The organism is Rhodococcus sp. IEGM 1406 (genome assembly GCF_030056745.1).
In the GTDB taxonomy this organism is placed as follows: domain Bacteria; phylum Actinomycetota; class Actinomycetes; order Mycobacteriales; family Mycobacteriaceae; genus Rhodococcus_F; species Rhodococcus_F erythropolis.
In genome coordinates this window covers 1-115343 of the sequence record NZ_JASHKO010000001.1, presented here as the reverse complement: position 1 = coordinate 115343, position 115343 = coordinate 1, and the positions used below count along the sequence as shown (strand labels likewise).

Sequence of the window (115343 nt, the reverse complement as noted above, 5' to 3'; positions counted from 1 at the left end):
TCGACCCGATTGTGCCTACCGGCTTCCGCCTTCGAGTTCATAGCGAGGCACTCTATCGGAGCAGGTAGGAGATTTGTCCGTTGTATGGACTCTGTATCGAGAGAGTTGCGTCCGTTCCACTGAGACGCCTTGATCGAAATACTCGTTCTCAGTCGCGCCCCATCTCAGCAGCCCTTCTGCAAATACGGCAGTCGACGTCCATTCCCTCCGTCGAAAGGCGCTACTCGCATGTCTTCAATCGGCATTTCTCCGAAGATCGAGGCAAACGTGTCCCGAGTCGGCAACCCCAAGCACGGCAAGCACAAGCCGAAGCTGAGCGTCCGCGAGATCGAAGTACTTCTCGCCTGGCTTCGTTCGGATTCCAAGTCCGAGGTCGCCGAGACACTCGGCCTACGCGTCTGCACCGTCAACACACACATCACTCGGGTACGCACGAAGTACAGCGACGTCGGGCGGCCGGCTCCCACGAAGGCAGCGTTGTTTGCCCGCGCGGTCCAGGACGGGTACACCACCCTCGACGAGTGGTGACCTCAGACCGCGACGGGTTCCGGTTCCTTCGCCTTGGACGGCTTCAACCAACCTGGTAGCCAGGCAGGTTGTTTGTCCGGAGCCTGATCGAGAACACCGCCCGCCGGATCGTCGATGAACCCGTACCGCACGAGATCCTCCGACGGCCGGTAGATCTGACGGAGCACCAGCGCGCACAGAACGAGTACCGCGATGTCCCGGACCACGACGGTTCCGGTGAACCACTGCTCGGGCAGCCCCTTGTTGGACACCCCGAGGTAATACATCATTCGCGGAACCCAGACCAGGGCGTCGATGGTCATCCACGCGAGCAGGAGCCTGCGGTGCGGCAAGGCCAACACGGCCAGCGGCACCAGCCACAACGAATACTGCGGGCTCCACACCTTGTTGGTGAGCAAGAAGCCCGCCACCAACAGGAAACACAACTGCGCAACGCGCGGACGACGCTGCGCCGTCAGGGCGACGTAACCGACACCAATGCAGACTGCCACGAACAGCAGCAGAGAAACGGCGTTGAGATTCGACGGCGACTCACCCTGTGCGAGAGGACCGTCGAGGCCCTTCCACGACGTGAACGACGCGATCACGTTGTAGATGGAATCGGGATCGGCCCCGCGCTCGGAGTTGAGCCGGAAGAACTCGTACCAACCATGGGGGTACAGGGCGGCGATGGGCAGGTTCACCGCAAGCCATGCCGCGACGGCGCTGAGTGCGGTCACCAGCCAGTCCCTCGTCTTGCCCGCGCGCAGACACAGGACAAAAAGCGGTCCGAGTAGGAGCAGCGGGTAGAGCTTCGCGGCGCCGCCCAGGCCGAGCAGAATTCCCGCGAGCACGGGCCGCTTGCGTGCCCACGCCAACAACCCGCCGGCCGCGAACGCCGTCGCCAGAGGATCGAAGTTCGTGAACACGTGCACGATCACCAGGGGCGAACAGGCGATCAGCGCGCCGTCCCACACCCGTCGTCCGGCCAGCAGGGTGCTCGCCCACACGGTGACCAGCCACGCCAACGCCAAACCGAACGCGACGACGTTGAAATAGAGCGCCACCTGAATCGCGCCCGGCAGCCAAGTGATCGAATCCCACGCTTTCGCGACTTTCATTGCGCCGTACTGATAGAGCCCCGAGATCACCGGATACTCCATGTACCGCATCTGGATCGAACCGTCGCCGCGTACTTCTTCCCACGACGTCTTGTACGGGAATGCTCCCTGATCGAGGCGTTCGGCCCCGTACAGCGGAACGGTGTCGGAGTAACACATCGCCACGTACTGACGGCTGCCACTCCAGTCGAGGCCGACCTGCCCGCTCTCGCCGACCGGCGCCTGCTGAATACAGCCGGCCTTCGCGAACCAGCCGAAAGCCAAGAACACCACGGCGAGCAGAAGGATCACTCGCATCGGGGTGAAGAAGCGAGTGCGTCCGATCAGTGCGTGACGACCTACCGGACCGCCGACGGTTCCCGACAGCGCAGACACCATCGCGTCGTTGCGACTGGGAACGTCCCGCCAATCCGCCGAACGAAGATCTTCGGCCAGCGGAGCTGGGGAGGTCGGTTCGGCATCATCAGCATTCGCGGCCACTCCGCGAGGTTACCGTCTTTCGAACCGACCACCCTCCAACTACTGGCCGGGGCTCACACCTGCCGGTTCTTCCTCGGTGGTCTCGCCTGCCCCTGGTACCTGCGGCGTGGTTGTCGTCGGCCGGGAGATGCCCGGAATCGGGATGGTGATGCCCGGCAGAACCTCGACCTGCGTCGTCGTCACCACGGGCGGCGGAGTGGTTTCCGTCGTCGTCGGTGCGGTGGTCGGCGGCGCCGACGTCTTGGGCGGTGCAGGTGCCGTGTACTCCGGAACACCACCGGCTTGGCCGTTGATCTTGCCCGGCGTCGGGAACTTCTCGTTGTCGGTGCCGTCGAGGGCGCCGTCCATCGTGTCCTTCCAGATGTCCGAAGGCAGACCCGAGCCGTAGATCATCGCGCCGCCCGAGTTGGTGATCGCTTCACCGTCGGGAGTTCCGACCCAGACCGCGGTCGAGAGTGACGGCGTGTAGCCGACCATCCATGCGTCCTTGTTGGCTCCGGTGTCACCGAGCTGCGCGGTACCTGTCTTCGACGCCGACAGACGTCCGCCGGCCAGGTTGTGACCGCGCGAGTACGCCGCGATCGGCTGCATCGCAGCCGTCACGTTGTCGGCGACGGCAGCGTCGATGCGGTCCTCACCGGCGGGTGCGCCGCGGTCCAGCAGCACGGTGCCGTCGGCGGCAACGACCTTCTGGACGAAGTGCGGTGCGTGATACGTGCCGGATGCGGCGAGCGTCGCGTACGACGACGCCATGTCGAGCACGCGGGCCTGGTACTGGCCGAGCACGATGCCGTTGTTGGGACCGGAACCGTCAGCCTCGGTGAGCGACGGGCCGACGCCCGGGATGTCCTTCGGGATGCCTGCTTGGTGTGCGATGTCCGCGATTGCCTGCGGGCCGTTGCCGTCGAGGCTGAGCATCTGGCGGTAGAAGCTGGTGTTCAGCGAACGCTTGAGCGCCTCTGCGATGGTGCAGGTGCCGCAGCTTTCACCTTCGACGTTGCCGATGGAGATGCCGTTGACGGTCAGCGGCGAGCTGTCGTACATCTGCGAGAGCGGGATTCCCTGATCCAGGGCGGCTGCGAGACCGAACACCTTGAACGAGGAACCGGTCTGAAGTCCGGCATTCGCGAAGTCGTATCCCGCGCCGTCCTCACCGCCGTAGTACGCCTTGACGGCACCGGTCTTCGGGTCAACCGAGACAACTGCGGTGCGCAGGTTCTCCGGCTCACCCTCCATGTTGGAACGGGCTGCCTCGACCGCTGCGGCCTGAGCCTGCGGGTCGATGGTCGTGGTGATCTGCAAGCCCTCGGTGTTGAGCAACTGCTCGCTGATTCCGGCGTCGCCGATCTCCTTGAGCACCTGACGCTTGATCAGGCCCTCGGGTCCGGTCGAGCCTTGGCTGCTGTTGTCGACCTGGGCGAGCGGGATGTAGGCGGGGTACTGCATCGGCGTGCGCGCGGCCTGATCCAGCGTGCCGGCGGACACCATGCCGTCGAGCACGTAATCCCAACGGGACTTCGCGCCGGTCGGGTTGGTCTCGGGATCGAGGAGCGACGGAAGCTGAATCGACGATGCCAGGACGGCACCTTCTTCGATGGTCAGCTGGTCGACGGGCTTACCGAAGTAAGCCTTGGATGCTGCGCCGATGCCGTATGCGCCGCGACCGAAGTAAATGGTGTTCAGATACGCGGCGAGGATGTCGTCCTTGGACCACTCGTTGGCCATCTTCGAGGAGATGACGAGCTCTTTCATCTTTCGCGTCAGCGAACGCTCCGAGCCGACGAGCGCCTTCTTCACGTACTGCTGCGTGATGGTCGAGCCACCACCGGCACTGTCGCGACCGAGGACGTTGTCTCGGGCTGCGCGTGCGAAACCGGAGATCGAGAAGCCCGGGTTCGAGTAGAAATCGCGGTCCTCTGCGGCGAGAACCGCATTGCGAACGTGAAGCGGTACCTGATCGAGCGAAACCTCGACGCGGTTGCCGTCCGGCGGGACGACGGTACTGATCACCGTGGTGCCGTCGGCGGCGAAGACCGTCGCCACCTGATTGGTCTTGAGGTCACCGGGCTTGGGGACGTCCTGCACGATGTACGCCGCCATGAAGGCAAGGACGGGCAGAACAAGACCGAGCGCCACCAAGACGTAGGCCGAGCGGCGAACTGTGCGCCACTTGGACTTCTTCTTCACGGTGCTCTTTCTTCCCTTCGGTGGTTGTCCGTCGTTGCCACCGCCACCGGAGCCACCTGTCGGCGGCTTCGTCGGCGGAGGTCCGACCGGCGGGCGGGTGCCCGCGTTGCTACGGGTGGTCGCTGCTGCTGCCGCGACGCGCTGGGTCGGTTCGTTTGCCTGAGCGCCGGAGGCGCGACCCTGAGGCGGCGGGCCGGCAGGTCGGCCTTGCGACGGACGACCCTGAGGCGGGGGACCGGCGGGGCGGCCCTGAGGAGGCGGGCCCGAAGGTCGACCCTGCGGCGGACGACCCTGAAGCGGGGGTGCCATCGGACGACCTTGCGGCGGACGCCCCTGAGGGGGCGGACCCATCGGAGGGCGTCCCTGCGGTGGTGGGCCCTGCGGTGGTGGACCCATGGGACGTCCCTGCGGCGGACGACCCTGAGGAGGTCCGGCGGGACGGTTGGGACCGACGGGACGGCCACCCGGGTTGTTGCCTCCCGGGTTGTTGTTGCTGGGGGAACTCACGAATCAAATCTCCAGTGGTCACGGACCGATCACGTGCAGACTTCGATCGGGCCCTTCTTCGGGTGTGGCGTTACTCGCTGGCGGTGCGCCGGCTTGGTGGGCGTGCTCGCCGCGGTCGCGGCGGCGCAGGTACTGCGCCGAGCACATAGGACTGCACCAAGTGGTTCCAACTGCAGGTACGGCACACCTCTACAACGTGCACCGTGAACTCCTCTGCTGTTTCCGCAAGCCGAGCGAGCTCGTCCGAGGTTCGGGCCGATCCCGAAACCTGACCGAGCTTGTCGCCGAACACCCAGGACACGAGCGTCAACTGTTCCTTGCGGCAAATGGGGCAGACGACGTCGCTGCCCCGGCCGTGGAACTTCGCGGCTCTGAGTAGGTACGGATCGGCGTCACACACTTGCTTGACGTCGGTCCTACCCGCAGACACTTCGGCCAGCACAGACCGACGCGCGAGCGCGTAGTCCACAACTTGCCGCTGTATCCGCACCTGACCAGCGTACGTGCGTCCGTGCCGCCACGGACGGTTCGGGAGGGTCACGATGAACACATTTTGCGGTCCGGACGCATGGCGACCAGCAATTATCATTGGAACCTGTGAGTTCTTCCAAGACGCCGGCCACCCGCGCACGCGATACGGACCGTATCGACGCCTGCGCCAGACTCGACGCCGCTTACGCCGAGGGACAACTGGGCGCCGCCGAATACTTCGATCGCACCGAGCAAGCGCGAACTGCCACGACGGTGGTCGAGTTGGCGTCGTTGATCGGCGATCTACAGGAAGCTGCACCTCGTGCGCGCGTGAAATCTCCCCACGTGACCTTTCGACGAAAAGTGCTCTACGTTTCGCTGGCCGCTGCGGCGGTGGCGGGCGCGATTGCACTGGCTGCAGCCCAACGCGGTCCGCTCGAGCCGCCGGCCGAGGTGGTCGAACGGTTCACAGCAAGCACCGAGCCTGCCGATTCTCCGTTTACTCCCACCGGCATCGACGACGTCTTCGCGTCGTTCGTCGCGACGTACGGTTCCGAGACGGTGCGGGTTGCGACCTTTTACCCCGATCGAGCGGTGGTCGGCCGCGTCGACGAATCAGGGAACTTCCGGAACTTCGATTTCCGCGGCACACTCACTCCGTCCGACGAACCCGCGTCGGTGGCCGGCAACACGGACATGGACCTCACCAACGTGAACCGCGACGCCTTGGTATCGGTGATCGCACAGTCCCCCGCCGCGCTGGCCGGTACCCGCGTGGACCACATCACCTTGGCCGATTCGGGTGCGCCGGTGATAAGCATCTACGTCGTCGACGACACCGGGGCGTACACGGGCGTGCGCAAGATGACCTTCGACGGCAGGGTGTTCTGACGCACAGGCCTTGAATTTAGGATTCTCGGCATGGCCCAGAAATATCCGCCGAACACCCGCGCCGCAAACCGGGACAGGGAGACAACCGCGGCCGTCGTCGATGCGGCGTTCGGAGACGGACAGTTGAACGCCGCCGAGCATCGCGCTGCCGCGCAGGCGGTGGCGAAAGCGCGCACTCTCGACGAACTGGCCGCCATCGTCGCCGACTTGCAGGGCGCAGCGAATCCGCCGTCCGATCGACGTCGCCCACCAAAACGACCGGTGCCGTGGTTCGCAGCGGCAACGGTGGCGGCAGCGCTGGTCGTCGGCGTCGGGGCTTATTCGCTCACGCACCGAGATCCCGTGACGCCGCCGTCCGCAGTTGCGCCTGCCGTTGTCCCGAACCCGGAGCCCTTGGTCATACCCACACCCTTCATGGCGAGCGCGGAAGGGATCGCCCTCTTACGTGACCGGTTGCGGGAAAAGTTCGGCTCCACCGTCGTCGACGAGATCACCTTCAACAACAGCGCAGCCTATTTCTCCCTCGCTGTTCCCGGTCAACCCAACCGGAAGATCAAGTACTCCTTTCGCGGCGGCTTCACTGCGGACGGCGATCCGGAAAGCCGTAAGATCGACACTGCGACAGTCGATCTCGACGCGATTGATCTCGAAGCCGTACGACGAAACATCGAGGCGATCCAGCGGCACGTCAATGTGCCCGACGCCCAGGTCTACTACATTTCGTACACTGCCGGAGAAGAACCGCTGCTGGATATTTCGGCGAAAAACAGCTTCGGCGAAGGCGGATTCGTCAATACCACCTCCGCTGGCGAACTCGTCCGCGTCTACGCCTTCACCGATTAGGAATCAGATCATGCCGTCGAGTCCCTCCCCGTCTAAACGTGCACGAGATTCCGACCGAGCCGATACCTGTGGGGTGCTGGACAACGCCCTCGCAGACGGGCAGCTACATGCCGGAGAATACGAGTCTCGAACATCAAAAGCAATGTCCGCCAAAACAATTCACGACCTTCAGGTTCTCGTGAATGACCTTCAGATCCCCTCTCGATATCTCGACACCGAGGTGGTCCGGCCCCGCCTGCCTGCGCCACCGAAATCGGTGAAAGCTGCTGCGGCCGTCGTACTTGTCGCCGGTGTCGTCGGGGCGCTGATCGGTTCGGCCACCAACCCGGACACGTCACCGCTCGGGACCGACGCACCGATCCCGAATCTGATGACCGGCCACGGCGTGGCGCAGTTCATCGACGATTACCGGGCCGAATTCGGCGACACCATCGCCGATACCGTCTCACTCAGTACCGAAAACGCAACCGTAGAACGAGTGGCCCATGATCAGCCCGGCAACTACGTCAAATACATCTACGATGGTGACTTCAAATCCTGGTCGACACCTTCACCCCGAACAACCGGGACACGAACAATCGACCTGTCGACGGTCGATCTCGAGGTTCTGGCGCGGCTGATCGCCGGCGCTCCGGAAACGCTCCGGGTTCCGGGCGGAGTGGTCGACCAGATCCGTTTCGAATACCCCACCATCGGCCGAGCCAACGAGCCGACCGTCTCTATGTACGTGAGAAACGAGGCCGACGACTCCGGCCACCTGGAGACCACACTGTCGGGCGAGCCGTTGAGCGTCTACCCGTTCGCCCCCTGATCTAGCCGTGACACCTTGGTACACGTATCGGGCCGCAGTGTGGTTTTATATATCGGCGCGATATAGTTGGTTATCGCATCAAGCGGTTAGGTTCAACGACTCGGGAGGTTTGTCAGTTGCTCGAACTCGCAATCCTCGGGCTGCTCCTCGAGTCACCGATGCACGGATACGAGCTGCGTAAGCGGCTCACTGGTCTGCTCGGCGCATTCCGCGCGTTCTCGTACGGATCGCTGTACCCGGCACTGCGGCGCATGCAAGCCGACGGATTGATCTCGGAAGACGTCGACACTGCCACCGGCACTCTCAAGCGTCGGGCGCGTCGCGTCTACCAGCTCACTCCGGAAGGTCGGCAACGGTTCACCGAACTGGTCGCCGACACCGGGCCGCAGAACTACACCGACGACGGTTTCGGCGTTCACCTCGCCTTCTTCAGCCGCACCCCCGCAGAAGCGCGGATGCGGATCCTCGAAGGCAGGCGACGCCAGGTCGAGGAGCGCCGCGAGGGGCTCCGCGAGGCCGTCGGTCGGGCCAGCGGATCGCTGGACCGCTATACCCGTCAGCTCCATCAGCTCGGACTCGAATCGAGTGAACGCGAAGTGCGTTGGCTCAACGAATTGATCGCAGCCGAGCAATCGACAACAGGAACATCCCGGAAAGAAGGAGAACCCGACCATGGGTGAGAACAGCACCGCGGTGCGCGTAGCCATTGTGGGCGTGGGTAACTGCGCCTCGTCCCTGGTTCAGGGCGTCCACTACTACAAGGATGCCGACGAGACCCAGACGGTCCCCGGCCTCATGCACGTCAAGTTCGGTAAGTACCACGTCCGCGACGTGCAGTTCGTCGCTGCGTTCGACGTCGACGCCAAGAAGGTCGGCTTCGACCTCTCCGAGGCGATCCTCGCGAGCGAGAACAACACCATCAAGATCGCCGACGTCCCGCCCCTGGACGTTCCCGTTCAGCGTGGCCCGACCCTCGACGGCATCGGCAAGTACTACGCCGAGACCATCGAGCTGTCCGACGCCGAGCCCGTCGACGTCGTCAAGGCACTCAAGGACGCTCAGGTCGACGTCCTCGTCTCCTACCTGCCCGTCGGTTCCGATGACGCTGACAAGTTCTACGCACAGTGCGCGATCGACGCAGGCGTTGCATTCGTCAACGCCCTGCCCGTCTTCATCGCTTCCGACCCGGAGTGGGCTGCCAAGTTCAAGGACGCCGGCGTCCCGATCGTCGGCGACGACATCAAGAGCCAGGTCGGCGCCACCATCACCCACCGCGTGATGGCGAAGCTGTTCGAAGACCGCGGCGTCGTGCTGGACCGCACCTACCAGCTCAACGTCGGTGGAAACATGGACTTCAAGAACATGCTCGAGCGTGATCGCCTGGAGTCCAAGAAGGTTTCCAAGACCCAGGCCGTGACGTCCAACCTGACCGGCGCACTTGCCGGCAAGGTTCACGACCGCAACGTCCACATCGGTCCCTCGGACTACGTGGAGTGGCTCGACGACCGCAAGTGGGCATACGTCCGCCTCGAAGGCCGCGCCTTCGGTGACGCTCCCCTGAACCTGGAGTACAAGCTCGAGGTCTGGGATTCGCCCAACTCTGCCGGCATCATCATCGACGCCGTCCGCGCAGCCAAGATCGCCAAAGACCGCGGCATCGGTGGACCGGTTTACCCGGCTTCCGCTTACCTGATGAAGTCCCCGCCGGTCCAGATGGCCGACGACAAGGCTCGCATCGAGCTCGAAGCGTTCATCATCGGAGCCGATGAGGCGTAGCTAGACGCCGGGCCGACGAGGCCTGATTTAGGTTCACGCTGATTCGGGGTCTTGCGCCAACGGCGCAAGGCCCCGATTCTGTTATCCGCAGGGTGTTTCCGCATCCGCGCGGGTAATCACGCCTGCGGCTGCCGAATCGCTGCGCGGGTCCGGGTGCCGATCAGCGTGGAATGATGGACATCAGAACCATCACACGGATCGAGGACCCCATGTCGATTACGTCGCTGCCAGTGCTCGATCTGTCGCTTGCGCAGAATCCCGACACCGCCGAGCAGTTCCGCACTCAGCTCCGCGAGGCCACCCACGAGGTCGGATTCTTCTACCTGGTCGGCCACGGAATTCCCGACGAACTGCAGCGACGCCTCCTCGCCGTCGCCCGCGAGTTCTTCGCGCTACCGACTGCCGAGAAGCTCGCGATCGAGAACGTCCGCAGCCCGCACTTCCGTGGGTACACCAGGCTCGGCGGCGAACTGACCGAAGGCAAGCAGGACTGGCGCGAGCAGATCGACATCGGCGCCGAACAGCCCGCGGCCGAGCGCACCGACACCTCACCGGCCTGGGAGATCCTGCAGGGCCCCAACCAGTGGCCCGACGCCCTTCCCGAACTCCGCGACGTCATCACCGAGTGGAACGACACACTCACCTCGATCGCATTGAGCCTCTTACGCGAATGGGCGGTAGCCCTGGGCCAGGATGCGAACATCTTCGACGACGCGTTCGCTCACGATCCGTCGATCCTCATCAAGGTGGTGCGTTACCCGGGCCGCCCGAAAGGTGCCGGCTCCCAGGGCGTCGGCGGGCACAAGGACGCGGGCGTACTGACTCTGCTCTATGTCGAACCGGGCAAGGGCGGTCTGCAGGTCGAGCACGACGGCGACTGGATCGACGCCCCGCCGATCGACGGGGCGCTGGTGGTCAACATCGGCGAACTTCTCGAGGTCGCTACCGGCGGCTACTTGAAAGCGACTGTGCACCGGGTAGTTTCACCCGAAGGTGACGGTGAACGTATCTCGGTGCCGTTCTTCTTCAACCCGAACTACGCAGCGCAGATCCCGGAGTTCGACCTACCGCCCGAGCTGGCGGCGCGCGCCACCGGCGTCACCGTGGACGCGAACAACCCGATCCACGATTCCTACGGGGCGAACGCCCTCAAGAGTCGACTACGCGCGCACCCCGATGTCGCGGCCCGATGGTGGCCGGACATCGTTGCGGCACAAAGTGCTACCTAGGGGATGGGTCAAAGATCCATCGCAACTTTCCACGCCGTGTGCATCGCACCTTCGATGTAGTCGACGTTCACCGCGTCACCGACCACGTGCACGTCGGAGACGACGCCGATCAGAGCGTCGGCCAGCGGCGCTTGCGCTGACACCCCCGAGGCGACGACAACCATGTCGGCCGGAGCGGTCAGTGTCTTGTCACCGGAAAGGAATTCGACGTGCTCCTTGGTGATTCGCTGCACCGTTGAATTGCGGTGAATGTCCACACCGACATGCTTGGCGTGGCGCACAGCCGTCCAGCGGCGCGGCATCGCCATCGGAATACCCAACTGCTGGCCTTCTTCGATCAGCGTCACATTGCGACCTCGCTCGGCCAGGAACTCCGCAAGCTCGAGTCCGACAAGCGAACCACCGATCACGACAACGTCCTTACCCATGGGCAGGAACTTGCGAGTCACAGCTCGGATCGCCGCGGGGCTCTTGGTGATACCGGACAGCTTGCCCAACTTGGCCATCGTCCGCAGGAACGGCGGCACCTGTGAGACGTCTCCCGCTCCGGTCATCAACGCGCGCAACGAATCACCGGTGTGCACGTGTGGGAGATCACCGCCCGGAACGCTAGGCCGCTCACGAACTGCACCGGTGGCCACGACTACGGCGTCGGGGTTCAATGCCCGGATCGAGGCGACTGTGGCTTCGGTCTTCAGTCGAACATCGACACCGAGACGCTCGATTTCCACTTTCAACCAGCTGAGCAGACGCCCGTTGTCCGGGGTAGTGAGGCTCGAGAACCACAGGGTGCCGCCGAGGCGATCGGACTTGTCCAACACCGTGACTCGGTGCCCACGTTCAGCGGCCACGCGAGCCGTTTCGAGACCACCGGGGCCCGCTCCGACCACAACAACGTGTTTCGGAGTGCTGGTCCGAACGAAGGGGAGCAGCGCTTCGTTGCCCAGGGCAGGGTTCACCGCGCACAGCGGGGTCTCGTCCCAGAAGTTCTCCTGCACGCAGACGTAGCAATTGATGCACGGCCGAACCCGCTCGGGTACACCGTCTTTGAGTTTGTTCACCAGCTGTGGATCGGCCAGGAGCTGGCGGCCCATCGCGGCGAAGTCCGTACGACCTTCCGCGATCATCTTCTCGCCGACCTCGGGGAGCATACGTCCGACCGTGATCACGGGGATCGATATCGCCTGCTTGATTCGCGTTGCATTGTCCGTGTAGTAGCCAACCTTGTCGGGCAGGGGGCCGTCGGTGAAGTTGGCAAAAGCATTCAGCGCGGTACCGGTGACGTGAATGGCGTCAGCGCCGGCCTCTTCGAACATCTTGGCGGCCGCAGCAGCCTCGTCGACGGTCAGCCCGTCGGTTTCGCCGTACTCTTGACCGGCCAGACGCACGATGACGGCAAGCGCACCACCGACCTCCTCCTTGACCGCCCGAATAACCTCACAAGCCAGGCGAGCACGGTTCTCCATGGAACCTCCGTACTCATCGCTGCGCTGATTCGTGTAGCGACTCAGGAACGCTCCGAGGACGTAGTTGTGGGCACAATGAATCTCGACGGCGTCGCCGCCGGCCGCTTTCACCCGTCCGGCAGCCTCGGCGAACATGCGGACGAGCCAATCAAGATCTTCCTTGGTGGCCTCGTGGTAGGTCGCCCTCTTGCCCTCGTTGATGGCAGCCATCTTGCCCAGTTCTTTGGGCGTGCAATCGGCCATCGCACTCATGTCACCCGGCGGCTTCGGTGTGGACGGGACCAGCTGCGGTCGGCCGTCGAGGGTATCGATGCGCGCCACCTTGCCGTGGTGTGTCATCTGCACACAGAGCTTGCTGCCTGCGTCGTGCACCGCGTCGGCCAGCGCTTTGAGTCCGGGGATGAACCGGTCTTCGGAGAGCCCCGGTTCCTTGCGGCTGGTGCAGCCCAGCGGGTACGCAACAGCGCAGCAACCGGTGATGATCAGACCCGTTCCACCGGCCGCACGAGCCACGAAGTGGTCGATGTCGCCCTTTTCGATTTCCCCGTCTTCACACAGGTTCATGTCCATCGCAGGGAGAACCACGCGATTGGGCACGGTCATCGGGCCGATGGTGCCTGGTGCGAGCAGGTGCGGAAAGGTCTGGCTTCGGATCGTCACGAGCAGACGCTAGAACTGGACCACGCCCATCCGTTGCCGCACTCCCGATCAACGAGACTTCACGCGCTGTGACGTGCGAGGCACTCGGCTATCACCTCGAGCGCATATTCGAGGTCCGCGGATTCCACTCGCCCGTAGCCGATGACCAATCCGCCGGGGTCTCCGTGCGTTCGGGTGGACTCGACCAGGGTGGGCACTTCGACGCCGAGTTCAAGTGCCTCGCGAGCGACGGTGGCTGCCAGATCCGCGTCGAGCATGAGCGTCGTGTGCATGCCGGCGCCGAGTCCGCGCAGTTCACCGAACGATGACAGTGCTTCCTCGACCGCCCGATCGCGCTCGCGGTACCTGCGCCGGGCGGTACGTACCGCTCGATCCCATTCGCCGTCACGGAGCAGGGACAGGAGTGCTTGCTGCAGCGGAACCGACGGGAAGTCGCCGATTCGCTTGCGGTGTAATGCTATGCGGTCGACCAGGTCGAGGGGAGCTACCAACCAGCCCAATCGAATTCCGGCGCCGAGCGTTTTGGCAACCGTTCCGAGATACACCACCCGATCAGGAGCCAACTGGGCGAGCGCAGGCAAAGGCGCTACGTCGTAACGGAATTCGGAGTCGTAATCGTCCTCGAACAGGACGACGTCGCGGGCGCGTGCGAACTCGATCAACTGGTTGCGCCGACCTACCGGAAGCAGCCCACCTGTCGGATACTGATGGGACGGTGTCACATACACACCGCGGACGTTCTCCGACGCCGTTTCGAGTTGGTCGACACAGAGACCATGAGCGTCGACGGGCACGTCCGACAACGACCATCCACAGGCTGTTGCGGCCGAGGACGCATACCGGTATCCGGGATCTTCCATCGCCAGGACAGCATCACGGGTACGCAGCGCCGACAAGGCGAGGCCGAGACCATGCGTGGCACCTGAGGTGATCAGGATCCTCTCGGGTTCAACCGACATTCCGCGGGCCCTAGCCAGCAATTCCGATAGTGCCGAACGCAATTCGTAGTCACCCGCAGGATCGGGATCCTCGAATGGTGGCGGTTTGGACCCGACGTCACGCCACGCCCGCCGCCACGCTGCCGATGCACGCGGCGGCGTCCACGGCACGCCTGGCCGGAGCTGCACCCTGGGCGACATCTTGTCGGCGGTCTTCTTCGGTGTAGTCGTGGGAGTGACCGCGGGAGAGGGCGCCTCGGCAACGAAGGTGCCCGAGCCGTGCACAGCGACAAGCCAACCCTCGGCGATCAACTGCTCATACGCCCGTTCCACGACGCCCCGCGCCACCTCGAGCTCCGCCGCCAGCTTCCGGGAACTGGGTAACCTCAGTCCCACTGCCGCCTTACCACTGCGGATATCAGCTCTGAGGTGGTCGGCAATCTGGATCGGGAGCGCCCGCCGATCTGTCCGGTCGAGGACGACGGCTACCGCCGAAGGAAGAAACATTCAGAACCCTCTCGGAAGTGGAAATCGAAGTGGCCTATCGAAGTCTCCACTGATTGGACCATGACTTGATGCCACTTTGCCACCAGCATTGTCTGCATGACAGATTCAGTTGTCTTTGCTGCCCCTGCTCCTGCCCCCACTGCACCTATTCCGCTGTCTCCGACAGCACGTACGACGCACAAGCGCGCCCGCCACCACGGCGTCGCAGAACGCGCGGCACTCGTCGACGTCTTGCAGTCCGCGAAGCTGTGCCACATGGGCGTGAACGTCGGCGGAGTTCCCATGGTGTTTCCCACCGCGTACGGGTTCGACCTCGACGGCCCTGACCGCGGCGGGTCTATTTATGTTCACGGCTCGGTGGCCTCGCGAAGCTTGGCTCCGGACAGCGAAATCTGCATCACCATCACGATCCTCGACGGGCTCGTGTTGGCTCGGTCGGGCTTCCACCACTCGATGAACTACCGCAGCGGCGTCATCATCGGATCACCTCGAGTCGTGACCGACGGCGACGAGCGAGTGAAGGCTTTGAATCTGATCGTCGACCAGGTGGTTCCCGGACGTTCCCAACACCTTCGGGATCACACGCGCAAGGAAATGGCGGCAACCATCGTTCTTGCCCTGCCGTTGTACGAGGCTTCCGTCAAGGCCCGCACCGGCGGCCCCGGTGACGATGCCGCTGACATCGGTGTCGAAACCGTCTGGGCTGGAGTAGTTCCCGCAGCTACGCACTTCGGTGAACCGCTCCCGTCCGAGGATCTCGACTCAGGTGTCGCGCTTCCGGACCATATCTCGACGATGCTCTGACCGCACACGCGACTCCGACAAACGCAGCTCGCACCGGGGCATGGCTATGCCCCGGTGTGTACGTATTCAGTTGCGCCCGTTCAGGCTGCTGTGGGCGGGCTGTTCCCACCGATCGGATGCTGATACGGATCAACCGACATCGGCGGATAGAACACCGACTTCCGATCCGGGCCGATCTCCACCCGCCATTCGGTGTGGTGCATCGTCCGATGATGATGACCGCACAACAAGATCAGATTGTCGAGATCCGTTGGGCCACCATCATTCCAATGAACAATATGATGAGCATCGCACCACCCCGACGGCGTCCCACACCCCGGAAACGCACACCCACCATCACGAACCGCCAACGCCCGCCGCTGCGGCACCGTCGCTGTTCTCGCTTCCTTACCGCAGTCGAGCGGAACACCGTTCTCATCCAGGAGGATCCGGGTGACGGTGCAGTCGCACGCCAGCATCCGCGCAGTATCGATACTGATCGGACCTACCCAATCCGTCCACGCGAACCCCAGCTCCTCCGTGGACGGCAGGAGGTCTTTCAAGGCCTGCAGGTCCGTCATGTCTTTCGCCGATGCGGTCACCGTGATGTGTGGTTTCACGCCGCCCTCGATCGGACCCAACCCCGCCCGCTCGTACCGGCGCAACAACTCGCAAAACCCATCGGCCCGTCGTAATGCCGGCGTGCGGGTGTCCTTGACGCCGTCCTTCTCCGGTGTCGGAGCCGACAGGCTAGACAACAACGTGATCAGACGCGCCCCGTTCACCGCATCCAGATCACCCTTCACCGACACCCGCCCGTACAAGCCTTTCGAGGCGTAAAACTCGTTCCGTTCCGAATCTTCCCCGACCGGAACACCGTCCTCACGCTTGCCAAATTGCTTCTCGATCCGCCGAATCGCCGCCCGCACCGCATCACAATCCGCAATGTTCTTCGACGCCAACCCCAACAAAATCCCGCGAACCTTGTCCACATCCGCCAGGGTCATATTCTTCGGCGGATGCTGACAAAACGACGCCACCTGACGCGCCTTCAACGCATCCACATCACCCCGGTGAAACGCATCGCCGACAACGGGTTCGAGCATCAGCAACCGCGCCAACCCGACCAGCAGGCTGCACTCGCCGATCTCGAGATTCGTCGAACCGTGCAACCACTGCGCGATCGCCCGAAAACCCTTCCCACCGAGAACCTCTCGGGAAAACATCTCCACAATCAGCAACACCATCCGCGACTGCAACTCGTGCCGAGCGTGCACCAGATCGAGAACCTCACTCTTGAGGTCCTCGCCATCCAGTTGCCACGCATCCCGACTGTCCATGCAGCAATCGTATTCGAACACAGTTTCGAATACAACAGAATTTCGAGATGAAACTAGCTGCTAATCAACAACTTTCGCATTCCAGACAGAACGGGCATGTTCTTGGGTGACTGTGGAAACCTCCGCTTGGCCGCCCATGAAGGGCCGGACAAGATCCAGCGGCAAGGGGAAGACAACGGTGGAGTTGTTCTCGCTACCGATCTCGTGAAGTGTCTGCAGATATCGCAATTGCAGGGTGGTCGGATTGCGGCTGATCACCTCGGCCGCCTCGGCGAGCTTGGCCGAAGCCTGAAACTCTGCGTCGGCGTTGATGATCTTGGCTCGACGTTCACGTTCGGCCTCTGCTTGCCTGGCGATGGCGCGCTGCATGTTGGCTGGAATCTCGACGTCCTTGATCTCGACGGTCGTGACCTTGACGCCCCACGGTTCGGTCTGCTGGTCGATGACTTTCTGCAGATCCTCGTTGAGGCGTTCACGTTCGGATAGCAGCGAGTCCAGCTCAGCTTTACCGAGGATGGAGCGCAGTGTGGTCTGGGCGATCTGTGAGGTGGCGGCCAGAAAGTCCTCGACTTCGACTATCGAACGGTCAGCGTCGACGACCCGAAAGTACGTGACGGCGGTGACCTTCACAGGAACATTGTCGCGGGTAATCACTTCTTGGACCGGTATTTTCAGCGTGACGGTTCGCAGACTGACCCGTTCCATACGATCGATCGCCGGCACCAGAATCACCAGGCCTGGGCCTTTCAAGGTGATCAATCGGCCGAGGCGGAACACCACCGCGCGCTCGTACTCGCGCAGAACTCTCACCGACATTCCCACAAGGACTGCAATCAGCACGACAAACACGGACAACACGACAAGCACGGTGGTCATAGCGGCAGCTCCCACGGTTCACGACGGCGCACTCTCAGAGTCAGGCCTCGTACCTGCTCTACGACGACGGATTCGCCCACGGCAGGCACAGAGTCGTCGTACCCGAATTCCATTCGAGCACTCCATAATCCGCCGTCAAGCTCGACCTGCCCCTGCACGCCCGTCCAACTGCGAACGGTCGCGTCGGAACCGACAAGAGATTCCGTCCCGGTACGCACGGGAGCGCGGCGCGCGGTAAGCGCTTTTCGACTCGCTACCGCCACCACGCCCAGGCCGACTACCGCGACCCCCGCCGTCACCGGGATCGCGATCAATTGCCCGATACCGTCGGATGTGAAAAGCATCCAGACGCCGGCACCGATCATGAGTGCTCCAAGCACACCGAGCACCCCCGCGGTTGGGGCATGCGCCTCGACCACGATCAACAGGACGCCCAGCACCAGGGCAACGACACCGATCGTCGTCATCACTCGTCTCCACGCTCGCGAGGACGCGGTCACGTCGCGTAGCCATTGTGCGATCGCGCCCTCGGCTTCAACGGTAATCACGTTCGGCCGGATCTGCCACAAGCGATTCACGCCAGTTCAGAGAAGCACTTCACCGATCTGTCGCGCAGTCACCTTGGCAAGGTCGGCGAGGAACGGAATCCGTTCGTCGATCATCAGCTCGACCGGACCACGAAGCCCGAGAGCGTAACGCACAGTGCCGGATCCATCGATGATCGGAATTCCGATCGTTCGGTAATCCGGGGTCAACTCCTCGTCGTTGAATCCGTATCCTCGCTCACGAGTCAGTTCCAATTCCCGGCGGATACCGGCAACGTCGGTGATCGCACGCTGAGTGGTCGCTTCACGTGGCAGCGCAGCGAGCTCGGAATCGTCGACATCGGACCAAGCCAGAAAGGCCTTCCCCAGTGCGCTCGCATGCAAGGGAAGGCGGACACCTTGGAGCACGTGCCCGTCGGCCTCGCGCCACCGACTGAATCCGAGCAACACCACCTCACTTCCGCTTCGCACTGCCAGGGAGGCGGATGCTCCTGTCGTCGCGGCCAATTGCTCCAAATAGGGCTCGGACAGATAGATCCGATGCTGCCGGTAGGAGACCTGTCCGTAAGCCGCCAGCGCCGCGCCGATGCGATACCGACTGGTTGCGTCGTCCTTCTCGAGGAACCCCGCGTCGACGAGCGACTGCAGCAATCGATGCGTGGTGCTGACCGCAAGCTCTTGTCGCCGCGCAACTTCCGAGACTCCCAGTTCTTCGCCACTGCGAAAACATGTGAGCATGGTCAGGGCACGGGTTACCGTCTGAACTCCCGCGCCGCGTGCGTCCGTCACGAACGATCCTTTCGCTGTGGCCTGATCGACCTGAGAATCGGACGCTAACACGGACCCAGCAGTCCGGCCATCCTTTCCATCAGGTGGAAAGGAACCTAACGCGGACCCACAAAAGCCCAGATAAACAGACTTCCGATGTTGTCAAGATTTCCAATCTCCAGAAAACAAACGGGGGTAAAACGGACACGCACCCAATAGCGTCATCGTCGTCAGTTCTGACGAATCAACGCCTGAAGGAGCCACATACATGTCCCGCTTCCGCCGACTGCCACGAGCTGCCGCTGCGCTCGCCATGATCCCGCTGGCCGGGTTGGCGGTGGCGTGTGGGTCTTCCGATTCCGACAGCGCCGCAGGCAATTCCAGCGCCGACTTCACGCTCAAAGTCTTCGATCCCGGAAACTCCGGTGCCATCGCCGTCGGCAAGCGTGACGGAACCTACGACGAGGCGCTGGCACCGCTGGGCGCAAAGATCGAATGGGTCAAGACCACACCGGGATTCAGCTCCAACCTCAAACTGTTCAACAGCGGAGAACTCGACATCCAAACCGGCGCATACAGTCCCGTCGTCGGAGCACTGTCCAAGGACGTGGGTGTCCGCATCTTCGCCACGTCCGACCCGTACAACAAGGACCAGGCCGGCATCATCGCCACTCCGGAATCCGGAATCAAGACCGTCGCAGATCTGGCCGGCAAGCGCATCGCCGTCAACCCTGCAGGTAAGGGCGAGTACATCACGCTCAAGGCCCTGACGCAGGCCGGAGTGCCGATCGATTCCGTCGAACGTGTTCCGCTGCAACAGGCTGACGCGGCGTCGGCGTTCTCCACCGGGCAGGTAGACGCGTGGGCATCCTTCCTGATTCCATATCAGGAGGCGAAGGCCAAGGGCGCGGTCGAGATCGCAACCGAGGCGAGCATCGACTCCGTGGACAGCACCATCATCGCCGGCCGCACCGCAGTACTCGAAGCGCATCCCGAGGTGGTCCAGAAGTTCCTCGAGGTCACCCAGGAACTCACCGCGAAGCAGCAGGCCGACCCAGCAGCCTTCGAGAACGTCTTCGAACAGACCGGTCCGCGTGCACTCTCCGGACAGCGGCTCGACGACGCGATCACCCTGGGCGGCCAGATCACCAACTTCCGCTATCCGACCGCAGCGGATGCCACCGACCTCGAATCGATCTCCACACTGTTCGCCGAGAACAAGGTGATCCAGCAGCCGCTCAAGGGCAGCGACGTGATCTTCGACCTCCAGGGTGCTGTGGCAGGTTCGGCAGCGGCAGCGCCCACCACCGAGGGGAAGTGACCCGATGGTGACGCTGACCCGCCCCGCACGAACGGCGTCGCAGTCAGTGGAACATCCGCAACTCGAAACGCCCCGCTACCGGCGCAATCGCAGCAGGCCCAAGTGGGTCTCGATCCCCCTCCGCTTCCTCGTGCCCGCGCTGCTGGTTGCCGGATGGTGGATCGGATCCGCTACCGGACTGATCCGCGAAGAGATCCTGGCCGGACCTCCGGCGGTGTGGACGGCATTCGCCGAGCTGTACCAGTCGGGTCAGTTGGTCGACTTCGGTCTCGCGTCGCTTCAACGTGCTGCACTCGGTGTTTCGGTCGGTGTGATAGTCGGATTGGTTCTCGGGGTTCTGTCCGGCCTCTCCTCGCTCGGCGAAGAACTGATCGACTCGACCATGCAGATCAATCGCGCGGTTCCGTTCCTCGCGCTCGTTCCGTTGTTCATCGCCTGGTTCGGTATCGACGAAACTTTCAAGGTGGTCCTGATCGCGGTCGCGACCGTCGCCCCCATGTACGCGTACACCTACCTGGGAGTGCGCGGGGTCGATCGCAAGATGGTGGAAGCGGCACAGGGTTTTGGACTGACAGGTTGGCGACTGGTGTTCGGAGCGATTCTTCCGACCGCCCTCCCCGGTGTTCTGATGGGGCTTCGAATCTGCTTGTCGCTCAGCATCACCGGATTGATCGCCGCCGAGCAGGTCGGCACACGTGAGGGCATCGGATACCTCGTCACCCTGGCGCAGGAATACAACCGTACCGACTACATGGTTCTGTGCATCGTCATGTACGCGGCGCTGGGTCTCATCTTCGACGCCGTGGTCAGGCTGATCGAGCGGTACTCCATGCCGTGGCGGAGATTGTCGGTGGCGCGGTGACGAACACGACCGTCGGCTCGCTGCCTACCTCCGAAGCACCTCTGCCGCCGTTGGCAACGCGTGAGCGGACCGGCACCACTGCGGCCGAACGACGAGCCGGATCTCCAGTGGCAGTCTCACTCACCGGAGTGCGGAAGTCGTTCGGTGACAAGACTGTTCTGGGTGGTATCGACCTCGAGATCACACGCGGAGAGTTCGTCGTTCTCCTCGGCCCCAGCGGCACCGGCAAGACGACCCTGTTGCGAGTGCTCTCCGGTTTGGAAGCACCGGACAGCGGCGAGGTGCTGGTTCCGCGCGACCGTACGGTCGTCTACCAGGAACCGCGATTGATACCGTCGAAGCGAGTTCTGGCCAATGTCACAGTCGGACAGAAACGGTCACGTCAGGTGACCGACAATGCACGCAACGCACTCTCCGAGGTCAACCTCGCGGACAAGCACCGTGCCTGGCCGGCCACCCTCTCCGGCGGCGAGGCCCAACGCGTCGCATTGGCGCGCGCTCTCGTTCGCGAACCTGAACTATTACTGCTCGATGAACCGTTCGCGGCCCTCGACGCTTTGACCAGGCTCCAAATGCAAGACTTGGTAGGCGATCTGGTCGCCCGCCACCGTCCGGCTGTACTACTCGTCACGCACGACGTCGACGAAGCCGTACGACTTGCCGACCGCGTGCTCATCCTCGACAAGGGCGGGTTTGCCGTGGACGTCGACATCGACCTGCCACGCCCCCGCGATCGGAACGATCCCGAATCTTTGCGCTACCGAGCGAGTTTCCTGAAGGAACTCGGTGTCGGCCGCACCTTCCCCGACGGACAGGACAGTCATGACATTGATCGCTGATTCCGCAATCGACACACTCTGGTACACCCGCTGCCCCGTTCCCACCGCCAGCGGTCTCGCCAACAGTCTCGGTTGGCTCGACCGGACGGCAAACGAATCCGGAGTGCGTTTCGGCGTACTGCAAGATGCCGGACCGGAATTGGCAGTGCGCCATTTCGATCACCATCTCTCCGGACTCATTCGCGAAGGCGGCAACGTCCCCGCACTGGCTGCGCGTGCCAGTGGTTCTCCGACGCGGCTCATCGGGCTCACCTGGATCGACGAGGCCCAGGCGATCCTGGTGCGCGGAGACTCCGACATCCGAGAAGCAGGTCTTCTGGCCGGCGCTCGGATCGGAATCCCGGCCTGGGCTGCGGATCAGGCCAGGAGCTTTCCTCGCGCCATGGCCCTGCACGGCTTCGCCTCCGCACTTCGACTGGGCGAGTTGAGTTTTGCCGACGTCACCCTCGTCGAGGTTGCGACGACCGCAGCCCCCGAGGTCCGCACCGCCTCGTCTACCCGCAACACGACGTGGGGTGTCGAATCCCTGCTCCGCGGCGACGTCGATGCCATCTACGTCAAGGGCGCCCGCGCCCAGGAAGTTGCCCGCGAACACGGCCTCGCCGTGGCCGTCGATCTCGATTCCACTGCATCCCTCCGTGATCGCGTGAACAACGGCACCCCACGACCGATCACGGTTCATGCCGACCTACTCGAACAGCGCCCGGACATCGTCGTCGGTTTCCTCGCCGAGAGCCTGAGAGCAGCGGACTGGGCCGCAGCCAACATCGACGAGGTCCGAGCCGTGCTGCAGACCGAAACACAGTCCGGGCCCGAAGGTGTGGTGGCAGCCTACGGCGAGAACTTCCACACCGGACTGCATTTGAGCCTGTCGGACGAGCGTGTGGACCTGCTCGGCGTGCAGAAACAATTCCTGTATGCGCACGGCTTCCTTGCCGCCGACTTCGACCTGCAGTCCTGGGTGGCGCACGAACCACTGGAACAGGCACGCGCACTTGTCGCCGCGCAGAAGGGCACAGAAGAATGACGGACGTCTACTGGGAGCTGCCCTCGCGCGGTGACGGACGCCGGGCCGTGGCCGCGCTGAACAGTCGCGGCGGCTTCGGGCCACAGCGACCGACTACCGTCGCGACCGATGTTCGCCCCGGAAACTTCGGGCCCTTCGACGAATTGGCACAGATCGTTCTCGCAGCCGAACTGTCGGGCGTCGACGGCGTTGTCGCACCGTACGATCCGAATGGCGAAGAATCCTGGATCGTTGCTGCCGCCGCCCTACGTCAGACGCGTCATTCGCGAGTGGTCGTGGAGTTTCACCCCACTTTCGGCACCCCCGTCTACGCCGCCAAAATGTCGGCGACACTTCAGCGCCTGTCGGCAGGTCGTCTCGAATGGCGAGTGAAGGTAGAGACGGACCCCGAAGACGCCGCTGCTCGCGGAGACGTGGTTCGAGGAGCCGACCGCTACGCGCGCGCCGCGGAGTTCCTGACCGTCGCACGCGGTGTGTGGAACGAGGAACAGATTCTCCCCGGCGGATTCGGCGGCACGGGTTACGACTTCGACGGCGAGTACTACGACGTACTCGGCGGCGGATTCCGAGGCATCTTGTCGGGACTCCGTTTTCCCCGAGTACATCTGACCGGAGACTCACCGGAAGCTCTGGAACTCTCGGCCCACCATGCCGATGTCCATCAGTTCACCCTTGCCGGTGACGAGTTGTCGACACGGATCACCACCCTCGACGACCGAGCATCCGAACTCGGCAGGACCGTCGAGAAGGTCCTGCGCATCCCGATCATCGCGAGGGAGACAGCCGACGAAGCCTGGGCTCGCGTCGAACGGCAACTGAGAGAAGCCGATTCCGCTGCACTCGAGATCGATCGGGGCGGCATCCTGTGGTCCGGATTCGACCGCATCGGCTACGAGCACAGTATCGGCCTCGTCGGAAGCTACGAGGAAGTGGCACAGCGATTGTCGTCGTATCGCGATCTCGGCGTGCACGGTTTCGTCTTGTCAGGTCGGCCACACATCGAAGAGCTGCACCGGGCGGGCGAGCATCTCCTGCACCTGGTCGATCCCGAGGGTCGGATCCGCAAGGAAGAGAAGGCCACCACAGAAGAGAAGGCCACCGCATGAGCATCGATTTCTATTGGCGGATCGGGATGGAAGGCGACCACGCGTCGCTGCGTACTCCGCGTCGCTACAACCGCGGCGATGCCGGTGGATACGGGCCGGGCAACATCGCTCCCGCGATCCGCGGCGGCGAGTTGGACGGATACAGCTACATCGACCACATGGCCGCGGTGGCAAAGGCTTCCGAGTCTGCCGGCTTCCTCGGCGGACTGCTGCCGTCCTTCCCGATGACGGAGGATCCGTGGGCGACCGCAGCAGCGTTGGCCGCCGAGACCACCACGTACCGTTTCATGGTCGCGTTCCAACCGGGTTTCCTTCACCCGGTACAGGCCGCGCGGATGTCGGCCAGTCTGCAGCGAGCAACTGGCGGACGTCTGGTTTACAACATCATCAGTGGCGGAGGCGGAGCGCCTCAGCTGTGGTGGGGCGACAAGGTCGACCATGACGATCGCTACACCAGGACGTCCGAGTTCCTCGATGTCCTCAAGGGTGTGTGGGACGGCGAACCTTTCGACTTCGACGGTCGCTTCTTCCAAACCCACGGTGCCGCACTTCCACCCGGGCTTGCCGGCCAGCCGTTTCCCGAGGTGTACTTCTCCGGATCTTCGGCAGCAGCCGTCGCCGCCGCCGGACTGCACTCCGATTACTACCTTTCCTGGCTGGAGCCGTACGCCGATCTGAGAGCCAAGATCGACGGCGTGCGGGAGAATTCGGCCAAGCTGGGACGCACCCCGAAGTTCGCCGTACGCATCGACGTCGTTGCCCGGCACACCGAAGAAGCCGCGTGGGCCGAGATCGAGAAAGGCTGGGCTTTCGTCGACAAGGGGGCCGCCGACCGTGCAGCGCAGGGTGACTCGGTGGGCGCCGCCCGCATCAAGGGGTGGGTGCCCGAACACATCACCGGTTACCGAGATCTGGAAGTGCAGCCCAACGTGTGGTGTGGCTTCAGCCTCATCCGCGGCGGACCAGCGTTCGGACTGGTCGGCAGCTATGAGCAGGTAGCCGAGCGCCTCGACGAGCTGCGCGAACTGGGCGTCGACGCCTTCATCCTCGCGGGTAACCCGCATCTCGAAGAGGCATACCGCGTCGGCGAAGAAGTTCTTCCCCTCCTGCAGCGCACCCCGATCACATCTTCTGGACTGGAGACTCGATGACCACCACCGAAACTCGACTCGACGCCGATACCGCAGCATTCGTCGAAGAAGCGCGCAAAGCAGCAGACAAAGCATTCGACGTCTTCCGCAAGACCGGAACGGTTGCAGCCAACGGGACCGTGAACTTCGTCGAACGCGTTCCCGCCACCGAAATCGCGGTCGCCCTGAACGACCCGGGACCGTGGGCGGATGACCCATCGGTGTCACCGGTTGTCGCTACGTTCGAGGGAGAGGTGCTGTCCGGCAACGGATCGGCTGGTTTTGTCACCGGCTACGCGTCCGTCTTCCGTCAGCATCCGGAAATCACCAGCGTCGTCCACATCCACACTCCGTGGCTCGGCGGTTGGGCACAGACCCATCGGACGCTACCCATCCGCTATGCGGCTTCGCAGAGGCTGACGCTCTCCCGAGAGATTCCGCCGCACATCGATCGATCCCGTTCTGCGGGCGAGTTCATTCTCGAGCGCCTCGAACACGATCCCGATCTGGTCGCCATTTTCGAAGCCAACGGCGGGGTCAACGTCATCGGACGCAGCGGGTTACTCGACCTCGCGAAGTTCGTCGTCCTCCTCGAGGAAGGCGCCCAGTTCCAGGCGATCGCCGAAACCCTCGGCGGCTCGGTCGAATTCGATCCATCCAACCTCGTCGTGCAGTGGGGCCGTAGCGGACTCGCCGACGAGGCGCGTCGACGCGGCCTCATCTAGCCACCCCCATCACTGATTCAGAACAGGAAACCGTAGATCTCATGACCGTTCGCGTCGGATACTTCCCACACAACAATTCGCTGTTCGTACTGCGCCACACCGGAATCCTCGAACGCCGTCTCCCCGATGTCGAGTGGGTGGACCTGCGTGAGCTTCCCGCCAAGCCTGCAGTGAACCCGGAAAACGCCTTGCCGACCCTGCACTCGGACTGGCTGTTCGAGGAGGGCGGATACGATGTGATCGGAACCGGATTCACGCCGCCGGTCACCGGATTGGCCCAGGGCCGCGATCTCGTCTACATCGGAATCTCCGGCCCCCGCGTGGAGAACGGGCGCCTGGTAGTCAAGGCAGAGTCCGAGATCAACACGGTAGAGGACCTGCGCGGCAAGCGCGTCGGCATCGCGCACGGATCGTGGCAGACCACACTTTTGTTGTTCGCCTTGGATCAGGCGGGGCTGACCTGGTCCGACATCGTCCCCGTCGATACCGACGTGCGCGGTGGTGGAGCGGACCTCGTCGACGGCACCATCGATGCCTGGGTAGGGGCGTACCCGGGGCTGACCGACATCGAAGCGAATCACGAACTGCGCACGCTGATCGCCACCGACGGACTCTTCAGCCACCCCTCACTGTGGTTCACCCGGCGCGATTTCGCGGATACCAACCCGGAGGCCCTCCAGGCGATCATCGAGGCCCTGCAGGAATCCGACGCCTGGATCGAAGCCAACCCCCGCGAAGCCGCGCAGATCTTCGTCGACGACATCGAGAAGCGTGGCGGGTCCGCGAGCATCGATGCCTGGGAAGCTGCACTGCGCGGGCGTCCTTTCGGTGTCAACCCGGTCACCGACGAGTTCCTCGACGAGCAGCAGCGAGCGGCCGATCTCCTGCTGAGCAACGGGCTACTGCCGAAGGCGGTCACCGTCCGCGAAGCAGTCGTGCCGTGGATCAGCGAGTTCGTCGGTTCGGATCGTTCGTCGATCTGAGAACCCACACCTGACAGATCCGCTTCACACGTGACAGATACCGAACGGTCTGCCATTGTGAAGAGATGCGGCGGCGCGTGGGTGAGAGTTGGTCCACGCGACCAGTCTCAGGGGTAACCCCTGGGTCGGCCAGAAGAATTGGATACTGCGTCCACCGGCGTTCGGCACGCTCCGCGTGCTTGCCGCCGCACCGGACAAAGGATTTGGTCACCCCGCCCCGTCGCATCCCGGAGTCGAATCATGCGTGACTTCGAGCTCGATCCCGAGTTGGCGCGTCGTCTGGCCGTTGCGGCTGCTGACGCTCCGTGGACCCTCAGCGGCCTCGAGGAGGCATTCGGAACCGTCTTCGGTGTTTCCCCGACGCTCCTGGCCGTGCGCGTTCTCGACCTCATGCCCGCCCCACCGTTCGAACCGCAAACGCTGTACCGATTGCTTCGCGAACTACCTCGCCTGCGGCCTGTTCCTCTCTCACTGGACACCAATGAATCTTCGGTGTGGCGGTTCGACGTTCCCCGCTACAACACCAGTGTGGACCTGGCTCGTTCACTGGATCTGACGATCTCCGAACTCGAGTGGTTTGCCGACCGAGGGGAATGGCTCCGCACGAAACCCCTACCACTACGCCACTACCGGCCCATGCAGATCAGCAAGAAGACCGGCGCTCGCCTCCTCGAGGTACCGAAACCTCGATTGCGCGAAATTCAGCGCAAGATTCTGCGCCGCATACTCGACCTGGTGCCCCCACACGACGCGGCACACGGATTCGTCCGTGGTCGAAGCCCTCTGACTTTTGCAGCGCCGCACGCACAGTCGGAAATCGTGATCGGTGTGGACCTCGCGCAGTTCTTCCCCTCGATCACCGGCAGCCGCGTTCACGCCGTCTTCACAGCCCTCGGCTATCCACCCGCAGTGGCGGGAGTTCTCACCGGATTGTGCACTGTTGCAACACCTGCCGATACCCTGCGCGGCCTACCGTATGCACAGGCATCACAGCTACGCACCGCGCATCTTCCGCAAGGCGCGCCAACTTCGCCTGCACTGGCGAATCTCGTCGCGCGCAAACTCGATATCCGCTTGAGTGGACTCGCACAAGCAAACTGGCTCACCTACACCCGATACGCCGACGACCTCGCCTTCTCCGGAATCGAAGTTGCCGACGTCGGAACCCTCCTCTGGAGCGTCGAGCAGATCGCCAGGGACGAAGGGTTTGCCATCCATCCACGAAAGACCAAGGTGATGCGCCCTCATCGACGCCAACACCTCACCGGGCTGGTGATCAACGACCAACCGTCGTATCCGCGTGACGACTACGATCGCTTGCGTGCCCTGCTGCACAATGCCGCCAGTACTTCTGCGCAGGAACAGAATCGGGACGGAATCGAGAACTTCCGCGCCCACATCTACGGCCGGATCGCGCACATCGGCGAAACCAGCACTACACGCCGACGCACATTGCTGCGCCTGGCTGAACGTGTGGATTGGGACGGTTAGTGCCCGCGAGCAGTCAGACCCGCGGTGTGTACGCCATGCATTCGACCTCCATGTGCGCACCCAGCGCCAGTCCATCTGTTCCGAACGCACTGCGGGCCGGCAGTCTCGACGCCGGGAAGTACTCGAGGTAGACCTTGTTGAACTCCTGCCAACGAGACATGTCGTCAAGCATGACAGTGCATTTGAAGATTGCTTCGACGCCGGAACCGTAAGCGATCAGCGAAGCCACGATGTTCTCCATGGTCTGTCGAGCCTGCGCTTCGAAGCCGTCGGCCAAAGTCCCGTCCGGGAGCATGCCGATCTGACCCGACAGATACAGAACGTCTCCGACGCGCACTCCGGTGGAGAACGGCGTATCGAAAGCGGGTGGGATGAACTCGACGGTCTGAGATGAATCCATTAGATCTCCTCGGAGTTGGAATATGCGTGACGAGTTGGTGTTTCAGCGCACTGGGCGGGCACGAACATCGGCCAGGAAGTGCGCCACCAACTCGTTCCACGCGTGTGGGTCCTCGAAGTAGGGGGAGTGGCCGCGGTCGGCAAGTTCGACCACTTCGGCGTGGGGCAGGAACTCGGCGGCGCTGCGAATCCGCTCGGGTGTCATCAAATCGTCCAGCTCACCCGCGATCAGCAGAACCGGCGCCGTCACCGCGGCAAGATCGCTCGGCGAGTAGTTGTGGGCCTTGAGAATTCGGAAGAACTCGGTGTCAGGTGGGCGATGACCGAAGGTGCCGAGAGCTTGGTACAGGTATGCCCTCGCCATGTCCAAGCTCGGCAACCGTCCGCCCACAGCGGGGTGTTCCCCCAGTGGCCGCGCCGTGACGGGCGCCGCGGTGAGGGGAGGTGCGCCGTCCGGACCGAATCCGACGGGAATGCCGCCGGTCGTGCAGGCCAGGACTACCGACTCCACCCGGTCCGGAACAGCGATTGCGGCCCCCACTGCGGCCCAACCGCCCATCGACTGGCCGACCACGTGCGCTCGATCAACCGCCAACAGGTCCATGATTTCGATCAGATCCGAGACTGCCGCTACCGGGCCGTGGTTGCCATTCTCGTTGGTGGACCGTCCGAATCCTCGCTGATCCCAGCTGATTACCCGATAATGCTGAGCGAAGTACGGTACCTGTTGGTACCAGACCGCAGCGTTGCCGCCGAGACCGTGCGTGAGAATCAGATCCGGGCCCTCGCCGGCAGTCTCGTACCAGACCCGTTCGCCGTCTGCGACGGTGATGAAGCCCTCGGTCCGTGAAATCATCCTTCTTCTCCTGTGTCGGACGGGCGCTTGCCCGAAGTGTGGTCAGTGAGGAGTTGCTGCACTTCATCGGTGGCCCGCAGCAGGTGTTCTTCGACCATTCGCGTCGTTTTCGCATCGAAGTCGGTATCGAACCCGATCACCGTCAACGCGCAGAGCGGAGATCCCTTGCGGGAAGACACTGCGCGCGAGACCGAACCGATGATGTCCTGAGATCGTTTGTGTACAACGGCGAATCCGGTTTTCTGCGTCTCGGCTATGTCGGCGAGAAAGCCGGTGGGGCCTTCCAGCGGATAGCCGCTCTTCTCCACCATCGCCAGGTAGGGCGCCCGGGTGTTGTCCTCGAGTGCCGCCACCAACGCGAGCGGACCCGCGAACCGGTGCGGCGGAAGCAGATCCCCGAGCATCCGAGTGATCATCTTGAGTCTCTCGGGACGCAGCGCCGCGATGATCCGCGTTCCGCCGCTCTCGAGAACCTGCAGATTCACCATCATGTCCGTGCTCTCGGACAGCACCCGCATGGTCGGATCGCACAAGGCCGCCAACGAGTGCGCTGCCGCTTCGTGGGAAACCTGCAGTGCAGCCGGGCCGGGGAGATAGCGACCGTCGTAGCGGAAGACCCAACCACGGTTCGCGAGTTCTCCGAGCACTCGGTGCGCAGTCGGGCGGAGCATCCCGACTTCTTCTGCCAGTTCGCTGAGCTTCATCGGCGTGGTCGAGCGCGCGATGGCCTCGAGTAGATCCAGCGCTTTGTCGACGGCGGACGCAGAACCCTTCGTCATCCGATCCCCTCCCGGTGCCGTGGATGTACCCGGCGATCCGAAATCTCGTGTTCTTGGAAAACCCTTGGCATTCGTCTTGGAAATTACTATAGTCACAACAATCGTTCCGGCGTACGGAATTCTTTGAGCGTCTTCACCTTCCCACCGGATTACCGGCAAGGAAGTCATATCTTTCCCAGCGAGAGGCTTTCGGACATGACGGTTGGACATACCCTTCGGTCGACACCACGGTTCAGAGTTGTTGCCCTAGCTGCGGTCGCGACCGCAGCATTGGCACTGACCGGCTGCTCGAGCGACGCCACGGCCTCCGACGACGGGGGCACCCAGACCACCACGATTCGAATCGCACCTCAGCCGATCGCAGACTTCGCACCGATCTGGCTCGGAATGGAGCAGGGATACTTCACCGACGAAGGACTCGACATCCAACTCGTCGAGGGCGGTGCTAGTTCCTCGGCTCAAATTCCGTTGCTGCTCAGCGGAAATGCAGATATGGCAGCCACGACCGCCGCCGCCGCAATTCAGGCACGCAGCCAGAACATGCCCGTCACCATCGTCGGAGGACTCACGAATTTTGCCGCGAGTGACGGCGTCGACCAGTCCGGCCTCGTCGTCGCCAAAGACAGTTCCATCAGCGGCTTCCGTGACCTCGAAGGCAAAACCGTTGCGATCAGCGGATTGAAGTCCGTCAGCGAGGCAGTCATCTCTGCTGCGGTGGAGAAGTCCGGTGGAGCAGCGGACAAGATCTCGTTCATTCAGGCGCCCATGCCCAACCTCGGCGACCTTGTTTCCACTGGCGGAGCCGATGCGGCATTCCTCATCGATCCGTTCCTGAGCAAAGCAACCGACTCGGGGCTGAAGATCCTCGGCCACCCCTTCCCCTTGGCCGCGCCCGGTGTGCCAGGGACCTCGCTGGTCGCTTCGGAATCGTTTGTCGACGCGAACCCGGACTCACTCGCCAAATTCCGCACGGCGCTTGCCAAATCCGTCGACTACGCCAATCAGAATCCGGGCGCCGTCAAGGCTGCACTCTCGACACAAGCCAAGATTCCGCTCGAAATGCTGGCCAGCAGCAAGAATCCTCAGTTCGTCGCAGTAGTGGAACCGGGTGCTCTCGGCACGGAGATCGAACTGCTGGTCAAGTACGGGGTACTGACGGATTCGGTCGAGGCCGATTCCTTGCTGACCCCGGCCAACTGAGTTGTCCGCCTTGACAACCCTGCAGACTCGCCGCAGGCAGGTTCTGCTCGGTCGGCTGCTGACGCTCTTCGCGTTGGCAGCCGCCTGGCAGATCTTCGGAATGCTCGGCGACGAGGACGTCAAAGGTATTCCGAAGTTCAGCGACGTGGCAGTGGCCCTTGTGAACGAACTCGGCACATCCTCGTTGTGGACATCACTGGGACAAACGGTGACCACCACAGCGATCGGATTGGCGCTGTGCCTGGTCATCGGGATCCCGGCAGGACTGCTGCTCGCCGCGCACCCGTTCCTGACGGTCTCCTCCCGTTTCGTCATCGACTTCTGCCGAACCGTTCCGCCGCTCGCAATCATTCCGCTCTTTCTGCTGATCATGGGCCCGACGCAACGGATGGCGGTGGCGCTGATCGTGGCAGTAAGTGTGTGGCCGATTCTGCTCCAGACGATTCACGGTGTGCGCAACGTCGACCCGGAACTGCTGGCGACCGCACGCTCCTTCCGACTTCCGCTGTGGCGCAGACTCGCTCTCGTCGTCGCACCGGCGTCGATGCCCTACATCTTCACCGGGATTCGCATCTCGGCAACACTGAGCTTGCTGCTGACCATCGGTGCAGAATTGATCGCGGGCGTGCCGGGACTCGGTAAGGAGATCCTGCTGAGCCAATCCGTCCCCGATCGAATGTTCGCACTGATCATCGTCGCCGGACTACTCGGAATGCTGCTCGCCTTCGCCGTGATGGCGATCGAGAATCGTTTACTTGCTTGGCATTACATCCCGAGGAGGATGACGACGTGAAGATGATGTCAGGACTTCGACTCCTCGCGTGGGAGTTGTGGCTGCCGATCTTGATCGTCGTCGTATGGTACTTCGGTTCGGAGTCGAGCAAGTCACCCTACTTTCCGCCACTGTCGCGTATCTGGAAAGCGTTTGTGGACAACTGGTTCGGTCCGGGATTCGCCCACGACGTCGTACCGAGCTTGACCAACCTTGCCTTCGGTCTCGCCGTGGCACTGGTGGTCGGCATCGGCGCCGGTCTCCTGCTGGCCCTGTTCCCGCTGGCTGCCGATATTGCCGATCCGTTTCTCCAGTTCTTCCGCGCCATTCCGGCGCTGGCCGTATTGCCCGCCCTCTTCATCGTTTTCGGAACCGGTTCGACGGGTAACGTTGCCGCCATCGCCTTCGGCGCGGTCTGGCCGATACTCCTCAACACCCTCGACGGCATTCGCTCCATCGACCCGAGTATCCGATTGGTGGCGCGCAGCTACCGGATCCGTACACCCCTCCTGGTGACGCAGGTACTCCTCCCCGGAGCGATGCCGCAGATAACAGTCGGCATCCGTACCAGTCTCGCGATCGGTGTCGTCATCATGGTCGGCAGCGAAATGTATGTCTCCACTGCAGGAATCGGTCACTTCGTGATCGTCGCGCAACAGACATTCGCCATCGCGGACATGTGGTCCGGAATTCTCCTGCTGGGAATCATCGGATACGTGCTCAACCTCGGATACGGCGTGATCGAACGATGGTTGCTCAGATGGCAGCCGCGGACCCACGACGCTCTCGCAGTGAAAGGAAACTGATGTCATCCACAGAATCTGCGGCATCGATACCCGCAGTCGAACTGAGCGGCCTCGGGGTGACCTACGGCGGCCCCACCGGCCGCGAAGTGCTCCGCGGGATCGACCTTACGGTCGCACCGGGAGAAATCGTCTGCATCGTCGGCCATTCCGGCATCGGCAAAAGCACGCTGATTCGTTGCATCGCCGGTCTGCAGAAGCCGACCACCGGTGACGTCCGCATCGCCGGGATCGCGATCGATGCACCGCCGGCCACTCTGGCTCTCGTGTCACAGGACTACGGACGCACACTGATGCCGTGGCTTCGAGTGGGCGAGAACGTTCGCCTGCCGCTGCGGGGCAACAGTCTGGCGCGGAAGGTTCAGAACGAGAGGGTTACCGATGCACTCGCCGTTGTCGGTCTAGGCGGTGCTGCGCGTTCCTACCCCTGGCAGTTGTCCGGCGGAATGCAGCAGAGAGTAGCGATAGCTCGCGCTCTCGCCTATCGGCCGCAGGTACTCCTCATGGACGAACCCTTCGCGTCGGTCGATGCGCAGACCCGCGCGGAACTCGAAGACCTGCTGCTGACGCTTCAACGTGATCTTGGTATCACCGTCCTCCTGGTCACCCACGACGTCGACGAATCGGTGTACCTGTCCGATCGAGTGGTCGTACTCGGCGGAACGCCGGCATTGATGCAGGACATCGTCGACGTCCCGTTGACCGGAGCTCGAGATCAGCTGACCACCAAGGCGGACCCACTGTTCATCGAGTGCCGTACCAGGGTGCTGTCCGCGATCCAGCAGTCCAAAACGGTGGCGCCCGTGAGTGGACACCTCGCCTAGTCTGGCTCCGTGATCCTTCTCCTCATCGGCCTCGCGCTGCTCGGATTCTGCGGCTACCGGTTCAGGCAGGATCGGCGGAGGCTGAGCAACGGCGTCTATCTACTTCTCGGAGTGATCTTCACCGGTCTGTGGATGCTGCAGTCGGGTGCACCGGGGACCGAGATCCCGTCGTTCGTCATCGCGACGATCGCTCTGCTCTCGCCGTTGCTGGTGCTCCTGCTTGCAGGATTCCTGATCGTCAACGGGGTCACGATGCTGCGGCGCGAGGGATTCAGCGTGGCGAACCTGCTCTCCCTCGTCGCCGGACTCGGACTGCTCGTTCCCTACGTTCTGCTCGCATCAGCGTTGCTGACGCAGAGATATTGGCTCGCAGTCGTTCTCGGATCGTTCAGCCTGGTCGCGTCGTACCTGGGGTTTCTGTTCACGAGCTTTCTGCTCTACTCCTACGTGTACGGACGCCAGAAGTACCAGCCCGGGATGGACGCGATAGTGGTGCACGGCGCCGGGCTTTCGGGTGCCGACGTGACGCCCCTGCTGGCCAGCCGTCTGGACAAGGCCGCGGACGTCTTCCGCGCCGAGGTCCGCGAAGGACGTTCCCCGCTGTTGGTCGTCAGCGGCGGGAAGGGATCGGACGAGGTGGTCAGCGAGGCTGAGGCAATGTGCGTCTACCTCGTCGATCACGGGATCCCGCGCGAGAACGTGATGCTAGAGGACCGTTCGACCACCACGCTCGAGAATCTCGAGTACACCAGGGACCTTCTCCGCGCCGACACCACGAAGCCTCGAATGGTTCTGGTCACCAGCAACTTCCACATACTCCGAACCGCAACGTTTGCCCGAAGCCTCGATCTGGATGCAGAAGTCATCGGTTCCCACACCGCCCGGTACTACCTGCCGAGCGCTATTCTGCGCGAGTTCGCCGCCGTCACGGTGGAACACAAGTGGCTCAACGGAACGGTCTGCCTGATCCTCGCCGCCCTGCCCCCACTGGTTGTCTGGGCGGCAGGAGGCATTGCGTAGCAAGCATCACCGAATCAGGCTCTCGACGCCCATCGGTCGGCGACCCAGAAGCAGTTCCACGGCAGCACTGCCCGCAAGGAAGTCGTGGTGGTTGTAGAACTCGAACATCGCCGCCAATCGTGAGCTGGCGTTGACGTCCAGGCCGCTGCCGATCTGTTCACGCCATTGATCCACGCTGATCTGTTCTATCGCGACGGTACGTGACGTCTGCTTCTCCACCATCTGTGCCACCTCCATGACGCTCAGAGCTTCAGGGCCCCCCACCTCGTACGTCGCTCCGTGATGCTCGCTCGGGCCCTCGCTCAGGACGACCGCGGCAACAGCTGCCACGTCCGCCAAACTCACGAACGAGAACCTCGTGTCCGCGCTGTACGGCACGACGATGGTCTCTGACCGACCCGTGAGTACTGCTTCGAAATTCTGCGCGTATGCACATGGTTGCAGCACGGTCCATTTCAAGGGCGAACGATGCAGTTCGTCCTCACACCTGGCTTTGTCCAGGTGATGCGGCATTGACGGGCTGAACGGCCACGCCACGGAGTGATAGACAAAGTGTTCCACCCCCGCCGAAGCCGCTGCCGTCAGCGCATTGCGAAGCAGTGCCGGCTCGTCGGGATGGACGTTCGGGGCAATGAAGTAAACCCCTCGGCACCCGGCGAGCGCCTTGCGCAGCCCTCTTCCCGTTTCGAGTTCTACCTCGAAGTCCCCGTCGACACGCGCCTTTCGCACCAGTCGCCGAGCTGTCACGCTCGGCGGCAGTGCAGCGACGACTGCCTCACCGGTCTTACCCGCGGCGCCGATCACCGCGATGTCGGCGCCGCGAGCAATTCCGTTCTCCATGAGAGTTTTCCGTCCTAGACGTAGTCGTAGACCGCTGAGGTGGCGCCACCGGAAAGCTGCGCGTAGCCCGGACCCCGATCGAAGAAGGGTTCGTTCTCACCGCGCTCCGAGCGCAACTGATCCCGTAGCTCCGTGGTAGCACCCTCGTCGACCGACGGCTCGTCACCCTCGATCACGACAACACCGTAGTCGTCGCGTGCACCCTCGACGGAAACCTTGCGCCACTGAATGTCTCGCAAGACCTCTTCGATCGGGCGCTCCAGTGGATCTCCCCAACCGCCACCACCGGTGGTGCGAATCCGTACGACCTCGCCGGCCTTGATCGGCTCGGCATCGGTCAGAGCGTCGAACTCACGCTCGTTCGGTCCACCCGGATCCAGCACCACCGAGAACGGCCGACCGGCCTTGCCGCCCTTGACTCCCCAGCAGGCGAGGATCGAACGATCCGCAATGGACATGAAGTGCGCATCCTTGAGCATCCGGATGTGCTTCTCGTATCCCAGGCCGCCGCGGTAGCGTCCGGCTCCGCCGGAATCCATGGCCAGACCGAGCTTCTCGACGATGAAGGGGAAACGGCTCTCGGTGAATTCGGTCGGCAGGTTCCGTGAATCGGGAACGACGTGAATCGTGTCCTCACCGTCGGCGTAATAGCGTCCGCCCGAACCGCCGCCGAGCACCTCACGCATGAGGTACGAGTGACCCTCGAAGTCTTCACCGTAAACACCGGTGTACCTGATGGTCTCCTGGTCGGCGGGCATGTTGCCGTCCACAGCCTTGGCGACGACGCCGGCCAGCACTCCGAGCAGACGGAGGATGACAAAGGTGCGAGCATTGGTGGGGGCAGGGAAGATCGGGGTGATCAATGTTCCCTTTTCGGGGAACTTCATCTCGATCAGCGGTACGACGCCCTCGTTGACATCCAGTTCGGCCATGCGCTCGGGGGTGTCCGCGAGGTTACGCAGAATCGGGGCCAACCACTTGATGAGGAAGTTTCCGTCCGCGTAGTCACCGCAGTGGTTGATCGGGCCCTTTGCCTGCGGTCCGGTTCCGTTGAAGTCCAGGATGAGTCGCTCGCCGCCCTCGTCCTCCGGCCGCGTCTTCGTGAGCGTGATGCGCTGGATGTGGAGCATCGGCTCGTCGACGCCGTCGTGCTCGGCGTAGTCCTCCCACGTGTACTCACCGACCGGGATCTTGCTCAGGATCTCGCGGCGGTACGTCTCGGTGGTCGCGTCCATCATCGCGTCGAAGCACGACTCGACGGTGTCGACGCCGTAGCGCTCGAACAATTCGGTGAGTCGACGCGCACCCATCAGGCACGCCGAGCACTCGGCGTCGAGGTCAGCTGCGAGAGCGTCCGGCATGCGGGAGTTACGCGTCATGATGCGCAGCGCCGCCTCGTTGGGAACTCCCTGGTCCCACAGTTTGATCGGCGGAACCATCAGTCCCTCTTCGTACACCGTGGTGGCGCCGGACGGCATGGAGCCGGGGCAGCAACCGCCGATGTCGTCGTGGTGACCGAATGCCTGAACGAACGCAACAACCTTCGGCTCGGCATCGGGAGTGACGCGGGCGAAGACAGGCACCGTGACGCAGAGGTCGGGGAGATGGCCGATGCCACCTTCGGACAGGTAGACGTCGTTGTGGAAGTACACGTCTCCCGGCTTCATCGTCTCGAGTGGGAAGTCCCGGGCGATCGGATGAACCAGCGCGGAATACGAACGGCCCGTGAGCTTGCGGAGGTTCCGGTCGTGAATACCGGCGCGGAAATCGTGAGCGTCACGGATCATCGGCGAACGCGAGGTGCGCGAAATGGAGGTCTCGACCTCCATTTCCACGCTGGCGAGGTAACCGGCGACGATCTCGACCAGAATCGGATCAGGTGACGCGCCGTCGGTAGCGGTGAGTCGGTACGGCTTGGCCGCGGTGGCAGCAGCAGCATCGAGAATGGCGGTCATCACTTCACTCCGTTCGAGTCGGAAGACTTCGAGATACGAATGTTCCCGAAGGTGTCGATACGTGCCGAGAATCCGGGGTGGATCGGGACAGTCGAGCTGAACTCCTCGATCACGGCCGGTCCTTCGATGACGTCACCCGCACCGAGCAGCGTGCGGTCGTAGGTAGCAGTTTCGACCCAGCTGTCGAAATACGATTGCCGCGAACCGGTTCGGGCGTTGTCGGCGCCAGTGCCGGCGGGGATCTCTTTGAGCGTCGGACGCTTGATCGGGCCGATGCCGCTCACGCGCAGGTTGACCCACTCCACGTGCTGCGACGGGTCTCCCCGGAAGTCGTAGCCGTACAGTTCGCGGTGCGCCTGATGGAACGCCTCGGCCGCGTCGTCCATGATCTGCGCCGTGACGGTACCTTCCGCCACCGGGACGCGTACCTCGAAGGCCTGACCGAGATAACGCAGATCCGCAGTACGGGAGTATTTGCGCTGCGTCTCGTCGAAACCCTCTTCGGCGAGCGCGATCTCGGCTTCGCCGGCCAACGCGTCGAACTGGCTCTGCAGGTCTTCAGCCTTCAACCGGTCGTGACGACTGACATGCGTCTGGACGTAGTCGTTGCGGACATCGACCGTCAGCAGACCGAACGCGGAGACGTTACCCGGATTGAGCGGGACAAGAACGTCTTTCAGACCCAGGATGTCGACGAGACGGCAGGCGAGCAGGGAGCCGGAGCCGCCGAACGTCACGAGGGTGAAGTCGCGAACGTCGAGGCCACGCTTGACCGTGATCTGACGCAGGGCATTGGCCTGGTTCCACGCCGAAACCTCGAGGACACCGACCGCACACTCCTCGAGGCCCAGACTGAGCTGTGTTGCAAGCTCTTCGAGGCCCTTGCGTGCCAGTTCTGTGTCGAGGGGAATTTCGCCGCCGAGCAGATGGGGCGGGATGCGGCCGAGCAGGACGTGCGCGTCGGTGATGGTCGGTTCGCTGCCGCCCTTGCCGTAGCACAACGGTCCGGGATCGGCGCCCGCCGACTGAGGGCCGACTCGGAGGGTGCGTTCCGGCGTCATCCACGCGATCGAGCCACCGCCGGCACCGACGGTCACGACGTCGATCATCGGGATCTTCGAGGGGTAGTTGCCTACTCGCCCTTCGGTGGTCAGCGCGGGCTCGCCGCGAACCACGACGGTGACGTCCGTCGATGTTCCGCCGCCGTCACAGGTCAGCACCTGCTCGACGCCGGCCGCATCGGCGATCAGCGCAGCACCGAGAGCTCCGGCAGCCGGTCCCGACAGGACTGTCGTAATAGGCTGGTGAACAACCTCTTTGGCTGACAGGACACCGCCGTTGGACTTCATGACGTAGAACGGTATGTCGCGGGGTTCGCCGTCGGTGGTCGAGAACTCACGCAGACGATTCGCGATGTTGTTCACGTAGTTTCGGATGTTCGGCTTGACCGCGGCGTCGACGAGAGTGGTGATGGACCGCTCGTATTCGCGGTACTCACGAAGCACCTGGCTCGAGATGCTCACCGTCGCATCGGGGAAGACCTCGAAGAGGATGTCGCGAACGCGCTCCTCGTGCGTCGGATCGGCGTACGAGTGCATGAGGCAGACGCCGATGGTCCGGATGCCGCGGTCCTTGAAGAACTGCGCTGCGCTGCGAACGCTCTCTTCGTCGAGCGGACGAATCTCGCTGCCGTCGAAGGAAAGCCGTCCACCGACGGTGCGTACACGATCGGCGGGAACGATGCGTTCGGGCTTGACCCAGAAGTACGAGTTGCCGTAGCCGTCCGGCACCGACTGACGAGCGATTTCGAGAACGTGCTCGTAGCCTTCGGTGGTGATGAAGCCGAGGTTCTCGACCTTGCCTTCGAGCAGCTTGTTGGTCGCAACGGTCGTGCCGTGGCTGACCGCACCGATCGAGTCGCCGCTCTCGCCGAGCTTGGCGAGCACTTTCTCGATACCGGCGAGAAAGCCCTCGGCGGGATCCGCCGGGGTGGACGGGGTCTTGGTGGTGACGATGGCGCCGGTTTCGTCGTCCACTGCCACGATGTCGGTGAACGTTCCGCCGGTATCGATACCGACCCGAATCTTCCTGGGTTCCACGCTTCCTCCTGAGATCTTTGGCTCGTCTCGTCTGGTACCGATCGACGGTTGCGGCCTAGCCGGTGAGTGGCTCGTACCTGACGTGTAGTGCTATTCCACAGGTTCGGAAGGGCGGATTCTTTGTCACAATTCGCCGAATCGGGGGGCCAAGGTTCGGCGCACGATCACGAGCGGATCTTCGCCGGCGCCCCCGTGGGTTACGCGGACGTGAAAAACGCCCCGAACCTGGTCGGTTCGGGGCGTTTCCCTCATCGTGAATCAGCTGTTGACACCTGAGTGAACTACTCGCGACAACCAGAACGCGCCAGGAATCCGCCTATAGCAACACCTGACAAAGCAATGGCTGCGCCGACGACGGCGCTGACCATCACCGTGCGAGCATCTGTGCCACCCGCTGTCGGTGCAGCGACCGGAAGAACCGCCGGTGCCGCAACAGCTCCGGAAACCACCGGCGCGCCTTCGACCGCCACTGCCGGTATTGCCGCCGCCACGGCGGCAGTGACCTTCTCGGGGATGCCGTTGGCAATGACGCCGTCGATGCTCTTGAAGAACACCCCGGCCATCTTCTTGGCTACACCGGTGATCATGCGCTGCCCGACGCCGCCGACCATCCCGCCGACCACGGCATCGGCGTCATACGAAAGCAGCGTGCCACCCTCGTTCTCCGTCAAGGTGACCGTGACGTCCGCCTTCACCGTGCCGGGAGCACCAGCCCCCGAAGCCGTCATGACAAACGAATTGGGCCGATTCTGTTGCGACAGAACAACCTCGCCGTCGTAGACGCCCTTGATCGACGCAACTCCGGCCATGATGGAGAGCTTGTAATGATTGTCTGTGAGCTGCTCGAGCGACTGCACACCGGGAATGGTCGCGGCCAGTACACGACCGTCCTGGAGCTTGTCGTAGACCTCTTCGCGAGGTGCCGTCAACTGCGCGGTGCCGGCGATTCTCATGAATTCTCCTCTGATGACGAACCCGCATGTGCGAGTCGAAGTTCGAACAGTTCGGACGGTGAAATGGGCATGGACGTGATCGAGATTCCTTCGGCGTCCTCGATGGCGGCCGCGATGACGGCGCTGGTGGGGATCACACCGGCCTCACCGGCACCCTTCATTCCGAGTGGGTTGAGCCCTGACGGCGTGACGGTGTGATCCATCTCGAGCGAATCCGGCATCTCGGTGACGAACGGCATCAAGAAGTCCATGTACGACGCGTTGAGCATCTGCCCGTGCTCGTCGTAGACGATCCGCTCGTAGAGTGCGCCGCCGATACCTTGCGCAACTGCGCCCATGACCTGGCCTTCTACGATGCGGGGGTTGATCACGTTCCCGCAGTCGTGGATGACAACGTAACGACGGACCGTGATCTCGGCTGTCACGGGATCAGTTTCGACGATCGCCGCGTGCACTCCCGAAGCGAAGGTGGAACTGGGCGGCGAGTAGTAGCCTGTTGCTTCCAGACCGGGCTGCTCACCCTCGGGAATCGGCGGCTTCGACATGTCCGTGTCGGTCTTGGCGAAACCGGTGGCCAGCTTCGACTCACGGTCGAACGCATATCGTAGCGGGTTCGACAGCACGGCAACAACACTCAGCGGTACGGACGTACCTTCCACACCGGCTTCGGTGCCGATCTTGCACACGTGGCCTTCCCGGAGTTCCAGTTCGGTTTCCGGCAGATCCAAGATTCCGGAGGCGATCTTCTTCGCCTTCTCCGCGACCATCTGCGCCGCGACATGGAAGGCCGAACCCGACATGACCGCACCACGCGAGGCGAAAGTGCCGACGGCATAACCGAACCGGCGGGTATCACCCGTGACGATCTCGACGTCGGAGACCTTGACTCCGAGATCGTCCGCGACGATCTGGGCGAAGGCGGTCTGATGTCCTTGGCCTTGCGTCGTCAAGCCTGTTGCCGCCTTGACCTTTCCGGACGTCTCGACCACGACGTGTGCACCCTCGTAAGGCCCCGGGCCGGTTCCCTCGACGTACGCACCGATACCGATGCCGACCGACCGCCCTTCGGCGCGAGCCTTCCTCTGGTACTCGGGAAATCCGTCCCAGTCGATGAGCTTCTTGAGCTTGTCGATGCCTGCCTGGTAGTCGCCCGTGTCGTAGATCAACGGGCGTCCGTCCTGGAACATCAGGCCGAAGTCGTACGGCATGTCCTCGGGGCGAATGAAGTTCGCCTCCCGCACCGCGATCTTGTCCTTGTTCAGGTACTTGGCGATGGCGTCCATGGATCGCTCCATAGCGAACACGGCCTGCGGACGTCCGGCGCCGCGGTACGGGGTCACTATGACCGTGTTGGTGTACAGCGAATAGGCGTTGACCCGGAACGACTTCGGCTTGTACGGCCCGAGAACCTGCGTCGCGGTGTTGATCATGACGATGATCCCGTACGGCAGGTAGGCACCGTTGTCGTGCCAGAACGTGAAGTCGAACGCCAACAGACGACCCTCGTCGTCGAATCCGATGTCGACCTTCTGGATCTGCCCACGCTCGTGCGCGCTCGAGATGAAGTGCTCACGGCGATCCTCGACCCACTTCACCTCACAGGAGATGCCGGCCTGGCCGAGGCGTCGAGCGGCCCACGTGATCATCACTTCTTCGGGCCACGGGTGAACGATCTTGACGCCGAATCCACCGCCGACGTCAGGAGCGATGCAGTGAACCTTGTTCAGCGCCATCCCCAATCGCGCGGCGATTGCGGCGCGGGCGGACGTGGAGGTCTGGGTGGAGGTCCAGAACGTGAGGGTGTTCTCGTCGCCGTCCCAGCGCGCGTAGACACCCTTGCCCTCCATCGGCATGGAAGCCGAACGCTCGATTTCGAGATCCAGCGTCAGTCGGTGCGGCGCGGCGGCCAGTTCGGCATCCAGATCTCCGAACCCGTGCTGCAGGTGAGCGGCGACGTTGTCCGGAACGTCGGCGTGGACGGCGTTGGCGGCGGTGCGAGCGACGTCGATCCCCACTACAGGCTTCAGCGCCTCGTAGGTGACGTCGATCTTCGCGCAAGCGTCCTCGGCGATGTACCGGTTGTCGGCGACCACCATGGCGATGGCTTCGCCGACATGCTTCACCTCGTCCTTCGCGAGGGGATACCCGTTGCGCGGAGCGATGATTCCCGGATGCGGAATGAGCAGTGGCAGGTTCTCCGCCATTTCCGGCGTGTCGGCCAGGAGATCTTCGTAGGTGTAGATGGCATGCACACCAGGCACTTCCAGCGCCTGGTCGATGTCGATGTCGATGATTCGCGCATGAGCGTGCGGCGACCTGACGAATGCCGCGATCAGCGCGTTGTGGCCCAGATCGTCGAGGTATCGCCCCTGACCGCTGAGCAGACGCGTATCTTCCTCGCGCGGAATCGGTTTACCGAAGAACTTGCCGTCGTCGGCAACCGAATGATCGGCCGTCGAATGATCGGAAGCCGGGTGCTTCGCCCCGTTGCGCTTTGCTGGTTTGACCGGAGTACTCATGCCTTACCCGCCCGTCCTCCGACGGGATTCGTCGTTCCCCGCACCTTGCGATCCAACGCCTCCCGAGTGGACGCGTCGTCGATTCCGAGCGGGAACTGCCCGGCCCGTTCACGCTTGATCTCGGCTGCGCGCAGAACCGACGCCCTGATGTTCTGGTATCCCGTACAACGGCAGAGGTTTCCCGCGATCGCGTCGGTTGCTTCCTCACGTGTGGGATTGGGGTTCTCCTCGAGAAACGCCGCGATGGTCGTCACGAATCCCGGTGTGCAGAATCCGCACTGCAGACCGTGACAATCCTTGAACGCCTGCTGAACCGGATGCAAAGTACCGTCCGGCTCAACGAGGCCTTCGACGGTCGTGATCGATCGACCTTCGAGGCTGGCAGCGAGGACGAGGCAGGACCGAACCGGCTTTCCGTCGAGCAGCACGGTGCACGCACCACACACGCCGTGTTCACAACCGACGTGCGTGCCCGTCTTACGGAGGTGGTGACGAATGGCATCCGAAGCCAAGGTGCGGGAGGGAAGAACGACGGTGCTCGTCACCTCGTTGAGCGTGAACGTCACGGCCACATGGTGCTCACCGGTGTCTGCTGCCAACTCGGCAAGTTGATCATCGATGGAGCGATCGTTTTTGGACATTGTCACCACTTTCCTGCCAGTACTGCGTTCTCACTGAGAGCATCCGTTGCCGCCGCGAAGCCGACCCGCGCCGTGAGCGCGGACACCAACTGCGAGCGGTACGCCGCCGTCCCGTGAATGTCTGCCTCGGTATCTATCTGCGCGCGGGCGCATTCTCCGAGAGTGCGCCATCGCGGGTCTCGCTGATCCGTCGCGGACGCCCCCGCCAGCACGTCCGTGTAGTCCACGACCTGCCCCAGCTCTCCGGCGGACACGTACGTCATGTGCGCTTCGGCCACCAGACCGTCGACCACGCGAATCCGGGCGACGACGCCGACCAGTGCATAGTCACCGTGACGACGCGCGATCTCGTCGATGGCGGTCCCCACTCCGGGTTCGGCGCCGGGCACCGACACCGACACCGCGATCTCGTCCGATTCCAGGCTCGACTCGAGAGGACCGGCAAAGAGATCCGTCGACGCGATCTCGCGGGTGCCACGCACCGACTGGACGGTCACGCTGCCGCCGAGCAGTGTCAGGACTGCCGGCATCTCCGCCGACGGGTCGGCATGGACGATGGAACCGACGCTCGTCCCGCGGTTACGGATCGTGGGGTGCGCTACCAACTGCAGAGCACGGTTCAGTAGAGGCTGAACTCGACGAGCACCTTCGTCGGCCGCCAGCACCGAGTGCGTGGCCAGGGCCTGGAACCGCACTCCTTCGTCTTCGGACGAGGTCACCGAAGCGAGGTTCGGGATCGATCCGATGTCGACGATGTGGGCGGGCGCGGCGAGGCGCATGGACAGCAGCGGCACAAGCGATTGCCCACCGGCGAGCACCTTCCCCTCGTGAGAGACCTCGGAGAGGATTCGGCACGCGTCCTCGACCGAGGACGGTCGGTGATAAGTCAGCGGCGACGGTTTCATTACTCAATCCTGCCTCTATGAGTCACTTCACGTTTTGTGCAGATGTGACAACGGTCACGGGTCATACCTGGCATACATTCAACTTGGCATCACGTGAGCTGCGCCACGGGCTCTTCCCGTTCGTCATCTGACGTATCCGGACCCGTCGTGGAGCCCGGTCGCCTGCCGGGCTCCGGCCTGTTCAGTTCGGGGTTCCTGGACCCGACGAACTGGCAGAAGTGGTACATCACGATCAAGACGATGGTGCCGAGCGCGATGCCTCCGAGTGAGAACGTGTCACTGAACTTCAGAGCCGTGTCGCCGATACCGATGATCAGACCGGCGGCGATCGGCATCAGATTCAGCGGATTCCCGAAGTCGACACCGTTCTCTTTCCAGATCTTGGCGCCGAGCAGACCGATCATGCCGAACAGAACCACAAGAATTCCGCCGAGAACGCCGCCGGGAGTCGCCGCCATGACCGCCCCGAACTTGGGGGAGAAGCCGAGCAGGATCGCGATGACACCCGCGATCACGTACGCGGCGGTCGAGTACACCCGAGTGGCCGCCATGACACCGATGTTCTCGGCGTGTGTCGTCGTGGGAGAGCCGCCTACTGCGCTGGCGATGGCGGTGGCAAAACCGTCACCGGCAATTGCGCGTCCGATGTACGGGTCGAGATCGTCGCCCGTGATCTCGGCGACGGCCTTGACGTGACCGGCGTTTTCCGCGACCAGTGCGATGACACCGGGAAGGACCAGAACGATGAACGTGAGGCTGAACGAGGGAGCGTGGATACCGACGATTCCGTTGGCTTCGTCCGAGAACGGCGGCAACCCGAACCATGACGCCGAGTGCACCGAATCCCAGTTGACACGAAAGTGCTCGGTGGGTGCTCCACTACCGCCGGCGGACGTGATCGGACCGGAGACCCGGTCGAGGACCCACGAGAAGATGTAGCCGAAAACCAGCGCGACGAGAATGGCGATACGTCCCAGGAAGCCGCGTAGCGCAACGCTCATCACGATCAGGGCAACCATCACGATCAGTGCCACCCATTGGTCCTGCGGCCAGTACAACCCCGCGACAACGGGCGCCAGGTTGAAACCGATCAGCATCACCACAGCGCCGGTGACCACCGGCGGTAGCGCTTTACTGATGACGCCACCGCCGAGAAAGTGGATGGCGATGCCGACGAATCCCAGAACCAACCCCGACACCAGAATCGCACCGGTCACTTCCGCCGTCGTTCCACCCTGAGCACGAATAGCGGCAACGCCGCCGACGAAGGCCGCCGACGTACCGAGGTAACTGGGGACGCGTCCTTTGACCACCAGGAGGAAAAAGAGCGTACAAAAGCCCGACATCATCACGGCAAGTTGAGGATTGAGCCCCATGATGATCGGGAAGACGAACGTCGCGCCGAACATCGACACGACATGCTGGCCACCCAACCCGATGGTTCTTCCCCAACTGAGTCGCTCGCCGGGAGCGACCACTTCACCGGGTCCGATGTTCTTTCCGTCTCCGTGCAACGTCCAGATCGGCATGACGAGACCTTTCGCGAAGGAGGAAGGTGTTCGAAATGCTTTGTGCCCCAGCTCACAAACACCGTGTCTGGAGTGAAACGCTAATGCAGCAATCAGATTTGGACGTGATGACAATCTGCCAGAACCCACTCGCCGAGATTGGCAACAATGGTGGCAGATGACGCGGGCAGGGGTCATCGTCAGTGCTGGAGACAGTTTCGACCGAAATGAGGACCGCGCCGCGAAGGGTCCAAACATTTTCTTCGGCTTAATGATTCCGTAACACGATGTCTGTCAACGGAAAACGAGGTACCTAGCCCAGGGCTGCGAGGATCCCTGCTGCCATCTCCGCGACCTGATCGTCGGTCATGACGAACGTCGGCGAAATCTGCATCGCACCCTGACCCGCCGCGCGACCCGAAATACCGTGCTCACGCAACGTCTTCACGAACGGCAAAGCCTCCGCCGGATCAGCCAACTGCACCGCAGCGACCGCACCGAGCCCACTACGAACCTCCGCCACCCGCGGATGCTCCGCCAACGGCTGCAGATGCGTATGCAACGACGCCTCCAGACGCTTCGACTCCCCAAGCAAATTCTCACGCTCGAGAATGTCGAGGTTCGCCATCGCCGCCGCAGCAGCACCGGCATGCCCGCCATACGTGTAACCATGACGCCACCACGAACCCGCATAGAACGGCTCCGCCACCCGCGGCGCGATGAACACCGCACCCATCGGAACGTAACCGGACGTCAAACCCTTTGCCGTGGTCATCATGTCGGGCTGCAAATCGAAACGAGTAGACGCGAACCACTCGCCGCCGATACGACCGAAACCGGTCACGACCTCGTCGACGACAAACAAAATGTCGTGCTCGCGGCAGATGTCGCGCACCTCGGCCAGGTACCCCTCCGGCGGAAGATACACCCCACCGGCACCGATGATCGGCTCCGCGAAGAACGCGGCGATCCTGTTCGCACCGATCCTCTCGATCAACTCGAGCAGACTCTTCGCATCATCCCAGCCGACCGTCGCCGCATCCGCCATCAACTCGCCGTAACCCTCACGGTTCACCGCAATACCCGCCAGAGCTGTTCCCGCAACATGCATTCCGTGGTACGCCTTCTGACGACCGACGATGATCACCTTCTCCGGCTGCCCCACCTCATGCCAGTACCGGCGAGCGAGCTTCGCCGCAGTGTCCACCGAATCCGAACCACCCGAAGTGAAAAAGATCTTGCTCCCGGCAACCGGCGCGATCGTCGCCAACCGCTCCGCCAACACCTGCGTGGTCTCGGGAACAAAATCACCGAAATTCGAGAAATGAGCGATCTTCGACAACTGAGCCGCCACCGCATCCGCGATCTCCGTGCGCCCGTGCCCGACATTGGTGAACCACAGGCCCGCCGTCGCATCCAGATACCGAGTGCCCTCGGAATCCCAGATGTACGCGCCCTCACCGCGAGAGACGACAAACGCGCCGTTCTTCTCCACAGCGCCCATGTCCGCGAACCCGTGCCACAATGCCGAAGCCATCGTCGTTCTCTCCCAACTGGATACGTTCGAAATAGATTAGGTCAGTTCACGCGGAGTGCGGGAGGAAGAACCCGCTCGACCCACTGGGTTGCCTGCTCGAATGCGTAGGCGAGTTGGAGTACGTCCACGTCGGCTCCGTGCCGACCGATGATCTGGATACCCATGGGAAGCGAACGATCGTCGAAGCCGACCGGCATCCCCGCAACCGGAACCCCGGCCATCGTCCAGGGAACAACCGTCTCCATCCACCGGTGATACGTGTCCATCGACCGCCCGTCGACGGTCTCGGGCCAGTGAGTGTTCTTGTCGAAAGGAAACACCTGAGCACTCGGCGCGAGAATGTAGTCGTAGGTTTCGAACATCTTGGTAATGGCCGACAGCCAGCCGTTGCGGGCCTCCGCAGCCTTGGTCACGTCGAGTGCCGAGAGGGTGACCGCATGCCCGAGTTCCCACAACAGTTCGGGCTTCATCAACTCACGCAAACTCGGATCGTTGTACTGATCGATCAAACCGAGCTGCGCCCACCAACGCCATCGCAGGAACAGTTGCCAGATGTCCTCGGGTTTGAAGTCAGGAAGCGCAGCCTCGACGCGGCACCCCAACTGTTCGAAGACCTCGAACGAGGATTCGCACAACTCGAGAACTCCAGGTTCGGTTGCCAGGTAGCCGTTCCAGTCACCGACCCATGCGATCCGAGAGCCCTTCAGATCCCGTGCGAGGCTTTCGGTGAACACAGCGGGATTCTCACGAATCCCCAACGGTGCATAGGCATCCGGTCCCGCCATCGTGGAGAGCAGGTGAGCCACGTCGGTGACGGTTCGGCCCATCGGACCCACAACAGCGCCCTGAGCGATGAATCCCGTCTCCGGTATCCGACCCCAGGAAGGTCGAAACCCAACAACGTTGTTGAACGCCGACGGGTTTCGGAGCGAACCCATGTAATCGCTTCCATCAGCCACCGGCAGCATGCGAAGCGCCAACGACGCTGCTGCGCCTCCGCTGCTACCGCCGGCAGTGCGCGAATTGTCGTACGGCGACACCGTCGTACCCCACACCGGGTTGTACGTCTGGGATCCGAGCCCGAACTCCGGTGTGTTCGTCTTGCCGATCACGATGGCACCGGCAGACTTGATCCGCTTGACGAACAGGTCGTCCTCTTCGGCGATTCGATCCGCGAACATCGGCGACCCGGACGTGAACGGCAGACCCTTGGCTGCCGAAAGATCCTTCACCGCATGCGGAAACCCGTGCATCCAACCGAGATACTGCCCACTCGCCAACTGCGAATCACGCTCGCGCGCCTCCGCCGTCAATGCTTCCCGATCCCGCAATGCGACGATCGCGTTCACCGCCGGGTTATGAACTTCGATCTGGTCGAGGTAGCTGTCCATCACCTCGACACACGACACTTCACGCCTGCGTATCAGACCACTGAGCGTGACCGCATCGGCCATGACGAGCTCGCGATTCTCGGGCGCACCGGAAACGCTCTCGTCGACAGGGTCAGCAGCATGAACCATCGTGAATCCTTTCAAGCAGTGAAGTGGGTTGCGCCGGCAGAATCTCGGTCGGATTCGCCGCCACCGGCAACTGATTCGAGGACGAATTACCGGTGGCGGCGCGCGACTGTCGAAGTTTCCAGCGAGGTTCTTACCGGCTACTGACCGAGATCGACGATGGCGGCGACAGGGCCGCCACCCTCGGGGCCCTGATGCGCTGCCGAGACCGAGACGAACACTGCCGGATCACCGGTGACAGCTGCCGTGACTCCACCTACGCACGACTTGATCTGGCGGTGCCAGTGCACATCGGAGTCGTCGAGCATCGCATTACGACGGCCGCGGACCGTTCCGTCCTGGCTGGCCTCGCACTTCAAGAACACGTTGACGAGTTGACCGTCCAGGTCGCTCGAGTGCGGCCGCTCCGGAAGTTCGAGTCCGGCGTCACGGATCGCCGCCCAGATGCCGTCCTGGTCGAGCGGATCCTTCATCACGCTGTGGCCGATCCGGTAGCGTCCGCCGACGCCACGTGCGTTACCGACGACAACGATCTGAGCACGGTCCAACTCGACGCCGGACGAGCAGGATGCAACAGAGGAGAAGAGCTCGCGGCTGTGCATGACATCCTCGTCGGTCGGCATGTCGATTTCGCCGAGTGCAACCGCGATTCCGAGCGCCGTACCGCCGTTGGACAGGTCCATCGACTCATGAGTCTGTTCGGTCCACACGGTCTTGCCGCGACTCTTGGCGTCACGGATGGTGTGGATTGTCAGCAACGGAGTCTTGGTCTGTACGTAGTGCACGTCGGCGGGATCGGTGATGCCGGCATCGGCCATCGCATCTTTCACCGCCGCAGCTACTTTGGTGATCATCGCGGTACGACCGATGTCCTCGGGCAGCAACTGCTCACTCATGGCGACACCCACGGTCAGTCGCGGCTCGTCGGTCTTGGTGACCTTGTCTGCCGGTACCGTCGCGAAGATCGTCGCGTGCGGGCTGATCACACCGTCCGTGCCGCCTGACCAGACGATCGGCACCTCCGCCACCTCTTCGGGGCTGCGATTACCCTTGGCGGAGAGAACCTCTCGAAACGCTCGGTCCGCGATGATGCGCGTGTAGTCGTTGACGCCGCCGTTACCCTCGGTTTTGCCGATGACTGCAATGACGCGGTCGGCCTCGAGGACACCGTCGTCGATCAGCTTGGCGAGCTCACTGGCGTCGGAGACGCTGTGTAGCGGAACCTTACGGACCTCGATTGCTTCGGGCATTGGCATCTCCTTGTATAGGGAATCGTGGAGGCAAAATTGGGCCTTGACAGCTCCTGGCGCCCAGTCCAGCCGAGCGGTTCGGAACTGCCATGCCGACCACGCTATGACGACTCGAACCCTTCGGCATCGTCAATAGTTGCCCAAACGAAAACCACGATTGGTTATTTCGACTCCGATTCACCGGTTGTGCGCCGCCCCATCGGTTCTCACTTACGATTCGACCATGGACACCACTGTTGTCGACCATCCGCTGGCGGCATCGCTACTCACGACCATGCGCGACGCTCGCAGCGACAACGCGACATTCCGGTCCGCCTTGCGCAGACTGACCCATATGTTGGTCTACGAGGCCATGCGCGGCGCAGAAGTGGAACAGTTCGACATCGAGACGCCAGTTGCTCCGACGCTGGGAGTGCGACTGGCAAATCCGCCGCTCCTGGTACCGGTCTTGCGAGCGGGCCTCGGCATGGTCGAGCAGGCGAGTGCCCTCATTCCGCAGGCAGGTGTCGGTTTCGTGGGAATGGCACGAGACGAGAAGACACACCAACCGGTTCCGTATCTGGAGTCCCTGCCCGCTGATCTGTCGGGCACCCCCGTCTACGTCCTCGATCCGATGTTGGCGACCGGTGGATCCATCATCCGCACAATCGATCTGCTCATTGCACGCGGAGCCACCGATGTGACTGCAATATGTGTCGTCGTGGCTCCGGAGGGGATCGAAGCACTGAGGAACTCCGGACATCCAGTCAGGCTCCTCACCGCGAGCATCGACGACGGCCTGAACGAAAATGCTTTCCTGGTACCTGGACTCGGAGACGCGGGCGATCGCCAATTCGGACCACGGTAGTTGGCAGACATACGGAGAACCACTCATTTCGAGAGGCTATTTTCGTCAACTGTTGACAATGTTCGTCGCGTGATCGAGCGTAGTCTCGCGACATGGATAGATCTGCCAAATATTCGAGCGAAGAGCTTCAACATTTGCCAGAAGGTGGCGACTACAGACTGACGGTTCGGGATGTCCTCGAGCTACCCAGTCTGCGTGGAGCCGAAGTCCTTGCCGGGCACGGGGGCTTGCGCCACCTCGTTCAATCGGTGAACGTGATGGAAGTGCCGGACATCCTCGCTTGGGTGAAGCCGAACGAACTGTTGGTGACAACCGGGTTCCCGCTGCGCTACGGGCGAACCGGAGAGCTTCTCGACGATACAGATCTCAGCGACCTCGTCGACGGTCTCGCACGCCGAGGAGTCGCGGCACTTGCCGTGAAAACGGGCCGCTATCTCGACGAACTGCCGGAAGCCATGCTGCACATGGCAGAGCAGCGAGGGCTGCCGTTGTTGGTTCTTCCCGTCACCGCAGGATTCGACGAGGTGATCTCGGAGGTCTTCACCAAGTTGGTGGCGAAGCAGTCTGCGGCACTCGACATTGCCGATCGTCTTCACCGCTCGTTGACGTCGATCGTCTTGGAAGGTGGCGATCTACCCCAGATTGCCGCGGAATTCGCCGCGCTTTTCGACGTCAGCGTTCTCATCTGCTCGCCGGACGGAAGAGTGTTGACGGAGGCCGGAGATTCAGCCGCGCTGAACGCGCTTCCGTTGTTCGAAAGCACCGGTCGGTTCCTGACCGAACGGGTCGCTGTCGGTTTACAGAACGCGCCCAAAGGATTTCCTGGTCAGTTGGCGCTCACCCGGGTGGTGGCCGGCGGCACCGACCACGGCCGAATGGTCGCGTACGCCGGCACCCACGAACTCGGCGCAGTTGTCGTCCAAGCGCTGGAGCGAGCGGCCACCGTTGCTGCGCTGGCCGTCACCAAGCAGCTGGCAGTTGCGGCAGTGGAATCCAAATTCCGCGGCGACTTCCTCCGCGACGCACTGATAGGTGAAGCCGGCTCGCCGGCGGAAGTGAGCGCGCACTTCACCCAGTTGGGGTGGGATGTCACTCGTCCACTTGCCGTAGTGGTTGCAGAACTCGACGTCGATCACCCGGAATCCCAGCACGCGAATTCCACGCGCACGGACCAAGATCGACTCAGCGACGGCTGGCAACAAGTGGTACGCACCCACGAGCGGACGGCACCCTCCGTCGGGTTTCGACACGAGGTGGTCACGCTTTTCCCCACCAGCACCGACCGTGCGGTTCGGGACATCGAAGGGTTGGTGCGCAAGGTTGCCGGAGATCGCACCAGCGGCCGCCGCTCCTTCAGCACGGGAGTGAGCCGGGTGATCTACTCCCTGGCCGATCTACCTGCTGCCTACGACCAGGCCTGTACGGCCGTGGTCGTCGGCCGACGTATCAACGGGCCGGGCCAGATCGCGCACTTCGACGAACTCGGCGTACACCGACTCCTCTCGCTCCAGACGGACAAGAGCGAACTGCGTTCGTTCACCGATGACGTTCTGAAGTCACTGTCGGCGGACAACGCCGAAGCCGCAGATTTGCGTCTGACACTCCAGACGTTGCTCGACTGCAATTGCAATGTCGCCGAGGCGTCCCGGGCACTGCATATGCACTACAACACTTTGCGATACAGAATCGGAAAGCTGGAGAGCGTCGTCGGATCGTTCACCGACGACCCCGTCCTTCGATTGAACGTCTCACTCGCCCTGCAGGTCATGAAGATGCACGAAATGTCATGAAGATGCACCAAATAGGCTGACAGAGCGCCCCAATTACGGTTCGATACAACCGCAATCCAGCCGTGCGTTAAGCGTTCGTCACTTCTTACCCACCACTGATACCCGTCATCGGCAAGGTTACCCATGTGCCGTTGACCGGTGCGCGCTTACGGTTCGAAAGACGGGCCGCACATACCTCCTTCAGTGGCCCTGGCCGATTTCTCGGTCCAGCGGACCGGAGTCGACCGAACTACGGAGGCCTCAACCACCAACTGGCTCAGCCAATTACACCAGAACACGGCGGTGCGACATGAACTCGACTTCGAAGCCTCACAACACAAGTGCTCGTAGTGGTCCGCTACACGACGTGATTGTCGTCGACCTCACGCGCGCACTCGCGGGTCCTCACGCGGCAATGATGCTCGGCGATCTGGGTGCCGACGTGATCAAGGTCGAATCACCTCACGGTGGCGACGACACCCGTGGGTGGGGGCCGCCTTTTGTGGAGCCACCGCTGGAACCACCGCTGGAACCACCGAACACGCAACGGGAATCGACGTACTTCCTGTCCACGAACCGGAACAAGAAGTCGATCACGCTCGACCTCAAATCCGACAGCGGGCGCGCAACCCTCGAAGATCTTGTCTGCCGCGCCGACGTTCTCATGGAGAACTTCCGCACCGGAGTTCTCGATCGACTCGGATTCTCCACCGAGCGGCTGGCCGAACTCAATCCTCGACTGATCGTCCTGTCCATCAGCGGTTTCGGCCACGACGGCCCGGAAGGTGGCCGCGCCGGTTACGACCAGATCGCCCAGGGGGAAGCCGGACTCATGTCGCTGACCGGCTCGAGCCCGGACGACGTTCAACGAGTCGGAGTTCCGATCGCCGATCTTCTCGCCGGAATGTACGGGGCGTTCGGTGTCGTCGCGGCCTTGAAGGAACGCGAACAGACGGGGAGAGGCCGTGTCGTTCGAACGTCGCTCTTGGCCAGCGTGGTCGGCGTTCACGCGTTTCAAGGAACGAAGTGGACCGTCGCCGGCGAGGTAGGCACAGCGCAAGGCAACCACCATCCCTCCATCGCACCGTACGGACTCTTTCGTACCGGCGATGGCGCAGTGCAGATCTCGGTCGGCAGCGAAAGCCTGTGGAGAAGATTCTGCGAAGGGTTCGAACTCGATCCCGACGCCCCCGGTATGGCAACAAACGCCGAACGCGTCGAGAATCATTTCCAGGTAGTCGAATTGATCGAACGTACCTTCAAACCGTACTCGCGTGACGAGCTTCTGACCGAACTCGACCGTATCGGAATACCGGCAGGACGGGTTCGGACGATCTCCGAAGTGTACGAATGGGAGCAGACCCGATCACAGGGATTGCTCGTCGACGTCGACCACAGCACGCTCGGCAACATCACACTGCCCGGGCCGCCGCTGCGATTCTTCGATCCGGACGGAACCGAAGTGACGGAGACCCGGCACACCGCACCGCCGGTACTCGGTGAAGACACTGACGAAGTCATGTCGTGGCTACAAGGATTCACCCGATGAACCGCCTGACGGCTCGCGACTTGCTCGACCTGGTGATCGATGCCGGCACCTGGGAGTCGTGGGATACCCCTCCGATCCCCGTCGCGACCGACTCCGATTACGCCGAAGCACTTCTGCGGGCCCAGGAGAAGACCGGGCTCGACGAGTCCGTCCTGACCGGAAGCGCCTCCGTCCGAGGCCGCCGTGTGGCAATCATCGTCTGCGAGTTCGGTTTTCTCGGCGGATCGATCGGCGTGGCGGCGGGCGAACGCCTCGTCGTCGCCATCCGTCGAGCGACGCAAGAGCAGCTGCCCCTTCTTGCGCTTCCCACCTCCGGAGGAACGCGTATGCAGGAGGGGACAACGGCATTTCTGCAGATGGTCAAGATCACCGCGGCGCTCATCAAGCACAAAGAAGCGCACCTGCCCTACATCGTCTACCTCCGAAACCCCACCACCGGAGGCGTATTCGCGTCCTGGGGGTCACTCGGTCACGTGACGATCGCGGAGCCAGGAGCCCTCGTGGGATTCCTCGGCCCCCGGGTGTTCGAGGCTTTGTACAACTCACCTTTCCCCGTCGGTGTCCAGACAGCGGAGAACCTTCACGAGCACGGACTCATCGATGCGGTGAGGCCGCCTGACCAGCTCGCCGAAATCGTCGACCGCGCGTTGCGAATCATCACCTCGCGGCGTCGTGGGTACTCGTTGCCGAGTGACCCGTGCGCGTACGACTGCCCACCCGATACGTCAGCCTGGGAATCCGTCGTCGCGTCCCGACGCGAAGATCGACCGGGGATCCGGGAAGTGTTGCTCAATTCCGCCTCGGACATGCTCCCGCTCAACGGAACCGGCCAAGGCGAGAACGATCCCGGCATCATGCTCGCGCTCGTTCGCTTCGGCGACATGCCCTGCGTCCTTCTCGGACAGGACCGACGCGGACAGACTGCTCACTCCCCACTCGGCCCCGGCGCTCTGCGGGAAGCTCGGCGAGGGATGCGGCTTGCCGCAGAGCTCGACCTGCCGTTGGTGACGATCATCGACACGGCAGGCGCGGCACTGTCGAAGGAAGCCGAAGAAGGTGGATTGGCCGGCGAGATCGCTCGGTGCATAGCCGACATGATTTCACTCGAGGTCCCCACCATTTCCCTCCTGCTCGGGCAGGGCACCGGCGGCGGCGCCCTGGCACTGATTCCGGCCGATCGAGTGCTGGCGGCCCGCCACGGTTGGCTCTCGCCCTTACCTCCCGAGGGGGCGAGCGCGATCATGTTCCACGACATCACGCACGCTCCGGAGATGGCGGCCGGTCAAGGGATACGGTCCTTCGATCTGCTCACGGGCGGCATCGTCGATCGGGTCATCCCCGAATTTCCCGATGCCGCGGACGAATCCGCCGCCTTCTGCACTCGCGTCGGAGCGGTACTGCACTACGAGCTGAGCGTGCTCAGTGCTACCGATGCGACTGAACGGCTCATCACCCGCACCGAACGCATCGACCGTATCGGCCTGGTCGAAGCCAGCACTGCCGTCTGATCGATCAGCACACAGCACACAGAACACGCACACACCGCGAAAGGCCGGACATCCTCCAAGGAGGATGTCCGGCCTTCGACAATCGAGCACACTCAGCCAAGTGTCACGTGAGCTGCGGGGCGGGTTCTTCCCGTTCGCCGCCGGGAGCCTTCGAATCCGGCTTGTTCGGTTCCGGATTCTTCGCATTCAGCTCCGGGTTCTTCGAACCGATGAACTGGCACAGGTGGTACATCCCGATCACGACGATGGTGCCGAGCGCGATGCCGCTGAGCGAGAACGTGTCACTGAACTTCAGAGCCGTGTCGCCGATACCGATGATCAGACCGGCCGCGATCGGCATGAGGTTGAGCGGATTCCCGAAGTCGACGCCGTTCTCCTTCCAGATCTTGGCGCCGAGCAGACCGATCATGCCGTAGAGCACCACGGTGATTCCGCCGAGAACACCGCCGGGCGTCGCCGAGATGACGGCACCGAACTTGGGGGAGAAGCCGAGCATCATCGCGACGATGCCCGCGACCGCGTAGGCGGCGGTGGAGTACACACGGGTCGCTGCCATGACACCGATGTTCTCGGCGTACGTCGTGGTGGGCGAACCGCCGACGCTGCTGGCGATGGCGGTGGCGAAACCGTCACCGGCGAGCGCGCGTCCCATGTACGGGTCGAGATCGTCGCCGGTCATCTCTGCGACTGCCTTGACGTGGCCGGCATTCTCCGCGATCAACGCGATGACACCGGGAAGGACCAGGATGATGAACGTCAGGCTGAACGACGGAGCGTGGATGCCGACGATTCCGTTGGCCTCGTCCGAGAACGGGGGCAGGCCGAACCACGACGCCGACTGCACCGAATCCCAGTTGACGCGGAAGTGCTCGGTGATCTGACCGGTGCCTGCGTCGTACGAGGTGATCGTGCCCGAGACCCGGTCGAGGATCCAGGAGAGGACGTAGCCGAAGATCAGCGCGAGGAAGATGGCGATGCGCGCCATGAAGCCACGTAGCGCGATACTCATGACGATCAGGGCCACCATGACGATCAGAGCCACCCACTGGTCCTGCGGCCAGTACAGCCCCGCGACGACGGGTGCCAGGTTGAATCCGATCAGCATCACCACTGCGCCGGTCACCACCGGGGGAAGAACCTTGAATACGACCCGGCCACCGAGGAAGTGGATCGCGATACCGATGGCTGCCAGGACCAGTCCGGACACCAGGATCGCGCCGGTCACCTCTGCGGACGTTCCGCCTTGGGCACGAATGGCGGCGATACCGCCGACAAAGGCCGCCGACGTACCGAGGTAGCTGGGAATGCGTCCCTTGACCACCAGCAGGAAGAAGAGCGTACAAAAGCCCGACATCATCACGGCAAGTTGAGGATTGAGCCCCATGATGATCGGGAAGACGAACGTCGCGCCGAACATCGACACCACGTGCTGGCTGCCCAGCCCGATGGTTCTTCCCCAGCTGAGCCGCTCGCCGGGAGCGACCACTTCACCCGGTCTGATGTTCTTTCCATCTCCGTGCAACGTCCAAATCGGCATGATGGGACCTTTCGTGCAGAGGAAGGTGTCCGAACGCTGAGTGTGCTCCAGCTCACAAAACACCGTGACTGGAGTGAAACGCTATTACAGCGCAGGGGTATCGACGTGATGACAATCTGCCAGAACCCACGGACTCGGATTGGCAATATTAGTGATTGATGCCGCGCATCGCGGTTATCTTCAGTGCTAGAGACAGATCCAGCCGTAGCTCGGGTTGCGCCGTGAAGGGTCCAAGCATTTTCTCCAGCTTAACGACCCTGTAACGCAGTGTGTTGTAATGGAAGTGGAGCTTGCGCGCTGTCTCGGCGATGTTGATGTTGGTCGCGAGCAAGACTTCCAATGTCTTGCGCATGTCCTGCGCTTCGGCAGTTTCCTCCGTCAGTTCCCGCAGTGTCTCCCGCGCGAACGTCTCCAGCTCGTTTTCGTCCTCGACCAGACTGAGCAGTCTGTACACACCGAGATCGTCGAACTGAGTCACCGTCCACGGACCGGAGATCCGGCGTCCGACGGTCAGTGCGGTGCGCGCCTGACTGTAGAGCGCGGGGACGGCGTCGATCGCCGCTGTCGGCCGGGACACCCCGACACTGAACGGCCTTCTCCCGCCGCCACCTTCACCGCGAACGACCGTGACGAGGTCCCGCACCAATGCCATCGTGTCGGTGCCGACGCCCATGACGATCACCGTCTCGCCCGTCAGCGCGGTCACCGCCGCACCGGGATCGCGGTGGGCGATCGCCCCGGAGAACGCCATCGCCTGGCGATCGACGACGGGCAGCCGAGCGGGCGCCGCAGAGGCCGGTTCGTCGATCGGGTCCGGCTCGATCGAGACGATCACCAGCGGGCGATCGAAGTCCCAACCGAACGTCTTGGCGTGGGAGACAACGTGATCGTGGTCCCCGGCCCGGCCGAGGAGCAGGTCGTGAACGAAGTTGGCGCGATGGCGTTCTTCCACCGACGCAACGGCCTGCTCACGGGTGATGACCAACGCGCACACCGACGCCGCTCGCTCGACCAGGTACTGGTCGTAACTCGTCATCACGCGCTCACCGGTGAACAACGCGAGACGCCCATGGTCGATGTGATTGGCGGAAATCGCGGACACCGCGATGAATTGACCGTCGAACTCGTGCAGACCCAACCCGCCCTCGACGGTGTCGGTCCGCAGACGACCGGTGGAATCGACGGCGGGACAGGCAGACAGATGCTTGCGCTCCGCGGCATCCCCGGCGCGGCAGATCTCGCGTCCGTCCGAGGTGGTGATCAGGGCGGCGCCCTTCATCTCCCGTGCGATGACCTCGGTCAATTGTGGGAGGCCGCCGCCGCCCATCACGACGTCGACCAGCAGCCGTCGCAAGCGCTCGGCCCCGAACATGGCGTCGATCTGGGCCGACTCCGTCTGCTCACGGTCTCTCGCCGCAGGGTGATCGCACGCACCGTGAAAAACCAGAAGCGGGAAGCCGGCGCTTTCGGCCGCGTCGACCAGTTCCGGCGCGAGAGTGTCCCCGTCTGCGCCGAATTGGACGGCGAGCGCTGCAACTCCGCGCGTCGACAACCGTCCGACAAATGCTTTGAAGGTTTCGGTGACCCGGGCGAGGGTTTCCGGCGTGGTGATCAGCAACTGTCCGTGTCGCAGCCACGGTCCGATGTCCGGAACCGCCATGAATCCCACCCGGGCTACCGTCGGGTCTTCGGAGCCGCCGGCGACCTTTCGAACACCAGGAAGGAGCGGGGTTCGAAGAAGTTCGGAGAGAACAGCATTCACCTCGGATGCCGGTACGGCCGGGTTTGCCACTTGGCAGGCACCTCGATTTCATTCGGATCACGGAAGATGGTTCACGAAAGAAACGATCCTATCCCCACCGAACACAAGATGTCCGAATTCAGCGCAGTCGACTCAGGCCGTTCGGTGCAGGGCGGTCGGATTCTCCTGAGGTGGCGGGTGGATCGGCCCCTGCAGATCCCGCAGTTCCAAACCGGATGCATTGCGCAGGGTCTTGGTCATCTCGGCGAGGATCGACACTGCAGTCTCCTCCGGCGTCCTGGCGCCGAGGTCCAACCCGATCGGTGAGTGCAGACGCCCCAACTCGGCGTCGGTAACGCCTCGCTCCTTCAACAGCGCCACCCGACGCTCATGCGTCGCACGACTTCCCATCGCGCCGACGTACGCAGCCGGCGAACGCAGCGCGATCTCGAGCAAGGGGATGTCGAACTTCTCGTCGTGAGTGAGCACGGCCAGGACGGTTTTGTTGTCGATCGGTGCGGTTTCGAGGAACTTGTGTGGCCACATCACGACCAGATCGTGGGCGTCGGGGAAGCGCGCCCGTGTCGCGAAGACCGGCCGTGCGTCCACGACGGTCACTCGGTAACCCGCAAAGGCGCCCAACGTACACATCGAGGCGGCGAAGTCGATGGCCCCGAACACGTACATCCGCGGTAGTGGCGCGAAGATCTCGACCAGCAGGTCGTGCTGCGAATCGATGAGGGTTCCCGCCGGCGCGACAAAGGCTACGGACTCACCGGTGTCCATCGTGCGCAACAGGATGGAGACCTCGTCCTCCGTGGCATCCAGATCCCCGCTTCGTCGGCCGTGCTCGACGACGAGGTGCCGCGCCGGCGCTCCCGGACGCACTTCGGTGACCACGACGACGGGCGTATCGGCTTCGATCCGTTCACAGACCTGACCGAACTCGACGAAATCGGCTCCGACGGCCTGGACGAACACTTCGATGGTTCCGCCGCAGGTCAGACCTACTCCGATGGCGTCGTCGTCGGAGACGCTGAAGACCTCGACGCGACTGGTGCCGTCGGCGAGAACCTCCTGGGCGATCTCGTACAGTGCACTCTCGATACACCCGCCCGAGACGCTGCCGACTACCTCCCCGGAGCGTGAGACGGCCATCGAAGCACCGGGCATGCGCGGTGAGGATCGCCAGGTACGGACAACCGTCGCCAGTGCAAAATCCTCGCCGCGGGCGTGCCACTGCGCCAGCTGAGTGGAAATGTCGCGCATCGCCTCGCCTCCCGCTTGCATCGCCGTCCGTAGAGAGTTCACGGTATCGGCCCACCGCAATCCTGCCTGTCACACAATGCGCCTAAATCCGGGCCCTGCAGTTGTGCAATGTCGCCGTCGCATCACCGTGCGCTCTCGACCAGTGTTGTCACCGAGCCCAGCCGAAAGCAGGCCTGACCTTCATTCTTCCCCTCTCCGACGATCACTGCAGCGGTAATTCACGCAGATGGTGCGACGGATCGAGTGGGCGACGTTGCACACCACAGAACCGAGGTTTCTCCCATGGACCAATTGCTCAGCGGTATCAAAGTTCTCGACCTCACCCGCGCTCTCGCGGGCCCTCTGTGCACGTCGCTGCTCTCGGACTTCGGCGCCGACGTGGTCAAGGTCGAAACCCGTGGCTCCGGCGACAGTTCGCGTCAGTGGCCGCCGTTCGACGGCGATCGAAGCCTCTACTTCGCTTCCGTGAACCGCGGCAAGAGGTCGATCGCCATCGACATGCGCAGTGACCGCGGGCGGAAACTGCTTCGCAGCCTGGCCCTCGACGCGGATGTGCTGGTCGAGAACTTCCGTCCGGGAGTGCTGGCCGACATGGGGCTCGATCCCGATTCGCTCGAGCAGGAGAATCCGGGTCTCGTCGTGATGAGCATCAGTGGTTTCGGCCCGGTGGGCCCGGACCAGTTCGCGCCCGGACTCGATCAGGTGGCCCAGGGCATGTCCGGGTTGATGTCGGTCACCGGCGCCGGGGAACAGACCCCGATGCGGGTCGGTATCCCCATCATCGACACGGTCTCGGGCATCTACGCGGCGCTGGGTATCACGGCGGCGTTGGCTTCGCGCGGACGCGACGGTCGTGGGCACCGCGTGCAGACCTCGTTGCTGGAATCCGCGATCTCGATCATGACCTTCCAGGCGCAGGACTACCTGAGCACCGGGCGGGTGTCGACGCCGAACGGCAATACGCACCCGACGATCACGCCGTACGGCGCTTTCGACACTGCCGACTTCCCGATCAACATTGCCACCGGCTCGGACAAGCACTGGATCGCGCTGTGCTCGGTTATCGGCGACCCCGATCTCGCCTTCCGTGCCGAATATGCCACGGGTAAAGAACGTTTGGCGCACCGAGACCAACTGACCAAAGAACTCGAGGACCTACTGACCACGAAGGGCGCGGCACAGTGGATCGCCGAGATCCGCGGTGCCGGAATCCCCTGCGGCCCGATTCATTCGATCGATCAGGTGTTCTCCGACCCGCAGGTCGAGGCATTGCAGATGGTCGAGCAGACCCGGAGCGCCGACGGAACATCGATTCCCGTTGTCCGCGGACCGTTCTGGGTGGACGGCAAGACCCTTCCCGTCAGGAATGCGCCACCCATGACTCTCGGCGGTGACGCCGACGGCGTACTCACCGACTTCGGCCTGCGCCCGGAGGAGATCGAGGATCTTCGCGCAAATTCGGTGATCTGACCGCACACTAGTAACAGAGCAGACGCTCTGTTACTGTGCGTTCATGCCTCGGCCACGCGTCCACGATCTCGACACGCTGCTCGACGCTGCCGAAAAACTTGCCGCCACTGCCGGGCCGAGCGCTGTCACGGTCAGGGCGGTCTCCGACGCCACCGGTGTATCCAACGGGGCGATCTATCACGCATTCGGCTCTCGCAGTGGACTGGTCGGTAGCGCGTGGCTGCGTGCCGCGCAACGATTTCTCGCGCTTCAGCAATCGAGAGTGGACGACGCTCTCGCGGACCCCGCGCCGACCTCCGCGGTTTCCGCCGTCGTCGCAGCCGCCGAAGTTCCGGCCGTCTTCGCGCTCGACTACCCACAATCCGCGTTGCTGCTGCTGACGATTCAGCGCGACGAACTGCTCGGCACCGACGTCCCCGCCGACATCGCCGAGAAACTCACACAACTCGACCGGTCTCTGGTCGAGTTGTTCATCCGGTTGTCGACCGCGCTCTGGGGCCGCAAGGACGGCCGAGCCGTCGAAGCAATCGAAGCCTGTGTTGTCGGCCTGCCTACCGGACTGCTCATCCATCCCGCCAAACGCGCCGACGGTTGGCGAGTCCCCGACGCCGCAGCACGCGCGCGGTTGGATGCCGCCGTTCGAGCGGTTCTGCATCTCGACCCACCACTGCCCAAGCCCCGCAACAGGAAAGGCCAATCATGACCGCAACTCTGCGCTTCGAAGACAAGATCGCCGTTCTCGATCTCGGCGAGGACGAGAATCGATTCTCGCCGGATTGGCTCGATTCCGTCGACAAGCTGCTCGACCAGGCTTTAAGCGAAGGCGCACATGCCCTGGTCACCACGGCAACGGGCAAGTTCTACTCCAACGGACTCGACCTCGACTGGCTGGGCGCGAACGGCGACAAGGCGAAGTGGTATGTGCAGCAAGTCCAGTCGCTGTTCGCCCGGATGCTGACGTTCCCCATGCCCACCGTCGCGGCGATCAACGGCCACGCCTTCGGAGCCGGCGCCATGCTCGGCATCGCGCACGATTACCGCGTCATGCGCGATGATCGCGGCTACTACTGCTTCCCGGAGGTGGACATCAACATCCCATTCACCGAAGGAATGGCAGCTCTCATCCAGGCCAAGCTCAGCCCGGCGTCGGCAATCGTCGCCATGACCACGGGGCGGCGATACGGCGGAAGTGACGCATTCGCAGCCGGTTTGGTGGACTTCACCGCTTCCGTCGATGCTTTGACCGCCAAGGCCATCGAAATGGTTGCGCCGATCGGGCCGAAAAATCCGGGCACGCTGGGCGCGATCAAGTCGACGATGTTCGCGTCAGTGGTCACCGCTCTGAATACCGACGGCTAGAAGCGATGGACTACGTTCTCGCAGAGCCGCTTCCAGATCATCGGCAACACTTTCGGCATCGCGACCTTCGGTGCTCAGAACTACGTCGACTCCACTGAGCGTCGGCATCGAACCGGCCAGCAGTTGTGACGCTTCCACCAGAGCGTCCAGCCCGGCCCAGCCGGCCGGTTCACGTTCGACGATTCTGGTGCGCAACGTATCCGGATCGGCATCGAGGCGCGCCAGCAGGTGCCCCTCGGCGCCGGTCGCGGCCAGCAAGGCATGTCCGTAGTCGTCGTCTTCGACGGTCGCCGTGAGGAACAGGAGTTCGTACCCCGCTTCCCGGTACGACGCGCACAACATCCCGACGTGTGCGATTGCCCGCTCGGTTCCCAGCGGCGGGTAGCACCGCTCGAGTTCGTCCACCTCGATCATCGCGTTGCTCACCCCGGCCTCGCCGAGTCGATCGTGAAGCGTGGTCAGCACGGAACTCTTCCCCGCGCCCGGCGGGCCTGTCAGCAGTAGTACGAACACGTCCTCCACTATTCCAGAGCCTTGTGCAGGCGCGGGGCGGCGAGAAGGCTGGAGAAGACAGATTGACGTGCACAACAGCCCTGATCGGAGCACAGCGATGACCACCACGATCACCGAAATCGCGCCGGACATCTACCGACTGTCGACCTTCGTGGACGAAGCGAACCTCACGATGAACCAGTTTCTCGTCGACGGCGAGGAACCCTTGCTCTTCCACACCGGGCAGCGAGCGTTGTTCACCTCAGCTTCCGACGCACTCTCCACGCTGATCGACATCGACCGTCTGAAATGGATCACGTTCGGTCACGTCGAGGCCGACGAGTGCGGGTCCATGAACTCCTGGCTTGCGGCGGCCCCCGAAGCACAAGTGGCGCACGGCGCGATGGGGTGCTTCGTTCAGGTCAACGATCTGGCCGATCGGGTGCCACTTCCCTTGCAGGACGGCGACGTACTCGAAACCGGCAGGCGCCGCGTTCGGCACATCGACACCCCGCACGTCCCGCACGGTTGGGACGCGGGCCTGATGTTCGAGGAGACGACGTCCACGCTGTTCTGCGGAGATCTCTTCACTGCGTTCGGGCACCACCCCGCGACTACCGAGCACGAAATCGTCGGTCCCGCTTTGGAAGCCGAGGACTTGGGCCACGCCACCTGCCTCACCCCGGATCTCGAACCCACGATCCGCGCCCTGGCCGACCTCGAGCCGCGGATTCTGGCTACCATGCATGCACCGACGTACTACGGCGACTGCGTCACCACGCTTCACGACCTGGCCGACTCGTACGCAACACGTTTCGCAGCCGAAACCGAAAGATGGAAGTCAGACTAGAGCTTGCGCGTTCGACGTGATTCGCGCCGCCACGGACAGCGCAACGTGCTCGTGGAACGGCCGCGCCACCACTTGCACTCCGACCGGTAAACCGTTGCGGGAGAGTCCTACCGGAACCACGGCCGACGGAAGGCCGAGCACACTGATCGCCCGGCAACTCGCGAGCGCGTCCATCCACGTGAGTTCACGACCGCCCACCTCGAAGCTCTCCACACCGAGCGGCGGAGCGAGCACCGACGCAACCGGCAGAATCAGCACGTCGCCCATCTCGCCGAGGAAGTCGGCGATCAACATCGCACGATCCGCCCACAGCGCTTCCACCTCGGCTGAACTCCGATCATGGCCTGCGGCAAGCATGGCAGTGATGTCCGCGTCGAAAGAGTGCGCTGAACCCGCGGCGAGAGAGTGGATGTCCGCATGGGTCTCGACCGATCGCAACGCGCCGAAAAGCGCGTTGGCCCGCGGCAGAGCCAGACCGTCGTACTCACTCGCGTCCAGGCTGTTCGCCACCGAGCGAACCGCCGACAGGATTTTTTCGTCGACAGGCATGGTCCCTTCGCCGGGTGCCCAGCGGATGTCGAGGTGTTCGACGTCGACCGAGTCCGGCTCGGTCCACGCGAGATACGGCTTCGACAGGACGCGCAGCGCAAGCGTCGCATCACCGAGGTTGCGGGCCAGGGGGCCGATGGTCTGGATCGTGCCGTGCATCGTCGCAGGATTAGCGAGTACCCGTCCATCCGAAAGCACGCCGGGGTATTGCCCTTCAGGGTCGATACGGCCGAGCGTCGGGCGAACCGAAGTGAGGCCGGTGCAGTGGGCGGGCCAACGCACCGAGCCACCAAAATCCGTACCGAGTCCGAGCACGCTCATTCCGGCAGCAACCGACGCGGACTCGCCGCCACTCGATCCGCCGGGGGACCGGACGACGCCGTCCGGTCGCACCGGGCTGGCCGTGGTTCCGAACAATTCGTTGCGCGTCAGGCCGCACGCGCCGAATTCCGGGGTGTTGGTCTTGCCGATCAGGATTGCGCCGGCAGCCTTGAACGCGGCGACGGCCGGGGCGTCGACGGCCGGGACGTTGTCCGCCAGAGTGCGAGAACCGGCGGTGGTACGCACGCCGGCTGTGGCGATCAGGTCCTTGACCGTGAACGGAACCCCGGCAAGTGGGCCGAGTGTCTCGCCGAGAAGGCGACGTTCGTCCAGGCTGTCTGCGGCCGCACGCGCGTCCTCGGCGCACACGGTGACCAGTGCGTTGAGCTCGCCGTTGCATTCGTCGACCCGTGCGAGATGTTCTTCGACGACGGTCCGCGCCGACGCCTGACCCGACCGCACGGCTTCGGCGATGGATCGGGCATCACGGCCCACCCAGCTCTCACGACTCATCGCACGCCTCTCCTCGCCGGACTCCTCTGCCGAGCGTAAGGACAGTAAGCAACCCGAGAAACGACCACAATGCACATACCGACGGCTCCGGCGATGTGAGGTTTTGCCACAACAGCCCATATTCCAGAACTGCGAAAGTGGCACTCGATCACGGGTTCACCTAGAGGGGACCGTCAAGGAACTGTGCGACCCCGTGACCAAAGGACCAGTCAGCCCGCGAGTTACCGCTGACCGAGACGATGAGGTCGTCCGGCCGCAAGCCGGCGGCGGACTCGAGCCCATTCGCCAGCGCCCGGTACACGTTGGTCTTCTGTAGCTCGCTGCGGCCTTGTTGCAAAATTTGGATGATCACGACGTCGTCGGTGCGGTCAAAGCCCAGTCCTGTGTCTTCGACGATGATCTGGTGCGGTTGGTGTTCGGTGATGATCTGGTAGCGGTCGCGGTCCGGCGCTGCGAAGTGGTCGAGCATCACCTGATGAACGGCGTCGGCCAGTACGCGAAGTTGGCTGGGGGTGCGTCTACCTTCGACAAGATCGATACGTACGAGTGGCATGGGATCGAGCTCCTTGGTCTGGCGGCGGCGGGTCGTATAACGTCGACCCGCCGCCGGGTACGAATTGTGCTCAGTCGTTCCGGGGGAAGCCGAGATTGATGCCGCCGTGGCTGGGGTCGAGCCAACGGGTGGTGACGACCTTGCCTCGGGTGAAGAAGTGGACACCTTCGGCACCATGAGCGTGTGTGTCCCCGAACAACGAATTCTTCCAGCCGCCAAAACTGTAGTAGGACATTGGAACCGGGACGGGAACATTGATGCCGACCATGCCGACCTCGACCTCGTTCTGGAACCGCCGCGCAGCGCCACCGTCGTTGGTGAAGATCGCTGTGCCGTTGCCGAATTGGCTGGAATTCACCAAAGCCAGAGCCTCGTCGTAGGTCTTGACACGAACAACCGACAGGACGGGCCCGAAGATTTCGTCGACATAAACCGACATGTCGGTCGTGACGTTGTCGATCAGAGTCGGGCCGAGCCAGAAGCCGTCAGCACCGCCGTCGGCTTGCACTGTGCGGCCGTCGACCACGATGGTCGCACCGTCCTTTTCGCCGGCGTCGATGTAGGAGGCGACTTTGTCGCGGTGCGCCTTCGTCACCAAAGGACCCATGTCGGAATCCTTGGTGCCATCGCCGATCTTCAACGTGTCGGTGCGACCCTTGATCTTCGCTACGAGTTCGTCGGCGATCTCGCCGACCACCACCAATGCACTGATCGCCATGCAACGTTCACCTGCGGACCCGAATCCGGCGTTGACAGCGGCGTCGGCAGCTAAGTCCAGGTCCGCGTCGGGTAGGACGATCATGTGGTTCTTAGCGCCGCCCAACGCCTGTACTCGCTTACCGTGAGCGGTACCGGTGGCATACACGTACTGCGCGATCGGAGTGGACCCGACAAAGCTGACGGCCTTGATGCCGGGGTTGCTCAGTAGACCGTCGACGGCAACCTTGTCACCATGGAGCACGTTGAACACCCCTGCCGGCAGTCCGGCCTCGGCCCACAGTTCGGCCAACCAGTTCGCGGTAGTCGGGTCCTTCTCGGACGGTTTGAGGATTACGGTGTTGCCGGCGGCGATCGCAATGGGGAAGAACCACATTGGGACCATCGCGGGAAAGTTGAAGGGGGAGATGATGGCGACGGGGCCCAATGGTTGGCGAACCGAGTGCACGTCGACCTTGGTTGATGCGTTCTCGGTCATGCCACCCTTGAGTAGGTGCGCTATGCCGCAAGCGAATTCGACGACTTCCTGGCCACGGCTGATCTCGCCGAGGGCGTCGGAAAGAACCTTGCCGTGTTCGGAAGTGATGATCTCGGCGAGTTCTTCCTTACGTGCGTTCAGCAGTTCTCGGAACGCGAACAGTACCTGTGTGCGCCGAGCGAGGGACGTGTCACGCCAGCCGGGGAACGCTGCGGTCGCGGCATCGACAGCCTGCACGACCCGTTCGGGCGACGCCAGCGCCACACGTCCAGTGACTCGACCGGTGGCCGGGTCGAAGATGTCGGCGGCGCTTTCACCAGTGGATTCGATTTCTTGACCGTCGATCCAATGTCCTACTGTGGGTACCACTTTCGAAATGTCCTATCTGGTTTGTTGGGTTTGGCTTAGTTGGCGACGGGCTGGACAGCGCTGAAAACCTTGCGCAGCTCCTGATCGAACTCGGCGGCAGCGGAGTTGGTCAGTTCCACGAGCGGAGGTCGAACAGGCCCACCTGCCATGCCAACGAATTCGCACCAGCGCTTGAGGGCAGCATTGGGCATGATCCCAACTTCGAGCGGACCGATGATCCACTTACGATAGAGCTTGCGTAGTGGATCGAGGGAGTCGAAAATTCTTCGTGCATCCTCGAATTCGCCTTGCGCGATCAGATCGGCGTACGCCCTGATCGGCTTCCACTTCTCGGTTTGATAGAGGTACCCCTCGGGGTCGCAATAGAGTAGTTGCTGCCCGTGTTCGAGCACGTTGTCGAAAAAGTGTTCCTCGAGGGGATCGGAAACCTGCACATGGGTTCCGCGGGCAATCTGCCGCATTGCCAAGTTCAGGTCGGGATTGGCGGTGGTTTTGAGGATTCGGACCCGAGGGTTGGTGCAGAGAGCAGCGAATGTGGATGTGGACAGTGCACAGCCGAGCCCGTCAGGTGTGCCGGGGTTGAAGATGACGTAGGGAATGTCGACCCGGTCGATCACCGCAGTGAGGAAAGCAAGAAGGTCGGCGTCGACCGTGATTGATCGCGGGGGAACCAACACTGCGTATGTGGCACCTGCTTCTTGAGCGTGCTCAGTCAGTGCAATGGTTTCGGCGAGATCGTCAGTCGAGGTCACCGGCGAGACGTCGAGACGACCGGCACACGCTTCGATGACGACCTCGAGAACGCGCTGGCGTTCGTCGACTGTGAGACTCCAGGACTCACCCATCAAGCCGTTGCAGTAAACGCCGTTCAGTCCGACCGAGATGCAGCGTTCGATGTTTAAACGGAGTCCCGGCTCGTCGATTTCTCCACTGGAATGGAAGGGCGTCGGCAAAGCCGACCAGAGCTCGAGAGCGGTGACGGTATTGGGAGTGAACATAGCGACCTTTCTGAAAGAATCTGCGAGGGAATGTATTTCAGTCGATGCGTCCACGGGTTTCCGGAACCCGCGTAGCGATGAGAAGCACCAGAACCAAGACAGCCGCCGCGGTGATGTAGTAACCGGGTGCAACTGCGACATCAGTGGCCGAGACCAGCGCTGTGCCCACCAACGGGGCAGTGCCGCCGAAGGCGGCGAAGGCCGTGTTGTAGCTGATGGCAGCAGAGGTGAACCGCGTCTTGGTATCGAAAATCTCAACGAAAAATGCGTAGCAACCACCGCCGTAGATGCACAGCGGCACTACAAACAGCAGCTCACCGGCGATCGCCATAGCAATGGTTCCGCTGGTAACCAGGAGGAATGAGGGAACAGTCAATGTAGTGAGGGCGACAGTGCCGGCAATGAGCATGGGCCTACGCCCGACGCGGTCCCCGATGATTCCTGCGATCGGCAGCAGGATCGAGTAGAACAGCATCGCCGCGCCGTTGATGAGCAGAGATTGCTCGCGGCCCAGGTTGCCGGTCGTCTGCACGTAGGCGACGAAATACCCGGACAGTGTGTAAAACCCCATCGCCACCAGGCCCATCACGAACACGACCTGGAACATCTCGAGCTTGTTTCGACGAAACGCTTCTCGCACAGGCCGGTACCCGGGCTCTTCCTTCGCGTGAGCCTTCTTGAAGGCGTCGCTTTCCTCGGTTCGCGAACGGATCCACAATCCGAAGAATGCAGCCGGCAGAGCAAGAAGGAAGGGAATGCGCCATCCCCAGGACGTGAAGGCGTCGTCGTTCATCGTTTGGCTGATGACAAGGATCAGTCCGCCTGCAAAAACCGACGGCAGAGCCGTGGCGGCCAGCGTGATGTTGATCCACAATCCTCGCCGATCGACAGGGGCATGTTCGAAAACGAAGGTCGGAGCTCCCACTGATTCCCCACCCGCGGAGAACCCCTGGACCAGGCGACACAGCACCAGAAGTGCGGGTGCAAGCCAGCCGATTTGCTCATGGCTTGGTAGCAACCCGATCGTAGTTGTGGCCAGCCCGATCGACATCAACGTGATGAACAGGACCTTACGACGGCCGATCTTGTCGCCGAGAGAGCCAAAGAAGATGCCGCCGAGAGGCCGTACGAGGAAGGCCACACCGAACGTCGCGAAAACGCCGAGGAGGCCGGCCACCGCGCTTTCGCCGGGGAAGAACAACTTCGAAAGCACTACGGCGGACAGGCCGTAGAGCATGAAGTCGTAGTACTCGATGAACTGTCCGACCGCACCTCCGGCCAAAACACGTTTTTGCAACGCCGTCAGTTTGGGGGGGTCGGGCACCGTCGTCATTGCTCCACTTTTCTGGACGGTCATCGAGTACCCCCTTCGGCGAAGATGACATCGGCGGCGGTCAAGTCAGATGCTGTGACCGAATCCTCGACAGGTCCATCCAGACGAAATCGGGACAAGCTGCACATGGTGGGTTCTCTCTCTGAAGTCACGATCAGCACCGGGCCGATGCTGTGGCGTGAGTAACAGCGTTCTGAATTTGATCAATATCGGCAACCCTTCTCGACAAGTTGACGAAAATGGCCATATAGTTGGCCAATGTTGGATGACCTTGATCGAAAGATTGTGTGCGCGCTGCAGGTGGACGGTCGGGCGTCCTGGCGGCGGATTGCGGACGTTCTCGGCGAACCCGAGCGCACGGTGAGTAGGCGCGGGACCGCGCTGCTCGAGTCGGGCACCGTCGTCGTCGCGGCGTGGAGCACTCCTGGACCGGCCGCCATCGTCAGCGTTACCTGTACCCCGCAGACGGTGAAGATCGCAGCATCGGCGCTGGCCCGTCGGCGCGACACCACCTTTACCTACACGCTGACCGGGCACGTCGACTGCGTGACCGAGATACGGACTCCGGCCGGCTCGCTGCCGACGCTGCTGTTCGATGAACTCCCCGGCACTCCCGGCATGGTTGGCATGTCGACTCTGCCGGTAGTGAAGTACTACCGCACCGGATACGAATGGCATCCAGATTTCCTTACCCCGGAACAGGTTTCGAAACTCCGCGAGTTCGTACTCCCGCCTCAGTCACCCAACGATGCCGTCGTCGCGTTCAGTGAAACCGATCGGGTGATTCTCCGCGTCCTCGCTGGTGACGGACGGCTGCCCAATGACAAGCTCGCCCGTGCCGCTGGAGTCTCCGAAGCAACCATCCGTCGTCGAGTTGACGAACTTCGTCGCACTGGAGCAATCGCCGTGCGTGCTGTTGTCGATCCGGCCGAGCTTGGTTTACCGGTCGAGGCGATGTTGTGGATCAAGGCCGCGCCCAGAGACATCGACGCCATCGGAGAGTCGCTGCTATCGCATCCTGGCATCCGCTACGCCGCAGCCATCACCGGTGAGTATCAGATCGTCGCAGATCTGATTGTCGCTACCAAGGAGGAACTGCATACGGTGATCACTCGCTCGCCCATACTCGAGCGGGCTCAGACGGTCGTCTCCACGTTCGTGGTGACTGCACTCAAACGCAGCGGTGTCCTTGCCCCAGACCTCCGTGCCACCGACTCCGAAATCTAGGGGATCGCTGGAACTCACATGGGTGTCACCCAATTAAGAAAACCTTGGCCACATATTGCTTGTCGACTCAGCCAGGCACGAACGTAGTCACACTGTCGGACCCCAGGACTACCGTCGTAGGCGGGGTTTGAAAAGCAGGGGTTTCGGCGAGTCGTCGGTAGGGCCCCATGCGCCCCCCGGACCAGAGGAGCGACGATGTCGGACAATACTTTCGATCTGGAAATCCTGAGTGCCTGGACTACTTTCGAGACTCATCTCGCTCGCTACATCTCCGTGATGGAGGACGACGACACTCTCGTGGTGGAGTCGCATTACGACAGCATGGACGAACTGGCAGACGCACCCGCGTGCATCCAGTTCTTCGCGTGGAACCAGACCTCCGTGCGCTGTGAAGTCCCTTCCAACAGGTTTCTGCACCCACTGCGGATGCTCGAACCGGAAGACCATTCAGCGCTGCTCGACATGGGGTTCAGCGCTCCCGATCTGTGCGAGCACGAGCCCGAGGGCAACGGGTCCATGTCCTTCTACATCGACGTCGACCGCACTCGTCCCGAGGAACTGGTGACAAAGGTGTTGCGTGTCTTCCGCGAGATGTGGAGCATTGCGCACCCGTCGTTCCTGCGTGCCAGCACCAGTGGACGCGAGTCGACGCCGGCGTTCGCCACGACGCCGTCGCACGCTCCCTCGGGTTCGGGTGACATGCTGCGGATCCTGGTCGACGGGGCCGTCGAACGCCTTCTCGGCCATCCACCCAAGCGTGACGACGACGGCGACATCCCGCTCGTCCGCGGTGAGCAGGTCACCTATGTGCGCGTCCTCGAGGAGGACGAGTACGTGGAGGTGTTCTCGCGGGTCGTGCATTCGGTGGAGAACGTCGATAACGCTGCTGTTGTTCTCGCCCAGCTCAATCGGCAGTGGCCGACCATCAAACTCATTCTCGTCGAGCAGAGTGTGCTGGGCGTTGTGCGGGTGGACGGCGCACCCTTCGTCGCCGAGCACCTCCTGCGGGCTCTGCGCTCGTTCGCCGAATTGGCCGAAGCATCGGACGAACTCGCCGAAGAACTGGGCGGGCAACCCATTCGCGCTACCGGAGACACCGCCTTCAACGACGGGATGGCCTCCGAGCACGAAGATCCCGGTGCCGAATACGAATCACACGAGTGCCACGAATTTCCTCCGGCACTCATGGCGCTCCTCGAACTCGACGCCGACGGAACGGGCGAGCTCAGCGCCGAAGAGGTTGCCGTGATCTGTGAGCACGACCGCGACACCATTCTCGACTACCTGAGGATCAGCCAGGAGCAGGAGACGGCCTGGCACGAGGCGTTGACCGAGTCCATCCGGCGCAAGGACGACGACACCGACCTGTGCGCGGGCGAAAAGCGCGCGTGGACGCACGCGATCCGCAACCTCAGGCGCGGACTGCGCGTCGTTGTACTTCCCGCCAAGGATGCAGCGCCGACCCAGCTCGGCCTCTTCGACGATCAGGCCTGAGACCCGGAAATCGAGCGCTACTTGTCAGCCCGGTAGCGGGATGACGATGCCAGGCAAGATCTCGATCTGACGCGGCAACTGGGGAAGCTGCGGCACTTCGATCGGCGGCAGGCCGGGCACCTCGATGGGTGCTGGGGGAGCGGCCGCGCCCGTCGTGGGCGTGCCCGTCCCGTCACCCGAGGTCACACCGGAGTTGGCGGGAACGCCGGCCTGCCCGCCGATGGGGTCGGGCCACGGGAAGCTCTCCCAGTCGGAGCCCTTCAGGGCGCCGTCCATCGTGCTCTTCCAAATGTCCGCAGGCACTCCGGAGCCGTAGATCAAGCCGCCGTAGGAGTTGGTGATGGCCTGCGCGTCGGAAGTTCCGATCCACACCGCGGTGGACAGCGACGGCGTGTAACCGACCATCCACGCATCCTTGTTCTGCCCCGTGTCACCCAACTGCGCGGTGCCGGTCTTGGCAGCAGACGGGCGTCCACCGGCGAGCGCGTGACCGTTCGAGTACGACGCGATCGGCAGCATTGCCTGCGTGATGTTGTCGGCAACGGCAGCATCGAGACGACGCTCACCGGGAGAGACCGGGCGATCGAGCAGGACTTCACCTTCGGCCGTCACGACCTTCTGGATGAAGTGCGGCTGCTGGTACACACCGGAGTTGGCGAGCGTCGCATACGCGGATGCCATGTCGATAACACGAGACTGATACTGGCCGAGCACGATTCCGTTCTCCGGCGGACCACCCTCCTGTGTGAGCGTCGGGTAGTCGAGTCCGGGAATCTGTTCGGGGATGCCGGCCAGATGGGCGGCGTCGGCGATCTTCTGGGCACCGTTCTCCATCGAGAGCATCAACCGGTAGAAGCTGGTGTTCAGCGAACGCTTGAGTGCCTCGGCGATGGTGCATCGACCACAGGATTCGCCGCCGACGTTTCCGATGGTCACACCGTTGATCGTGAGCGGTGAACTGTCGAACCGTGCGGACAGCGGAATGTCTTCCATCAATGCTGCGACCAGGCCGAAGACCTTGAACGCTGAACCGGTCTGCAGCGGCGCCTGGGCGTAGTCGAATCCCGCTCCGTCGTCACCGCCGTAATAGGCGTCGACGCCACCGGTCTTGGGGTCGATGGACACTACTGCGGTCCGCAGGTCTTCGGGTTCACCGTCGAGATTCCGCTTGACGGCGCCCAGCGCAGCTTCCTGCGCAACCGGGTCGATGGTTGTCGTGATTTGCAGACCAGCGGTGTTCAGCGTCTGGTCGCTGATACCGGCCTCGGCCAGTTCCTTGAGTACCTGAGTCTTGATGTGGCCTTCGGGTCCGGGCGCCTGGTTCAGATCGGTCGGCCGATTGGCGGGGGCGACAGCCGGGAACTGCATCGCGTCGCGATCCGTCTTGGTCAGGCTGCCCAGTTCCACCATGCCGTTGAGAACGTAGTCCCAGCGCGCTTGCAGTGCGGACAGATTGGTCTCGGGGTCCAGGAACGACGGGCTCTGGATGACGGAAGCGAGAACTGCGCCTTCCTCGACGCTCAGCTCACTGACCGGCTTGTCGAAGTACGCGTTCGACGCGGCGGCGATACCGTAGGCACCGCGACCGAAGTAGATGGTGTTGAGATACGCGGCAAGGATGTCGTCCTTGGACCATTCGCGCGCCATCTTGGCGGAGATGACAAGCTCACGCAGCTTCCTGTCGATACTGCGCTTGTCACCGACCAAGACGTTCTTCACGTATTGCTGAGTGATCGTCGAGCCACCGCCGGCGCTTTCCTTGCCCATCACGTTGTCTCGGGCAGCGCGAGCAAATCCGGAGATCGAGAAGCCGGGGTTGGTGTAGAAGTTGCGATCCTCCGCCGAGAGCACCGAATCGCGGACGTGAATCGGGATGGCCGACAACGCGACCTCGGTGCGGTTTCCCTCCGCCGGCACCACCTTGCCGAGCACGGTCGTGCCGTCGGCCATGTAGATGGTGGACACCTGATTGGTCTGCATGTCCGAGGGGCGCGGGACGTCGGTCCGGCTGTACGCGACAGCAAAAACCGACGCAGGCACGATGATCATCAGGAGCACGAGAACGTAGATGGTCCGCCGGACGTACCGCCACTTGGAGCGCTGCTTCTTCTCCGGCTTGGCCGACTTGCTCGACCGTGGGGAATTAGCCGACTTGCCCGATCGAGCCGACGACTGATCGCCACCCGTCGCACTCGATCTGTTCGATGGACTCACTCAACACTCCCGGTCGTGGATCCGGACTTACCGGCACCATTCCACCAGGGTGATATCTCGATCAGATAACTCCCGGCAACTGCGATACCGAAATGTCACCCTACCGGGCTGGCTACTCGCGACGTTCTGCTCGGACCGCGTTCCGATATCCGCGGAACGCCAGCCCGAGAGCGACGACGCAACCGAGCAGCACCAAAGACGGCATCACGCCGGGGTCGCCCTTGACGATCGCGACCACAGCGCCGATCAACGCCATGAGGGCGAAGACCGAGATGAAGCCGGCGATCAGCTCCATGCGCTGGGCGCGCGAAGCCCGCCTCATCGAAACCGCGCGCAGGCGCGCATCACGACTTGACGCCGCCTGCGGTCAGACCGGCGATGATGCGTCGCTGGAAGATGAGAACCATGATGACCAGCGGGATCATCACAAGGGTTCCGCCGGCCATGATCGAGGTGTACGGCGTGACGAATGGGTCGGTTCCGGAGAATTTGGCCATCGCCACCGTGACGGGCGCGGTTTTGTCACTCGAGAGTTGCAGCGAAAGCAGGTACTCGTTGACCGTTGCGATGAAAGCCAAAATCGCGGTGGTGAACAGTGCCGGCGCGGCGAGCGGCAGCATGATCAGACGGAACGCCTGGCCACGGGTGGCGCCGTCGATACGCGCCGCTTCTTCGAGCTCCCACGGAAGTTCGGAGAAGAACGACGTCAGCGTGTAGACCGTCAGCGGCAGCACGAACGAGATGTTCGGGATGATCAGCGCTTTGTAGCTGCCGATCCAGCCGATGTCGGTGAACAACTGGAACAGCGGGGTCACGAGAGCGACGACCGGAAACATGGACGCGCCGAGGATGATTCCGGTGACGAAGTATTTGCCACGGAAATCGAATCGCGAGAGCGCGTAGGCGGTGAACACACCGATGACCAAGGCGATCAGCGTGGTCGCACCCGCGATGATGAGGCTGTTCATCAGTGCCCGGGTGAAGTTCACCTTCGCGTCGGGATCGAGCGCCGCGGTGAAGTTGGACAGCGTGAGATTGGTGGGCCACAGCGACGTCGAGAACGTGTCAGCCGGGTCGCGCAACGCCGTCACGATCATCCAGTAGCAGGGAGCGAGTCCCCACACGATGATCAGTACGACGCCGATGTAGGTGCCGATCTTGCCGCGTAGTGCCTTGTTCATACCGGCTCCCCCTTCCGCTGCTTTTCCTGCGTGCTGACCGCATTGGCTCCGAGGAATCGGACCAGGATGAAGGCCACAGCGAAGATGATGAGGAACGTGATGGTGGACAGTGCCGACGCCGAATTAGCGCCGACGCGCATCTGATCGACCACCAGAACCGAGATGGTGGAGGTGGCGGGATTGGATCCCATCATGATCGCGGGCAGGTCGTACATGCGCAGCGCGTCCATCGTGCGGAAGAGCACCGCCACCATGAGTGCGGGCTTGACCAGCGGAAGCGTGATCATGCGGAACCGCTGCCACGCCGTCGCACCGTCGACCTTGGCGGCCTCGTAGACGTCCGCGGGAATCATCTGCAGACCCGCGAGAATCAGCAACGCCATGAACGGCGCGGTCTTCCAGACGTCGGCGACGACGATCGCGAAGCGCGCGGGCCAGGGATCCGCCGTCCACAGAATGTTGGTGCCGAGGATCTTGTTGGCAATGCCGTCGTTGGCGAAGATGAAGAACCAGAGCTTCGCGGTGACGGCGGTGGGGATGGCCCAGGGAATCAGCACGGAAGCGCGGAGCAAACCGCGGCCGCGGAACGTCTTGGCCATGATCAGCGCCATCGACAGACCGATCACCGTCTCTAGCAGGACGGTGACGACGGTGAAGCCGAACGTATTTCCGATCGACTGCCAGAACTGCGATCCGAGCGTGCCGGGCGGGCAGGGAATCGAGCCGTTGGCGGTGTTGCAGGACTGGGTGATCCAGTTCTTGTAGTTCTCGAACCACGTGAACTGACCGGTGACGAACATGCCGGTCTCGGGATCGAGCTTCTTGCCGTCGCTGTGCATCGACATCCAGATCGCTCGCCCGAGCGGATACAGAATGATGACGGCGAGAACGATCAGCGACGGTGCGACGAACGCCCACACCGGAACTCGTCGACGCTTCTTCGGCTTGTCGGCCGACGCAGGCGGGGGCGAGGTCGGTGGGGGTGGAGTAGCTGCAAGGTCAGGCAGAACCTTGGTCAGGGATGTCCCTGCTGCCTCGGATGCCGACGGCTCTTCTAGCGGTTCCGGTGCACGGTGTCTCCCACCAACGCCCGAACGGTCGGGACCGGTTGAACCGGCCCCGACCGTGGGGTTGGTAGGCACAGCCGCGGAAGGATCCTGCGGTTCTGCCATTGCTTATTGCTCCTGGTAGATCAGTTACCGGCGGTTTCGATGCCGGCCTTGGTGTCCGCCAAAGCCTGCTCGACGGTCTTCTCGCCGCGAATAGCAGCGTAGGTGTTGTCGGAGATCGACTTCGACACCTGCGTGTAGTACGGCGTGACGGGGCGCGGCTGAGCGGTAGCGAGTGCTTCCTTCAGGGTCGCGAAGTACGGGAACTGAGCGAGCACTGCCGGGTCGTCGTAGACAGCCGAGAGGACGGGTGCGCCGCCGACCTCGGTGAAGTACGTCTGCGACTTCTTGGTCTGCATGAACTCGAGGAAGTCACGAGCCGTTGCAGGCGCGTCGGAGTACGCGCTGATGCCGACGTTGTAGCCGCCGACGGTCGAAGCGCCCGGTCCGTCGACACCCGGAAGAACGGTGTAGCCGTACTTGCCGGCAACCGAGGTCTTCTCACCGTCGACCGAGAAGCCGGACCACGTGCGCATGAAGAGTGCCTTGCCGTCACCGAACGCGGTCTGCGACTCGCCCTCGGAGTAGGTCAGTGCTTCCTGCGGGATGGTGTTGTCGGCGAAGTTGTCGACGATCGACTGAACGCCTGCCTTCGTCTTGTCGTCGATGGCCGGGGTGAGTCCGTCCGGGCCGACCCACGGGCCGTCGAAAGCGTTGGTGATCTCGGTGGTGTTGACCGTCAGGCCCTCGTAGTTCTTGAACTGACCGATGTAGCAGGAGATGCCGGCTTCGACAGCCTTCGGGCAGTTTTCCTTGAGCTCGGCCCACGTGGTGGGAGCCTTCTCGACGAGGTCCTTGCGGTAGTACAGGAACGCGGCGTTGGTGTTCTTCGGCGCTGCGTAGAGCTTGCCGTTGTAGGTGCCCGAAGCGACGGTCGACGGCAGCAGGCCGGACTCGTCGATCGCGAGGTCACCCTCGAGCGGCAGCAGCCAGCCGTTTGCGGCGAACTGAGCGGTGTTGACGACGTCGACGCCGATGAGGTCGTACTCGTCGCTCTTGGCCTGCATGCGCTGGGTGATGTCGTCGACCTGCGCGTTGGCTTCCTTGGCCAGCGGCTTGAGCGTGACCTTCTCGTCCGGATGCTCCGCATTCCAGTCGGTGATGATGTTTTCGAGCGCCTCGTTCAGGGCATCCTGCCCCTCGACGATCGTGATGGGTCCGCGGCCTTCGCTCGAGGACGATCCCCCGGATGCGGCCGTGGTGCTGGTTCCGCTGTCCTTGTCCGAATCGGACGAGCAGCCTGCCAGTACCAGCATGGACGCTGCCGTGGCTGCAATTGCAGCGCGGCGCATCGCCTTCGAGTTCAGAACCATGGATTCGCTCCCCGTATGTGTATGACAAATAGACGGTCACCGAGAGCCGGCTCACGGCATGCGCCATGGGTGCCGGCTCCCGGCATCGGCCCCTACTGTGGCACGAGACACCCCTACTTGTGGGTATTACGCCGAACCTGAATCGGTCATGTGTCGTTTGACAGGTCCACCTAACCCAGGCGACGCCCGTCGGTGGTGGCAAAAATATGCACCTTCTCAGGGTCGACGCGCAGGTTGACGCGCTCGCCCTTCTGCGGCGGGTTGCGCCAGTCACCACGCGAAACGATCTGCTGCAACCGTCCGCCGATCGTGGTGCGACCGTAGACGTAGGCGTCGGAACCGAGTTCCTCGACGACGTCGACCTCCATCGGCAAGCCTTCGGCGGCGATCTCGAGGTGCTCGGGGCGAATACCCAGAACAACCTCGGTTTCGACGACACCGTTCATCGTCTCGCGCGGAACGGGAACGATCCCGTCACCGAATGCGACGCCGCCGTCGACGACGGGGAGGGTGAAGAGGTTCATCGCGGGTGAACCCATGAAGCCGGCGACGAAGACGTTCTTCGGCTTGTTGTAGAGCTCGCGCGGCGAGGCGCACTGCTGCAGGATTCCCTTTTCGAGGACTGCGACGCGGTCACCCATCGTCATGGCCTCGACCTGGTCGTGGGTCACGTAGACCATCGTCGTCGCGAGGCGTCGTTGCAGCTGAGCGATCTGCGTGCGCGTCTGAACACGGAGTTTCGCGTCGAGGTTCGAGAGGGGCTCGTCCATGAGGAAGACCTGCGGCTGGCGGACGATGGCGCGGCCCATCGCAACTCGCTGACGCTGACCACCGGACAGCGCCTTGGGCTTGCGGTCGAGGTACGGCTCGAGATCGAGCATCTTCGCGACCTCTTCGACGCGGGCGCGGATCTCCGTCTTGTTGGTTCCGGCGAGCTTGAGCGCAAAACCCATGTTCTCGGCCACCGACATGTGCGGGTACAGCGCGTAGTTCTGGAAGACCATCGCGATGTCGCGCTCTTTCGGTTCCTGACCGGTGACGTCGCGGTCGCCGATGAGGATGCGCCCGCTGTGGACGTCTTCGAGCCCGGCGAGCATGCGCAGGGTGGTCGACTTTCCGCAGCCGGATGGTCCGACGAGGACGAGGAACTCGCCGTCCTCGATCTCGAGGTCGAGCTTGTCCACTGCCGGGGTGTTCGATCCGGGGAACAGGCAGGTGGTGCTCTCGAAAGTCACTGAAGCCATGACGGGGTTGATCCCTTCTACCGGCAGGAACGTGCCGGACGATCCAAGTTGAGGGTGAGCGTGTGCGCTAGCAGCATAAACGTCCGTGTCGGCGCGCGAGCGTAGTCTTTCACGGTGAGTTCGGAGAAGATGCTGACCCGCATCGGTGCGCTGCTTCGCCAAGCGGAGTCCACCGACAATCCACACGAAGGTGAAGCCTTCATGGCCGCCGCGCAGCGGTTGGCCACCGGTTCCGCGATCGACCTGGCGGTCGCGCGGGCGCACACCGCGTCCTCGGAAAAACGTGCGACACCCACTCAGCGGCTCATCACCATCGGCGAACCGGGCAAGCGCGGGCTGCGAACGTACGCCCAGTTGTTCATCGCGATCGCCGCTGCCAACGACGTACAGTGCGACATCGCGCAGACGTCGGCCGTCATCTACGCCTACGGCTTCGCCGGTGACATCGACGTGTGCGAAGCGCTGTACTCGAGCCTGCTCTTCCAGATGGTCCGTGACTCCGACGCGTACGTGCGCTCCGGGGCGTACCGCGGCGAAACATCCGTGCGGACCGTCGTCGAAACTCGTGGACGACGACGCGTCAGCACGCAGGTCCGCAAGCCGGTGGCCGGAGTGACGGCGCGCCTGAACTTCCAGATGGCGTACGCGTCCCGGATCGGTGCTCGGTTAGCCGAGACGAAGCAGGAGACGGAGAAGGCGGCGATCGCAGAATCTGCCACGTCGTCTTCGGAAACCGCACTCGTGCTGCGCAACAAGGAAATCGAGCTCAAGGACTACTACTCGTCCAACTCCCAGGCACGTGGGACGTGGCGGGGCGGTGGCCGCGCGAGTGCCGGGCACTCCTCGCATGCTCGACGAGCGGGTGATCGGGCGGCGCGCTCCGCACGTCTGGGAAACCTTCCGGAGATCGGCGGGGTGCGCGGGCAGCTCGACTCGTGAGGGATACGCAGCGGAACGCCGTTTACGAGGCAGAGACGTTGGTGCGCACCATGTTCGATCGCGCCGACGAGCGCGGACTTCGGAGCGTCGAGGTCATGGGTTCCACCATCACGTTGCCGGTCGAGCGCAAATTCGGTTCCGTGGAGTCGGTCCAGGCGTACTGCGATCAGCTACTCGGGCTGAACTGGGTACTCGCGACCTGGCCTCGCGCAACCGTTCCGGTGTCCGTACGCTCCCGCGCCGGCAATGCCGCCGCTCACTACTCGAACGACGTCATCGCCGTCCCGGACGACCGTGACGGCCGGTGGGCGCTACGCGAATTCGTTGTCTTGCACGAACTTGCGCACCACCTCGGCGACCCCACTTCCGACGAGGCCTCCCACGGGCCCGAGTTCGTCGACCGCTACACGAGCCTGGTCGGTGAGATCATCGGACCCGAGGCGACCTTCGTTCTTCGAGCGATGTTTCTTGCTGGTGGTGTTCGAACGGACTAGATGTCAGCCCTCGGTGAACCGGGTGGTGTGCGAACCGGTCGGCTGGAATACTCGGCCTATGGATGCGCCGCGCAGACTGGTCCTGATCAAGGGTGAGTCGGAACTCCCCGATCCGGCTGTCGCCGTGCGCAAACCCCCGCTGATTCGTGAAGCCTACGGACGAGTGCTGAGGGAGGTCCGACGCGATCAGGACCGAACTCTCGACGACGTAGCCGCAAAGGTCGGGATGTCGAAGCAGTACCTCTCCGAGATCGAACGGGGCAAGAAGGAACCGTCGTCGGAAATTCTGCGCGCCATCTGCGAAGCGCTCGGGATGCCGCTCGAGCACCTGCTGTTCCGAGCGGGCAACAGGATCGTTGCGCTCAACTCCCTCACCTTCGGACATTCTCCCGCACCGATCTCCGGTCCCGTCCTGATGGCAGCCTGATCAGTTCCCTTCGATGAGGGTGTCAGCCAGTCCGTAGGAGATAGCGTCGTCGGCAGTGAAGATCCTGTCGCGATCGGTGTCCTTACGGAGCCGCTCGACGCTCTGACCGGTGTGCTTACTCAGAATCGCCTCGGTCTGCTCCCGGATTCTCAGGATCTCGGCTGCTTGAAGCGCGAGGTCCGAGATGGTGCCGCTACCTTGCGTCGACGGTTGATGCAGCAGCACCCGCGAATGGGCAAGAACATGCCGATGGCCCGGAGTGCCTGCGGCCAGAAGCACTGCAGCAGCCGAAGCCGCTTGACCCATGCAGTACGTCGAAATCGTCGGTTTCAAGAACTGCATGGTGTCGTAGATCGCGAGCATCGCCGTGGTGGAACCGCCGGGAGAGTTGATGTACAAACCGATTTCGCGATCCGGGTTGTCGGCCTGCAGATGCAGCATCTGAGCCATCACGACATTGGCGACGCCGTCGTCGATCTCTGTGCCGAGAAAGACGATGCGTTCGTTGAGCAGCCTGCTGAAGATGTCGAAAGATCGCTCACCCGTTGGTGTTCGCTCGATGACACTGGGAATCGTGTACTGGGACATGACGTCACAATCCGATCTTGGGGAAGGTGGCTTGCGGTGCGATCTCGGCGAAGGACGTCACGACGCGGTCGACGATTCCGTACTCGCGCGCCTGCTCGGCGGTGAACCAGCGATCCCGATCGCTGTCGGTCTCGATCTCTTCGACGGTCCGGCCCGTTTCGGCGGCGAGGATTTCCTGCGATTGACGCTTCATCAGCTCGAGGCTCTCGGCCTGGATCGCAATGTCCACCGCAGTGCCACCGATACCCGCCGAAGGTTGGTGCATCATGATGCGGCTGTGCGCCAGGCTGATTCGCTTGCCGTGGGTGCCGGAGCAGAGAAGCACCTGGCCCATGCTGGCGGCGAAGCCCATCGCGACCGTCACGACGTCGTTGGGGATGAGCTTCATCGTGTCGTAGATGGCCAGGCCGGCAAACACCGATCCGCCGGGTGAATTGATGTACAGCACGATGTCGCGCTTGGGGTCGGTGGTGGCGAGGAGCACCAGTTCCGAACACACCCGTTCGGCCATGGCGTCGTTGACCTCACCGGTGAGCAGAATGGTTCGCTGTCGGAAGAGCCTGTCTGTCAACAGGTCACGGTAGCCGGTATCGGTGGGCACTTCAGTAGTCATGAATCCATTCCTACCGGCGCGGCAGTGCCGCGGCCCCGCCTGTCTGCTGTGGGCAGACTACCCCTGTTCTTGCCCGCCCCCTGTTTCTGCCTGCCCCCCTTTTGCCTGCCCCCCTTTTTTGAGCGAACGGCACGTTCAGTCGATCTAAGGCGCCGAAAGTACCGTTCGCTCGAAAAGGGGTGGGTACAAGAGCGGGCAAACCCGTCACCGACGGCGGCGGTAGCGGTACCGCGCACACCCGGCCATGATGGGAGAAGACAACCATTCCTCTCGTCAGGAGCGTGGCATGACTCGTCCGGTACGCATCGGTGTTCAACTCCAACCCCAGCACGCACCCGATTACGGGTTGATACGCGACGCCGTCTTGCGGTCCGAGGACGCCGGGGTGGACATCGTCTTCAACTGGGACCACTTCTACCCGTTGACCGGCGATCCCGACGGCGCCCACTTCGAATGCTGGACCATGCTCGGCGCCTGGGCCGAGCAGACCGAACGCGTCGAGATCGGCGCCCTGGTCACCGGTGGTGGCTACCGCAATCCGGATCTGCTGGCCGACATGGCGCGAACCGTCGACCACATCAGCGGCGGACGCCTGATCCTCGGCATCGGTGCCGGCTGGTTCGAGAAGGACTACGACCAGTTCGGATACGACTTCGGCACTCCCGGTTCACGGCTGAAACTGCTGGGCGAATACCTCCCCCGCATCACGGGCCGCCTGGCGAAGGGCAACCCGCCGCCGACGCGCAACATCCCGGTCCTCATCGGCGGTGGCGGCGAGAAGAAGACCCTGCGCCTGGTCGCCGAGTACGCCGACGTCTGGCACAGCTTCGGTGACCGCGAGACACACCTGCGCAAGTCAGGCATCCTCTCCGACCATTGCGCCGACGTAGGCCGGAACCCGCTGGAAGTAGAGCACTCGGTTCCGTGGCCTGGGCTCGAGAATGCTGCTGACCTGGTCGCCGACGGCGTCTCGCTCTTCACCGTCGGCGTCAGCGGACCGGACTACGACCTCACGACGCTTGCCGAGGCCATCGCTTGGCGCGACGACAACACACCGCCTGCGTTGAGCGGGCTGGCCTGAGCGGTACCAAGGACTTCGTCGTTGTCGGCGCCGAGAACGGGCGGCGCCGACGTCAGACGTGGCCTCTGGCCGGAGAAGTTGACCGGAAAGGCCACTTGCTTCAACGGTCCGAGCGTCGGATGGTCGACGGTTCCGACCATTCCGAGCGCGGCGGTGTGGGGATCGGAGTAGATCTCGTCGAGATGCCGGATCGGTGAGACCGGTACGGCGCGTTCGGCGAGAAGAGCGCACCAGTGTTCGACGGTTTCCGATGTGAAGGCGCTGGTGAGTTCTCGTTCCAGACTCTCGCGGTTCTCCACCCTGTCGCGGTTGTGGACGAAACGCGGATCGGTGACCAGTTCACTCCTTCCGATGGCCTCGCACAGCGACGCCCACATCCCGTCGTTGCCGACAGCGATGACGAAGTACCCGTCGCTGGCAGGAAATGCTTGATACGGAGCAAGATTCGGATGACCGGAGCCCAACGCAGTCGGGCGCTCACCGGTGGCGAAGTAACTGGTCGCCCAGTTCACGTGCATCGCGAGTTGGCACTCGTACAGCGACGTGGTCACGTACTGTCCGCGCCCGGTCCGGCCTCGCTCGACCAATGCAGCCAGGACACCGACCAGTCCGAAAAGCGCTGCGCCCAAGTCTCCCAACGCAAACCCGGATTTCATCGGAGCACCACCCGGTTCACCGGTGAGCGACATGAGCCCACCCGCGGCCTGCGCGATCATGTCGTACCCCGGTTCGTCGCGCAGCGGTCCTTCTTCACCGAAGGCAGAGATGTGCAGGGTGATCAGATGCGGGTATCGCTCGGACAGCGCCTGGTAGTCGAAGATCTTCTGTAATCCGCTGCCCGGTTTGAAGTTCTCCACGACTACATCGGTCTCTTCGAGCATGCGGTGGATGATCTCCTGTCCTTCGGTGGACTTGAGGTCGATCGTGACCGACTTCTTACCGCGGTTGATCGCGAGGTAGTAGGCCGCATCTACCCCGACGAAGGGAGGCCCCCACGAACGCGTGGGGTCGCCGCCTTCAGGGTGTTCGATCTTGGTGACGTCCGCACCGAGATCGGCAAGCGACATGGTTGCGTACGGCCCGGCAAGGATCTTCGACAGATCCAGAACACGGACACCGGCGAGGGGTGTGGGGCCTGTTGGAGAGTTCACCGATGACCACCTGCTACAGAGAGGAACTCGGCTACGACGTCACGTGCATCATCCAGTTCGACGCCACCGCCGTCGGTTATCACGTCGAGATTGCCGAGCGCAGCCGACGGCACCTTCCCGGCAAGACCGGCCAGGTAGGAATTAGCCACCAGCAGTGACCGGTACCCATTACCGTGTCGGATGCCGTGATCCGCAAGATCGAAAAGCAGGGTCGCCATGACGGCACGAGCGAGCTCGTCGGAATACTTTGCGCTGGCGGCCTGGGCGGCATCGTCAGATCCGGAGATCAGACGATCTCCTTCCTCTACCAGTTCCTCCCAGCGCCGCAACAGAACTCCGGCCCCGGCTTCGCAATCCGGTCCGACGGTGGACAGGATGTCCGTCATCGCTCCCGCGACCGTGCGGTGCGAGTTGAACTTGCGTAGGCACCGAAGTACGTCCAGCGCAATGACATTGCTCGAGCCCTCCCAGATCGAGCCCAAGTGGGCATCCCGCACTAGTCGCGCGTTGGCCCATTCCTCGATGTAGCCGTTTCCTCCGCGCACCTCCATGGCCTCGCCGGTGACCACCCGCGCGCGTTTGCAGACAAAGTGTTTGGCGATCGGTGTCAGTACCCTGATCAGTGCGCGCCCCTGTTCGTCGCCGCCGTCTGCTGCCTGAAGACACTGTGCGCTGTACGCGACCAGGGCCAGCGAGGCCTCGGCATCGAGTGCAAGGGGAAGAAGCGTCGCCCGCATCAGCGGCTGCTCGAATAGCTTCTTACCGAACACGACTCGGCTCTTCGAATGTTCGACGGCTTCGCGGACTGCTCGGCGCATGAGAGCGCTCGAACGCATCGCATTGGAGAGGCGAGACGTGTTGACCATCTCCGCCATCTGGCGGAACCCTCGATCGAGTTCACCGACCTGGAGTGCGTGCGCGCGGTTCAGCGTCACCTCGCCGCTCGGCATCGAACGCGTACCCAGCTTGTCCTTGAGACGATCGATCGTGAGGTTGTTGCGCTCGCCGGATCCCACGGTCTTGGGCACCATGAACATTCCAACTCCACGCGTCGAACCATCCTGTCCGCCCGGGAATCTCGCGAGGGTGATGATCACATCGGCATCCGGGTTGGAGGCGAACCACTTCTTGCCCGTCAGAACCCATCCGTCACCGTCGCGCTCGGCGCGTGTTTCGGTGCAGGCGATGTCGGTGCCTGCCTGAATCTCGGTCATGAACATCGCACCCGTCTTCGCCTGCTCGGGGTCCGTCGACGTCAACGCGTCGATCCAGGGCGAGAACACGGCCGGATCACCGAACATACGCAGGGTCCGCGCAGCAGCATCTGTCATCGAAACCGGGCAGGCCAGCCCGAACTCGGCCTGCACGAAGATGTACGACGCGAGGTACTTCGCGAGTGGCGGATGCACGGAGTCCCATCCGTGCAACCCTTTTCGGTGCGACATCGCGGACAGGCCGTACTCGTTGTATGCCGCCCGGCACAGTTCCAGGTAGGCCGGGTGATAGGAAATCCGGTCGACGCGGTCACCGGCCTTGTCGAATTGCTGCAGCACCGGCGGGTTCTTGTCTGCGATGTCGGCAAGCTCGGACAAACGGCCGGCGGCATCTCGGCCCAGTCGGTCGAGCAATCCGTTCAACGTCTCTCGGTCCGCCCCGGCGGTCCATCTGTCCACTACCGCTGTCAGAGCGGGGTCGGTGTGTGCAAAGTTCATCAGTGGTCAACGCCTTTCAGGGTGGAAACATCGGTCATGTTCGAGGAGCTCGTCGACTCCAGCCCTTGCGCGTGCAGCGCACTCCTGCGCAACAGTGCCGTCATACAGACAAGGGAGAGAACGACATACACGAGCCCAAGAGCGACGACCGGCCAGATCGAGTTGGTTCGCGTCAGCAGATACTGGCTGACCATCGGGGCCGTTCCGGCAAATACGGCTGTCGACAATTGGTACGACAGAGAGATGCCGGTATACCGAACATTGGTGGGGAAAACCTGCGCCAGGATGCCGGCCAACGCGGCGTAATACATTGCGTGAGGCGCCGTCGCGAGGACCATACCCAGAATCGCCAAGGGCACGGAGCCCGTCTGAACCAGCACGAACATCAGTGGTAGGAGCACGATCTCCGGAAGCAGCATCCAACGGACCGCTTTCGACGGATCGATCCGCGTGGCCAGCACAGCACCGAAAGGCTGTACGAGCGCCTGGGCTACCAGTGCCACGGTGATCACGAGGAGAAAGTCACTGCGCTCGAAGCCGAGATCCGTTGTCGCCCAGGAGAGCGCAAAGGTTGTCTTGACGTACGTGATGGCAACACCGGCAACCACAGCGCCGACGCCGAGAGCAAGTTCGACGGGATGCGAACGCAACACTTCGACCAGCGGCATCCGTGTACGTTCCTGTGCCGCAACAGCCTTCTTCATCTCGGGTGTCTCGGAGATGTGCAGTCGGATGTAGAGAGCGACGATCACCAAAGCTGCGGATCCGAGGAACGGCAGACGCCAACCCCACGACTCGAACACGGAATCCGACATCAACGTCAGGCCGAGGAAGGCCAGCGTCGCGAGCAGGTTGCCGACCGGTGAACCCTGCTGCGCAAACGCACCGTAGAGCACCTTTTTCTTCGGGGGAGCGAACTCGGTGGCGATCAATACGGCGCCACCCCATTCGCCGCCCATGGCAATGCCCTGGAGAACACGCAGTGCCACAAGCAGTATCGGTGCCCAGATCCCGATCTGGGAGTACGTAGGGAGGAGACCGACACCGACAGTTCCCAACCCCATGAGCGCGAGGGTGATGATCACGGCGTTCTTGCGACCGAACTTGTCTCCGAAATGACCGAACACCACTCCGCCGACAGGACGAGCCACGAATCCCACGGCAAAAGTCGCGAAGGCTGCGAGTGTTCCCACCGCCGGCGACGCATCCGGGAAGAACAGCGGGCCGAGCACCAAGGCAGATGCGGTTCCGTAGATGTAGAAGTCGAACCACTCGATAGTCGTTCCGACAAACGCCGTGATTCCGGCCTTGCGTGCCTGTTTGGTGTTGTATTCAGGCGGATTGGTGTCTTGACCTGGGTGTTGATCCACGGTTCTCCCTGATTCTCGCGTCGGGCATCACCAAGGGATGCAATGTGAGGCGTGAATCACTATCGTCCGAAATCCATGTAGAGTCCAAGACTTAGTTCGACTCATTTATGTGGAAGAACCACATAATGAAACCCGGGAGGAGCGACATGGAATTGCGTCAGCTGCGCGCGTTTCTCGCAGTCGCCGACGAACTTCATTTCGGCCGGGCCGCCGAGCGCCTCCACATCGGGCAGTCCCCGCTCAGCCAGACCATTCGGGCGCTCGAGCGCGAACTCGGCACCGACCTGTTTGTCCGGACCACCAGATCAGTGCAATTGACCGCAGCCGGCGAGGCCTTGGTCACGCCCGCACGAATCATCGAAGCGCAGATCGCCGTCGTACGAGATATCGCATCGGCGGCGTCAACCGGGGAAACAGGCCGTGTCACGGTGGGTTTCGGCGGAACGGGCGGCTACACGGTGCTGTCGGCCCTGACACGATCGCTGGCCGACTCCCATCCGGGAATCGAACTGGACCTACGGCCGCAGATGTACTCGGGTGAGGTGCTCGACGCTCTCCGACGCGGAACACTCGACATGGGCATAGTCGGCCTGCCCATTCCGCGCGGATTCGAGACTCACACTGTGCGCGAGGAAACCTTGATGGTCGCGGTCCCGGCCAGGCATCACCTCAGTACCAGGGAGTCGGTGTCACCGGAAGACCTGGCAACCGAGCGATTCGTGATGTATCCCGCCGAGCACGGCTCGGTGGTGCGCGATGCGACGTTGTCCGTCTGCGCCACAGCAGGTTTCACGCCCACCGTCGCGCACGAAGCCCCCGATCCGTACAGCCTGTTGGCCATGGTCGGAGCGGGGGTCGGGATCGCCGTCGTCGTGGAGTCGACGGCGCATCTGTCCATGGACGGGGTCGTGTACCTGCCGATCGCCGGGGCCACGCCCACGCTGAAAATCGCGATGGCATGGCGACCGAACAATCCGACGCCGGCAGTACACACCGTCACCAGGGTACTGAGGGAGCAGCCTTAGGCTCTCGCGAGAATTCCGGCGAAATCTGTTCCCGCAGGCAGAGTTCCGTACTCGTGACCACGGTCGGCGCCGAGGCGAGCGGCAATGAACGCATCGGACGAGGCGGCCGGGGAGTGGCGCACCATGAGCGAAGCCTGCAGCGCCAACGCCATTGCCTCGACGACGGTCCGAGCGCGGAGCTGGGCGTCGGCGGGTGCCATCGTGGCGAGCTCACCGAGTTGGCGTCGTACCCGATCGAGGTGCTGATCGAGGACCGGGTTGTTGCCGCGAGCGAGGTTGACCTCGTGGTCGAAGGCGGCAACGGAATCGGGTTCACGGGTCATCGCGCGCAGGACATCGAGCGCGATGACGTTGCCCGACCCCTCCCACACGGCCATGACGGGCTGCTCACGGTAGCGACGGGCAAGCGGGAAGTCCTCGGTGTAGCCGTTGCCGCCCAGGCACTCGAGTGCCTCGTAGGAGTGGTGCGGGCCGCGCTTGCAGATCCAGTACTTCGCAACAGCCGTCGCGAGTCGGCGGAACGCCTTTTCCTGCTCGTCCGCGTCCTCGTCCTGCGCGCGAGCCAATCGCAGTGCGGTGATGGTGGCGGCTTCGGATTCGAGAGCCAGATCGGCAAGCACCGACGTCATCGCCGGCTGATCTGCCAGGACGGCACCGAAAGCGCTGCGGTGCCGTGCATGCCACACCGCTTCGGCGACCGACTGACGCATACCTGCCGTGCTGCCGAGGATGCAGTCGAGTCGCGTCTGGGACACCATTTCGATGATGGTCCGCACGCCACGACCCGGTTCGCCGATCATGGTGCCGACGGTGCCGTCGAGTTCGATCTCGGACGACGCGTTGGACTTGTTGCCCAGCTTGTTCTTCAGACGCTGGATGCGGAAGATGTTGCGTGTGCCGTCGGGCAGGATGCGGGGGAGAAGGAAGCAGGAAAGTCCCTCACCGGCTGCACCTTCGGCCTGAGCAAGAACCAGGAACGCGTCGGACATCGGCGCGGAGCAGAACCACTTGTGTCCGGTGAGCAGGTAGTCCGCACCCGGGCCGCCACGTCCGGCCGGCTTGGCGATGGTCGTGTTGGCTCGCACGTCGGAGCCGCCCTGCTTTTCCGTCATGGACATTCCGAATATCGCGGATGCCTTTCCGGGAGCATCCAACTCGGGGGTGTAGCTCCGAGAAAGGGCACGCGGGGTCCAGATGGCGGCTACATCGGGTTGCAGCTCGAGCGAGGGGATCACGGCGTGCGTCATGGAGATCGGGCACGCGTGGCCCGGTTCGACCTGGGAGAAGAGCATGAATGCCGCGGCCCGAGCCACGTTGGCACCCGGCTTCGGGTCAGCCCAGGCAGAGGTGTGCGCACCGTGCGCAACGGCAGCAGAGATGATCCGGTGATACGACGGATGGTATTCGACCTCGTCGATGCGGTTTCCCCAGCGATCGAAGGTCTTCAATTCGGGGATCACCGTGTTGGCCAACTCGGCGTCGTGCTGGAATCCAGCACTGCCGACCAGTTCACCAATGTCGGTGAGTTCGCTTGTGGCCCAATCGGCGTCGTGGCGCGCGACGCCTTCGACCAGGACCGTATCGAGCAGGAACTCGTTGACGTCCGTGCGCGGTACCGACTGGTTGAGCACTGCATGGGTGCGATGCGGAGCCGGGTGGGTGACGGTCTTCTCGGAAATATCAGTCATGACAGGCCTTTCAGCTCGCTGCGCGGATGAGGTGCTTCTGGATCTTGCCGGTCGGTGTACGCGGAAGAATGGTCGCGAACACCACTTCACGCGGAATCTTGTAGCGCGCCAACTTGTCCGAGAGGTAGTCCTTGATGTCGTCGGCGCTGATGACATCCGGTTCACGCCAGACGACGTGTGCGACGACGGTCTCGCCCCATTCTTCGTTGGGTTTTCCGACAACGGCGACGTCGACGACGTCCGGGTGGCCGGAGATCACGTCCTCGACCTCCTTGGAGTAGACGTTCTCACCGCCCGTGATGATCATGTCCTTCGCGCGGTCGACGATGAAGAGGTAACCGTCCGCATCCTTGCGCGCCAGATCGCCGGTGCGGTACCAACCTCCGTCGGCAAAAGCAGCCTTCGTGGCAGCGGGGTCGTCGAGGTACCCCTGCATGACGGTGTCGGCGCGCAGCCAGATCTCACCGATCCGATCGGGCTCCGCGTCGGTACCGTCATCGGCAACCAGGCGCAGGTCGACGCCGGCCAGCGCGACGCGGCCGATCGAGCCCGCCTTGCTCAACTGCTCCTCGGGGTACAGCACAGTGCCCACCGGCCCGGTCTCGGTCATGCCGTAGACCTGCCGGAATTCGGTGGTGCCGTACGACTCCACCAGTCGCCGAGCGACATCCGCGCCGATCGGTCCGCCGCCGTACAACCACGCACGAACGCTTCCGAGGTTGTAGTCGGCAAAGTTCGGCACGAGGTTGAGTGCAGTGGTGTAGATGACCGGCGGGCCGAAGCAGAGGGTAATACGTTGTTCCTGAACAGTTTCCAGGAATTTGACGGGATGGTACTCGCGCAGCAGCACGACGGTTCCGCCCATGTAGAGCGTGGACATGAACCAGTTGTTGAGCGGGGAAGCGTGCCAGATCGGGACGGCCATGAGCAGGCGCTCGTCCCGAGTCGTCGACACGGCGAGGGCCGCGGTGACGGCAACACCGACGACGTTGCGGTGGCTGTGGACGCAGCCCTTGGGCGAACCGGTAGTCCCCGAGGTGTAGAGGATTTCAGCCGGATCGTTCTCGTCGATGTCGATACCGTCAACGCCCTCTTGGCGGGTGATGGCGTCGTCGAAGAAGTCGAAACCGTCTGCGACAGAGTCCGTGCTGATCAGCTTGGCCGTTGTCTCCAGTCGACCGACAACCGGCGCCAACTCACCGTCGAAGACGCACACCGACACCTTCGCGTGTCCCAGCACGTAGGCAACTTCCGGAGTCTGCATCTTGTGGTTGATGGGGACCACGACGGCGCCCAAGCGCCAGGCACCGAGCATCGCGTACACGAATCCCGGAGTGTTGTAACACATCAGCGCGACGCGGTCGCCCGGCTGCACGCCCAGCGACTGCAAATAGCCTGCGGCGCGTCGACTTCCGTCCTGAACCTGGGAGTACGTGTGATCGTGACCGTCGAATATCAGGAAGGGTTTGTCCGGGGTCTTGGTGACGTTGCTGTCGAATACGCGAACGATGTTCATCGAAGTCCTTGTCGGAGAATCACGCTCGAAGAGAGTTCATTCCATCGAGCTGTTGAGTACGGCGTCGGGTATCTGGAGAGTGGCGAAGATGACGGCGACCGCCTCCTCGAGGGAGTAACCGAAGCTCTCGCCGGTGGCAGTTTTCTGAATGACGAGGCCGAAGATCGCAGACCAGAAGGCCTTGGATTCGACGTCGATGCCCGCGCGCAGCTGCCAGCCGGTGCGGATCAAGGTACGGAGGAGGGCTGTTTCACCCGAGGAATGCAGAGTGCGAAGCGTCTCGGAGATCAGATCGCGGAGTTCACCACGGCGACCCGTCATCATCATCGCTTCCACGAACAGTTCGACACTGGGAGCGCCCGAGCCGAGGAGTGATCCGACCAGCTTCTCGGTGTAGTCACCCACGGTGTCGGCGTCGGCGGCGTCGACCTCGGCACGCTTGCCTGCGCGCAGAACGGCTGCACACGCCACCTCGACGAAGAGCTTCTCTTTTGAGCCGTAGTAGTAGGTCACCTGGTTGGGATGGGCGCCGGCGGCGGTGCAGATCTGCGCGATGGACACGCTGTCGCCATGTTCGAGGAAGAGCTCGGTTGCAGCGTTGAACAGTGCCATGCGCGTCTGCTTGCCCGACTCACGCGTCGCGCGCGCTGCGGGAACTGACTCGGTGACCATCACGAACTCCTACTTGTTTGTATGACAAACAATAACTCGGCGTTGTTTGTATGGCAAACAATTTCTCCCGACGTGATGACATGTCGACTCCTATCGACATGTCCGATGTGCGGGATTACTCTCTGAACATCGAGCACCCGAGAACTTCGGCTTTCTGCGAGGAGGCGCCCTGCAATGCTCGCGCGATCCGGCTTCTCCCTGCCCACACGCACGACTCTCACGGGCGACTGGGCAGATTTATTGCGTGAGCATTTTGTCGCGCTCGACGTATCCGATATCGAAGACGGCGATGGATTCAGTGGGGCCGTGCACTCGGCCCAACTCGCACACGTTCGGGTGTCCGCAGTTCAATCGATGGAACAACGAATAGTCCGTAGCAGCAGCCTGATCAAGAGTGACGGTGCGGACTATCTGCAAATCGGAATGATCCGCCGCGGTAGCGCGGTAGTGCGGCAAGACGACCGCGAATGCGTCCTACGACGTGGCGACTACGTCCTGTACGACACCACGCGCCCCTTCGATTGGCAGATCGAGGGACACGCACACGACGGCATCTGGGGACTCGAGGTGTTCACCTGGCCACGGTCATACCTGTCACTCAGCGACGCGGAGGTCACGAGCTTGACCGCCATTGCCTTCGACGGACACGCGGGCCTGAGTGGCCTGCTGGGTCGCTTTCTTCACGATCTTGCCTCCGTCCGCATGACGTCCGACGCGAGCGGAGACGAGGAGGAAGTCGTCAACGAGATCGGCAGCCTGGTCAAGTCGGTTCTCCACGCAACGGCGCGTCCGATCGTCTCCCGGCGAACTGGCCTGTACGAATCCGCTCTGTCGGCCATAGACGCCCGCATCGCTGACCCGGCCCTGTCACCGGTGGACATCGCGGGATCAGTCAAAGTCTCCATTCGCCAGTTGCACCGAGCCTTCGCCGAACACGGCACAACGGTGTCGCGTTCGATTCGCAGCCGTCGACTCGACGGTTGCCGTCGTGAGATCGTGCAACGCCACGGCATAGAGCGGTCGCTGACCCAGATTTCTCACCGCTGGGGATTCACCGACCTGGCCGCCTTCAGTCGCGCATTCAAGGCGGAGTTCGGGATCAGCCCGCGGCAATACCGGTCGCAAGCAGTGGCCCCCACAAGTACTGCTCGCTGATCTGTAACATCCTCGGACACTTACCCATTCAACATGATGTTCAAAACGTTCTGTCGCCGACGCCTATCCACAATTCTCGGCGCGGTAGGCCAAGTATCGGGCGCTGACGGCCAAGTTTGCTCGGCCTCGCGGGCGTAGATTTTCGGCACGGCGTTGCCAAGTGCCAGGCACCCGATCCGACCACCTACATCACAGGGAGCACTCATGGAATCTGCAATCGGTGAACATCTTCAATGCCCGCGCACGCTGACCAGGCGCGTTCCGGATACCTATTCGCCACCATTTCCCATGTGGGTCGGGCGTGCGGACGACACATTGCACCAGGTCGCGATGGGCTATCTCGGCGTGCAGTTCCGCGGCGAGGATCAGCGCTCGGCAGCACTGCAGGCAATGCGGGATATCGTCGCCGGCTTCGACTTGCCGGACGGACCGGCACACCACGATCTGACCCACCACATCGACAACCAGGGCTACGAGAATCTGATCGTGGTCGGGTACTGGAAAGATGTTTCTTCCCAACATCGTTGGAGCACATCAGCTCCGGTGGCCTCCTGGTGGGAGTCCGAGGACCGCTTGTCCGACGGATTGGGGTTCTTCCGGGAGATCGTGGCACCGAGAGCCGAACAATTCGAGACGCTCTACGCGTTCCAGGACGATCTCCCCGGAGTGGGAGCCGTCATGGACGGTGTCAGCGGCGAGATCAACGAGCATGGCTACTGGGGTTCGATGCGCGAGCGCTTTCCGATCTCTCAGACCGACTGGATGCAGGCCTCGGGCGAACTACGGGTCGTCGCCGGTGACCCCGCCGCAGGTGGACGCGTAGTAGTGCGGGGACACGACAACATCGCACTGATCAGATCCGGGCAGGACTGGGCCGACGCGGAAGCAGACGAGCGCAGCCTCTACCTCGACGAAATCCTGCCCACTCTTCAATCGGGCATGGACTTCCTCCGCGACAACGGCCCGGCCGTCGGGTGCTACAGCAACCGTTTCGTACGCAATATCGACATCGACGGAAACTTCCTCGACCTGAGCTACAACATCGGTCACTGGGCCTCACTCGACCAACTCGAGCGGTGGTCGGAATCCCACCCGACCCACCTGCGGATCTTCACGACGTTCTTCCGGGTCGCCGAGGGCCTGTCGAAATTACGTCTCTACCATGAGGTCTCGGTATTCGATGCCGCCGATCAGCTGTACGAGTACATCAATTGCCATCCCGGGACCGGAATGCTGCGCGACGCGGTGGCCATCGCCGCGCGCTGACCGAAGCCGCCAGAATCTTCGGCGACGTTCTTTCCCTCGGAGGCAACTCGAGATATGTTGACGAGTGTCGACATATCTCAGTAGAGGCCATCGAGGAAGCGCGGACAGCACACAGTGACTACTCAACGAAACGAAGAGTTGGCGTTTGCTGTGCTGGCCGACCAGGTGCGCCGACAGATTCTCGACACTCTGGCTACCCACGGCGAATGCAACGCAGGCTTCATCAGCGATCAAATTTCGACGGTCGGTCGCACCACGGTATCCACACATCTCAAGGCGCTGCGGCTGTCCGGAGTTATCGTCGAACGCCGTCAAGGACGTCATCGCTTGTTTTCGATCGATCCGTCTGGGCCCGCCAACGATGCACTCCAGTTCCTGCGCGACGTCCTCGGGCGAGCGCTGGAAGCAGGTTCGAACGCCTCCGAGTTGCCGACCACGGCGACTGAGGATTCCGACGCGGCTTCGGTGCGTCGCCGGGCTTGAGGCCCTGTTTGAGCCCCAGCATCTATTTCAGGCAGGAAGTAGAACGTGCCAGGTCTCTCCGTAACGGCACAGATCGTGACGACGGACCCACCAGGGTCAGCCTTCGAGCGCTTCGAAACGGGGCAACTGCTCGAACTCGAATGTGAGCAACTGACGGTCGGGGCCGCCGTCGCCATCTCCCTTCCCGTCGGCGACGGCGCACGCGCAGATGTAGCCGGAATGCCGATCACTCTGTTGGGGTACGTCGCCGGCGTGAAGCGGGGCCGCTCGGTCGTGATCGTGCACCACCAACCGTGGCGCGGCCGTCTGACGATCCGGTTCTTTCCCGACGGCACCGGCACCCGACTCGTTCTCGAGTCCAGCCTCGATCAGGACGGCATTTCCTGGCTTGCCAACAAGCGCGGATTCGCTCCACCCGAACCTCCGCGCTCCGACCGACATCGGATCGGACTGCTGGTCAGCAAATCCGGCTCGGCGGCTGTATTCGCCCAGGCCACAGAAACACTCGCTGCCCTGGCGGTGGAAGAGATCAATGCCGACGGCGGTGTCGGCGGCGTTCTCGTCGACTTGGTGATCGGCGATGACGCTTCCGACTCGGCGGCCGGAGCGGCGACCGCACTGCGATTGGTGAAAAGCGGATGTCGCGCCATTTTTGCGTGCGTGACGTCGTCGACCTTCAATGCCGCTGCATCTGCGTTGCAAAACACTGGTGTGTTGTTGGTGCACACAGTTCTCAACGAAGGAGGTCGATCGCGTCCGGGGATCCTTCGATTGGGTGAGCGGCCACTCGACCAGACGCGAGCGGGCATACCCGCAATGATGTCCGAGACCGGTTCTCGCACTTGGTTCCTGGTCGGTCAGCAGTATTCGTGGTCGTTCGGAGCACATTGGGCGGCTCGGCGTGTGATCGCCGAATCCACAGGTTCGGTGGCCGGCGAAGTCTACGTACCGTTGGGAACAACCGACTTCTCACGGATCATCGAGTCGATAGTCGACTCCGGGGCGGAACTGATTCTTTCCACCCTGGTGGGCCATGACGAGGTCTTCTTCGAACGGCAATGCGCCCAGCACGGACTGCGGGCCACCACGCGGACGTTCGCGCTGGTCCTCGACGAGGCCACTCAGCAGCTCATCGGCAATTCCGATGCCGACGGAGTCTGGGCGGCATTCGGCTACTTTCAATCCGCAGCCGGCGAGCACGACCTCGAAAAGCGATACAGCGCAAGCTCGAACGAACTCCTGCCTCCGCTCAGCTCTCTGTCGGAGACAACGTACGAAGCGATCGTCGCTTACGCACGCGCAGTCGAACGAACGTCGGCGGGCGATCCGGAAACAGTACTTCGGCAGCTTGTCACAACGTCGAAAAGCTCGACGGACACCGGCGTTCCACTGCATCGGCCGATTCTGATCGCTGAATCACGCCATGGGCGCCTGTACCCCCGCTCTCTCTGAACGCGCGTAACCCGAACTTAACGAGTCAATATGTCGATACCTATTGACGCAATTATGGATCCGGCCCTAGTCTGAAAGACAAGTGAAGCCGATCACATCAGGAGCACACTTCTCATGGCGACAATCCGACCTGACGACAATGCAATAGACACCGCTGCAAGGCATTACGGCATCACTCTCGACCAATCAGCCCGGCTCGAGTGGCCGGCACTGATCGACGGAGCACTGGGCTCCTACGACGTCGTCGACCAGTTGTACGCCGACGAGGCAACCCCGCCGACCACGTCACGCGAGCATGTGGTGCCAACTGCGAACGAAAACCCCTTGAGCGCTTGGTATGTGACCACAAGCATCCCGCCGACGTCGGACGGCGTCCTGACCGGCCGACGCGTGGCGATCAAGGACAACGTGACCGTGGCCGGAGTTCCGATGATGAACGGATCTCGGACGGTGGAGGGATTCACTCCGTCTCGCGACGCAACTGTGGTCACTCGACTACTGGCGGCCGGTGCAACCGTCGCAGGCAAAGCTGTGTGTGAGGACCTGTGTTTCTCCGGTTCGAGCTTCACACCGGCAAGCGGACCGGTCCGCAATCCATGGGACCCACAGCGTGAAGCAGGTGGATCATCCGGTGGCAGTGCAGCTCTCGTTGCAAACGGTGACGTCGATTTTGCGATCGGCGGGGATCAAGGCGGATCGATCCGGATCCCGGCGGCATTCTGCGGCGTCGTCGGACACAAGCCGACGTTCGGGCTCGTCCCGTATACCGGCGCATTTCCCATCGAGCGAACAATCGACCATCTCGGCCCGATCACACGCACGGTCCACGATGCCGCACTGATGCTCTCGGTCATCGCCGGTCGCGACGGTAACGACCCACGCCAAGCCGACAGCGTCGAAGCAGGTGACTACCTGTCCACTCTCGACTCCGATGTGGATGGTCTGCGAATCGGGATCGTTCGAGAAGGTTTCGGGCACGCGGTCTCACAGCCCGAGGTCGACGACGCAGTCCGCGCAGCGGCACACAGTCTGACCGAAATCGGTTGCACGGTAGAGGAAGTAAACATCCCGTGGCACCTGCATGCTTTCCACATCTGGAACGTGATCGCCACGGACGGTGGTGCCTACCAGATGTTGGACGGCAACGGATACGGCATGAATGCCGAAGGTTTGTACGATCCGGAACTGATGGCACACTTTGCTTCTCGACGCATTCAGCACGCCGACGCTCTGTCCGAAACCGTCAAACTAGTGGCCCTGACCGGCCACCACGGCATCACCACCCTCGGCGGCGCGAGCTACGGCAAAGCCCGGAACCTCGTACCGCTCGCCCGCGCCGCCTACGACACTGCCTTGAGACAATTCGACGTCCTGGTGATGCCCACACTGCCCTACGTCGCATCCGAATTGCCGGCGAAGGACGTGGATCGTGCAACCTTCATCACGAAGGCTCTCGGGATGATCGCCAACACGGCACCATTCGACGTGACCGGACATCCGTCCCTGTCCGTTCCGGCCGGCCTGGTAAACGGGCTTCCGGTCGGAATGATGATCACCGGCAAAACCTTCGACGATGCGACGGTCCTCCGAGTCGGGCGCGCATTCGAAAAGCTTCGCGGCGCGTTTCCGACGCCTGCCGACCACATCTCCGACTCCGCACCACAACTCAGCCTCACCTAGTCCTGTATCCGCACTTGCACAACAAATTCCACCGATTCACACATGATCAGCCCGCATAGAAAAGGTGAACCAGATGTCAGTAACGATCGACCACACAACGGAGAACGCCGCACCGGCCCAGGCGCCGGTCTCCGATCGCGCGTGGGCCCTGTTCCGCGCACTCGACGGTAAGGGATTGGTACCCGACGGTTACGTCGAGGGATGGAAGAAGACCTTCGAGGAGGACTTCAGTCCAAGGCGCGGAGCGGAATTGGTCGCGCGGGCTTGGACCGACCCCGATTTCCGGCAACTGCTTCTCACCGACGGTACCGCCGCGGTTGCCCAGTACGGATATCTGGGCCCCCAGGGCGAATACATCGTGGCAGTCGAAGACACCCCGACCCTCAAGAACGTGATCGTGTGCTCGCTGTGTTCATGCACCGCGTGGCCCATCCTCGGTCTGCCGCCGACCTGGTACAAGAGTTTCGAATACCGTGCACGCGTGGTCCGCGAGCCACGGAAGGTTCTCTCCGAGATGGGAACCGAGATCGCGTCGGACGTCGAGATCCGCGTCTACGACACCACCGCCGAAACTCGGTACATGGTCCTACCGCAACGTCCCGCAGGCACCGAAGGCTGGAGCCAGGAACAACTGCAGGAAATCGTCACCAAGGACTGCCTGATCGGCGTCGCAGTCCCGCAGGTCCCCACCGTCTGACCACCCCGACAAGAAAGAAGCACACCATGGATGGAGTACACGATCTTGCCGGAGTTCAAGGCTTCGGCAAAGTCCCGCATACCGTCAACGCCGACATCGGCCCCACCTTCCACGCCGAGTGGGAACACCTGCCGTACAGCCTGATGTTCGCCGGTGTCGCCGAACTCGGGGCCTTCAGCGTCGACGAAGTTCGATACGTCGTCGAGCGGATGGAGCCCCGCCACTACATGATGACCCCGTACTACGAGCGGTACGTCATCGGCGTCGCGGCGCTGATGGTCGAAAAGGGAATCCTGACGCAGGAAGAGCTCGAAAGCCTTGCAGGAGGACCGTTCCCACTCTCACGGCCAAGCGAATCCGAAGGCCGACCGGCTCGCGTCGACACAACCACCTTCGAGGTCGGTCAGCGAGTACGTGTGCGAGACGAATACGTTCCCGGGCATATTCGAATGCCTGCTTACTGCCGAGGACGGGTGGGGACCATCGCTCACCGGACCACCGAGAAGTGGCCGTTCCCCGACGCAATCGGTCACGGCCGCAACGACGCCGGCGAAGAACCCACCTACCACGTGACGTTCGCTGCGGAGGAATTGTTCGGCAGCGACACCGACGGCGGAAGCGTCGTTGTCGACCTCTTCGAGGGTTACCTCGAGCCTGCGGCCTGATCTTCCAGCATTCCAGGCGGCGGTCACGCGATCGCAGCGGTTCGCGTGACCGCCGCCTGATCACAACGATTCACTCATTCGGAAGGACACTGGAAATCATGGTCGACACACGACTTCCGGTCACGGTGCTGTCAGGTTTCCTGGGCGCCGGGAAGACGACGCTACTCAACGAGATCCTGCGCAATCGGGAGGGCCGCCGGGTTGCGGTGATCGTCAACGACATGAGCGAAATCAACATCGACAGTGCAGAAGTCGAGCGTGAGATCTCGCTCAGTCGCTCCGAGGAGAAACTGGTCGAGATGACCAACGGCTGCATCTGCTGCACTCTGCGAGAGGATCTTCTTTCCGAGATAAGCGCCTTGGCCGCCGATGGCCGATTCGACTACCTTCTCATCGAATCTTCGGGCATCTCCGAACCGCTGCCCGTCGCGGAGACGTTCACCTTCATCGATACCGACGGCCATGCCCTGGCCGACGTCGCCCGACTCGACACCATGGTCACAGTCGTCGACGGCAACAGTTTTCTGCGCGACTACACGGCTGGGGGTCGCGTCGAAGCCGATGCCCCGGAAGATGAACGAGACATCGCGGATCTGCTTGTCGATCAGATCGAGTTTGCCGACGTCATCCTGGTGAGCAAGGCCGATCTCGTCTCGCACCAACACCTGGTCGAATTGACTTCGGTCCTAAGATCTTTGAACGCAACTGCTGCGATAGTTCCGATGACTCTCGGCCGTATCCCACTCGACACGATTCTCGATACCGGCTTGTTCTCGCTCGAGAAAGCTGCTCAGGCCCCTGGATGGCTACAAGAACTCCAAGGTGAACACACCCCCGAAACCGAGGAGTACGGAATCGGTTCGGTGGTGTACCGCGAGCGCGCGCCCTTCCACCCACAACGCCTGCATGATTTCCTGAGCAGCGAGTGGACCAACGGAAAGTTACTTCGGGCCAAGGGCTACTACTGGAATGCCGGCCGGTTCACCGAGATCGGGAGTATTTCTCAGGCCGGTCATCTCATTCGCCACGGATACGTCGGCCGTTGGTGGAAGTTTCTACCCCGTGACGAGTGGCCGGCCGACGACTACCGTCGCGACGGAATCCTCGACAAGTGGGAAGAACCTGTCGGTGACTGCCGACAAGAACTCGTCTTCATCGGCCAATCCATCGACCCGTCTCGACTGCACCGAGAACTCGACGCGTGTCTACTCACCACAGCCGAGATCGAACTCGGGCCAGACGTGTGGACCACCTGGAGCGACCCCCTGGGCGTCGGATATACCGACCAGACCGTTTGATATTGGTCCGATTTGCCGTAAGTTGTGCGCAATGGGGCTATCACGCAACCGAACTCGGGCGTTGTTGATCGTCGCGGCAATCGCAGCCGGGACCGCTGCCGCGGTGACGCCGGCGGAAGCCACCTGGACAACCGCGCCGATGTGCGGCGATTGGCAGGTCGAGACCGTAGCCCAGGGGTTGGAACAGCTCGAAAACCTCGAGACCGATGACAACGGCGGGTTCTACCTCTCCGGCGAGTCGAAGATCTATCACGTCGACGCCGAAGGACAGGTACGAACCGTCCTCGACGGCATTGCTGCTCCTGGCGGTTTGCAGCTCGACGGTTCGAGGCTGTCCTTCCTCACCAGACAGGACGGCAAGCTGTGGCAACTGGACACCACGACGGATCAGCTGTCCGCACCCGCCGACTTCGCGGGCAACGGCTTGCTCCGACTTCCCGACGGCGATCTTCTGACGACGTGGGTCGGAACGGAGGGCGGCCCGTCGAAGGGCGTGTCGCGCTATCAACATGACTCCCGAACCGTCGTACCCAATTGGGCCGCAGTGCCACGTTCGGAGGGGCTCGCGCTCAGTCCGGATCATCGAGCCGTGTACACCGATGATCTGTTCACAGGTCAGATCATTCGAGTCCCTGTGGATACCCCTGATGCGTGGGCCGTTGTCGCAACCGTCCCGAGCCCGGTACCCGGTCTCGACGATCTGACCGTGTCGCGGGATGGGATGCTCTACGTCGCTGCTCACCTCGAGGGCGCGATCTATCGTGTAGATCCCGAGACCGGGAAGTCCTGCGTCGTCGCTTCGGGTCTGTCGGGTGGGTGGACCGGGCCGAGTTCAGTGCGTATCGGCCGGGACGGCGACGGCTGGGCGCTCTACGTCAGCGGCTTCGACGGGACACTGCGCCGCCTGGTACCTCCGGCGGGCGTCGAACTCGCACCGGTTCGGTAACTCCGTTCCCTTCGAGACGGGATTCTCCGACCTGGCGATACTTAAAATCACGCTGATTTGAAGGCATGCCCGCAGCGCAGCGGCCGCTTGTCCGAAAACTGTCAACAGTTCTACACGGAGAAATGGCTACCCTTAGGTTTACGCTGCTCGCATGTTTTCTTCCGTCGCAGCGAAGATCCGCCTGGTGGTGGCACTGCTCCTCACTGCCCTCCTGGCGCTGACTCTGTCATCGTGCTCGAGTGGTTCGGATTCGTCGGCAGCCCCCACAGACCTGTGTGCACCTCCAGGAGTGGGAGCCGCAACCGCGGCCCCCACAAACCTGGATGCGGCAGCGGGTGCGGGCGCCGAAGACCGCTACACCACGGCCACCGTCACCCCGGTCGATCGGATCGACACCTCGAAGCTGAACTTGATCAAACCCGGGGTCATCACGGTCGGCACGCTCGGTGACGCGCCCCCGAGCATCTGCGTCAACTCCGATAATCAGTACACCGGATACGACAACGAGCTGCTGAAGGCCGTCGCGGACAAGCTGGGCCTGAAGGTCGAGTTCGTCGGCACCGAGTTCGCCGGGCTCCTCGCCCAGGTTGCCGGTCGACGCTTCGACGTCGGCTCGTCGTCCATCACCACCACAGACGACCGTCGCAACACCGTCGGCTTCACCAACGGTTACGACTTCGGATACTTCTCCCTCGTCGTGCCTAACGGCAGCCCGATCACCGGCTTCGGAGACCTGGACGCATCCAAGCGCATCGGCGTCGTGCAGGGAACCGTGCAGGACGACTACGTCGTGAACACGCTCAAGCTCGATCCCGTGAAGTTTCCCGACTACGCCACGGCGTACGCGAACCTCAAATCCGGACAGATCGACGCCTGGGTAGCTCCGTCTCAGCAGGCCGAAGGCGCAATCGCTCCCGGTGACCCGACCTCGATCATCCAGAACACCTTCTCGGTCAACAACTTCGTCGGCTGGGCGGTGAACAAGGAAAACCAGCCGCTGATCGACGCCCTCAACTCCGGCCTCGACGCAGTCATCGACGACGGAACCTGGTCTCAGCTGTACGCCGACTGGGTACCGCGCCAACTCCCTGAAGGTTGGAAGCCCGGATCCAAGGCCGCGGCCACTCCGGAACTGCCCGACTTCGCAGCCATTGCGGCAGAAAACGCAGCAAACGGTGACGGTGGCGATACCGCGTCGTACCAACCGAAGTCGACGCTCGAACAGCTCAAGGACACGTTCTTCGACTGGGATCTGTACAAGAAGGCATTCCCCGATCTCCTCAAGACCGGTCTTCCCAACACCCTGATCCTTGCGCTCGCGTCTGGCATCATCGGCACGGTCCTCGGCATGCTGCTCGCTGTCGCCGGTATCTCGCGCACCCGTTGGCTGCGCTGGCCGGCCCGCGTCTACACCGATATCTTCCGTGGCCTGCCCGCCGTCGTCATCATCTTGATCATCGGGCTCGGCGTCGGACCGATCGTCAAGGGAATCACCGGCAGCAATCCGTACTGGCTGGGCGTCGCGGCGCTGTCACTGCTCGCGTCGGCGTACATCGGTGAGATCTTCAGATCCGGTATCCAGAGCGTCGAGTCCGGGCAGCTCGAGGCTTCACGCGCCCTCGGCTTCAGCTACCGCAAGTCCATGTCGCTTGTCGTCATCCCGCAGGGTGTACGACGCGTTCTGCCGGCGTTGATGAACCAGTTCATCTCGCTGATCAAGGACTCGTCGCTGATCTACTTCCTCGGTCTCCTCGTCACCCAGCGGGAACTCTTTGCCGTCGGACGTGATCTCAACGCCCAGACCGGCAGCCTGTCCCCGCTCGTTGCGGCAGGCTTGTTCTACCTTGCTCTGACCATCCCGCTGACGCACCTCGTCAACTACATCGACAACCGGCTCCGGACCGGACGCGCCGACACTTCAGGCACGTTGGATCCGCTCGAGCAGGCCATCGTCGTGGAAAGGGGCTGAGGACATGACCACCAGCTCTGAACTGAAGTCCGTATCGCTCACCGGCAAGGACCTGCATCTGTCCTTCGGTGCCAACAAGGTTCTTCGCGGCGTCAACCTGCACGTCGACGCCGGAAACACCGTCACCGTCATCGGGCCCTCCGGTTCGGGCAAGTCGACGCTCCTGCGCGTGCTGAACCGTCTGCACGAGCCTGAGCAGGGTGACGTGCTGCTCGACGGGAAGTCCGTCCTGAAGGACAACCCCGACGAGCTTCGCCAGCGAATCGGCATGGTGTTCCAGCACTTCAACCTGTTCCCGCACAAGACCGTCGCCGAGAACATCGCGCTCGGGCCGAACAAGCTCAAGGGGTTGTCCAAGGAACAAGCTCGGGCGCTCGCGCTCGAGCAGCTGGATCTGGTGGGGCTCAAGGAGAAGGCGGACTCGCGGCCCGGCAACCTTTCCGGTGGTCAGCAGCAGCGCGTCGCCATTGCCCGCGCCTTGGCGATGAAGCCCGAGGTCATGTTCTTCGACGAGGCGACGTCAGCTCTCGACCCCGAACTGGTCAAGGGCGTTCTGGCGTTGATGGCCGATCTCGCGAAGTCCGGTATGACCATGGTCGTCGTGACGCACGAAATGGGCTTCGCGCGTTCCGTTTCCGACAAGGTGCTCTTCATGGACCGCGGCGCCGTTGTCGAAACCGGTACTCCGGAACAGCTTTTCGACGATCCCGAGACCGATCGACTGCAGGCGTTCCTGTCACAGGTTCTCTGACCCAGGACGCTTCAGAGATCGACGGGCGTTGATCCTCGACGCCTGAAGCATCAGATGGTCACGTTCGGCGAGGTTGGATGCCTTTTGCGCTGCATCGGCATACAACCTCGCCGCCGTCTCCAGGTCTCCGTCGCGTTCACGGAGATAGGCCTCGACTGCGGCATGGCGTGGAAGTGAATCGTCCAGCGCTGCAAGAGCTGCCAAGCCGGCGCGTGGCCCGTCCGCCTCGCCGACCGCCACCGCTCGGTTGAGCCGGACGATCGGGCTGTCGGTCAGGGCTGCGAGTTCGTCGTACCACTCCACGATCTGCACCCAATCGGTCTCGTCTGCTGTGAGAGCGTCGGCATGAAGTGCCGCAATCGCGGCCTGGGCCTGGAACTCGCCCAGTCGATCGCGAGCGAGGGCTCCCTGAAGGATCACGACCCCTTCCGCGATCGTCTCGGTGTCCCACCGTCCGCGGTCCTGCTCGGCAAGCGGAACCAGGCTGCCGTCTGCGGCAGTGCGCGCGGCGCGGCGAGCGTGATGAAGCAGCATCAGAGCGAGCAACCCCGCCACCTCGGGATGATCGATCGCAGCGGCGAGCTGCCGGGTGAGCCTGATGGCCTCGGCAGCCAGGTCGACGTCGCCGGAGTACCCCTCGTTGAAGACCAGATAAAGGACACGTAGAACGGTGGCGACATCGCCGGGTTGCTCGAACCGGACGCCGGAGACCGTGCGCTTGGCTCGGCTGATGCGCTGAGCCATCGTCGCTTCGGGCACCAGGTAGGCCTGCGCAATCTGGCGAGTGGTCAGCCCGCCGACAGCGCGCAGCGTAAGTGCAACGGCGGACGACGGCGTCAACGACGGGTGAGCGCACAGAAAGTAGAGCTGGAGTGTGTCGTCCACGCCCGGCTCCGACCCGCTGACCGGCCGCTCGCCTGGCTGCTCGTCAACCAGAAACTCCCGCTTGCGACGAGCCGCATCCGACCGGATCCCGTCGAGGAACCGCCGCCAGGCCACTGTGACCACCCAGCCCTTCGGGTCCCGCGGCGGGTTGTCCGGCCAGGTCCTGACCGCCTCGAGCAGAGCATCTTGCACGGCGTCCTCGGCCGACGCGAAATCTGCTCCGCGGCGGACGAGGATGCCGAGCACGCTCGGAGTCAGACTTCGAAGCAGCGTGTCGTCCATGAGAGTCGTCAGTCCGTGATGGTCGGCGGCTCGGTCAGGAACGGGCGCAGTTCGAGCCATTCGTGAATCGGCTTCCCGCCTGCGCCGGGCGCGGCCGAGAGCTCCCCGGCCAATTCGACGGCTCGGTCGTAGTTGTCGACGTCGATCACCATCCAGCCGGCAATGAGGTCTTTGGTTTCCGCGAACGGGCCGTCGGTGACCGGCGGGCGACCCTCACCGTCGTACCGGACAAAGGTGCCCTCAGGAGCGAGAGCCTGACCGTCGACGAACTCGCCCGCCTTCTCGAGCCGATCCGCGAAGTCCTGCATGTACTTCACGTGGGCCGTGATCTCTTCCGGTGTCCACTGGTCCATCGGCACGTCGTTGACTGCAGCCGGAGCGCCGCGGTAGTGCTTGAGCAGCAAGTACTTGGCCATCGTGAATCTCCTCTGTGTCGGTGCCACCCATTCTGGTCGCACTTCACTACAGGGACGAAGCAAGTCGGGGATTCTCGACATTGCGGGGCCTTCGGCCCTGTGCGCCTTTTTGGTAGTGCCCGCAACCAGAAAGGCGCACGGGGGCCGGAGGCCCTAAATCCACCCCTGCCGGCGGGCGATCACTGCAGCTTCGTGCCGATTGGCCGCACCGAGTTTGGTGACAGCTGACGACAAATAGTTTCGGGTGGTACCCGCAGACAGGTGTGCCCGGGAAGCGATCTGCTCGATGGATGCCCCGTCGGCCGCGTATTCGAGTACGTCCGCCTCGCGCGGAGTAAGCGGTGAGTCGCCGGCGCCGATCGCCTCGGCAGCCAACGACGGGTCGACGTACCTCCCACCGGCATGGACGCTGCGGACCACCTCGGCGAGCGTCGCCGCAGGCGTCGTCTTCGGTAGAAATCCGCGGACACCTGCTGACAGTGCCTTCTTCAAGTACCCAGGACGCCCGTGGCTCGTCACGATGATCGAGACGCACCCCGAGACCGTCTGCGCAATCTGTTGCGCCGTCTCGATGCCGTCGATACCCGCCATCTGAAGGTCGAGCACGGCTACGTGAGGTTGATGCTTTGCAGCAGCGATCACGGCATCCTCGCCGGATTCGGCTTCTGCCACGACGACGATGTCGTCCTCGAGCGACAACATCATGGCCAGAGCCGAGCGGATCAGGTTCTCGTCGTCGGCCAGCAGTACCTTGATCGGCTCGGTCACCGAGACTCCTTCGTTCGGGACGGAAAGTGGGCGGTGAGGGTGAAGCGATCTTCGTCCTGCACGGTTTCGACAGTTCCTCCGACGGCGCCGACGCGCTCGCGTAAGCCGTTCAGGCCGGTTCCGTTGTTCGGCTCTGCGATCCGTGCGCCGTCGTTGGCAATCACGACGCCGTCCGCGGACACCTCGATGCTGCAATTCTCGGCACTGGAGTGCCGGAGAATGTTGGTCACGCCTTCACGGACGACCCAGGCAGCGGCTTCGGCCAGTTCCACCGGCAATTGATCTGCCGATCCACGTATCGCGGTGGAGATTCCGGCGGCCTCGAGCAGAGACTGCGCACCGGCCAACTCGGATGCCAAGGCGATGGACCGGTATCCCCGAACCAACTCGCGCGCTTCGTCGAGAGAATCTTGCGCAAGTTCGCGTACTTCGTCCATCTGCGCGGCTGCACGATCGTCGCCGCGTCGTGAAAGAGTGGCTGCAAGTTCGCTTTTCACCGCAATTGCAGACAGTGCCCGCCCGACGACGTCATGGAGATCGCGCGAAAATCGCAATCGCTCCTCGGCGACGGACAGGGCAGCGGCAGCTCCGCGAGCCTCGTCCAATTCGGTGACCATGCGAAGCAGCCACACCGACATGTAGACGGTCAGCCCCATGAAGGCGGCGACGATTCCGACGGACACGCCGCTTTCCGGACCCGCAAGCAGTCCCAGTACAACCCCGGCGGCCACTGAGCCCACGATCAGCCAGCGCAACGACGTCAACCCAGCAAGGGGCACGACAAGGATTGCCGCGAGCCAGAAGTACGGGCCGTTCTCGCCATTGCTTCCCAAGGCGATTCCCGCCGAGCAGAACGCGGACAACGTCATCACGGCAAGAGGAATCTGGACGGGCTTGGCCACGACTCCGCCCAGATCTGACATCCGAGAGACGGCGATGCCGCACGCAACGGCACTGATTCCGAGGAAGACACCCGACAGGTACCGATCCGCAACGATCTCGGTGACCGCACCGAAGCCACCGAAAACCACTGCGACCATGATGAACGATTGCCGCGTGTAGAGGCGAACCTTGTCGACGTTCGACGCGGTTCGCCACGTCCGTCTCGGATTCCAGCGTCCGAAGTTCTGCGCGATCATGCCCACTACCTTCTCAGAGTTCTACGAACGCGGTTCCCAGCGGAAGTGGACGTTCGCGATCAGAACCGAACCGACGATCCACGCCAGCATGACCAACAGCGGTTGCCCAGCCGAACCGAAGGTGTCGACAAATCCGGCCGCCGCACCGGGCGCATCGCCCAGATCAGCCAGTTCGCCAGTGGTCCGCCCCAGCCATCCGAGATTGAGAAGGTCGACTACTGCGGCCAGCGGAGTGAAATCGAGAATGCGAGCAATGTTGTCCGGCAAGACATTCCTGATCGAGGACATACCTGCCGTCGCCAGAATCAGAATCGGCATGCAGGTGATCTGCGCCGCCTCTGCGTTCCGAGTGACAGCCGAAGTGATCAACGCCAGCGCTGTGAAGAGCGCGGCGCCGCCGATCACCGCGACCAGCACCAGCACCGGATTGACCGGGGCACTGCCGCCGAGAACCATCACGGCGATCCCGATGACCACCGTCAACAGTGCGGTGAGAACCCACGACGGCACTGCCGGGCCCGCCAGGATCTCGGCGTCGCTGCATTCCCCGGTCCGTAGTCGCTTGAGAACCAACTCGTCACGGCGCGTCGCGTACACCGACAGCAGGTTGTAGAAGACCACGAAGACGAGAAGGAACAGTGCAAATACCTCGAGGCCTGCCGACACCGACTTGTCCGACAGCCCGCCGTCTCGCGACAGGTACAGCATTCCCACGGGAAAGATCAGCGGGAGGACGATTGCATTGAAGAGCAACAGTCGATTTCGTCCCAGGAGCGTGAACTCCGAACGAGACAGGGTTGCGATGCGGTTCATGCCGACGCTCCTTCGAGAGTTGCGTGATGATCGAATTGGTCTGCAATGGAGAGGAATACTGTCTCCAAGGACGCCGCTCGGGCATCCAAGCCGGTCAGCAAGACATCATTGTGCTGCGCCCACAGCAGCAGTTCCGTCAGCGTCTCCTGGACGGTGCGAGTGGTGATCAGCACCAGATCATTTTCGACGCGCACCTCGGCGCCGGCCAGCGCTGGGAGCGGAAGACCTGGGCGGTGCAGTTTGATCTGAGCGGGATGATCTGCGACGACGTCCGCCACGGTTCCGCTGCGCACGACCGATCCACGGTGCATGATCGCCAATTGGTCGCACAAGGATTCAGCTTCGTCGAGATAGTGCGTCGTCAACATGATGGTGACGCCCGACGCTTTCAAGTCAGCGATCAATTGCCAAGTGTTACGACGACTTTCGGGATCCAAACCAGTAGTCGGTTCGTCGAGGAACAGTACGAGTGGCCGGCCGACGATCGCGCACGCCAGATCCAGTCGGCGCGCTTCACCGCCCGAGAGGAACTTCACGCGGGTATCGCCACGGTCACGCATGTCCACGCGCTCGAGCACCTCGTCGACGGGAAGCGGATTCGAGCACGTTCCGGCCCACATCGCCAAACTCTCACGAGCAGTCAGGTCTTGGGGGAGCCCACCCTTCTGGAGCATGATGCCAAGCGACGGTCGAATCTGCTTGCGGTTGCGCACCGGATCCATTCCCAGAACGCGCACCGTACCGGCGCTGGCTCGTGAAAGGCCCTGAATCACTTCGAGAGTGGATGTCTTGCCGGCACCGTTTGTTCCGAGGAGGCCGAACAGCTCACCTTCCTGAACACTCAGATCCAGATTGCGAACAGCATCGAACGCCTCCTTGCCGGAGCCGTAGCGCCGCGACATTCCGACTACGTCGATCACGGGATCGCCCTTCATCGCTGCGCCTCCTCTCGGTTCCAGCTGCGCAGTCCGATCGTGAATCGAATGCCCGCGTAGACCGCGAGAGCGGCAACAAGAATCCAGGACACCGGATTGGAGCCGATGATCGCGAATACCCCTCCGATGATCGCGATGTTCACCACGATCACAACAAGTTCGCGGCCCATCGTGGGTGCGGGTCCGATGTCCATCAGGTCCGTCAGGAGGCTTCCCTCATGTGGTTCTCTCATGCCTCCAAGCCTCGCGGGAAGTCCGCGACGAGAACAGTGCGCAGCGTCATCACCTGCGGTGACACCGTCATGGATCGGCGATGACAAATGTCATGCGACGTCCCCGCGGGGACGCGTCGTAAATTGCAGGTAAGGGTCGCCTCGTTGTTTTGCCGTTCATTTTTACGTTCCTTTACCCTCGCTTAGAGCTTCTACGGTTCCCGAAGTCCGTACATCGAATCTCGGGAGTTCACGGTGGCTATCAAGCCTTTGGCCTTGTTCGTCAAACACGACGGCGTGTCTGCACGCGCGTCGATCACCTGCCAGTACAAGTGCGGAAACGCGTGCTCTCATGAGGTCCCCAACACCTCGGGCGGCGAATACTTCCGCGATATCGCACGCACGGCACTGACTCGTCGCGGCATGCTCCGGGGCAGCGGCATGGCAGTGCTCGCGGTGGGAGCGGGCAGCGCCCTCGTCGCGTGTTCGGACGAATCCGCAAGTGCCGAACCGGGAACCGGATCAGCGAGCGGCAGCAGCGGCGGAACCACACCAGCGGGGACGAACTTCGACGCCGTCGCGCCCAACAAGGAAGACAAGGTCACGGTCCCTGACGGATACGATCAGGCCGTCGTCATCCGTTGGGGTGACGCCGTTCTCGCCGGAGCCCCGGCATTCGACTTCGACAAGCAGACTGCGGCAGCACAGGAACTGCAGTTCGGATTCAACAATGACTTCGCCGGATTGCTCCCGGTCGACGGGCAGCCCAACACCTACCTCCTCGTGGTCAATCACGAATACTCCACCGAGCCGGCGATGTTCCGCGGCTACGATGCGGAGAACCCGACCGAGGAGCAGTTCAAGATCGGCCTGGCCAGCCACGGACTGTCAGTCGTCCAGGTCAAGGGCGAATCCGACAACGGCAAGCTGGTACCGGAGATCGGATCGAACAACCGCCGCATCACCGGAACCACGGAGTTTGTCGTGACCGGCCCCGCTGCAGGTAGCGACTTCCTCAAGACGAGTGCCGATCCCACGGGAACCAAAGTGCTCGGCACCCTCAACAATTGCGCTGGCGGCGTCACACCCTGGGGCACAGTGCTTTCCGGCGAAGAGAACTTCAACCAGTACTTCGCTAACGCCGAGGGTGTCACCGATCCCACGGTGGCAGCCCGGCTGAAGCGCTACGGTCTGGCCGGAGCCGCTTCCGAGCGCAAGTGGGAACGCTTCGACAAGCGGTTCGATCTGGTCGCAGAACCCAACGAGGTCAACCGATTCGGATACGTCGTCGAGATCGATCCCTGGGATCCGTCGTCGACTCCGATCAAGCACACAGCGCTCGGACGTTTCAAGCACGAAGCCGCCACCATTTACATCACGTCGGACGGTACCGTCGTCGCCTACAGCGGCGACGACGAGCGCTTCGACTACATGTACAAGTTCGTCTCGAGCCGAAAGATGCAGGACGGCAAGAGTCAGGCAGCCATGCGCCACAACATGACTCTGCTCGACGCCGGTACACTGTACGTTGCAAAGCTCAGCGGAAACTCCGCCGGCGAGATCGACGGAACCGGCAAACTCCCGTCGGACGGCACGTTCGACGGAACCGGCGAGTGGGTAGCCATCCTGCGCACCGGCGAAGACGGCAAGGGCGAATCGCTGGTAGACGGTATGAGCGCCGAAGAGGTCGCCGTCTTCACCCGCCAGGCCGGTGACAAGGTCGGGGCAACGAAGATGGATCGCCCCGAGGACTTCGAGGCAAACCCGAAGAGCGGCAAGGTTTACGTCGCACTGACCAACAACACCAAGCGCGGAGTCGACGGTGGCGCCGTGGCCGACGAGGCGAACCCGAGGAACAACAACAAGAACGGCCAGGTCCTCGAAATCACCGATGACCACGCCGGCACCACCTTCGGCTGGAATCTTCTTCTCGTCTGCGGAGATCCGGCCACAGCCGATACTTACTTCGGCGGGTTCGACAAGAGCAAGGTCAGCCCCATCTCATGCCCGGACAACCTTGCCTTCGACCCGCACGGCAACCTGTGGATCTCCACCGACGGCAACGCACTCAAGTCCAACGACGGACTGTTCAGTGTTGTCCTCGAAGGCGAAAACCGCGGTGAAACAAAGCAGTTCCTCACCGTTCCCGTCGGCGCCGAAACCTGCGGCCCCATCGTGGACGAGAAGCGCGTCATCGTCTGCGTCCAGCACCCCGGCGAGACCGACGACGCCAGCATCGAAAGCCCCGCATCCCATTGGCCCGACGGTGGCTCCTCCCAGCCTCGCCCGTCGGTAGTTGCAGCATGGAAGAAGGACGGATCTCGGCTCGGCTCGTAACACACACGAAAACGACTGTGGGGCAGATCGCATACTCTGCGATCTGCCCCACGTCGTTTACCTCAGATTCTCAAGAGAATCAGTTGTCACCATCCTCGCGACGCTTACGCGTCAGGAGAACAACACCCGTTCCCAGCGCCAGCAGCAGAACCAAACCGCCTGCCGCGAGCAATCCGGTGTTCACGCCACTCTCACCAGCGCCACCACCCGAGTTGATCGTTCCACCCTGAGGAGCAGACGTCGGCGGCTTCGGCTGACCCGGGTTTGCTGTCGGCGGCTTCGGCTGTCCCGGAACCGTGCTCGGAACCGGCTGACCCGGAACCGTCGGCGGTACGACGATCGGAGGCACAACGACGATCGGAGGCACAACGACGATCGGGGGAATGATGATCGTCGGTGTAACCGGCACCGTCGTGTTCGGAACCGTCGTGGTCGGCGGAACTGTCGTGACCGGCGGCGTTGTCGTCGGCGGCGTCGTTGTCGTCACGCCACACGGATCCACAATCTCCTCCGCGACAACTTCTTCTGTCGTGGTCTCCTCCGTGGTGGTCTCCTCCGTGGTGGTGGATTCCTCCGTACCGGTCACATCAGCGTCACCGGCAGTGGTCGCGCTAGCCGTCGTCGTCGCAACCGTTGTGGTCGGAACCATCCGCGTGGTCGTCGTCGTCGGAGGAACACAGGGCTCCGTCGTGACCGGCGGCGTCGTGGTGGTCGTCGGAGGCACCGTGGTGGTGGTCTCCGGCGGGTCCACCGGGTGTTCGGTGCAGAGAGCGTCGCCCGGAACACAGTCCACCGGCGGGTTCTCGCCACCAACCACCAGGTAGTTGTTCAGGACGCCCGGAGTGAATCCGGGACCTGACAACGTTCCGATCTCAGGATTGACCTTGACGGTGTACGTCACCGTCGCGCTCTCACCCTTGGCCAGCTTTCCGGTGACCGTGAAGACGTTGTCGACGACACCCGAAACAACCAGCGTGGAAGTAGTAGCCGGATTCTTCGTCATTACTGCATCGTCGAGAACATCGGTCAGATCGTCGTAGAAGCTGATCTCACCATCCGCGGTGCCCACATTCTTGAACGTGAGCGTGTACGTGATCTCCTGGCCGCCAACCACACGGTTCGTGGTGGACGGGTCAGAGGACTTCAGTACCTCGATTGCGGGAGTGCCATCAACCGGGTGTTCGGTCGTCACCGGCGGAGGGGTGATCTCCGGACCGGTCGGCGGCTTCGCTGTACCGGTGACCTTGTTGTTGACCAGAACGCCGCCGGCAACACCGTCGTTGATCT

104 protein-coding genes (1 of these 104 running past the window's edge) are annotated in these 115343 nt (G+C 62.8%); 49 read left to right on the top strand and 55 right to left on the bottom strand.

Annotated features, from left to right (window positions below):
- On the bottom strand, positions 1-41 hold the start of the coding sequence (locus QM596_RS00520; protein ID WP_283307775.1) for an nSTAND1 domain-containing NTPase. 3802 nt of this gene lie to the left of the window's left edge; the window shows 41 of its 3843 coding nt (coding positions 1-41); its start codon is at positions 39-41; the stop codon falls past the left edge of the window.
- Between the two features lie 187 nt (positions 42-228).
- Here QM596_RS00520 and QM596_RS00515 point away from each other — a divergent pair, with 187 nt between their 5' ends.
- Positions 229-528 carry a helix-turn-helix transcriptional regulator gene (locus QM596_RS00515; protein ID WP_019746055.1) on the top strand — a complete coding sequence of 100 codons (300 nt, stop codon included), beginning with the start codon at positions 229-231 and terminating at the stop codon, positions 526-528.
- A 2-nt stretch (positions 529-530) separates the two neighbouring features.
- On the opposite strand, the gene QM596_RS00510 is transcribed toward QM596_RS00515, so the two are convergent.
- From QM596_RS00510 to QM596_RS00500, 3 genes are all read right to left on the bottom strand, one after another.
- Entirely contained in the window at positions 531-2108 is a 1578-nt protein-coding gene (locus tag QM596_RS00510) for a glycosyltransferase family 87 protein (RefSeq protein WP_182261890.1), read from the bottom strand.
- A 39-nt stretch (positions 2109-2147) separates the two neighbouring features.
- The gene (locus QM596_RS00505; protein WP_019746057.1) at positions 2148-4295 is read right to left on the bottom strand and encodes a transglycosylase domain-containing protein; all 2148 of its coding nucleotides are present in this window, start codon (positions 4293-4295) and stop codon (positions 2148-2150) included.
- Between the two features lie 577 nt (positions 4296-4872).
- Complete coding sequence (locus QM596_RS00500; protein WP_042448217.1) at positions 4873-5292, bottom strand: DUF5318 family protein; 420 nt, start codon at positions 5290-5292, stop codon at positions 4873-4875.
- Between the two features lie 107 nt (positions 5293-5399).
- Between QM596_RS00500 and QM596_RS00495 the strand changes: the two genes are divergently transcribed.
- The 6 genes from QM596_RS00495 to QM596_RS00470 all read left to right on the top strand — a co-directional run bounded on the left by QM596_RS00495 (position 5400) and on the right by QM596_RS00470 (position 10823).
- Positions 5400-6164, top strand: coding sequence for a DUF1707 SHOCT-like domain-containing protein (locus QM596_RS00495; protein ID WP_283307773.1), 765 nt, complete (start codon positions 5400-5402; stop codon positions 6162-6164).
- 30 nt (positions 6165-6194) lie between these two features.
- Complete coding sequence (locus tag QM596_RS00490; protein ID WP_020971370.1) at positions 6195-7007, top strand: DUF1707 SHOCT-like domain-containing protein; 813 nt, start codon at positions 6195-6197, stop codon at positions 7005-7007.
- A gap of 10 nt (positions 7008-7017) precedes the next feature.
- On the top strand, positions 7018-7818 hold the full coding sequence (locus tag QM596_RS00485; protein WP_283307772.1) for a DUF1707 SHOCT-like domain-containing protein: 801 nt from the start codon (positions 7018-7020) through the stop codon (positions 7816-7818).
- A 116-nt stretch (positions 7819-7934) separates the two neighbouring features.
- Positions 7935-8498 (top strand): PadR family transcriptional regulator, encoded by a 564-nt coding sequence (locus tag QM596_RS00480; RefSeq protein ID WP_003946014.1) that lies wholly within the window; start codon positions 7935-7937, stop codon positions 8496-8498.
- On the top strand, positions 8491-9594 hold the full coding sequence (locus QM596_RS00475) for an inositol-3-phosphate synthase (protein ID WP_003945979.1): 1104 nt from the start codon (positions 8491-8493) through the stop codon (positions 9592-9594). Before QM596_RS00480 ends, QM596_RS00475 begins: the two co-directional genes overlap by 8 nt.
- 170 nt (positions 9595-9764) lie before the next feature.
- Positions 9765-10823, top strand: a complete 1059-nt coding sequence (locus QM596_RS00470; RefSeq protein ID WP_019746062.1) for an isopenicillin N synthase family dioxygenase — start codon at positions 9765-9767, stop codon at positions 10821-10823.
- Between the two features lie 8 nt (positions 10824-10831).
- On the opposite strand, the gene QM596_RS00465 is transcribed toward QM596_RS00470, so the two are convergent.
- The gene (locus QM596_RS00465; RefSeq protein WP_283307771.1) at positions 10832-12949 is read right to left on the bottom strand and encodes an oxidoreductase; all 2118 of its coding nucleotides are present in this window, start codon (positions 12947-12949) and stop codon (positions 10832-10834) included.
- Between the two features lie 59 nt (positions 12950-13008).
- A complete protein-coding gene (pdxR, locus tag QM596_RS00460; RefSeq protein ID WP_283307770.1) occupies positions 13009-14394 on the bottom strand; it encodes a MocR-like pyridoxine biosynthesis transcription factor PdxR in 1386 nt (461 codons plus the stop codon).
- Positions 14395-14490: 96 nt separating this feature from the next.
- On the opposite strand from pdxR, the gene QM596_RS00455 reads away from it, so the two are divergent.
- Entirely contained in the window at positions 14491-15198 is a 708-nt protein-coding gene (locus QM596_RS00455) for a pyridoxamine 5'-phosphate oxidase family protein (protein ID WP_097386647.1), read from the top strand.
- An 80-nt stretch (positions 15199-15278) separates the two neighbouring features.
- Here QM596_RS00455 and QM596_RS00450 read toward each other — a convergent pair whose 3' ends face one another.
- From QM596_RS00450 to QM596_RS00435, 4 genes are all read right to left on the bottom strand, one after another.
- A complete protein-coding gene (locus QM596_RS00450; RefSeq protein WP_279163336.1) occupies positions 15279-16517 on the bottom strand; it encodes an HNH endonuclease signature motif containing protein in 1239 nt (412 codons plus the stop codon).
- Positions 16518-16577: 60 nt separating this feature from the next.
- Entirely contained in the window at positions 16578-17393 is an 816-nt protein-coding gene (locus QM596_RS00445) for a slipin family protein (RefSeq protein ID WP_283307768.1), read from the bottom strand.
- Entirely contained in the window at positions 17390-17860 is a 471-nt protein-coding gene (locus tag QM596_RS00440; protein ID WP_141488684.1) for an NfeD family protein, read from the bottom strand. Before QM596_RS00440 ends, QM596_RS00445 begins: the two co-directional genes overlap by 4 nt.
- 117 nt (positions 17861-17977) lie before the next feature.
- Positions 17978-18727 (bottom strand): IclR family transcriptional regulator, encoded by a 750-nt coding sequence (locus tag QM596_RS00435; protein WP_020971387.1) that lies wholly within the window; start codon positions 18725-18727, stop codon positions 17978-17980.
- A gap of 247 nt (positions 18728-18974) precedes the next feature.
- Here QM596_RS00435 and QM596_RS00430 point away from each other — a divergent pair, with 247 nt between their 5' ends.
- The 9 genes from QM596_RS00430 (at position 18975) to QM596_RS00390 (ending at position 28190) form a co-directional block, all read left to right on the top strand.
- Positions 18975-20027: an NrtA/SsuA/CpmA family ABC transporter substrate-binding protein gene (locus QM596_RS00430; RefSeq protein WP_019746070.1), complete on the top strand. Its 1053-nt coding sequence runs from the start codon at positions 18975-18977 to the stop codon at positions 20025-20027.
- A gap of 4 nt (positions 20028-20031) precedes the next feature.
- On the top strand, positions 20032-20889 hold the full coding sequence (locus QM596_RS00425) for an ABC transporter permease (RefSeq protein ID WP_020971388.1): 858 nt from the start codon (positions 20032-20034) through the stop codon (positions 20887-20889).
- A complete protein-coding gene (locus QM596_RS00420; protein ID WP_029256741.1) occupies positions 20886-21728 on the top strand; it encodes an ABC transporter ATP-binding protein in 843 nt (280 codons plus the stop codon). Before QM596_RS00425 ends, QM596_RS00420 begins: the two co-directional genes overlap by 4 nt.
- On the top strand, positions 21712-22755 hold the full coding sequence (locus tag QM596_RS00415; RefSeq protein WP_029256742.1) for an ABC transporter substrate-binding protein: 1044 nt from the start codon (positions 21712-21714) through the stop codon (positions 22753-22755). Before QM596_RS00420 ends, QM596_RS00415 begins: the two co-directional genes overlap by 17 nt.
- Positions 22752-23861 carry an LLM class flavin-dependent oxidoreductase gene (locus QM596_RS00410; RefSeq protein WP_283307767.1) on the top strand — a complete coding sequence of 370 codons (1110 nt, stop codon included), beginning with the start codon at positions 22752-22754 and terminating at the stop codon, positions 23859-23861. The genes QM596_RS00415 and QM596_RS00410 overlap by 4 nt, the downstream gene beginning before the upstream one ends.
- Positions 23858-25012, top strand: coding sequence for an LLM class flavin-dependent oxidoreductase (locus QM596_RS00405; RefSeq protein WP_020971392.1), 1155 nt, complete (start codon positions 23858-23860; stop codon positions 25010-25012). Before QM596_RS00410 ends, QM596_RS00405 begins: the two co-directional genes overlap by 4 nt.
- Positions 25009-25716: a class II aldolase/adducin family protein gene (locus tag QM596_RS00400; RefSeq protein ID WP_283307766.1), complete on the top strand. Its 708-nt coding sequence runs from the start codon at positions 25009-25011 to the stop codon at positions 25714-25716. The genes QM596_RS00405 and QM596_RS00400 overlap by 4 nt, the downstream gene beginning before the upstream one ends.
- A 41-nt stretch (positions 25717-25757) precedes the next feature.
- Entirely contained in the window at positions 25758-26699 is a 942-nt protein-coding gene (locus QM596_RS00395) for an ABC transporter substrate-binding protein (RefSeq protein WP_020971394.1), read from the top strand.
- A 240-nt stretch (positions 26700-26939) separates the two neighbouring features.
- Positions 26940-28190, top strand: a complete 1251-nt coding sequence (locus QM596_RS00390) for a reverse transcriptase family protein (protein WP_080910782.1) — start codon at positions 26940-26942, stop codon at positions 28188-28190.
- 13 nt (positions 28191-28203) lie between these two features.
- Here the strand turns inward: QM596_RS00390 and QM596_RS00385 are convergent, their stop codons facing one another.
- Genes QM596_RS00385 through QM596_RS00375 form a run of 3 tightly spaced genes read right to left on the bottom strand, consistent with a single transcriptional unit; the run spans position 28204 to position 30224 of the window.
- Positions 28204-28590, bottom strand: a complete 387-nt coding sequence (locus QM596_RS00385) for a RidA family protein (RefSeq protein WP_003946047.1) — start codon at positions 28588-28590, stop codon at positions 28204-28206.
- 42 nt (positions 28591-28632) lie between these two features.
- Positions 28633-29445: an alpha/beta fold hydrolase gene (locus QM596_RS00380; RefSeq protein WP_283307765.1), complete on the bottom strand. Its 813-nt coding sequence runs from the start codon at positions 29443-29445 to the stop codon at positions 28633-28635.
- Entirely contained in the window at positions 29442-30224 is a 783-nt protein-coding gene (locus tag QM596_RS00375) for an IclR family transcriptional regulator (protein WP_019746079.1), read from the bottom strand. The genes QM596_RS00380 and QM596_RS00375 overlap by 4 nt, the downstream gene beginning before the upstream one ends.
- A 195-nt stretch (positions 30225-30419) precedes the next feature.
- Between QM596_RS00375 and QM596_RS00370 the strand changes: the two genes are divergently transcribed.
- The 5 genes from QM596_RS00370 to QM596_RS00350 are packed head-to-tail and all read left to right on the top strand — an operon-like array spanning position 30420 to position 34843.
- Positions 30420-31424: an ABC transporter substrate-binding protein gene (locus tag QM596_RS00370; RefSeq protein WP_020971397.1), complete on the top strand. Its 1005-nt coding sequence runs from the start codon at positions 30420-30422 to the stop codon at positions 31422-31424.
- Positions 31425-31434: 10 nt separating this feature from the next.
- A complete protein-coding gene (locus QM596_RS00365; protein ID WP_020971398.1) occupies positions 31435-32217 on the top strand; it encodes an ABC transporter permease in 783 nt (260 codons plus the stop codon).
- Between the two features lie 2 nt (positions 32218-32219).
- Positions 32220-33002 carry an ABC transporter permease gene (locus QM596_RS00360; protein ID WP_202022878.1) on the top strand — a complete coding sequence of 261 codons (783 nt, stop codon included), beginning with the start codon at positions 32220-32222 and terminating at the stop codon, positions 33000-33002.
- Positions 33002-33823: an ABC transporter ATP-binding protein gene (locus QM596_RS00355; protein WP_283307764.1), complete on the top strand. Its 822-nt coding sequence runs from the start codon at positions 33002-33004 to the stop codon at positions 33821-33823. The genes QM596_RS00360 and QM596_RS00355 overlap by 1 nt, the downstream gene beginning before the upstream one ends.
- A gap of 9 nt (positions 33824-33832) precedes the next feature.
- Entirely contained in the window at positions 33833-34843 is a 1011-nt protein-coding gene (locus QM596_RS00350) for a YdcF family protein (RefSeq protein ID WP_019746084.1), read from the top strand.
- Between the two features lie 6 nt (positions 34844-34849).
- Here the strand turns inward: QM596_RS00350 and QM596_RS00345 are convergent, their stop codons facing one another.
- The 11 genes from QM596_RS00345 to bar all read right to left on the bottom strand — a co-directional run bounded on the left by QM596_RS00345 (position 34850) and on the right by bar (position 50567).
- On the bottom strand, positions 34850-35683 hold the full coding sequence (locus QM596_RS00345; protein WP_283307762.1) for an NmrA family NAD(P)-binding protein: 834 nt from the start codon (positions 35681-35683) through the stop codon (positions 34850-34852).
- A 14-nt stretch (positions 35684-35697) separates the two neighbouring features.
- Positions 35698-37638: a hydantoinase B/oxoprolinase family protein gene (locus QM596_RS00340; protein WP_134999329.1), complete on the bottom strand. Its 1941-nt coding sequence runs from the start codon at positions 37636-37638 to the stop codon at positions 35698-35700.
- The gene (locus tag QM596_RS00335) at positions 37638-39737 is read right to left on the bottom strand and encodes a hydantoinase/oxoprolinase family protein (RefSeq protein ID WP_283307761.1); all 2100 of its coding nucleotides are present in this window, start codon (positions 39735-39737) and stop codon (positions 37638-37640) included. The genes QM596_RS00340 and QM596_RS00335 overlap by 1 nt, the downstream gene beginning before the upstream one ends.
- A 281-nt stretch (positions 39738-40018) precedes the next feature.
- Positions 40019-40690: an SRPBCC family protein gene (locus tag QM596_RS00330; protein WP_019746088.1), complete on the bottom strand. Its 672-nt coding sequence runs from the start codon at positions 40688-40690 to the stop codon at positions 40019-40021.
- Positions 40687-43209, bottom strand: coding sequence for an aerobic carbon-monoxide dehydrogenase large subunit (gene cutA / locus QM596_RS00325; protein ID WP_060939376.1), 2523 nt, complete (start codon positions 43207-43209; stop codon positions 40687-40689). The genes QM596_RS00330 and cutA overlap by 4 nt, the downstream gene beginning before the upstream one ends.
- Positions 43206-43850 carry a (2Fe-2S)-binding protein gene (locus QM596_RS00320; RefSeq protein WP_029256750.1) on the bottom strand — a complete coding sequence of 215 codons (645 nt, stop codon included), beginning with the start codon at positions 43848-43850 and terminating at the stop codon, positions 43206-43208. Before QM596_RS00320 ends, cutA begins: the two co-directional genes overlap by 4 nt.
- 2 nt (positions 43851-43852) lie before the next feature.
- A complete protein-coding gene (locus QM596_RS00315) occupies positions 43853-44755 on the bottom strand; it encodes an FAD binding domain-containing protein (RefSeq protein WP_019746091.1) in 903 nt (300 codons plus the stop codon).
- Between the two features lie 89 nt (positions 44756-44844).
- Positions 44845-46284 carry a uracil-xanthine permease family protein gene (locus QM596_RS00310; RefSeq protein ID WP_020909747.1) on the bottom strand — a complete coding sequence of 480 codons (1440 nt, stop codon included), beginning with the start codon at positions 46282-46284 and terminating at the stop codon, positions 44845-44847.
- Positions 46285-46576: 292 nt separating this feature from the next.
- Positions 46577-47800: an aminotransferase family protein gene (locus tag QM596_RS00305; RefSeq protein ID WP_283307760.1), complete on the bottom strand. Its 1224-nt coding sequence runs from the start codon at positions 47798-47800 to the stop codon at positions 46577-46579.
- A 41-nt stretch (positions 47801-47841) separates the two neighbouring features.
- Entirely contained in the window at positions 47842-49320 is a 1479-nt protein-coding gene (locus QM596_RS00300; protein ID WP_020971405.1) for an amidase, read from the bottom strand.
- A gap of 137 nt (positions 49321-49457) precedes the next feature.
- Positions 49458-50567, bottom strand: coding sequence for a barbiturase (bar, locus tag QM596_RS00295; RefSeq protein ID WP_003946033.1), 1110 nt, complete (start codon positions 50565-50567; stop codon positions 49458-49460).
- Between the two features lie 223 nt (positions 50568-50790).
- On the opposite strand from bar, the gene upp reads away from it, so the two are divergent.
- From upp to QM596_RS00275, 4 genes are all read left to right on the top strand, one after another.
- Positions 50791-51414 (top strand): uracil phosphoribosyltransferase, encoded by a 624-nt coding sequence (gene upp / locus QM596_RS00290; protein ID WP_019746096.1) that lies wholly within the window; start codon positions 50791-50793, stop codon positions 51412-51414.
- Between the two features lie 92 nt (positions 51415-51506).
- Positions 51507-53204, top strand: coding sequence for a PucR family transcriptional regulator (locus QM596_RS00285; protein ID WP_003946020.1), 1698 nt, complete (start codon positions 51507-51509; stop codon positions 53202-53204).
- A gap of 289 nt (positions 53205-53493) precedes the next feature.
- A complete protein-coding gene (locus QM596_RS00280; protein WP_283307759.1) occupies positions 53494-54732 on the top strand; it encodes a CaiB/BaiF CoA transferase family protein in 1239 nt (412 codons plus the stop codon).
- The gene (locus tag QM596_RS00275; RefSeq protein WP_153212660.1) at positions 54729-56240 is read left to right on the top strand and encodes a carboxyl transferase domain-containing protein; all 1512 of its coding nucleotides are present in this window, start codon (positions 54729-54731) and stop codon (positions 56238-56240) included. The genes QM596_RS00280 and QM596_RS00275 overlap by 4 nt, the downstream gene beginning before the upstream one ends.
- A 103-nt stretch (positions 56241-56343) precedes the next feature.
- Here the strand turns inward: QM596_RS00275 and QM596_RS00270 are convergent, their stop codons facing one another.
- The 3 genes from QM596_RS00270 to QM596_RS00260 form a co-directional block, all read right to left on the bottom strand.
- On the bottom strand, positions 56344-57777 hold the full coding sequence (locus tag QM596_RS00270) for a uracil-xanthine permease family protein (protein WP_020971407.1): 1434 nt from the start codon (positions 57775-57777) through the stop codon (positions 56344-56346).
- Positions 57778-57925: 148 nt separating this feature from the next.
- Entirely contained in the window at positions 57926-59569 is a 1644-nt protein-coding gene (locus QM596_RS00265) for a PucR family transcriptional regulator (RefSeq protein WP_019746100.1), read from the bottom strand.
- A 102-nt stretch (positions 59570-59671) separates the two neighbouring features.
- The gene (locus QM596_RS00260) at positions 59672-60787 is read right to left on the bottom strand and encodes an XdhC family protein (RefSeq protein ID WP_007735213.1); all 1116 of its coding nucleotides are present in this window, start codon (positions 60785-60787) and stop codon (positions 59672-59674) included.
- A gap of 282 nt (positions 60788-61069) precedes the next feature.
- Here QM596_RS00260 and QM596_RS00255 point away from each other — a divergent pair, with 282 nt between their 5' ends.
- From QM596_RS00255 to QM596_RS00245, 3 genes are read left to right on the top strand one after another with little or no spacing between them, the layout of a single operon-like run.
- The gene (locus QM596_RS00255; protein ID WP_283307756.1) at positions 61070-62257 is read left to right on the top strand and encodes a CaiB/BaiF CoA transferase family protein; all 1188 of its coding nucleotides are present in this window, start codon (positions 61070-61072) and stop codon (positions 62255-62257) included.
- 43 nt (positions 62258-62300) lie between these two features.
- Positions 62301-62960 carry a TetR/AcrR family transcriptional regulator gene (locus tag QM596_RS00250; RefSeq protein ID WP_070797533.1) on the top strand — a complete coding sequence of 220 codons (660 nt, stop codon included), beginning with the start codon at positions 62301-62303 and terminating at the stop codon, positions 62958-62960.
- A complete protein-coding gene (locus QM596_RS00245; RefSeq protein ID WP_214889285.1) occupies positions 62957-63616 on the top strand; it encodes an enoyl-CoA hydratase-related protein in 660 nt (219 codons plus the stop codon). Before QM596_RS00250 ends, QM596_RS00245 begins: the two co-directional genes overlap by 4 nt.
- Here QM596_RS00245 and QM596_RS00240 read toward each other — a convergent pair.
- Complete coding sequence (locus tag QM596_RS00240) at positions 63584-64129, bottom strand: ATP-binding protein (RefSeq protein WP_283307754.1); 546 nt, start codon at positions 64127-64129, stop codon at positions 63584-63586. The genes QM596_RS00245 and QM596_RS00240 overlap by 33 nt on opposite strands.
- 97 nt (positions 64130-64226) lie before the next feature.
- Here QM596_RS00240 and QM596_RS00235 point away from each other — a divergent pair, with 97 nt between their 5' ends.
- On the top strand, positions 64227-64958 hold the full coding sequence (locus tag QM596_RS00235; protein ID WP_092765791.1) for an oxygen-binding di-iron domain-containing protein: 732 nt from the start codon (positions 64227-64229) through the stop codon (positions 64956-64958).
- Here QM596_RS00235 and QM596_RS00230 read toward each other — a convergent pair.
- The 5 genes from QM596_RS00230 to QM596_RS00210 form a co-directional block, all read right to left on the bottom strand.
- Entirely contained in the window at positions 64950-66341 is a 1392-nt protein-coding gene (locus QM596_RS00230; RefSeq protein ID WP_283307753.1) for an amidase, read from the bottom strand. The genes QM596_RS00235 and QM596_RS00230 overlap by 9 nt on opposite strands.
- 160 nt (positions 66342-66501) lie before the next feature.
- Entirely contained in the window at positions 66502-66894 is a 393-nt protein-coding gene (locus QM596_RS00225) for a tautomerase family protein (RefSeq protein WP_003946045.1), read from the bottom strand.
- A 70-nt stretch (positions 66895-66964) separates the two neighbouring features.
- The gene (locus tag QM596_RS00220; protein ID WP_139148557.1) at positions 66965-68434 is read right to left on the bottom strand and encodes a CoA-acylating methylmalonate-semialdehyde dehydrogenase; all 1470 of its coding nucleotides are present in this window, start codon (positions 68432-68434) and stop codon (positions 66965-66967) included.
- Positions 68435-68493: 59 nt separating this feature from the next.
- Positions 68494-69456, bottom strand: a complete 963-nt coding sequence (locus QM596_RS00215) for a dihydrodipicolinate synthase family protein (RefSeq protein ID WP_070797538.1) — start codon at positions 69454-69456, stop codon at positions 68494-68496.
- 37 nt (positions 69457-69493) lie between these two features.
- On the bottom strand, positions 69494-70813 hold the full coding sequence (locus QM596_RS00210; protein ID WP_283307751.1) for an MFS transporter: 1320 nt from the start codon (positions 70811-70813) through the stop codon (positions 69494-69496).
- A 234-nt stretch (positions 70814-71047) separates the two neighbouring features.
- Between QM596_RS00210 and QM596_RS00205 the strand changes: the two genes are divergently transcribed.
- On the top strand, positions 71048-72016 hold the full coding sequence (locus tag QM596_RS00205; RefSeq protein WP_070797540.1) for an Lrp/AsnC family transcriptional regulator: 969 nt from the start codon (positions 71048-71050) through the stop codon (positions 72014-72016).
- A 195-nt stretch (positions 72017-72211) separates the two neighbouring features.
- Entirely contained in the window at positions 72212-73510 is a 1299-nt protein-coding gene (locus tag QM596_RS00200; RefSeq protein ID WP_256065796.1) for a T3SS (YopN, CesT) and YbjN peptide-binding chaperone 1, read from the top strand.
- Between the two features lie 24 nt (positions 73511-73534).
- Here QM596_RS00200 and QM596_RS00195 read toward each other — a convergent pair whose 3' ends face one another.
- The 6 genes from QM596_RS00195 to QM596_RS00170 all read right to left on the bottom strand — a co-directional run bounded on the left by QM596_RS00195 (position 73535) and on the right by QM596_RS00170 (position 80631).
- On the bottom strand, positions 73535-75724 hold the full coding sequence (locus QM596_RS00195; RefSeq protein ID WP_041815441.1) for a transglycosylase domain-containing protein: 2190 nt from the start codon (positions 75722-75724) through the stop codon (positions 73535-73537).
- Between the two features lie 112 nt (positions 75725-75836).
- Positions 75837-76046: a hypothetical protein gene (locus QM596_RS00190; protein WP_019746112.1), complete on the bottom strand. Its 210-nt coding sequence runs from the start codon at positions 76044-76046 to the stop codon at positions 75837-75839.
- Between the two features lie 22 nt (positions 76047-76068).
- The gene (locus QM596_RS00185) at positions 76069-76905 is read right to left on the bottom strand and encodes a carbohydrate ABC transporter permease (RefSeq protein WP_019746113.1); all 837 of its coding nucleotides are present in this window, start codon (positions 76903-76905) and stop codon (positions 76069-76071) included.
- Complete coding sequence (locus QM596_RS00180) at positions 76902-78077, bottom strand: carbohydrate ABC transporter permease (protein ID WP_020971415.1); 1176 nt, start codon at positions 78075-78077, stop codon at positions 76902-76904. Before QM596_RS00180 ends, QM596_RS00185 begins: the two co-directional genes overlap by 4 nt.
- A gap of 20 nt (positions 78078-78097) precedes the next feature.
- Positions 78098-79387: an ABC transporter substrate-binding protein gene (locus tag QM596_RS00175; protein WP_003946022.1), complete on the bottom strand. Its 1290-nt coding sequence runs from the start codon at positions 79385-79387 to the stop codon at positions 78098-78100.
- Positions 79388-79557: 170 nt separating this feature from the next.
- Entirely contained in the window at positions 79558-80631 is a 1074-nt protein-coding gene (locus tag QM596_RS00170; protein ID WP_003946073.1) for an ABC transporter ATP-binding protein, read from the bottom strand.
- Positions 80632-80745: 114 nt separating this feature from the next.
- On the opposite strand from QM596_RS00170, the gene QM596_RS00165 reads away from it, so the two are divergent.
- The 3 genes from QM596_RS00165 to QM596_RS00155 are packed head-to-tail and all read left to right on the top strand — an operon-like array spanning position 80746 to position 82491.
- On the top strand, positions 80746-81570 hold the full coding sequence (locus QM596_RS00165) for a DUF2786 domain-containing protein (protein ID WP_113682854.1): 825 nt from the start codon (positions 80746-80748) through the stop codon (positions 81568-81570).
- Positions 81567-82064: a TIGR04338 family metallohydrolase gene (locus QM596_RS00160; RefSeq protein WP_021334407.1), complete on the top strand. Its 498-nt coding sequence runs from the start codon at positions 81567-81569 to the stop codon at positions 82062-82064. Before QM596_RS00165 ends, QM596_RS00160 begins: the two co-directional genes overlap by 4 nt.
- A 58-nt stretch (positions 82065-82122) precedes the next feature.
- On the top strand, positions 82123-82491 hold the full coding sequence (locus tag QM596_RS00155; protein ID WP_283307750.1) for a helix-turn-helix domain-containing protein: 369 nt from the start codon (positions 82123-82125) through the stop codon (positions 82489-82491).
- Here QM596_RS00155 and QM596_RS00150 read toward each other — a convergent pair whose 3' ends face one another.
- Both QM596_RS00150 and QM596_RS00145 read right to left on the bottom strand, forming a co-directional pair.
- Entirely contained in the window at positions 82492-83079 is a 588-nt protein-coding gene (locus QM596_RS00150) for an ATP-dependent Clp protease proteolytic subunit (protein ID WP_003945993.1), read from the bottom strand.
- Between the two features lie 4 nt (positions 83080-83083).
- Positions 83084-83692, bottom strand: a complete 609-nt coding sequence (locus QM596_RS00145; RefSeq protein ID WP_113682855.1) for a ClpP family protease — start codon at positions 83690-83692, stop codon at positions 83084-83086.
- A gap of 286 nt (positions 83693-83978) precedes the next feature.
- Between QM596_RS00145 and QM596_RS00140 the strand changes: the two genes are divergently transcribed.
- Positions 83979-84773, top strand: coding sequence for an LLM class F420-dependent oxidoreductase (locus QM596_RS00140; RefSeq protein WP_020971420.1), 795 nt, complete (start codon positions 83979-83981; stop codon positions 84771-84773).
- On the opposite strand, the gene QM596_RS00135 is transcribed toward QM596_RS00140, so the two are convergent.
- The 3 genes from QM596_RS00135 to QM596_RS00125 are packed head-to-tail and all read right to left on the bottom strand — an operon-like array spanning position 84695 to position 89006.
- The gene (locus tag QM596_RS00135) at positions 84695-85924 is read right to left on the bottom strand and encodes a CaiB/BaiF CoA transferase family protein (protein ID WP_020909765.1); all 1230 of its coding nucleotides are present in this window, start codon (positions 85922-85924) and stop codon (positions 84695-84697) included. The genes QM596_RS00140 and QM596_RS00135 overlap by 79 nt on opposite strands.
- Entirely contained in the window at positions 85921-87636 is a 1716-nt protein-coding gene (locus QM596_RS00130; protein WP_283307749.1) for an acyl-CoA dehydrogenase family protein, read from the bottom strand. Before QM596_RS00130 ends, QM596_RS00135 begins: the two co-directional genes overlap by 4 nt.
- The gene (locus QM596_RS00125) at positions 87636-89006 is read right to left on the bottom strand and encodes an MFS transporter (RefSeq protein WP_047889988.1); all 1371 of its coding nucleotides are present in this window, start codon (positions 89004-89006) and stop codon (positions 87636-87638) included. Before QM596_RS00125 ends, QM596_RS00130 begins: the two co-directional genes overlap by 1 nt.
- A gap of 146 nt (positions 89007-89152) precedes the next feature.
- Here QM596_RS00125 and QM596_RS00120 point away from each other — a divergent pair, with 146 nt between their 5' ends.
- Positions 89153-90031 carry a LysR family transcriptional regulator gene (locus tag QM596_RS00120; RefSeq protein ID WP_042953452.1) on the top strand — a complete coding sequence of 293 codons (879 nt, stop codon included), beginning with the start codon at positions 89153-89155 and terminating at the stop codon, positions 90029-90031.
- On the opposite strand, the gene QM596_RS00115 is transcribed toward QM596_RS00120, so the two are convergent.
- Genes QM596_RS00115 through QM596_RS00105 form a run of 3 tightly spaced genes read right to left on the bottom strand, consistent with a single transcriptional unit; the run spans position 90028 to position 93907 of the window.
- Complete coding sequence (locus QM596_RS00115) at positions 90028-91719, bottom strand: acyl-CoA dehydrogenase family protein (RefSeq protein ID WP_283307748.1); 1692 nt, start codon at positions 91717-91719, stop codon at positions 90028-90030. The genes QM596_RS00120 and QM596_RS00115 overlap by 4 nt on opposite strands.
- 10 nt (positions 91720-91729) lie before the next feature.
- Positions 91730-93235 (bottom strand): class I adenylate-forming enzyme family protein, encoded by a 1506-nt coding sequence (locus QM596_RS00110; RefSeq protein ID WP_019746125.1) that lies wholly within the window; start codon positions 93233-93235, stop codon positions 91730-91732.
- Between the two features lie 36 nt (positions 93236-93271).
- Positions 93272-93907 (bottom strand): TetR/AcrR family transcriptional regulator C-terminal domain-containing protein, encoded by a 636-nt coding sequence (locus QM596_RS00105; protein ID WP_007735239.1) that lies wholly within the window; start codon positions 93905-93907, stop codon positions 93272-93274.
- 174 nt (positions 93908-94081) lie between these two features.
- On the opposite strand from QM596_RS00105, the gene QM596_RS00100 reads away from it, so the two are divergent.
- The 11 genes from QM596_RS00100 (at position 94082) to QM596_RS00050 (ending at position 106269) form a co-directional block, all read left to right on the top strand.
- Complete coding sequence (locus QM596_RS00100; RefSeq protein WP_259117908.1) at positions 94082-95062, top strand: helix-turn-helix domain-containing protein; 981 nt, start codon at positions 94082-94084, stop codon at positions 95060-95062.
- 204 nt (positions 95063-95266) lie between these two features.
- The gene (gene oxdA, locus QM596_RS00095; protein WP_283307747.1) at positions 95267-96328 is read left to right on the top strand and encodes an aliphatic aldoxime dehydratase; all 1062 of its coding nucleotides are present in this window, start codon (positions 95267-95269) and stop codon (positions 96326-96328) included.
- A gap of 114 nt (positions 96329-96442) precedes the next feature.
- Positions 96443-96811, top strand: coding sequence for an ArsR/SmtB family transcription factor (locus QM596_RS00090; protein WP_020909773.1), 369 nt, complete (start codon positions 96443-96445; stop codon positions 96809-96811).
- 45 nt (positions 96812-96856) lie between these two features.
- Positions 96857-98263, top strand: coding sequence for a substrate-binding protein (locus QM596_RS00085; protein WP_283307746.1), 1407 nt, complete (start codon positions 96857-96859; stop codon positions 98261-98263).
- A gap of 114 nt (positions 98264-98377) precedes the next feature.
- On the top strand, positions 98378-99943 hold the full coding sequence (locus tag QM596_RS00080; RefSeq protein WP_019746131.1) for an amidase: 1566 nt from the start codon (positions 98378-98380) through the stop codon (positions 99941-99943).
- 73 nt (positions 99944-100016) lie between these two features.
- Positions 100017-100640 carry a nitrile hydratase subunit alpha gene (gene nthA, locus QM596_RS00075; protein WP_003946052.1) on the top strand — a complete coding sequence of 208 codons (624 nt, stop codon included), beginning with the start codon at positions 100017-100019 and terminating at the stop codon, positions 100638-100640.
- Positions 100641-100666: 26 nt separating this feature from the next.
- Positions 100667-101305, top strand: a complete 639-nt coding sequence (nthB, locus tag QM596_RS00070) for a nitrile hydratase subunit beta (protein ID WP_003946075.1) — start codon at positions 100667-100669, stop codon at positions 101303-101305.
- Positions 101306-101403: 98 nt separating this feature from the next.
- Complete coding sequence (gene zigA, locus QM596_RS00065; RefSeq protein WP_020971430.1) at positions 101404-102603, top strand: zinc metallochaperone GTPase ZigA; 1200 nt, start codon at positions 101404-101406, stop codon at positions 102601-102603.
- Positions 102604-102634: 31 nt separating this feature from the next.
- Positions 102635-103549 (top strand): SMP-30/gluconolactonase/LRE family protein, encoded by a 915-nt coding sequence (locus QM596_RS00060; RefSeq protein WP_283307745.1) that lies wholly within the window; start codon positions 102635-102637, stop codon positions 103547-103549.
- Between the two features lie 151 nt (positions 103550-103700).
- Complete coding sequence (locus tag QM596_RS00055; RefSeq protein ID WP_019746136.1) at positions 103701-105518, top strand: ABC transporter substrate-binding protein/permease; 1818 nt, start codon at positions 103701-103703, stop codon at positions 105516-105518.
- Positions 105519-105522: 4 nt separating this feature from the next.
- Positions 105523-106269, top strand: a complete 747-nt coding sequence (locus tag QM596_RS00050; protein ID WP_019746137.1) for an amino acid ABC transporter ATP-binding protein — start codon at positions 105523-105525, stop codon at positions 106267-106269.
- Here QM596_RS00050 and QM596_RS00045 read toward each other — a convergent pair.
- The 7 genes from QM596_RS00045 to QM596_RS00015 all read right to left on the bottom strand — a co-directional run bounded on the left by QM596_RS00045 (position 106255) and on the right by QM596_RS00015 (position 111740).
- Positions 106255-107436 (bottom strand): RNA polymerase sigma factor, encoded by a 1182-nt coding sequence (locus QM596_RS00045; RefSeq protein ID WP_283308743.1) that lies wholly within the window; start codon positions 107434-107436, stop codon positions 106255-106257. The two genes, QM596_RS00050 and QM596_RS00045, sit on opposite strands and share 15 nt — an antisense overlap.
- 8 nt (positions 107437-107444) lie before the next feature.
- Positions 107445-107852: a YciI family protein gene (locus QM596_RS00040; protein ID WP_021346141.1), complete on the bottom strand. Its 408-nt coding sequence runs from the start codon at positions 107850-107852 to the stop codon at positions 107445-107447.
- A gap of 153 nt (positions 107853-108005) precedes the next feature.
- Complete coding sequence (locus tag QM596_RS00035; protein WP_019746140.1) at positions 108006-108620, bottom strand: response regulator transcription factor; 615 nt, start codon at positions 108618-108620, stop codon at positions 108006-108008.
- Positions 108617-109759, bottom strand: coding sequence for a sensor histidine kinase (locus QM596_RS00030; protein WP_047889971.1), 1143 nt, complete (start codon positions 109757-109759; stop codon positions 108617-108619). Before QM596_RS00030 ends, QM596_RS00035 begins: the two co-directional genes overlap by 4 nt.
- 21 nt (positions 109760-109780) lie before the next feature.
- A complete protein-coding gene (locus tag QM596_RS00025; RefSeq protein WP_097386619.1) occupies positions 109781-110572 on the bottom strand; it encodes an ABC transporter permease in 792 nt (263 codons plus the stop codon).
- Positions 110569-111507 carry an ABC transporter ATP-binding protein gene (locus QM596_RS00020; RefSeq protein ID WP_029256774.1) on the bottom strand — a complete coding sequence of 313 codons (939 nt, stop codon included), beginning with the start codon at positions 111505-111507 and terminating at the stop codon, positions 110569-110571. Before QM596_RS00020 ends, QM596_RS00025 begins: the two co-directional genes overlap by 4 nt.
- Positions 111504-111740, bottom strand: a complete 237-nt coding sequence (locus QM596_RS00015; RefSeq protein WP_019746144.1) for a hypothetical protein — start codon at positions 111738-111740, stop codon at positions 111504-111506. The genes QM596_RS00020 and QM596_RS00015 overlap by 4 nt, the downstream gene beginning before the upstream one ends.
- Positions 111741-111974: 234 nt before the next feature.
- Between QM596_RS00015 and QM596_RS00010 the strand changes: the two genes are divergently transcribed.
- Positions 111975-114056, top strand: a complete 2082-nt coding sequence (locus QM596_RS00010) for a PhoX family protein (protein WP_283307744.1) — start codon at positions 111975-111977, stop codon at positions 114054-114056.
- A gap of 79 nt (positions 114057-114135) precedes the next feature.
- Here QM596_RS00010 and QM596_RS00005 read toward each other — a convergent pair.
- A partial coding sequence (locus QM596_RS00005) for a DUF7927 domain-containing protein (RefSeq protein WP_502943360.1) occupies positions 114136-115343 on the bottom strand: 1208 nt, incomplete at its 5' end.

Coding starts and splice junctions, on each gene's coding strand:
- QM596_RS00380 (WP_283307765.1), bottom strand. CDS start 29,445: ATGATTTCACGGACCGAGGGCTTCATCACCGTCGCAGACGGCGAACGG.
- QM596_RS00190 (WP_019746112.1), bottom strand. CDS start 76,046: ATGAGGCGGGCTTCGCGCGCCCAGCGCATGGAGCTGATCGCCGGCTTC.
- QM596_RS00210 (WP_283307751.1), bottom strand. CDS start 70,813: ATGACCGTCCAGAAAAGTGGAGCAATGACGACGGTGCCCGACCCCCCC.
- QM596_RS00235 (WP_092765791.1), top strand. CDS start 64,227: ATGACCACCACGATCACCGAAATCGCGCCGGACATCTACCGACTGTCG.
- QM596_RS00450 (WP_279163336.1), bottom strand. CDS start 16,517: ATGGACAGTCGGGATGCGTGGCAACTGGATGGCGAGGACCTCAAGAGT.
- QM596_RS00370 (WP_020971397.1), top strand. CDS start 30,420: ATGACGGTTGGACATACCCTTCGGTCGACACCACGGTTCAGAGTTGTT.
- QM596_RS00485 (WP_283307772.1), top strand. CDS start 7,018: ATGCCGTCGAGTCCCTCCCCGTCTAAACGTGCACGAGATTCCGACCGA.
- QM596_RS00100 (WP_259117908.1), top strand. CDS start 94,082: ATGCTCGCGCGATCCGGCTTCTCCCTGCCCACACGCACGACTCTCACG.
- QM596_RS00515 (WP_019746055.1), top strand. CDS start 229: ATGTCTTCAATCGGCATTTCTCCGAAGATCGAGGCAAACGTGTCCCGA.
- QM596_RS00015 (WP_019746144.1), bottom strand. CDS start 111,740: ATGAGAGAACCACATGAGGGAAGCCTCCTGACGGACCTGATGGACATC.
- QM596_RS00040 (WP_021346141.1), bottom strand. CDS start 107,852: ATGGCCAAGTACTTGCTGCTCAAGCACTACCGCGGCGCTCCGGCTGCA.
- upp (WP_019746096.1), top strand. CDS start 50,791: ATGGACACCACTGTTGTCGACCATCCGCTGGCGGCATCGCTACTCACG.
- QM596_RS00250 (WP_070797533.1), top strand. CDS start 62,301: ATGCCTCGGCCACGCGTCCACGATCTCGACACGCTGCTCGACGCTGCC.
- QM596_RS00305 (WP_283307760.1), bottom strand. CDS start 47,800: ATGGCTTCGGCATTGTGGCACGGGTTCGCGGACATGGGCGCTGTGGAG.
- QM596_RS00080 (WP_019746131.1), top strand. CDS start 98,378: ATGGCGACAATCCGACCTGACGACAATGCAATAGACACCGCTGCAAGG.
- bar (WP_003946033.1), bottom strand. CDS start 50,567: ATGCCCGAAGCAATCGAGGTCCGTAAGGTTCCGCTACACAGCGTCTCC.
- QM596_RS00320 (WP_029256750.1), bottom strand. CDS start 43,850: ATGTCCAAAAACGATCGCTCCATCGATGATCAACTTGCCGAGTTGGCA.
- QM596_RS00400 (WP_283307766.1), top strand. CDS start 25,009: ATGACCACCACCGAAACTCGACTCGACGCCGATACCGCAGCATTCGTC.
- nthA (WP_003946052.1), top strand. CDS start 100,017: ATGTCAGTAACGATCGACCACACAACGGAGAACGCCGCACCGGCCCAG.
- QM596_RS00390 (WP_080910782.1), top strand. CDS start 26,940: ATGCGTGACTTCGAGCTCGATCCCGAGTTGGCGCGTCGTCTGGCCGTT.
- QM596_RS00445 (WP_283307768.1), bottom strand. CDS start 17,393: ATGACCACCGTGCTTGTCGTGTTGTCCGTGTTTGTCGTGCTGATTGCA.
- QM596_RS00105 (WP_007735239.1), bottom strand. CDS start 93,907: ATGGTCACCGAGTCAGTTCCCGCAGCGCGCGCGACGCGTGAGTCGGGC.
- QM596_RS00140 (WP_020971420.1), top strand. CDS start 83,979: ATGACTCGTCCGGTACGCATCGGTGTTCAACTCCAACCCCAGCACGCA.
- QM596_RS00310 (WP_020909747.1), bottom strand. CDS start 46,284: ATGCCGATCTGGACGTTGCACGGAGACGGAAAGAACATCGGACCCGGT.
- cutA (WP_060939376.1), bottom strand. CDS start 43,209: ATGAGTACTCCGGTCAAACCAGCAAAGCGCAACGGGGCGAAGCACCCG.
- QM596_RS00270 (WP_020971407.1), bottom strand. CDS start 57,777: ATGCCGATTTGGACGTTGCACGGAGATGGAAAGAACATCAGACCGGGT.
- QM596_RS00360 (WP_202022878.1), top strand. CDS start 32,220: ATGATGTCAGGACTTCGACTCCTCGCGTGGGAGTTGTGGCTGCCGATC.
- QM596_RS00340 (WP_134999329.1), bottom strand. CDS start 37,638: ATGACCGCCATTCTCGATGCTGCTGCTGCCACCGCGGCCAAGCCGTAC.
- QM596_RS00050 (WP_019746137.1), top strand. CDS start 105,523: ATGACCACCAGCTCTGAACTGAAGTCCGTATCGCTCACCGGCAAGGAC.
- QM596_RS00315 (WP_019746091.1), bottom strand. CDS start 44,755: ATGAAACCGTCGCCGCTGACTTATCACCGACCGTCCTCGGTCGAGGAC.
- QM596_RS00385 (WP_003946047.1), bottom strand. CDS start 28,590: ATGGATTCATCTCAGACCGTCGAGTTCATCCCACCCGCTTTCGATACG.
- QM596_RS00145 (WP_113682855.1), bottom strand. CDS start 83,692: ATGACTACTGAAGTGCCCACCGATACCGGCTACCGTGACCTGTTGACA.
- QM596_RS00415 (WP_029256742.1), top strand. CDS start 21,712: ATGACATTGATCGCTGATTCCGCAATCGACACACTCTGGTACACCCGC.
- QM596_RS00375 (WP_019746079.1), bottom strand. CDS start 30,224: ATGACGAAGGGTTCTGCGTCCGCCGTCGACAAAGCGCTGGATCTACTC.
- QM596_RS00285 (WP_003946020.1), top strand. CDS start 51,507: ATGGATAGATCTGCCAAATATTCGAGCGAAGAGCTTCAACATTTGCCA.
- QM596_RS00405 (WP_020971392.1), top strand. CDS start 23,858: ATGAGCATCGATTTCTATTGGCGGATCGGGATGGAAGGCGACCACGCG.
- QM596_RS00180 (WP_020971415.1), bottom strand. CDS start 78,077: ATGGCAGAACCGCAGGATCCTTCCGCGGCTGTGCCTACCAACCCCACG.
- QM596_RS00175 (WP_003946022.1), bottom strand. CDS start 79,387: ATGGTTCTGAACTCGAAGGCGATGCGCCGCGCTGCAATTGCAGCCACG.
- QM596_RS00115 (WP_283307748.1), bottom strand. CDS start 91,719: ATGACTGATATTTCCGAGAAGACCGTCACCCACCCGGCTCCGCATCGC.
- QM596_RS00330 (WP_019746088.1), bottom strand. CDS start 40,690: ATGAGAATCGCCGGCACCGCGCAGTTGACGGCACCTCGCGAAGAGGTC.
- QM596_RS00130 (WP_283307749.1), bottom strand. CDS start 87,636: ATGAACTTTGCACACACCGACCCCGCTCTGACAGCGGTAGTGGACAGA.
- nthB (WP_003946075.1), top strand. CDS start 100,667: ATGGATGGAGTACACGATCTTGCCGGAGTTCAAGGCTTCGGCAAAGTC.
- QM596_RS00255 (WP_283307756.1), top strand. CDS start 61,070: ATGGACCAATTGCTCAGCGGTATCAAAGTTCTCGACCTCACCCGCGCT.
- QM596_RS00045 (WP_283308743.1), bottom strand. CDS start 107,436: ATGGACGACACGCTGCTTCGAAGTCTGACTCCGAGCGTGCTCGGCATC.
- QM596_RS00245 (WP_214889285.1), top strand. CDS start 62,957: ATGACCGCAACTCTGCGCTTCGAAGACAAGATCGCCGTTCTCGATCTC.
- QM596_RS00055 (WP_019746136.1), top strand. CDS start 103,701: ATGTTTTCTTCCGTCGCAGCGAAGATCCGCCTGGTGGTGGCACTGCTC.
- QM596_RS00110 (WP_019746125.1), bottom strand. CDS start 93,235: ATGAACATCGTTCGCGTATTCGACAGCAACGTCACCAAGACCCCGGAC.
- QM596_RS00470 (WP_019746062.1), top strand. CDS start 9,765: ATGATGGACATCAGAACCATCACACGGATCGAGGACCCCATGTCGATT.
- QM596_RS00200 (WP_256065796.1), top strand. CDS start 72,212: ATGTCGGACAATACTTTCGATCTGGAAATCCTGAGTGCCTGGACTACT.
- QM596_RS00030 (WP_047889971.1), bottom strand. CDS start 109,759: ATGATCGCGCAGAACTTCGGACGCTGGAATCCGAGACGGACGTGGCGA.
- QM596_RS00185 (WP_019746113.1), bottom strand. CDS start 76,905: ATGAACAAGGCACTACGCGGCAAGATCGGCACCTACATCGGCGTCGTA.
- QM596_RS00060 (WP_283307745.1), top strand. CDS start 102,635: ATGGGGCTATCACGCAACCGAACTCGGGCGTTGTTGATCGTCGCGGCA.
- QM596_RS00395 (WP_020971394.1), top strand. CDS start 25,758: ATGACCGTTCGCGTCGGATACTTCCCACACAACAATTCGCTGTTCGTA.
- QM596_RS00155 (WP_283307750.1), top strand. CDS start 82,123: ATGGATGCGCCGCGCAGACTGGTCCTGATCAAGGGTGAGTCGGAACTC.
- QM596_RS00230 (WP_283307753.1), bottom strand. CDS start 66,341: ATGAGTCGTGAGAGCTGGGTGGGCCGTGATGCCCGATCCATCGCCGAA.
- QM596_RS00475 (WP_003945979.1), top strand. CDS start 8,491: ATGGGTGAGAACAGCACCGCGGTGCGCGTAGCCATTGTGGGCGTGGGT.
- zigA (WP_020971430.1), top strand. CDS start 101,404: ATGGTCGACACACGACTTCCGGTCACGGTGCTGTCAGGTTTCCTGGGC.
- QM596_RS00170 (WP_003946073.1), bottom strand. CDS start 80,631: ATGGCTTCAGTGACTTTCGAGAGCACCACCTGCCTGTTCCCCGGATCG.
- QM596_RS00455 (WP_097386647.1), top strand. CDS start 14,491: ATGACAGATTCAGTTGTCTTTGCTGCCCCTGCTCCTGCCCCCACTGCA.
- QM596_RS00440 (WP_141488684.1), bottom strand. CDS start 17,860: ATGACGACGATCGGTGTCGTTGCCCTGGTGCTGGGCGTCCTGTTGATC.
- pdxR (WP_283307770.1), bottom strand. CDS start 14,394: ATGTTTCTTCCTTCGGCGGTAGCCGTCGTCCTCGACCGGACAGATCGG.
- QM596_RS00150 (WP_003945993.1), bottom strand. CDS start 83,079: ATGTCCCAGTACACGATTCCCAGTGTCATCGAGCGAACACCAACGGGT.
- QM596_RS00120 (WP_042953452.1), top strand. CDS start 89,153: ATGGAATTGCGTCAGCTGCGCGCGTTTCTCGCAGTCGCCGACGAACTT.
- oxdA (WP_283307747.1), top strand. CDS start 95,267: ATGGAATCTGCAATCGGTGAACATCTTCAATGCCCGCGCACGCTGACC.
- QM596_RS00425 (WP_020971388.1), top strand. CDS start 20,032: ATGGTGACGCTGACCCGCCCCGCACGAACGGCGTCGCAGTCAGTGGAA.
- QM596_RS00430 (WP_019746070.1), top strand. CDS start 18,975: ATGTCCCGCTTCCGCCGACTGCCACGAGCTGCCGCTGCGCTCGCCATG.
- QM596_RS00205 (WP_070797540.1), top strand. CDS start 71,048: ATGTTGGATGACCTTGATCGAAAGATTGTGTGCGCGCTGCAGGTGGAC.
- QM596_RS00490 (WP_020971370.1), top strand. CDS start 6,195: ATGGCCCAGAAATATCCGCCGAACACCCGCGCCGCAAACCGGGACAGG.
- QM596_RS00025 (WP_097386619.1), bottom strand. CDS start 110,572: ATGAACCGCATCGCAACCCTGTCTCGTTCGGAGTTCACGCTCCTGGGA.
- QM596_RS00355 (WP_283307764.1), top strand. CDS start 33,002: ATGTCATCCACAGAATCTGCGGCATCGATACCCGCAGTCGAACTGAGC.
- QM596_RS00225 (WP_003946045.1), bottom strand. CDS start 66,894: ATGCCACTCGTACGTATCGATCTTGTCGAAGGTAGACGCACCCCCAGC.
- QM596_RS00300 (WP_020971405.1), bottom strand. CDS start 49,320: ATGGTTCATGCTGCTGACCCTGTCGACGAGAGCGTTTCCGGTGCGCCC.
- QM596_RS00215 (WP_070797538.1), bottom strand. CDS start 69,456: ATGTTCACTCCCAATACCGTCACCGCTCTCGAGCTCTGGTCGGCTTTG.
- QM596_RS00275 (WP_153212660.1), top strand. CDS start 54,729: ATGAACCGCCTGACGGCTCGCGACTTGCTCGACCTGGTGATCGATGCC.
- QM596_RS00345 (WP_283307762.1), bottom strand. CDS start 35,683: ATGGAGAACGGAATTGCTCGCGGCGCCGACATCGCGGTGATCGGCGCC.
- QM596_RS00280 (WP_283307759.1), top strand. CDS start 53,494: ATGAACTCGACTTCGAAGCCTCACAACACAAGTGCTCGTAGTGGTCCG.
- QM596_RS00410 (WP_283307767.1), top strand. CDS start 22,752: ATGACGGACGTCTACTGGGAGCTGCCCTCGCGCGGTGACGGACGCCGG.
- QM596_RS00020 (WP_029256774.1), bottom strand. CDS start 111,507: ATGAAGGGCGATCCCGTGATCGACGTAGTCGGAATGTCGCGGCGCTAC.
- QM596_RS00260 (WP_007735213.1), bottom strand. CDS start 60,787: ATGCGCGACATTTCCACTCAGCTGGCGCAGTGGCACGCCCGCGGCGAG.